The organism is Nonomuraea sp. NPDC050783, assembly GCF_040802095.1.
Lineage (GTDB): Bacteria > Actinomycetota > Actinomycetes > Streptosporangiales > Streptosporangiaceae > Nonomuraea.
On record NZ_JBFAHK010000024.1, the window covers coordinates 1 to 112,029 of the forward strand.

Below are 112,029 nucleotides of genomic sequence, written 5' to 3' on the forward strand. Positions count from 1 at the left end.
AAGCCGGCGCGGATGTTGGCGTCCACGCCGTTGAACGACGTGGCGGCGACCTGGATCAGGACCTGCCCGGCGCCGGGGACGGGCTGTTCGACGTCCTCCAGGCGCAGGACCTCGGGGCCGCCGTATTCGTGGAAACGCACTGCCTTCATGGCGGGGCTCGCTTTCGCGGAGGAGAAGCTGCTTCGAACTCGAAGCAACTACCGAGAACCCTACCCCCGCTTCGAATTCGAAGCAAGTGGCGGGATCGGAGTGATCGGCCACGGCGACGACACCGGCGCCGTCTCGGGAGCCCTGCCGATTCCGGCGGTGCGCGGCTGCGAAGGTCCGGCGACCGGCCGGCGGCCCTGCCCGCGCCGCGTCCGGGCGGGCCGCCGGGTTCAGGCACCGGGTTCAGGCACCGGGTTCAGGCACCGGGTTCAGGACGCCGGGTTCAGGACGCCGGGTTCAGGACGCCGCGAGGGCGGCGACGACGTCGCTGGCCGGCACGACCGCCTCGGCGTACAGGGGGCCGTTGAGCTCGACCGCCGCGTGCAGGTGCTCCTTGGTGAAGGCGGCGGTGGCGTCCTTGACCAAGGTGATCGCGTACCCCAGCTCCATGCCGTAACGGCCGGTGCTCTCCACGCAACCGGGGGCGGTCATCCCGGCCAGGATGACGTCCTCGATCCCGTGCTGGCGAAGCTGCTGGTCCAGGTCGGTGGCGGCGAACCCGCTGATGCCCCAGTGCTCGGTGCAGACGATGTCGCCCGGCCGCGGGCCGAACTCCGGGTGCCAGCCGCCGCCGAAGGTCCCGTACTCGTAGAACCTGCCGTCCCGCACCACCCGGTGCGCGCGGCTCATCCGGCGCCAGCCGTCGAAGTCGCCCGGCCGCCAGCTCCGGTGAGGGGCGACGAACACCTGGACTCCGGCCTGGCGGACCGCGGCCAGGAGCGCGCGCAGGTTCTCGTGCAACCCGACCGACTCGGCGACCTCCCTGACCCGCGGCCAGAGCCTGCCGCCCTCGCTGAGGAAGTCGTTGTACGGATCGACCAGGACCAGCCCGGTGCGGTCGGCGCGGTACGTCAGCGTGCTCATGAAGTTCCGTTCCCCCTCGGTCGTCGCGTCGGCGTCACGTCGGCGTCGCGTGGTCGAGCCTGGCGGACGGCGGGGGAAGGCGGCCAGTGACCCGAATGCCACTTATCGCGGGTTTTGTGCCACGATGCTGCGGTGGCCCCCTTCCGTCGCGTCGCCGCGTACGTCCCGCCGCACGCCGCCACGCTCGCCCTGGGTATGACCAGCGCGCTGTTCCGCCCGCGCGACGGCGTGAGCGCCTTCGACCTCGCCCTGTGCGCCCGGCGGCCCGGCCCGCTGATGACCGATCTCGGCGTCCCCGTCCTCGTCGAGCACGGCCTGGAGGCGCTGGCGGCGGCCGACCTGATCCTGGTGCTCCCCGGCGCCGGGCCCGCCGTGCCGCCCGGCGACCCCGTCCTCGGCGCCCTGCGCGCGGCCCACCGGCGCGGCGCCACCCTGGCCGCCCACTGCCTGGGCGTGTTCACGCTGGCCGCCACCGGGCTGCTGGACGGTCGCGAGGTCACCACGCACTGGCAGTACGCCGGCGAGCTCGCCGCCCGCCACCCGGACGTCGTGGTCCGCCCCGAGTCCCTCTACATCGACCAGGGCGCCCTCGTCACCGGAGCCGGCGCCGCCGCCGGCATGGACATGTACCTGCACCTGATCCGCCGCGACCACGGCGCCGTGCTGGCCAACGCCCTCGCCAGGCTCCTGGTCACGCCGCCGCACCGCGACGGCGGCCAGCAGCAGTTCATCGCCGCGCCGGCACCGGCCGACGGCACCGGCGAGCGGCTCGCCGACGTCATCGCCTGGGCGCGGGCGCACCTCGACCGCCCCGTGACCGTCGACGAGCTGGCGGCCCGCGCGCTGATGAGCAGGCGCTCCTTCATCCGGCACTTCAAGGCGGCCACCGGCGCCCCTCCCCACGCCTGGCTCCTGGCCCAGCGCCTCGACCGGGCCGAGGAGCTGCTGGAGACCACGGACCTCACCATCGAGCAGATCGCCGGCCGGGTCGGCTACCGCAGCGCCGCGGTGTTCCGCGAGCAGTTCGCCCTGCGGCGCAAGCTGACCCCGAGCGACTACCGCCGCACCTTCAGCCGCCGCACGGCACCACGATCCGGAGGGTGAGGAACCGGCTCAGGGCCGGCGGGCGAGGCCGTCCAGGCAGAGCGCGACGAGGCGGTCGGCCGCGGCGGCCGACAGGTCCTCCCGCAGCGCGGCGGCGGCCGTGGTCAGCGCCGTGATGTCCGCGCCGGTCGCGTCGGGGCGCAGCGTGCCCGACGCGCGGGCCAGGGCGACCAGGCGCTCGCCGGTGCCGGCCATGCGCAGGCAGGACTCGTGCAGCTCCGACGCCTCGTCGTCCAGCCCCCCGGCCAGCAGCGCGGCCAGGCCGCTGTAGGTGGAGGCGTGCTCGGTCACCGCCCGGACCCACGTCGCCAGGGCGCCGGGAGGGTTGTCGGCGACGAGCCGGTCGCCCAGCTCGAACAGGGCCTCGTTGCGCTCCCTCAGCAGGGCGCCGACCAGCGCCCGGCGCGTCGGGAAGTGGCCGTAGAGGGTGCCGATGGCCACGCCCGCGCCCCGCGCGATGCTCTCCAGGCTGGCGCCGATCCCGCGCTCGGCGAAGGCGGCGTCGGCCTCGGCCAGCAGGCGCTCGTAGTTGCGCCGGGCGTCGGCCCGCGGCCGGCGGGCAGTGCTCATCGGTCCTCTCCCCTTGAAATCGAGGGTGCCTCAAGATAAATTTCGAGGCACCCTCAGTTTAGCGTCGCGGGCCTGCCGCGCGCACCGGGAAGGACGTCCATGATCCTCGTCACCGGAGCCACCGGCTCCATCGGCGCTCACCTCGTCCCGCTCCTGCTCGACCGCGGCGTCCCGTTCCGGGCGCTGGTCCGGGACGCCGCCCGGGGACGAGCCCTCGGCTGCGACCACGTGGTCGGCGACTTCGACGACCCCGGCTCGCTCGCCACCGCCATGCGGGGCGTGGACCGGCTCTTCCTCAACACCCCCGGCGCCCAGCCGGTGAGCGGCGGCGAGCAACCGATGATCCGCCGGCAGCGGGCGGCCATCGACGCCGCCCGCGCCGCCGGGGTGAGCCGGGTGGTGAAGGTCTCGGTCCGGCACGCCCACCAGGGCGGGCGGCTGGCGGAGGGCGCCCACTGGGAGATCGAGCAGTACCTCAAGGCGTCCGGGCTGGGCTGGACGATCCTGCGGCCGGGCCCGTTCATGCAGAACTTCGTGACCGGAGCGGGCACCTTCACCGCCGAGGGCGGGCTCGTCGGCGCGTACGGCGACGCCGGCGTGTCCTACATCGACTGCCAGGACATCGCCGCCTGCGCGGCAGCGCTCCTGTCCGGGGCCCCGTCCGGGACGGCGGGCCTCGGCGAGACCCACGTGCTCACCGGCCCCCGGGCCCTCACCCACGCCGACGTCGCCCGCGAGATCTCCGCCGTCCTGGGCCGCCCCGTCCCGCGCGTCGATCTGTCACCGGACGAGCTGGCCGCCACGCTGCGATCCCAGGGCCTGCCGGCCGGGTTCGCCGCCGATGTCGCCGAGCTCTGCCGCGAGGTGGCGACGGGCTCCCTGGCGGCCACCACGACCGCCGTGCGGGAGCTGACCGGCCGCGAACCCCGCGCCTTCGCCCGGTTCCTGGCCGACAACGCCGGCGCGCTGCGCGACGGCCTGCTCGCCGCGACCGGCTGACCGAGCGGCCCCGGGCCCGGCGGGACGCCCGGTCTCAGGAGTCCTTCTTCCATTCGATGATCTGGAGGTAGTTCCCGTCCGGGTCGGCGAACGTGCCGAACCGGCCCTTCTCCCGGTCCTCGACCGAGACCCACTCCACGCCGGCCGCGTCCAGCCGGGCCCGCACGGCGTCGAAGTCGTCGACGTGGAAGTTGACGATCGCGCGACCCGGTTCGCCGTTCTTCGCCGCGACGTCGTCACGCCCGTCGATGACCAGCAGGAAGCCGCCCAGATCGATCGCGCCGTCGCCGGTGGACTCCGGCGCCAGCGTCTTGGCGTACCAGGCCCGCAGCTCGGCGGGGCGGGTCGTGCCGAGCAGCATGCTGCCGGGCTTCAGTGTCGTCATGTCGTATTCTCCTCGTTGGGTGATGACAGGTGGGGAAAGAAGTGCTCGCGGCCGGCGGGAGTCAGTCGACGAGCGCGCCGACGGACAGGTTGACGACCGCTCCGGTCATGGCTCCGGCTCGATCGGAGGCCAGGAACGCGGCCGTCTCGGCGATCTCGGAGAGCGTGGGCAGCCTCTTGAGCAGCGTTCCCTGCACCATTCCTCCGTCTTCGAGAAATTCCTGGACCGACTGCCCGGCAGCCGCCGCGGACGGTGCGAAGAGGTCCTTGGTGTAGGAACCCGCCGCCGGCGCGTCGACGACGGCGTGCGGGCGGATGTCGATGACCCGGACGTTGCCGGGCGCCAGCTCCGCGGCCAGGAGCCGCGAGAACGCCTCCTTGCCGGCCGCGCTCACGCCGTGCCCCAGGATGCCGCCCACGGCCAGCTTGGCGCCCGGCTCGGACAGGGTCAGGATGACGCCGGGACGCGTACGGCCCATGTGCCGCGCCACGGCCTTGCCGATGATGAACGACGTCCGCAGGAAACCGTCGATCGGCCGCATGAACTCCTCCAGCGACAGGTCAGCCAGCAGGGTTCCCTGGTCGTGCATGACGCTCACGGCGTTGAGCGCGATGTCGATGCCGCCCGCCGCCGCGACCGCGCCGGCGTGCTCCTCCACCGCCTGCTGGTCGAGGACGTCGACCTCCGCGGTCTCGGCCGTCCCGCCCGCGGCGGCGATGTCACGCGCCACGGCGTCGAGCCTCGCCCGCGTCCGCCCGGCGAGGAAGACCCTCGCGCCTTCGCGGGCGAACACCCGCGCGACGGCGCCGCCGATGGCGCCCCCGCCTCCGTAGATCACGGCGTTCCTGTCCTTGAGCAGCGGTTCGCTCATCTGTTTCCTCCAGGTGATGGGTTGTCCGGATGGTGGTGGTGCGGGCCAGGGTGGTCACGCCGTCGCCGATGCGGGCTCTGCCGCGTCCGCGCTCACCGGCGGCTTCAGGAAGCTGGTGGCCCAGGCCACCGGGACGGAGATCACCGCGATGATCAGGCCGGTGACCACCGCTGAGGAGGCGGTGAAGGCGCCCATCGCCACGCCGCCGGCGTACGAGCCCAGCGCGATGCCCACGTTGGCCGCGGAGGCGGGCAGCGAGGAGGCCAGTTGTCCCCCCGGGCCCGCCAGACTCACCACGCGGTACTGCATCGAGGGCACCATGCCCATGGCGAACAGGCCGAAGGCCACGAGCGCCGGCGCCGCGAGCACGGCGATCGAGCCGACAAGGTGGAGCGCCAGCAGCGAGGCCGCCACGCCGATGGAGCCGATGACCAGGGTGCGCGCGGCGTCGCGGTCGGCGAAACGGCCGCCGGCCAGCGAGCCCACCGCCGTGGCCACGCCGTAGGCCAGCAGGAACAGGCTGATCGGCGCGCCGGAGACGCCGGTGACGTTCTCCAGGAACGGCACGATGTACGTGAGCGCGGAGTACACCGCCGCGAACGCCACGATGTTCACGACCAGCGCGGCGAGCACGCGCGGCGCGAACGCGTACCTGGCCTGGCTGCCCGCGCCGCCCCCGCTGCCGGGCATGGACGGGATCAGCGCCAGGGCGGCGACGAGTGCGACCGCGCCGAGCACGGCGATCGCGGTGAACGAGCCGCGCCAGCCCAGCGCCTGGCCGGCCAGCGTGCCCAGCGGCACCCCCAGGGCGGTCGAGACGAACAGGCCGGAGACGACCACGGAGATCGCCCGGCCCATGCGCTCCGGGGGGACGATCGACATCGCCAGCACGAACCCCACGGCGACGAACAGGCCGTGCAGCGCTCCGATGGCGGCACGCACCGCGACGAACAGCCCGAAGCCGGTCGTCAGCACCGGGACCAGGGTGCAGACGACGACCAGGGCGACCGCGCCGACCAGGATCGTCCGCTTGTCCAGCCTGATCGTCAGCGCGGTCAGGATCGGGCCGCCGACGGCCAGGCCCGACGCGTAGGCGGTCACCAGGACGCCGGCCGCCGGGATGGAGACCCGGAGATCGGCGGCGATCACGTTCAGCAGGCCGACCACGAGCAGTTCGCCGCTGCCGAGCACGAACATCCCCAGGGACAGCGCGGCCAGGGCGAGATTCGTCCTGCCGCGGCTCAGCGCCACCGGCTGCGTGTTCATGGGCATCCTCCCGCCGCTCCTCCGGGACTCCCCCGGCGAGCCAACAGTAGCCACAGTTGGTTGAAAAAAACAACCAGAAGTGGTTGTAAGAGACAACCAAGCGTTGTGGTAGTTTCGGATCGGATCGGATGGAGAGGAGGGAGTGGCCGTGCCGACCAGCCGTAGCTACCGGGACTCCTGCGGGATCGCTCGGGCCCTCGACCTCATCGGGGAGCGGTGGGCCCTGCTGGTCGTCCGCGAGCTGCTCCTGGTGCCCCAACGCTTCTCGGAGCTGCGGCGCGCCCTGCCCCACGTCAGCTCGAACCTGCTCGCCGACCGGCTGCGCGAGCTCGAACGCAACGGGGTGATCCGCCGTGGACCGGCGCAGGCGGAGAGCCCGCAGGTCTACGAGCTGACCGAGCGGGGCCGGCGGCTCGAACCGATCCTGCTCGCTCTGGGCGACTGGGGGCTCGACGCCCCGGAGCCCCCGCAGCCGGCCGCGCTCAGCGCCACGTCCGTGCTGATCTTCCTGCGGCGCGCCGCCCGCCCCGACCCCGCCGCGCCGCCCACCACGTGCCGTCTCGAGCTCGACGGCCGGGTCTGGACGGTTCACCTGGCGTCAGGACGGGTTCAGGTGCGGCCCGGCGAGCCCGCCACGGCCGACGTCTCGCTCCGCGCGGACCCCCGGACGCTCAGCGCCCTGCTGGCCGACCCGGACGGCCTCGCGACCGCGTGCGCCGACGGCAGCGTCGCCGTCGTGGGAGACCTGTCGGCCCTCGACCGGCTTCTGCGGGCGGTCGGCGACCCGCGGCCCTCCGACCGGTAGGAACTCCCCGGCACTCCCCCCGTACATGCCGCTGCGGCCCCCGCGCGACCGCCCGGCCGGATCCGGGTCGGTGCGCGGGAGCCGCGGCGCGGATGACGCGCGCGGTGCTACATGTCGCGGTTGTCCGGCGTGACGACGGCAGCCGTGCCGCCCGTGGTGCCCTGCGCCGCATCCGCGCTGGCCGGTCCGGCGACGACGGCCGCGATCCCCCCGGCCACGAGCGCGGCGGTGACGGCGGTCATGAGAATGCGCTTCATTCATTCCTCCAGATAGTTACCCGGACAATGGTCGCCGCGAATTGTTTGTCCGGTCGAGAGAGAACGCTGCCGTTTTTTGCATTTATGCTGCCACTCGCCGGAAATTGGCCGGGGAATGCGAGGGGCGGCGTCATCGGGGTGATTGTCGCTCGTTCGCGAGCCGGTGGCGCAGCCGATAGTCGATCGGCGAGATGCCGTGACGCTTGACGAACTGGGCGCGGAGCGCGCCGCCGATGCGGAATCCCGTTCGTTCGGCGATTTTCTGGATCGACCAGGTGGTGGTCACCAGCAGTTCCTCGACGAGATCGAGCCTCTGCTCGGTCAGCCACGCGTACGGCGTCGTGCCCATCCTGGCCTGGAAACGGCGGGCGAAGGTGCGCGAGCTCATCAACGCCTGCCGGGCCAGGTCACCGACCCTCAGGGGCTCGTCCAGGTGGGTGCGTGCCCAGACGAGCAGCTCGTCCAGGCGCGCGTCCTCGTCGTCGACGGCCGACAGGGCGCCGGTCTCCGAAGGGCTGGGGACGTAGTGGGTCTGCCCGCTCTCGCGGCGCGAGGTGAGCATCCACTCCCTGGCCACGGCGTTGGACACGGCCTCGCCGTGCTCGCGGCGCAGGAGGTGCAGGCACATGTCGATGCCCGCGGCGGCACCGGCGCCCGTGACCACCTGTCCTTCGTCGACGTACAGGGCGCCGGCCTCGACGGTGACCGCCGGGTGCAGCCGGGCCAGGTGGGCGGCCAGGTGCCGGTTCGTCGTGGCGCGCAGGCCGTCGAGCAGCCGCGTCTCGGCCAGCAGGAGCGAGCCCGCGCAGTAGGCCGTGACGAGGGCTCCACGGGAGTACGCGTCGGCCAGCGCCTGCCTGACGGTCGCGGGCAGGGTCAGCGGACGGCGGTCGCCGGGCAGCACGATGATCAGGTCGGCGTCCGCCATCGCCTCGGGCCCGTGTTTCACCTGCATGCACATGCCGCAGTCGGTGTTCAGGACACCCGCCTCGTCGGCGCAGACGGAGAAGTCGAACCGCGGCAGTCCCATGTGGCTCCGGTCGGCGAAGATGCCGCTGACCGCGCTCAGCCCGAACGTGCTGACCCCGGCGGGGGCGTAGGCGACCACCGAGCGGAAGGGGGTGCGCGGTGTCCCGCCGGCCGGTCCGGGCGTCCGGCCCTCGTAGGACTGTTGCCGCAGCCAGGCTCGGTTCACGTGGGACCTCGATGGTGATCCATCCACGAACACCGTGAATTCTCCTTTTCCTACGCTCCAGGGGAGGCTGCCGAGCACCGGGGGGCGGCGAGCCTGGCAAGCCACATTCCTGCCACCCGGTGTCATCTCGGCGTCGTTCGGCTGTCGTCCGGGCCGCGGCGCCGGCCGGGATCACCTCTCCTGGAGGAGACGGCTGACGCGGGCCGCTTCGGGGCTGCCGGCGTCGGAGAACAGCGCGAGGGCCCGCCGCCGGTACGGAAGCGCGGCGGCGGCGCCCTCCTCCTCTTCCAGGGCGTCGCCGAGCGCCCGCAGGGCCCGGGCCTCGCCAAGCAGGTGCCCCGAGGCGCGATGCAGGCGGATCGCCTCGTCGAGCCGGCTGATGGCTTCGGCCCGCGCGCCGCGGGCCACGCCGACCTCGGCGAGCGCGGTCAGCGCGAGGCCCTCCAGCACGCGGAAGGAGCGGTCGCGGGCGATCGCGTGGGCCCGTTCGGCGTGTGCGGCGGCCTCCGCGAGGCGGCCGAGACTCCTGGTGGCCGTGGCCAGGCCGATGAGGCTGACCACTTCGGGATGGCAGTTGTTCCCCTGTTTCGACGCGTCGAGCGCCCGCTGCCGGTGTTCCAGCGCCTCGTGGTACCGGCCCAGATCGTGGTGGACCGCGCCCAGGGCGTTCAGGGCGGCCGCCTCCAGGAGCCGGTCCTCCAGCTCGTGGCTCATCGCCAGGGCCCGGGCACCGAGTTCGAGCGCTTCGCCGTGGCGGCCGAGATCGCCGGAGATGGCCGCCAGCAGGACCACGCACTCCAGCTCCACGCCGCGGTCGCCGGCCTGGCGGCTGAGGGCGATGCCCCTGTCGAGGTGCCGGGCCGCCTCGTGGAGCCGTCCCAGGCCGTAGGTGACGTCCCCGAGGTTGCACATGTGGGCGGCGTCGTCCTCGGACAGGCTCACGGCCTGCTTGAGGTACTCCAGGGCCAGCTCCAGCTCGCCGAGCTGGTTGTAGGCGACCGCGAGGTTGTTGAGATACATCTCCGCCACGGGCCCGTGGCCCGTCGACCGGGTGAGGGACCTGTTGAGGTGGTCGACCGCCTGCTGCGGGTAGCCGAGACGCAGGTAGGTGTTGGCCAGCCCGGTCAGGGCGAAGGCCCGGCAGTCCGGCCAGTCGATCTCCTCCGCGAGCGACACGGCGCGGGCGTACGACTGCATCGACCGTTCCGGCCCGTCCTGAAAGGTCTGGACGTTGCCCAGGCTGAGCTGCATCACCGCTTCAGCCGCGCGGTCACCCGCCGCGACAGCGGCGGCGAGCGCGACCTGGACGCAGGCCAGCCAGTCCCCCAGCCGTCTGCTCATCCAGAAGTGACCGCGTAACGCGTCCGTCAGCCGCCACACGATCTCCCGCTGACCGTGCCGGTGCGCGTCCTGGATCAGCGCCATCAGCGTGGCGTGTTCCGCCTCCAGCCAGGCCACGGCGTCCTCCGTGGTGTCGAAGGCCATCGGCTCGACGGTGCTCGCCGGCGGCGGGGGCGGCAACCGGACCCAGTAGTCGTGGAGGAGGCGGGCAGCGGCCAGAACGCTGTGCAGGTACCAGTCGTGCAGGCGGGCCCTGGCCCGCGCCGGCTCGCCGGCGCTCTCGTCGGAGCGGGCGCGCTCGGCGGCGTAGAGACGCAGCAGGTCGTGGAAGGTGTAGCGGCCGGGGACGTGCATGCGGATCAGGTGGAAGGAGGCCAGCAGGTCCAGTCCCCGCCTCGCCTCGGCTCTCGTGCAGCCGGCCTGGGCGGCCGTGGCCTCCACGGTGAAGTCCGCGCCGGGCATCAGCCCGAGCAGGCGGAACAGCTTGCGCTGCGGCTCGGGCAGGGCGGTGTAGGACAGGTCCAGGGTGGCGCGCACGGCTGCCGACTGGTCGCTCCCGGCCTGCAGGGCGGCCAGCCGGTTGCCCTCGCGGAGCTCGCTCACGTAGTCGGCCAGGCTCAGGTGCGGGTTGGCGTCGAGATTGGCCGCCGCGATGCTGAGCGCCAGCGGGAGCCGCGAGCAGAGCTCGCCGAGCTCCGTCTCCGCCTCCGGGATGCCGCGGAGGCGTTCTTCGTCCAGGAGCGTGGCCAGGAGGGAATGGGCCTCGTCCGGCGAGAACGGATCGAGGGTGACGCGGGACGCGCCCTCCCTGGCGGTCAGCCCGCGCAGCTGGTTGCGGCTGGTGATCAGCACCTGCGACGGCCCGCCCGGCAGCAGGGGGCGCACCTGCGCCTCGTCGCGGGCGTTGTCGAGCAGCATCAGGACGCGCCGCCGCGCCATCAGGGTACGCAGCAGCGCCGAGCGCGCGTCCAGGTCGGCCGGGAGCTGCTCCGCCGCCACGCCCAGCGCCCGCAGCAGCGCCTCCAGGGCGGCGGCGGGCTCGACCGGCTCGCCGGGACCGAAGCCGCGGAGGTCGAGGTAGAGCTGCCCGTCCGGGAAGTGCTCGCGGGCCAGGTGCCCCCAGTGGACGGCCAGAGCGGTCTTGCCCACCCCCGCGGTGCCGTCGAGGACGACCGGCCGCGGGGGTCGGCCGCCGGAGCCGGACAGGAGCTCGTCCAGCGTCGCGAGCTGGGCGAGCCGGCCGGTGAAGTGCGCGATGTCGGCGGGGAGCTGCCGGGGAGGCACCTGCTCCGGAGCGGGAGCAGACCCGGCACCCGGCTGGTCGCTCACGACGGTCGTGATCCTCGGCTCGGGAGGAACCAGCACGGCGCGATCGCCGACCAGGATGTCGTGATGCAGCTTCCGCAGCTCGTCACCGGGATCGACGCCCAGCTCCCGCCGCAGCACGTCGCTCACCGTGTGGTAGGCCCGCAGCGCCTCGGCCTGCAGGCCCGATCGATGGAGCGCGATCATGAGCTGGGCCCACAGGCGCTCGCGCAGCGGGTGGGCCGCCGTGGCCGCTCTGAGCTCGACCAGCATCTCCTCGTGGCGGCCCGCGCGCAGCCCGAGCTCGAACCAGCGCTCCAGCACCTGCACCCGCTGCTCGTTCAGCACCAGGACGTGGTCGCGATGCAGCGACTCCGAAGGCACGTCGACGAGGGCGGGGCCGCGCCACAGGGCCGACGCCCGGCGTAGCAGGCCGGCCTCACCGGCCGCGTCGCCGGCCTGGCGCGCCCTCTTGGCGCGGTTGACGAGATCCAGGAAGACGGTCGCGTCGAGGTCCTCCGCCGCCAGCCTGAGGACGTAGCCCTCCTCCCGCGTGTGGATCAGCTGCTGCCCGCCACCCTGATCGAGCAGGGTACGCCGCAGCCTGCCGATGTGCGTCTGTACGGCACCCCGCGCGTTGCCGGGGATCTCCCTGCCGTCCCACATCCGCTCGGCCAGCAGGTCGATCGACACGTGCTGGTTCGCCCGCAGGAGCAGGGTGGCCAGCGCGATCCGCTGCTTGGGTGCCGGCACGGCCAGCGGGACCCCTTCGCGCACCACCTCAAGGGCGCCCAGCACACCGAACCATGATCCCATGCCGGAACGATGCCACATTTCCCCAGAAAGCACGCGGGATTACCGGGCCGGCGTCCAGACGACGGTTCCCCGGAGGCCCGCGACGCCGGCCACGGCGGACCCGGCTACAGGCCGGCGGCGACGGGAGCGCCATCGACGAGGTTGAAGACCGTGTGCGGATCGCGCCCGCCGAACAGCAGCGAGATCACGACCGCGGCCATCGCCTCGAGATGGAGAGCCTGCTCAAGGCCACCGACCAGCAGCGGCTCGCCACCGATGTCGGCGATCAGCCGCCGCGTCAGGTCGTTGGCGGCGGAGTGGTCACCGCAGTAGGGCACCACCAGGCGGCGGCCGTCGAAGAGCGGCGGATCCATCTCCCATACGCGCGCGTGGCAGAGGTTGAACGCCTTGACGACGTGCCCGCCGGTCGCCTGCCCGATGTCCTGGGCCAACGACCGCCCGGCCTCCGTGACCAGGGTGAACTTCTCGGTCTCGACAGGGTTGTTGCAGTCGACGACGGGCTTGTCCCGCAGCGCGTCGCCGATCTCGGCCAGCGTGGCCGGCATTCCCTGGTAGAGGACGGCGATCAGCGCGACGTCCCCGAACTCGGCCACCTCCCTGAAGTCACCCGCGCGAGCGCCCCACTTGCGGGCCAGCGCCCGCGCCTTGTCCGCTGTCCGGCCGGCGACCATCAACTCGTGGCCGGCTGCCGCCCACCGGGTGCCGAGCGCGTCCGCCATGGCCCCGGCACCAAGAACACCGATTCTCATGCCGGCAACGCTAGGCGGCCGTGGGGCACCGGACGGTTCCCTGGCCGGCGTCAGGGGTGGTCGTCGCGGGCCAGATCCTCGGCGTGCTCCTCGGCCCATCGGGCGAGCGCCGACACCGGCCCGAGCAGGCTCTGCCCGAGCGCGGTCAGCCGGTACTCCACGCCTGGAGGCGCCGTGGCCAGGGCCCGCCGCTCGACGAGGTCGTTGCGTTCGAGCTTGCGCAGCGTCTGCGTCAGCATCTTCTTGCTGATCCCGCCGATCCGGTCGAGGAGGTCGCTGTAGCGCTGCGGGCCGCCTCTCAGCCCGAACACCACGACGACCGACCAGGTGTCGGCCACCAGGCTCAGCGTGGTGCGGGCAGGGCAGTCGGCGAGGAACACGTCGTACTCACTCACGCCAACAGGATCCCGCCTGTCACCGGTCTCGCGCACCCCCGGCGGGAGGGCTCGCGCAGAAAGCGCCCCACGGCGAGCACCGAGGTCATGACCGGCGACCCGCCGCCGTGTCCGCCGCCGTGTCCGCCGCTGTGTCCGCCGCCGGATCGGGTTCTGGGTCGTCGCCCGTCACCGGCGGCTTGAGGAAGCCGGTGGCCCAGGCGACCGGGATGGCGACCACGGCGATGACCAGGCCGGTGAGCACCGGGGCGGAGGCGGTGGAGCCGCCGATCGCGGCACCGCCGGCGGCCGAGCCGGCCGCGATGCCCACGTTCGCCGCCGAGGCGGGCAACGAGGAGGCCAGCGCGCCCCCCGGACCGGCCAGGCTCACCACGCGGTACTGCAGGGAGGGCACCATGCCCATGGCGAACAGGCCCCAGGCCAGCAGCGCCAGCACCACGAGGAACGCGACGGCGCCGGCCAGGTAGAGCGCCAGGAGGCTGAGCGCCACCGCGACGGTCCCGACGGTCAGGGTGCGGGCGGCGTTGTCGTCGGCGAACCGGCCCCCGGCGATCGATCCCGCCGCGCTGGCGGCGCCGTAGGCCAGGAGGAAGGCGCTGATCAGGGCCCCCGAGACGCCGGTGACGTTCTGCAGGAAAGGCACGATGTACGTCAACGCCGCATACAGCGACGCGAACCCCAGAGCCTGCAACGCGAGCAGGGCGAGCACCCTCGGGGCGAAGGCGTACCTGGCCTGGTCGCGCGCACCACCGCCGGCCCCGGCCACCGGCGGGACCAGCGCCAGGGTCGCGACCAGCGCGACCACGGCGAGGGCCACCACGGCGACGAACGAGCCCCGCCAGCCGAGCTCCTGGCCGATCAGCGTGCCGAGCGGCACGCCCAGCGCGCCCGACACCGCGAACCCTCCGAAGACCGCGGAGATCGCCCGGCCCATGCGCTCCGGCGGGACGATCGAGGTGCCCACGACGAACGCGACGGCGACGAACAGCCCGCCGAGCGCGCCGGTGAAGGCGCGCGCTGCGACGAACAGGGCGTGGTCGGCGACCAGGACCGGCGCCAGGTTTCCCGCGGCGCACAGGAGGAGCGCCCCCGCCAGGACGGTCCGCTTGTTCATCTTGATCGTCAAAGCGGTCAGGAGCGGCCCGCCGACGGCCACCCCGATGGCGTAGGCGGTGACCAGCGCGCCCGCCGCGGGGATGGACACCCGGAGGTCGGCGGCGATCACGTTGATCACGCCGACCGGGAGCAGCTCGGCACTGCCCAGCACGAACGTTCCGAGGAACAACGTCGCCAGGGCGAGGGTGGTCCTGCCCTGGCTGCGCGCCGCGTGTGGGGTGTTCATGGAGGCCCTTCCTGTCGTGCTCAGCGAATGTTAGGGATCGTTCCCTTGCGATAGACTATAGGGAACGATCCCTAACATCACCATCGGAGAGGGGCGTCGTGCAGAGAACCGCCGAGAAGACCAGGTCCCACGTGCTGCGCGTGGCGGGCGAGCTGTTCTACCGCAAGGGGATCCGGGCGACCGGCATCGACCGGGTCGCGGCCGAGGCCGACGTCGCCCCGCCCACGCTGTACCGGATCTTCGCCTCCAAGGACGGGCTGGTGAGCGCCTACGTCCAGGACACCCACCGGGAGTTCCAGGACCTGGTGACGAAGGTGGTGGAGGCGGCCGGGCCCGACCCCCGCGACCAGATCCTCGCGATCTTCGACACGGTCTCCGGCCAGGTCGCCTCCGAGGGGTATCGCGGCTGCCCGATGCAGATGGCGCTGGCCGAGTTCCCCGACGCCGACCTGCCCGCCCACCGCAACGCGGTCGCGGCGAAGTCCTGGCTCCGCGAGACCCTGGGCGAGCTGACCGGCAGGCTCGGGGCGGACGACCCCGCGGAAATGGCCGACCACCTCACGGTCGTCTTCGAGGGCCTGCACGCCTCGGGCCAGTCACTCGGCCCCGCCGGCCCCGCCAAGCGGGTGCGCGGCCTGGTCGAGATGATCCTCTCCACCGCCCCGCCGCGACCGGACGGCCCGTGAAACCGTGCCGCCGCGGGCCGTCCGGCCGTGGCAGGAGAAAAGCGAAAAATGGCACTCATATTTATGGCGAGCCGCCCAAGTCGCTGTCATCGTGGTCCCGGTGTTCCGTCGGCCCGTTCCTCATCCTTTTTCCGAGCGACGTTCCGCGGCCTCGATCCTGCGCGGCGGAAGGTGAACGCGCTCATCTTCACGGGGAACTCCGACGGTCTCGAAAAGGGCTCTTGGCCCCTTTCTGAGTTCCAGGAATCAACGGGCGGGCGGCGCGTGTGCCCTGTCGCACGCCGTCGCCCTCGGCCCTGTTCACGAGAGGTGCATGGTGACAACAACTTTCGGCGCGAAGGTGGCTACCGCGGTGGCCCTGGCCGCCTTCGGCGTGACAGCGGGCGCGGCGCTGCCCGCCTCGGCCGCGACGGTGACGGCGACGGTGAGGGCCGAGGCGAGCGACCTCCCGTCGGGTAAGTCGCTCAAGGCCGACCAGTACGTCTCATCCCGTAATGGTCTGTACAAGCTGTACCAGCAGAAGGACGGCAACCTGGTCCTGAGCACCACGGGCGGCAAGGTGGTGTGGGCGTCGGAGACCTCGGGCACCGGCGTGTTCACCACGATGCAGAAGGACGGCAACCTGGTCATCCGCGACAACGCCGGCAAGCCGCTGTGGAGCAGCGCCACCGCCTCTCCCGGGGCCCTCCTGGCGGTGCAGAACGACGGCAACATCGTCATCTACTCCGCCAAGGGCACCCCCCTGTGGGACCGGCGCACCTACATCGAGCGGCTGCCGTCAGGGGCCTCGCTCAAGACCGACCAGTACATCCGCTCGCGGGACCACAGCTACGTCCTGTACCAGCAGAAGGACGGCAACCTGGTCCTCAGCAAGGGCGGCAAGGCGGTGTGGGCCTCCCGCACCACCGGCGCCGGGGTCTTCACCACGATGCAGAGGGACGGCAACCTGGTCGTGCGCGACAACGCCGGACAGGCGCTGTGGAGCACCGGCACCTCCTCCCCCGGAGCCTGGCTGGGCGTCCAGAACGACGGCAACGTGGTCATCTGGAGCAAGAACAACCAGGTGGTCTGGGCGCTCAACTGATCCGCCGCGGATCGGCGTGCCCTTGAGCCCGTGCCGGCGTGCGTGTGCGCGCCGGCACGGGCTCTGCGCGTGCCCGGCGGCGCTCCCCCGCCCCGCGGGGTCAGGACGACGCCGGGACCGGCCCGGGGTCGGCGGGTGGCTGTTCGACCGGGAAGAAGATCGGGCTGAGCAGGTGCTGGGTGCGCTCCGGTGTCGGCTGGTTGGCCAGCAGGGGCAGGATCACCCGGCGGAACTCGATGATCATCTTTTCCAGCTCGCCGCGGGTGAGCCAGAGGGCGTGCTGCCGGTAGCCGATGAGGTCGGCCACCGGGTCGGCGTCCTCGTGGTCGAGGTAGGCGTTGAATTCGGCGACCAGGACGGCCATCGAGGTGGCGAAGGCGCGCCGGTGGTCGTCCGGCGTCATGGCCGTGAGCGTGTCGGCGTCGAGGACGGCTCGGTCGTGGCGTAGCCGGTAGCGGCGCTCCACCGCGCCGCGTACCCGCCTCTCGCCCGCCACTTCCAGGACCCCGGCGGCCGTGAGCAGGTCGACGTGCCGGTAGACCATGGCCTTCGAGGTGTCGGGGATGCGCGCGCACAGCTCGCCGGTGGTGAGTTCCCGCTCTCCGCGCATCGCGTGCACGATGCGCAGCCGTACCGGATGGGCCAGCAGCTCCAAAGTGTCCACGACACAACGTTCTCATGCTGTGCTACCGTTCGCAAAACAGTAGAAAGGACGGTGCCGGGATGAGCGGGGAAACCGATCCGGCGGCGATCGCCACGGCGGTCGTCGAACTGGCCCGACATGGACGCTTCGCCGACATCGAGACCCTGTTCGCCCCGCCGCTGCGGGCGGCGGCCTCCGCCGAGACGCTGCAGGTCGCCTGGGAGAGCCAGCTCTCCAGGATCGGCGCGATCTCCGCGGTCGGGACGCCGATCAGCGAGCCGGCCCCCCAGGGCTGGGTGGCCGCGACGGGCAAGGCCGAGCTGGTCAAGGTGAGCGTCCCGGTGACCTACGAGCGCGGCGGGCTGACCGTGGTCGTCGCGGTCGACGAGACCGGCCTGCTCCAGGACCTGCGGCTGGCGCCGCCGCTCACCGAGCCGTGGACGCCGCCGCCGTACGCCCGCCCGCGGCGCTTCGCCGAGCACGAGGTCACCGTGGGCTCCGGCGCGCTGGCCGTGCCCGGCACGTTGAGCCTGCCGCGCGGCGCCGGCCCGCACCCCGGCGTGGTGCTGCTCAGCGGCGGCGGGCCGTTCGACCGGGACGCCACCAGCGGCCCCAACAAGCCGCTCAAGGACCTGGCCTGGGGGCTGGCCGGCCGCGGCGTGGCGGTGCTGCGCTTCGACAAGGTCACCCACGCCCACGCCGCCCGGGTGGCGGCGGACCCGGGCTTCACGATGAGCGACGAGTACGTCCCGCACGCCGTCGCCGCCGTCCACCTGCTCCAGCGCCACCCGGCCGTCGACGCCGCGCGGGTGTTCGTCGCGGGCCACAGCATGGGCGGCAAGGCCGCCCCCAGGGTCGCCGCCGCCGAGCCGTCGGTGGCCGGACTGGTGCTCCTGGCCGCCGACACCCAGCCCATGCACCAGGCCGCCGTCCGCGTCGTGCGCCATCTCGCCTCGCTCGACCCGGGTGCGCGGGCCGCGGTCGAGGTGATCACGCGGCAGGCCGCCCGGGTCGACAGCCCCCACCTGTCGGCCGGGACGCCGGCCGCGGAGCTGCCGTTCGGCTTCTCCGGGGCGTACTGGCTGGACCTGCGCGGCTATGACCCGGTCGCGACCGCGGCCGCGCTGGACAAGCCGATGCTCATCCTGCAGGGCGGCCGCGACTACCATGTGACCGTCGCCGACGACCTCGCGGGCTGGCGGGCGGGCCTGGCCCACCGCCCGGACGTCACCATCCGCGTCCACGACGCCGACGACCACCTGTTCTTCCCCGGCTCGGGCCCGTCCACCCCGGCCGACTACGACAGGCCCCAGCACGTCGACCCGGCCGTGATCACCGACATCGCCGACTGGCTGGCACCCCGCCGACCGGCGATCACCCGGCTCCTGTCCCCCTTCAGACGCTGACCGTCCCGCCAGCGCTGACGATCCGCACGACGCCCTCCGCCGGATCAGGCGCGCTCGCGAGCCGTCCGGGAAGGCTGGTGGATTTCGGACAGGCGATGGCAGTGATCACGGTTTACAGGGCCGATCCGCCTGACCTATACATATCCGTCATGACCACGTCTCTCCGCGCGCTGTCCTCGACGTCCCCCGCCTGCCGGCTGGGCGACCGACAGCAGCAGCCGCGCCGACGGCGGAGGCCGGTCCCCCTCCCGGCATGACGGCCGCCCCGGTCGCCGCGTGCGCCGTCGGCCTCCTCCTCTTCACACTCTGAACGGGTGCACCGTGCCCGGCCGGCGGCACGGCCCTCCCGGACGACCCGTAGCCACCGCAGGAAACCCGGAGGATCCCATGGTGCCCTGGTTCGCCGACATGGCCGGACGAATCGACCGCCACGTCATCGACAGCGCGCTGCTGCGCGGCAACCCGCTCGGCGACCCGTCCCAGCGCCCCCTCTGGGTGTACGTGCCGCCCGGATACGACGACGACCGCGCCCGGCGCTACCCCGTCGTCCACGTCATCCAGGGGTACGGCGGCCAGGTCACCAGCTGGGCGAACCGTACGCCGTTCCGGCAGCCGTACCCCGAGCTGGTGGACGCGATGTTCGCCCGCGGGGACGCGCCACCCGCGATCGTCGTGTACGTCGACGCCTGGACCAGCCTCGGAGGCAGCCAGTACCTCGACTCGCCCGGCACCGGGCGGTACCACTCCTACCTCTGCGACGAGATCGTCCCGTGGGTGGACGCCCACTACCGGACGATCCCCCACAGGGACCAGCGGGCGATCACCGGCAAGTCGAGCGGCGGCTACGGCGCGATGATCACTCCCATGCTCCGCCCGGACGTGTTCGGCGCGCTCGCCACGCACGCGGGCGACGCGCTCTTCGAGGTCTGCTACCAGGTCGAGTTCCCCGCCATCGCGCGGAGGCTGCGTGACGACTACGGGGGCTCCTACGAACGGTTCTTCGCCGACTTCCGGAGCAGGGTCGCCGGCACCAGACCCGACGACATCCGTCTCATCGAGATGTACGGCTACGCGGCCGCCTACTCCGCCGACGACGACGGGACCGTGCACCTCCCCTTCGACGCCAACGGCGCGACGAGGCCCGGCGTCTGGGAACGATGGCTCAGCCGGGACCCGGTCCTGATGGCGGCCCGCCCGGCGTTCGCCGCGGCGCTGGCGTCCATGCGGGCCGTCTGGATCGACGCCGGCGTCAAGGACGAGTGGTACCTGGACCTGGGCGCGACGGCCTTCCGCGACGCGGTGATCGCGGCCGGGCTTCCGCGGGACCGGATGCGCTTCGAGCTGTTCGACGCCGGCCACGGCGCCATCGAGTACCGGTACCCGCCGGCGCTCGCGTGGTTGTGCGAGCGCATGGTCGCCGGCCCCGACGCGGTGGCGGGACGCCCGTGAGACTGGCCCGCATCTCCGGCCACCTCGTCCCCCGCTCCCCCGGCGGGATCCGCCTGGAGGACCCCGTCGTCGTTTCCGCGCGCGGGAGAGGTGTGGCAGGAATCCGGCAGAGAATGGCGGTAATCGGGGCTACGAACACGGCCGATCCGCACGGCGGCCCGCCTACGATCTTGCGCATGAGGAACACCACGCTCAATACCGCCGCCGTCGTCGCCGCCGCAGTGGCGGCGCTGGCCGGCGCCGCCGTCGCGGTGGCGCCGTCGTCCGTCACGGCCCCGGGGAACACCGAGGGCCTGACCGTCGTCGCTCACAACGAGATGGGGTCGGCCGACGGGCAGGCCCCTCTCGATCGCGACGGGCTGAACTGACGTCAGGCGCCGTCATGGGCGTCCAGCCGCCGCCTGCCGTCCAGCCGCACCTGGAACGGCTGGTCACGCTCTGCACCCGGCTCCAGGAGTCCTGGGAACAGGACGCCCTTCTGCGCCATCCCGGATGGGATCGGCCGTTCCGGGCGCTGGGTGACCTGCTTCCCGAGGCCGACGTGTTGTGGAGCCGGCACAACCCGCAGATGGTGCCGTTGTTGTGGTATCCCGCTGTGGAGACCGGCGTTCCGGGAGTGGTGGACGTCTTCGACCACCTGCCGCGGGGGCATCCGGCCGCCTCGCTCATGTTGCGGCGCGAGGACCTGTCGGCCATGTACAGCTGGGCGATCGTCACGTCCTCGGCGCTGTCCTGGACGGCCGGGATGATCGGCGGGCGAGGGCTGGTGGAGGTCGGGGCCGGGTCCGGTTACTGGAGCCACCAGCTCACCCGCGCCGGGATCGACGTGATCGCGACCGATGTGGCCGGCGCCGCGGACAACCGGTTCAGCCGCGGCTTCCAGTACGCCGAGGTGGCGGTCGAGCCGGCGGCCGAGGCCGTGCGCGCTCACGCCGACCGGGTTCTCCTGCTGGTGTGGCCTCCCCACCGCGACCCCATGGCGGTGCAGGCGCTGCGTGCCTACTCCGGCGACGTCCTGCTGTACGCCGGCGAGCCGCGAGGTGGCCTGTGTGCCGACGAGGCGTTCTTCGACGAGCTGGAACGGCACTGGCGCCAGGAGGCCGTCTGCCCCGTCGCCGTCCGCTGGCTGGGCCACGACGACCGGCTGGTGCTCTACCGCCGACGGCGACCCTGAGGGGGGCCGCGCTCAACGCGCCGGCGGTGGCGGGCAGGCACCCGGGCAGACGCGGGCCTCGACGTAGTCCACCGTGAGAGTGGCGGGGAAGTCGCCCGCCCGGGGCGTGCCCGGCCAGTGGCCGCCGACCGCGAGGTTGAGCAGCAGGAAGACCGGCTGGTGGAAATCCCAGCCGTTCTCGCCCAGCGTCTCCGGGGTGATCGTCTGGTAGGGCTCGCCGTCCAGGTACCAGTCCATGCGTTCCGGCGAGCTGCGCCAGTCGACGGTGAAGGTGTGGAACGCGTCGGCCAGCCCCGCGGGGTCGCGACGGCTGGACCTGCGGCCGGCCGGCTCGGAGCAGGCGGTGCAGTGCAGGACGCCGTACACCTCGTCCGGACGGGATCCCCGGTACTCGATCACGTCGATCTCCCCCGACTCCGGCCAGCGCAAATCGTCCCGGAACGAGCTGCCCAACGCCCAGAAGGTCGCCCACGAGCCCCGGGCGGAGGGGAGGGCGGCGCGCGCCTGGATGCGCAACGTGCCGCCGGGCGGGGGGAAGAAGTCGCGGCGGCGGGTCTCGATCCTGGCGGACCGGTAGTGCCCGTCGTCGTCGGCGGTGGCGACGATCTCCAGGTTGCCGCGGCCGTCCAGCCGCAGGTTCTCCGGCGCCCGCACGTACGTCTGGACCTCGCCGGTGCCCCAGCTCGGCGGGCCGCCCGGATAGTGCCGCCCCGTGACGAAGGTCCACCTGTCTTTCGAGGGCTGGGAGCCGGCGGGCCCGGTGAAGTCCTCCCGCCAGGTCACCGGCGGTGTCATGGCGGACGGCCGGCGGTCGGAGGGGGCGCCTCCCATCCGCGCGATCCCCGCCGACGCCAGGACCAGCACCAGGCAGCAGGACACCGCCGCGGTCCGGCGCACCGGCCGGGTCATGGCCGCCGCCGTGTCGCGCAGCCGGGCGGCCAGGGGAAGCAGGAGCACCGTGCCTGTCGCCAGGCACCACACCAGGGGCAGCAGCACCCACAGATCGGCGGCGGCGGCCACGCCCAGCACGGCGGCGGGTCCGGCATGGCCGAGACGGGCGGCGGTGATGACGACGCCCGCGGCGGCGGCGGACAGGTGGATCGCCGCCACCGTGGCCTGCGTCCAGCCGCCCCACGCTCCCGGCGCGCGGGACGAGCCGCCCGCCCCGTGCGTGGGGACCCAGGCGGTGCGGCGCCGGACCACCACGTCCAGCAGGGCCAGGAGATGGACGGGACCGGCCACCAGATGCGCGAGGGCGCCTGCGACGCCGTAGTCGGCGCCCTGCGCCCGGTGGGCGAGAGCGATCGTGACGACGGCGCTCGCGAGGAGCCCCGCCAGGACGGCCGGGGGCGCGGCCAGGGGCGACTCGCGCGTGAGCAGGTGAACGCCGGGGAACAGCGACGCCAGCAGCGAGCAGATGGAGGACAGATAGTGCGTCCCGAGCATGCCGTACTGGAGCCGCTGCCCGGCGTCCAGGTGACCGCGCCTCCACAGCGCCCCGCTCGCCAGGATCTCGAACGCCCCGCGCGCCCAGCGCCGCTGCTGCCGCAGGTAGGCCGGCCAGTTCTGCGGGGGCAGGCCGTACGCCAGCGTCTCCGGGACGAACACGGATCGCCAGCCGAGAGCGTGCAGCCGGAGCGAGGTGTGCACGTCCTCCGACTGGCTGCCCTCGTACAGGCCGCCGACCTGTTCGAGGGCGGCCCGCCGGAGGACGACGTTGGTGCCGACGCAGATCGCGGCTCCCGACCTGGCCTTGCCCGGCATGACGTACCGGTAGAAGAAGGACTGCGCCTGCCGCGCGCCGCGGGCCACCCACGTGTCCTGGACGACGTAGCTCTGCGGCGTCTGGACGAACGCCACGCCCTCGTCGCCGAAGTACTCCACGGTACGGGCCAGGAAACCGGCCTCGGGCCGATGGTCGGCGTCGAGGATCGCCACCAGGTCGCCGTCCGTCCTGGCCAGGGCGTGGTTGACGTTGCCCGCCTTGCCGCCGCGCCGGTCCGGGCGGGCCAGATACGCGATGCCGTCCGCCAGGCAGGCCGCCCGGAGCCGGGAGTCGCCGCCGTCGTCGAGCACCCACGTGTCGTGCGGCAGGCGCAGGTCCCGGGCGGCCCGGATCACCGGCAGCACGACCTCCAGCGGCTCACCGCACACGGTGACGAACACGTCGATGGATCCGCCTCGCCACCGTCGCGGGAGCGGCGAGCGCGCCCGATCGTCACCGCGGGTGGCCAGCCAGGCGAGCGCGGTGTGGACGACCACGACGAGCTGCAGGAGCGCCGCCGCCGAGAACAGCAGCAGCTCGGCCGTGGTGCCCGCCCGCCCGAAGAGGAGGAGCAGGCCCGTCATGGCGGCGGCGTGCGCGAACGCCAGAAGCGCCGGGACGCTGCCCAGATTTTTCCCCACTGCCGCCCGTCCGTGATGGCCTGCTGGAACCGTCCTGTTATGGCACGGACGGCACCCGACCGCACAGGGCGACCACGGCCATTCTCCGTGGCATTCCCGCCAAGAGCGCCCCGCCGGGCGGATTTCACGGGGCCGGCGTCCGTCCCCATGCTGATGATGAATCCGTACGTCGTGATGGCGCCGGGTTGCCTGCGGCGCTACCGGCGCTCGGCCCTGGCGCCTCCCTCAGTCACCCGTCCCTGGACGGGGCGGGCTCCCCGTACCCGGCCACCCGCGTGTGAGAAGGGGCTCCTCGACCGCCGACGCGAACTGGAGCAGCCGGGCGACCAGCCGTCCGGGCTGCTCCTCGTGGGGATAGTGGCCGCACCGCTCCCAGGTCTCGCCGGCGACCGACGTGGCCACCCTGGCGAAGGACTCCCTCACCGCGCCGCCCATCCGATGGGCTCCTCCCACGGCGAGCACCGGCATGCTCAGCAACCCGCGCGCGGCCGCGCGTCTGTTGAACTCCGCGTCCTCGAAAAGAGCCCGGTACCACTCGAAGCCGGCGTGCATGGCCCCCGGCGCGCGGTAGGCCTCGACGTAGTGCGCGCGATCCTCCGCCGAGAACGCCTCCGGATCGTAGAGGCTGTCGTGGTAGAAGCGATGCAGGTAGAGATCCTCCCGGCCGTGGGTGAGCGCTTCGGGATGCCCGGCCGGAGCGAGGTGAAAGGGAATGTGCCAGAAGGTGTTGCCGGCGGGCCCGATGCCGGTGGCCTCCTCCAGGCCGAACCCTGCCAGCAGCATCTCCAGGACCACCAGCCCGATGACGCGTTCGGGGTGCTGGACGGCGAGCGCGTGGGCCACCAGCGCGCCCATGTCGTGGCCGACGACGACGTAGCGCTCGTGGCCGAGGCTCGCGAGCAGCGCGGCGACATCCCGGGCGATCGTGGCCTTGTCGTAGGGCCCGCGGCGCTCGGAGCTTCCCAGACCGCGAAGGTCGGGCGCGATGACCGGGAAGGAGCGGCCCAGCTCCGGCAGCACCTTGCGCCAGGCGTACGAAGTCTGCGGCCAGCCGTGCAGCAGGACGAACGCCGTCTCCCCCGCCTCCCCCGCCTCCCCGGCCCGTGCGGGCTGGGGCCGGGCCACGCGGTAGTACAACCGCACGCCGTTGACCTGCGAGCGATGGTGTTCCACCAGCGGACGCCGCTGCTCTGCCGCCATCCCGTCTCCTTCCCGGACGAACCGGTCTACAGGACAACACGCCGTACGGACACGTTCAAATAAGAAATTCACCGGAGCTGATAAGCCGCGATTATGAGCGGGCGGACCGGGCCGAACGTGTGCACGACACGTCAAAATAAGAAACCAAAGGCGTTTGATAAACTCACGTGATGATCGAGCTTCTGGATCTTCAGGTGTTCGCTGCCGTCGTCGAACACGGCTCGTTCTCCAAAGCGGCCGCTTCCCTCGGCTACACCCAACCGGCGATCTCCCAGCGGATCGCCCGCCTGGAGACCGCACTCGGCAGGACCACGCTCCTCGACCGCAGCCGGCGCGGCAGGATCCAGGTCACGCCGCCGGGAGAAGTGGTCCTGCGCTACGCCACCAGTTTCAGCATCGGCCTGAAGGATCTCGAACGCGAAGTCAGCGAGCTCGCCGGGCCGGCGGCCGGCAACGTGCACGTCATCGCCTTTCCCACGGCCGCGGCCACCATCCTGCCCGCGGCGGTCGCCGATTTCCGCTCCACCCATCCGCGGGTCAACGTGCACATCACCGAGGCCGAGCCTCAGCTCGCGTTCCCGCGGCTGCTGGACGGCCGGGCGGACATCGTCGTCGGCTACACCTATCCCAGCGTGAACGCCCCCGGCCACCCGCGGGTCCCGGTGGAGGACCTGTTCCACGACCCCATGGCCGTGGCGTTACCGATCACGCACGCCCTCGCCGACCGGCAGAGCCTGACGCTGGAGGACCTGCGCCACGAGCTCTGGGTGACCCCGCGCGAGTGCCCCTGCCGCCAGGCCGTCGTCCAGGCCTGCCGGGCGGCCGGCTACACCCCGGTCGTGGTGTCGGAGACCAACGACTACATGGCCATGCAGGGGCTCGTGGCATCCGGCGTCGGCGTCGCCTTGATGCCGCGGCTGGTCGCGGAGATCGCCGTCCACCCGCGCACCGTCCTGCGCCCGCTCGTCCATGACTCGCTGACCCGGGTGGTCACGCTCGCCGCCCGTCCCACGGGATATCGTCCGCCCGCCTGCGAACCGATGCTGGAAGCCCTGCGCCAGGTCGTCGGCGCGATGCCGGTCCTGGCGCAGGGAGGATCAGCCGGTCAACGCCCGCGGAACGGGTGCCCGAGAGGGGTGCGGGCGTCGCCGCTCACCGCCTCGGAGGAGGAGGCCGAGGGGTCGGCCGGGTACTCGGCGGGGCAGTGCGCTCCGTCCGGCGGAGTCACCACCGTGAGCAGGTACTTCTCGATGTGAGCGCGGGCGCAGGCGCTGTTGCGGATCTGGCCGTGGCCGGCGCCGTCGTACCGCAGCAGCGCGGAGCCGGGGATCTGCCCGGCCACGGTGCGGTTCCAGACCGCCGGCGTGAGGACGTCGTTGGCGGCCGTGACGACCAGGATCGGCGGCGTGCCCGTGATGGTGAGCGGGCGCTGGGGATTGGACTTGCCGCCCTGCCAGTTCTGGCAGGTCAGTACGTCGTACCAGATCGGGGCGAGCCGGGTGTGCGGTGCGGCGGCTTCGAGCTGCCGGCGGTAGCGGTCCAGCTCGGCGAAGCCGCTGACGCTCCACGTGTAGTCCGAGCAGAACACCGCCGGGTAGACCCATTCGACCGTGGCTCCCCCCGCTCGTGCCCGGGCGGCGCGGGAGGAGGGATCGCCGTCCCGTAAGGCTCTCAGCCGGGTGGCGAGGTCGAACCAGTAGGCCGCCGGGTTGGACATGGGGCCGAAGAGCTCGCTCCTGAGCGCCTCGGAGGTGACGGGCGCGCCCGTGTCCGGGTCGACCAGCTTGCCCGCGACGGCCTTGCCGAGCAGGTCGTCCCACACGGCGGCGACGTCGAGCTTGTGCAACGCGCAGCTTGGGGTGTCCCCGCACCACCTGCCGAACTCGGCGAGCGCTCCTTCGAACTCCTCCGTCTCGGTCCTGAGCCACTCATACGCCGAGGTGATGCCGTGATCGACATTGGAGTCGATCACCATGGCGCGCAGGTTCTGCGGGAACATCTCGGCGTACTGCTGGCCGATCAACGTGCCGTACGAGATTCCGAGGAAGCTGATCTTCTTCTCGCCGAGAGCCGCGCGGACCGCGTCCACGTCACGCGTCGCGCTGGCGCTGTCGACATGGTCGAAGAGCGGGCCGGTGTTCCTGCGGCAGTCCTCCGACAGGGTCTTGTTGAACGTGAGCCAGGTCCGGTACTCGGTCTCGTTCGCCGGATAGGTGGCGGGGGTCTGGTTCACCAGGTCCTCGCTGCACAGCACCGGGTGGCTGCCGCCGGAGCCGCGCGGGTCCAGGCTCACGATGTCGAAGTACCGGCGCAGCTCGCTGTCGTCCCGGATGTTGACCCGGCCGGTGATGTACTGGCTGATCCCGGAGCCCCACGGACCGCCCGGGTGGGCGAAGAGCACCCCGATCCGCCGGGCCGGATCAAGCGCCTTGAGCCTGCCGATTCTCAGGCCGAACGTCGGCCCGGCGGGGTTCGACCAGTCGACCGGCAGTTCGATCGTCGCGCACTCACCCTTGAACGTCGTGCCGCATTCCGCCCAGTCGACCGCCGAGGACGGTGCTCCGCCCCTCCCGGTCGCCTGGGCCGGCGCGGTGGGCGTGGTGAGACCTGAGATTGCCAGGGCAGCGAGCCCGGCCAGCATGAGTCGTTTCAACGTTCTCCCGTTCTGAAGCACGCCATCGCAAGGAAAGTCATGGCATGGGCGTCAGCCGTCGGTGAGCGGCATCGGGCGGCGCCTCGGCAGGCCGCCGCGCCCGGTCGCGACGGCCGCGGCGCGTTTCGCCCCTCCGCGCGTTTCGCCCCTCAGGGTGGCAGCCGAGGAGCGGCCCGACCACTAGTGAACGCGCCAACCGGGGGGCGTTTTGCCGCCATCACACGGTCCCTGGCCGTGTTCCACCCGATCTCAGCCCAGCTCCTTGACGTACCGGTGGCAGGGGACGGGGATCGGCGGGCCGGGGTCGTCGGCCGCCGGATACTCGAACGCGCCCTCGTCCGTCCACCCGTTGCGCTCGTAGAAGCGGCGCGCGCGGGCGTTGCCGGTGGCCACCGCGAGCCACGCGCGCTCGTGCCCGCCGGCCGCGACCACGCGCGCCGCCTCGGCGAGCAGGTCGGCCGCCATGCCGCTGCCGCGGTGCGGGGCGGCCACGTAGACCTGCTCGACCTCGTCGCCCGAGACCATCACGAACCCCGCGATCTCGCCCCCGGCCTCGGCGACCACGGTGTCGTCCACGCGCCGGGCCGCGCGCAGGCGGAACGACTCCTCCGTACGGGCGGCGGCCAGCGCGTCGGGCACGTGTCCCAGATGGCCGTCGCGCCACCCCTGGTGCCAGATCTCGGCGACCGCACTCATGTCACTGTCGCGTGCCGGGCGCAGCAGTGCCTTTTCCCGGTGGGCGAAATGGTGATTCATGCGGAGAAAGTTACGCGATCCACACCGAATACGGCTATGAACGCACGCGTGCTCGTCTCCCTCAGCGCTCTTCCGCAGGAAAAAGGCCCGGCTCAATTGGCGGGAAAAATGTGCCCGCTGGCCGGTCCGCGCCTCCCGCCCTCCGCGCCGCCGGTGCGACCATGCTCGGTGTTGATTACGGAGATGGGAGAAGAATGATGAAGCGTGCAATGGCGGCCGTGGCGATGGTCATGGCTTTCGGCGGATTCGCGGCGGCGACCGCCGGCGTGGCTTCGGCGTCGACCGATGACAGCGTCCGGATCACCCACACCCCGGACAACCGGGATATGTAACGCTCGCTGACTGAGCGGCGGACGAAGGAAAGGGCGGCGGCCCCGGACGGCGGCCGGCAGGAGCGAAGGGCCCGGAGCGGCCCGCGATCGACATCCACCGGCCTCATCACCCAGGGAGACCACGTGCGGAGCGGGCGCGTAACGGCCAACGGCATACAACTCTCCTACGTCACGGGTTCCCCGAATCCGGGGACGTCACCTACCGCCACCTGATCCCGGCTCTCGCCCGAGCGGGCTACCGAGCCGTCGCACCCAACATGAGAGGGTTCGCCCCTCTGATCTCCCGGCCGACGGCAGCATGGCCTTACGCGACCTCGTCGGGGACGTCAACGCCCTGCACGCGGCCTTGGGCGGCGGCCACGACGCCGTTCTCGTGGGTCACGACTGGGGTGGGGTCACGGCCTGGGCGGCCGTCGGCACGGCGCCTGAGCGGTGGTCGCGGGTCGTGGTCAGCGATGTCCCGCCGCTCGCGTTCTTCGCCGGCTACCTCCGCACGTTCAAGGGGACGGAGAGCCTGTACCACTTCTGGTTCTTCCAGATGCGCATGGCGGAGGAGATCGTGGCCGCCGACGGCATGGCATGGCTGCGACAGGCTCTGCAGGAAAGATGGACGGGGCCCGGATACGACGCCGCCGAGGACTTCGAAGGGACGCGGAGGGCTCTGGCCGGGCCGGCCGACCTTGTACCTCCACGGCACGCACGACAGGAGCATCGTCGTGGACGAGGTGACCCTGACCGCCATCCGCGCGGCCCTGCCGGCAGGATCCGAGGCCGCCTTCGTCGAGGGCGCGGGACACCTCGTGCCCGCGGAGAAGCCGGACCGCTACAACGAGCTCGTTCTCCGGTTCCTCGCGAGGACCGCCCCGGCGGGGCGCGGGCCACCGAGCCGAGCGCCGAATGGTGCCGAACCATAGGGAGCTCTTTCGTGATTCATCTCGATACGGCCGATGCCGCCCGTCATGGAGGCGGCACCGGCACGCCCAGAAAGCGCCTCATTTCCGCCAAAGTGGCGAGACACATTCATCCCGCGATATGCGTCGCGTACATTGGCGCATCGAAGCGACAGAGATTGGAGTAATGATGATAAAGCGTGGTTTCGCGATGTTCATGCTGACGCTCTCGGCGCTTGTGGGGGCCGGCGCGCTGGGGGCGACGTCGGCGAGTGCGAGCGATTTCGGGACGATGGTCTTCCAGGCTCCCTACTAAAACCGCTCCCGCCGCGCCGGCGCGGACGACCGAGCCGGCGGGCCCGTACGCGAGGGCCGGGGCCGGGGTGGGGAGGCCCCGGCCCCCGCGCAGGGTCACCGGTCCGCCGGGGTCAGGTGTTCGAGCTGGAAGGGCTCGGCCAGGTTCTCCCGCAGCTCGGCCGCGACGGCGGTGAAGTGGGGCGTGGTGAAGTGGTGATCCAGAGCCGCCTGGCCGGTCCAGCGCTCCAGCAGGACGATCCGGTCCGGGTCCACGGGATCGACGTAGGGCTGGTAGGCCAGGCAGCCCGGCTCCGCCAGGGACGGTTCGATCATGGCGACGAGGTCCTTGAGCACCTGGTCGCGCCGGCCCGGCTTGGCGCGGAAGCGGACCACGACCGTCAGGGGCGCGGCGGGCCGCGGCTGCTCAGGGTCGGGGACGCGCTCCCCCCTGATCAGCCAGTGCGGCCCGTCGGCGAAGTCGCCGACGATGTCGAAGAACTGCTTGAAGTACGGCCCGGCGGCGTGCGCGGCGAACGCCTCCTGGTCGGCGTAGGCCTCGTTCAGGTAGAAGCGGCCGGGGTCGGCCTCGTCCCTGATCAGCTCGAACCGCTTCGTGCCCGGCTCGTTGCGGCCGGAGTCGCGGCCGTCGGCGAGCGCGGCCTCGATGAACTCCCGCTGCCGCTCGGCCGGGACGTCGAAGTAGACGGCGATGTGGTACATGGTTCCTTGTTCTCCTCGTCGTGCGGATGCCGGGCGGGTCAGGCGCGCGGCGGCCGGGCGGGGCCCTCGCCGGCGCCGGTGCGGGTGATGGCGGCGGCGATCTCGTCCAGGTCGCCGTCGGTCAGGGTGAGGGAGCCGGCGCCGATCCATCCGTCCACCTGCCCCGGGGTACGGGCGCCGACGATCGCGCCGGTCACGCCCGGCCAGGCCAGCGTCCAGGCCACCGCCACGGCGGCGACGCTTACGCCGTGCCGGGCGGCGACCGGCCGCAGCGCCTCGGCGAGCGCGAGGTTGGCGGGCAGATGGTCGGTGAAGTCGGGGTGGCCGCGCCGCCAGTCGTCGGCCGCCAGCGTGGCCATCCGCTCGGCGCTGAAACCGCCGGTCAGCAGGCCGGACTGCATGGGCGACCAGACGATCACGCCCGTGCCGTGCGCGGCGCACCAGGCGATCTCGGGGGCCGCGCCGCGGTGGATCGCCGAGAACGGCGGCTGCAGGACGTCCACGTGCGCGACGGCCTCCGCCTCCTCCAGCTGGGCGACGTCGTGGTTGGACAGGCCGATGAAACGTACCTTTCCCTCCTGGCGCAGCGCCGCCATCGTGGCCCAGTACTCGGCGACGGGGGTCGCCGGCGCCTGCGGGTCCTCAGGACCGGCGCCGAAGTCGAGCAACTGGCCGTCACCCGGCCAGTGCACCTGCAGCAGGTCGATCGCCTCCACGCCGAGGCGGCGCAGCGAGCCCTCGACCTCCCGGCGCACGCTGTCGGGCCGCATCAGCTTGCGCGGTGGCCCGGAACGGTCACCTTCCTCCCAGACCAGCCCGCATTTGGTGAAGACGTACGGGCGATCGGCCTCGGGCAGGGCGGCGACCGCGCGGCCGACCACTTCCTCCGAGTGCCCGACGCCGTACGCGGGCGCGGTGTCGATCCAGTTCACCCCCGCCTCCACGGCGCGGTGGATGGTCGCGATCGAGTCGGCGTCGGACTGCCGGCCCCAGGTGTAGCGCCACCCGTCGCCACCGGCCGCCCACGCCCCGAACCCGACCCTGCTGATCCTCATGCCGGTGCGCCCGAAGGGCACCAGCTCTGTCGTCGCACTCTCTTGTACGGTCATGCGGCCACGATGCGGTACGGCGGCGGGGGCTAGGCAGTGGACTGCTCAACCTGGTTCCGGTGGCACCACCCAGCGCCCTCCGCACGGGCGCCGGTCTCGGTCATGATGGAGGGCATGGATCACCGTGCCGAGTTGCGCGCCTTCCTCCGCGAGCGGCGAGCCCGCCTCAGTCCCGCCGACGCCGGGTTACGCGACGACGGCCGGCGCCGCCGCGTCCCGGGCCTGCGGCGCGAGGAGGTCGCGCAGCTCGCCGGGGTCAGCGTGGACTACTACGTCCACCTGGAGCAGGGGCGGGCGCGGCAGGTCTCCGACTCGGTGCTGGACGCCGTGGCCCGCGCGCTGCGCCTGACGCCCGACGAGCACGCCTACCTCCACCGGCTGGCGCGTCCCGTACGCGCGGCGGGCCCCAGGCCGCAACGGGTGCTCGCCGGCGTGGCGGACCTGCTCGCCGCGCTGCACGAGCGGCCCGCGTACGTCGTGGGCCGCCGCACCGACGTGCTGGCCTGGAACCCACTGGCGGCCGCGCTGTTCGCCGACTTCGCCACGCTCCCGCCGGCCCGGCGGAACATGGCGCGGCTGGTGTTCCTCGACCCCGAGGCGCCCGGCAGGTACGTGACCTGGTCCCGCAAGGCCGACGACGTGGTGGCCTACCTGCGCCTGGACATGTCGCGCCACCCCCACGACCCGGCGATGACCGCGCTGATCGACGAGCTGTCCGCGTCCGGCGAGGAGTTCCGCCGGCGCTGGGCGTCCGGTGAGGTGCGCGACAAGCGCGGCGGCGAGCTCGTCATGCGTCACCAGGCGGTCGGCGAGCTGCGCCTGCGGTTCGAGACGCTCCGCCCCACCGGCGACCCCGACCAGGCGCTGATCGTGTGGAACCCGGCCGACGCGCGGGCCGCCACCGCGCTCGCGCTCCTGGGAACGCTGATCGCCGAGCCCCAGCCCAGCAGGTGAGGCCGGCGGCGGCGCCGGTCACCGCTGATCCGCGCCCTGGGACAGGCCCGAGATGATGCAGCTCAGGCCGTAGTCGAAGTCGGCGTCGTCGTCCCCCTGGGCGTCGCGGTAGAGGCCCTGGTCGAACAGGGCGGCGATCCTGGGCATCCCGCGTTCGGCCAGCAGGGGCCCGATGACGCCGAGGACGGCCGTCCCGTCGACCGCGGAGGCCCGGTGCTCGGCGACGTCGCGGGCGGCGGCGGAGTTCCACCGTACGTAGCCGTCGAGAAGGGCCGCGGCGCGCAGGACCTGGACGTCGTCGAGGCCGCTGTGCTCCAGGGCGGTCAGGAGCATCTCCAGCCAGGCGAGCGAGTGGGGCGTCAGCGGCACCCGGATGCGCAGGTCGAAGAGCCAGGGGTGGGCCACGTAGCGCGCGCGCAGGGCGTGCGCCCAGGCCCGTACGGAGTCCTGCCAGGAGCCGCGTTCCCGCGCGGGGGCCTGCGGGGTGCCGAGCGCGTGGTCGTGCAGCAGCAGGTCGAGCTCTTCCCGCGAGTCGAAGTAGCGATACAGCGCGTTGGTGCTGACGCCGAAGCCCTCGGCGAGCCGGGTGAGCGTCACGCCCGGCAGCCCTTCGGCGTCGGCCACGGAGACCGCCTCGTCGAGGATCCTGGCGATGGACAACGACGCCTTGGGGCCGCGTTTCGGCGCGCTGGTGTCGAGAGCCCAGGCACGGCGCAGGCCACGGGGGAGGCGGGCGGCGGCCGCGCCGGAGGCGTCGAGGCGGGATCTCGTCATCGCCACATGGTATCCGCGCCCTCCCGGGCCCGCCCGGCCAGCGGCCCCGTTCCGGCCCCTAAATGTGCATTCTATGAACTGTGCATGCGATACACTAATCCTGGCGTGGACGATCGGGGAAAGGGAGCAGGACATGAGCGTGGCCGGACAGGTGCCACACGGCACGAGCCACCGAACTCCCGTGGCGCTGGACGCGGTGACGAAGGTCTACGGGAGCGGGGAGGGTGAGGTCCGCGCGCTCGACGGGATATCGCTCCAGCTCCCGGCCGGGTCCTTCACCGCCATGATGGGGCCCTCCGGGTCCGGCAAGAGCACCCTGATGCACTGCGCGGCCGGCCTGGACGCGCCCACCTCCGGCACCGTCACCCTGGCCGGCCGGCCCCTCGCCGGCATGTCCGAGGACCAGCTCACCGAGCTGCGGCGCGAGCACGTGGCGTTCGTCTTCCAGTCCTACAACCTCATCCCCACCCTCACCGTCACCCAGAACGTGGCACTCCCGATGATCCTCGCCGGCCGCGCCCCCGACCGGGCGCGCCTCGACCACGCCATCGAGCGGGTCGGGCTCGCCTCCCGGCGGTCGCACCTGCCCGGCCGGCTCTCGGGCGGCCAGCAGCAGCGGGTCGCGATCGCGCGCGCCATCGCGAGCGCGGCCGAGGTGCTCTTCGCCGACGAGCCCACCGGGGCGCTCGACAGCGGCACCGCCGCGCTCGTCCTCGACCTGCTGCGGCAGTCCGCGCGCGAGAGCGGCCAGACCGTCATGATGACCACGCACGACCCCGTCGCCGCCTCCTACGCCGACACCGCGATCTTCCTCGTGGACGGGCGCGTCACGGACCGGATCGACCGCCCCGCCCCGGAGGCCGTCGCCCGGCGGCTGGCGAACCTGTCCTCCGCCAGGCCGGTGAGGGTCTGATGCTGAAGCTGGCCCTGAGCGGCATCCGCCAGCGGGGCACCGCGTTCGTCGCCGTGTTCGTCGCCGCCCTGCTCGGATCGGCGCTCATCGTCCTGTCCGGCTCCCTCTTCGAGACCGGGATCCGGCTCACCGCGCCGCCCGAACGGCTCGGCGGCGCGCCGCTCGTCCTCATCGGGGACGCCGACTACCGCATGCTCGGCTCCGACGGCAGCCCCTCGACGGACTACCGGCCCTACCCCGAGCGGCACCGGATCGAGGCCGCCGTCCCCGGCCAGGTGGCGGCGATCCAGGACGTGGCGGCCGCGGTGCCGGTGCGGTTCTTCTCCGCGACCGCCGGGCGCGCGCCGGGGCCGGTCACCACGGTGCAGGCGCAGAACCAGCTCTCGGCCGCGCTGGGCCCGTTCGCCCTGGCGCAGGGAGCGCCGCCGCGGGCCCCCGACGAGATCGCCGTCACCCCGGCCTTCGCCCGCGCGCTCGGCCTGCGGCCGGGCGCGAGCGTGCGGCTCGCCGTCCAGGGCGACGTCGCGGACTACCGGGTCACGGCGGTCGTGGGCGACGCGTCCTCGCCGGGCGCGGTCTTCCTCGCCGAGGACAAGGCGCGGGCGCTGGCCGGGGACCGGCTGGTCGACGCCGTCGGCGTCCTGCTCGCGGGGGGTGCCGATCCCGAGGAGGTGAGCGACCGCATCCAGGCCCGGCTGCCGGGCGTCACCGTGCTCGCCGGCGACGGCCGCGGCGCCGCGGAGAACCCCGCGATCTCCGCGGCACGGACCCCGATGATCGTCATCGGAGCCGTGTTCGGCGGGCTGGTGCTCGTCGTCCTGGCGACCGTCGTGGCGGCGGTCATCAGCCTTTCCGTCAGGCAGCGGGCCAGGGAGCTCTCCCTGCTGCGGGCCGCGGGCGCGACCGGCCGCCAGGCACGGCGCCTGGTCGTCACCGAGACCGCCGTCGTCGGCGCGGGCGGAGCGCTCCTCGGCCTCCTCGCCGGGGTGCCGCTGTCCCATCTGGTCTTCGGCGTCATCGTCGGCGCGGGCGCCGTGCCCGGCGCGCTGGAGCTGGAGCTGGGGCTCGTCCCGTTCGGCGCCGCGCTGGTCCTGACGTCGTCCGTCGTCTGCTGCGCCGCGTGGTCGGCCGCCCGGCCCGTACGCAGGGCGCGCGTCATGGACGCGATGCGGGACGTGGACGTGCCGCCCTACAAGGTCGCGCTTCCCCGGCGTGTCCTGGGCGTGGTCTTCCTGCTCGGCGGCGTGGCGCTCGCCGTCGTCACGTGCCTGATGAGCCCGTCCGTCGTCTCGGCGACCAGCGGCCCGGCGGCCCTGGCCCTGAGCATCTGCTCCGCCCTGCTGGCCCCGGTCGCGCTGCGGCACGGCCTTCGGCTGCTGCGCCCGCTCGCGAGGCTGGCCGGCGGGCGCATGGGCGCGCTCGGCGTGGACAACGTCCGCGCCCGCACCGTCCAGCTGGCGACCGTGGCCTCGTGCGTCGCGCTCGTGCTGGGCATCGGCGGGGGCAACCTCGGCGCCCAGACGATCCAGCTCGCCTCCCAGGAGCGCGCCTCGCTCGCGGCCGTCCGCGCGGACTACGCCGTCACCGTTCCCGGCGGCGCCGATCCCGCGCTCATCGACACCCTGGCCGCGCTGCCCGGGGTGAGCGCCGCGAGCGCCCTGGTGACGAGTGGCGGCTGGATCGAACGCCCCTACGACGGCTCCCACCGCGACGCCCCCTGGCCGGTGCGCGGGATGACGGCCCGGGGCGCGGGCGGGGTTCTGGCCGGCCAGGTGGTGGCCGGCTCGTTGTCCCGCCTGACCGGGCACACCGTCGCCCTGCCCGCGACCGCCGCCGGGCAGCTCGGCGTGCGCGTGGGCGACCCGCTGCGGTTGCGGCTGGGCGACGGCACGGCGGCCCAGTTGGGCGTGGTGGCGGTGTTCCGCGACGTGCCCGGGTACGAGAGCCTGCTCCTGCCGGCCGACCTGCTCGCGGCGCACACCACCGGCCGCGCCGTCGAGCAGGTCGTCGTCCGCGCCGCCGATGACGCGCCCCGGACCGCCCCGGCGCTCCGGGAGCGCCTGGAGCGGGCCGTCGCCGACCGTCCGGGCGCCACCGTGCGCGGCAGGGACGGCATCGCCGCCGTGGTGACGCGCGGCGGGGGCGTCCAGGCGCTCATCAACGCGCTGCTCGTCGCGCTCGTCATCGGCTACGCCGCCATCGCCGTGGTCAACACGGTGAGCATCTCCGTCATGTCGCGGCGGCGGGAGATCGCCATGCTGCGGCTCGCGGGAGCCACGCGAGGGCAGGTGCGCCGCCTGGTCCTCACCGAGATGGCGGTCACCGCGGCGGTCGGCGTCGTCATGGGACTGGTCGTCGCCGCTGGCGCCGTCGTCCCCACGGCGATCGCGCTCGCCGGCGACCTGTTCACCGCCGCGTCCCTGGCCGTCCTGCTCGGCCTGCTGCTCGTCGTCGGCCTGCTCGTGGTGCCCGCGACCGTGATCGCGGTACGGCGTGCCACGGCGCACGAGCCGGCGCACGTCGTGACGGGTCTCGCGTGACCCGGTGAGGGCGGCGCGAGCGCGGCGGCCGGAAATGACGCTACATATACGTCATGTCAGCAGTTCCGACTCTCGCCATTCTTCGCCGGATTCCTGCCACACTTCGACCGCCCGTGTTCGGGAGCATGCGCATTCGGCCAGGGCGAGCGCTATTCTTGGCCGGAATCGGCCTTCGGTCGTACCAAGATCTCCTCTATATTCGGACCGCGATGTGGGCCCCTTTATGGACTGCGCGATTCAGCAGGACCGATATCGGCGAACCGTATTAATCTCCGCGAAGCGCCCGGCCTGCTGCGGCGCCAGGGCCATGGCGGGCTCACACGCGCGTGCATCCACCGTCAATCCGCTCCCACACTTCAAGGAAGTGTCCATGCGCTTGTCAAGAACCGGAGCCGGCTCGGTAGCCGTCGGTTTACTGCTGGCCGCCGCCATCTCCGCCGCGGGCGGAGCCCAGGCCGCAACGGTCACGCCCTCGGCCGCGCCCGTCACCCATGAGGAGAACCCCCGCGTTCCCGTGGGCGCGGCGTGGACGGAGGCGTACTTCCCGTCCTCGGACGGCAGCGGCGTCGAGCTGCACGCCGACGTGCTGCGCCCGGCGCACCTGCCGGCCGGCGCGAAGACCCCGGTGATCGTCTCGGTCGGCCCGTATTTCTCGCACGTGGGGCAGACCGAACCCGAGGGATGGGAGCGCACCGGCCCCTCGGCGCGCTTCCAGGACTTCGTCGACGGCGCGCGCCTGATGGCCCGCGGATACACCTACGTGATGGTGGACCTGCGCGGGTTCGGCGGCAGCACCGGTTGCCTCGACTGGCTCGGCCGGGGCGAGCAGGCCGACGTCAAGGCCGCCGTCGAGTGGGCGGCCGGCCAGCCGTGGTCGACCGGCAAGGTCGGCATGTACGGCAAGTCCTATGACGCCATGACCGGCCTGGCCGGCAACAACCTCCGGCCGGCCGGCCTGAAGGCGGTCGTCGCGCAGGAGCCCGTCTGGGACCTGTACAACTACATGTTCAGCAACAGGCTGCCGCGCTTCACCGTGACGGCCACGCCGCAGGCCTACAACGAGATCGCGACGATGCCCACGCTGGCGGACGACAGCGACCGCTACAAGGCGAACGCCGCCTACGAGCAGAGCCACCCGCAGTGCCTGAGCGACAACCTCACCAACACGAACAACCCCGACCCGGACTCTGAGTACTGGAAGGCCCGCAACCTGGCCGCGCAGGCCGCGGGCAGCAGCACGCCGCTGCTGGTCACCCAGGGCTTCATCGAGCCCAACACCAAGCCCGAGGACATGGACGAGTACCTCGCCAACCACCGGGGCGTGGAGCGCGGCTGGCTCGGCCAGTGGCCGCACGTGCGGGGCAACGACACCGACGCCGAGGGCCGGCTGCAGATGGGCCGCGCCGGCTGGTTCGACGAGGTGATGCGGTTCTACGACCAGTACCTGCTCGGCACCGCTCCGTCGGTGATCGACCCGCCGTTCGTCGTCGAGGACAACCTCGGCCACTGGCGCAGGCAGAAGACCTGGCCGGTGGCCACGGCCGCCTACACCGCCCGGCTCTCCTCCGGCCGGTACGTCGACGACGGCGGCGGCGCCGCCGGCACCAAGGCCGCCCGGCCGGGCCGCTGGGACATGGAGCACGCCCCGCCGCTCAAGGCGCTCAGCGCGACCGGCGAGCGCGCGGCCCAGGGCCGCCAGGCCGCCGACAACAGCCTCTGGACCTGGTCGACGCCCGCGTCCCAGGCGGTGCGGCTCACCGCCACGCCGTCGATCAGCCTCACCGCGAGCAAGGCCGGCAACGTGATGGTCCGCCTGTGGGACCTCGCGCCGGACGGCAGGGCGACGATGTTCGACGAGAACGTGGCGCTGATCGAGCGGAGCGGGACGCTGTCGTTCGACCTGAAGTCCACGGACTGGACCTTCGAGCGCGGGCACCGGCTCGGCGTCCAGATCGGCACCCTCATCGAGGCCGACGAGTCCGACTGGCTGGACGAGCCCTCGGGCGACGCCATCGCCGTCTCCGGCGCGCGGCTGAGCCTGAGCACGCTGGACCCGAGACTGGACGTCCCCACCCAGGGCGACCGTTCTCCCTACCTGGACGAGTACCTCCAGGCCAACACCGTCACCCTCGGTGACGTCGGTCCGGGAACCTTCCCGCTGCGCGCCTCCTAGGACCGCCGGCCGGCCGGTCCTCAAGCCACAGGCCGCCCTCGGTCATCGACCGGGGGCGGCCTGTCCGTGCCCCGCGCAGGGCTCCCGGTGCCGGTCTAGAACGTGCTCGTCCTGGGACCGGACTCCCGGCCGGCCTGCGAGGGGGCCGTGAACCCGGCCATCCGCCGGTAGGCGAGAGGAGCGACTCCGTGCCGTTGGATGAACCGGGCGCGGAACACCCTGTCGTTGCTGTAGCCCACGAGGTGCGCGATGTGCTGGATCCGCAGGTCGGTGGAGCGGAGAAGCTCGGCGGCGCGTTCCAGGCGCACGGCGGACAACCACTGGTAGGGCGAGACGCCGTTGACGGCCTTGAAGTGGCGGGTGAGGCTGCGCGTGCTCATGACCGCGCGGGCGGCGAGGTCCTTGGTGGAGATGGGCTGGTCGAGATGGTCCAGGGCCCAGCGCATGGCCTCGCGGATGCCCGACTCGGCGCGGTGGGCGTCGGAGTCGTCGGCCCGGCCCGCTTGGCGGTCCTGGTGCCCCGGGGCGGGGCCGGTGCCGTCGTCGAGGAAGAACACGCCGGTGCCAGGGACCGCGATGACGGTGCACGGCCGGTGGCAGTCGTGCCGGCCGGACGGAACCGTCGCCGGCCGGTCCGTGCCGGCGGTGGGGCCGGGCAGGAGCAGCACCACGTTCACCGGGCGGCCGATCAGGGGGTGACCGGCCGGGGTGACGGTGCCGTCCAGCACGGCGGTGAGGAAGCCGGTGGGCAGGTGGAGTGGTATCCCGTCGTACGCGTGACGGCTTGTGTGGTGTGGCGGATGTCCGGCACCGCTCATGTTCTGCTTCCTTTCCCCCGATCGTCCACGCCCACATTAGTGTAATAGGTGAACAGTTCATGTGATACACATTTAAGAGCGGGACCGCGCCCTCTGCGACACTCACCGCGGGATGGGGACTGCGCCGGCTCGGCGTTCGTGGCGCCGGACGCCGGCGGCCACGTACCCGATCGCCGCCAACGCCGATCCTCGGCCCATCCCATCCGGACAAGGCATCCCATCGGCTTTTAACCTCTGCGCGCTTCTGTGTTCACTTGTTGCGCCGATGAGAGGTCATGGCAGAAACGTTCTTCAGTTTGGCAGGAATTACTCTGGGGCGAGGCAATGCGCGGTGGCTAGTTTTGAACGAAAATTCCGGAACAACATGAAGAGGCGCTGCAGCATGCGTACAAAAATTCTCACGGCGATCGGCGGGACGCTGGCCGCCCTGGCGTTGACCACCGCCCCGGCGTCCGCCGGCACCACTGACAACACGGGCCAGCCCGGGACGCTCGCCTGCGGCTGGGACCCCCGAGGCGCCGTCGCCTACTACAACCATTGCACCTCCGGCACCGACTGGGTGAACATCCGGGTGGAGCGAACCTTCGATCGGGACGGGTACGACCAGTGCGTTCGGCCGGGCGTGACCCTGCTCGGCATGCTGTACGACATCAAGTACGCCTGGGCGAAGGGCCCCTGCTGAACCGGCCCTTCGGCTGGTTCAGCAGGGACTAGAGAGCGCGGTTCTCTGGTCGAGGTTCACATCCGAACGGGGTCACACCGAGATCATCGGTGTGACCCCGTTCGCCATTCAGCCAATGGCTCATGCGGAGAGCCGGCGATGGCGACGAAGACCGCGAAGCGGCCGGCTCGGCGTTCGTGACGCCGGGGGTGGTGCCGTCAGCGGGGCTCCGGGCGGGTGCGCCGGGCGTAGGCGCGGGCGGCGCGGGCGCGGTCGCCGCAACGGGTGGAGCACCAGTGGCGGCGGCCGTGGCGCAGCAGGTAGCGGTTGCAGGGGGCGGAGCCGCAGGCGGTGAGGCGTTCGGCGTCGGGGCTGGTGAGCAGGTCGGCCGTATCGGCCGCGAGGGTCGCGAGGGCGTGGTCGAGGATCTCGTTGACGGGGCACGGCGCCGCGCGGTAGGGGCCGTTCTTCTCGTCCCAGTACAGCAAGGCGGCCGTCGGAGCCCTGGTCAGCGCGTCGTTGACGGCCGACAGGGCCGCGGGCAGCGCGGGTATCCCGGCGACGCGGGCGGCGAACAGCGCCCTGACGTGCTCGCGCAGGGAGCGCAGCTGCGTGGTGCACATCTCCTGCACCCCGGCGTCGGCCGGAGCGAGGCCGCGTTCGGTGAGCCACCGGTTGGTCGCCTCCGGGGTGCCGAGGAGGTCGATGAACTGCCCACCTGGCAACGCGATGGCGCTGTTGACGAAGTCGAGAGCGAGATGGTCCGCCGCCCCTGGCGCGGGCGGCGGCACGGACTCGGCGGTCAGGCTCTCCCTCATAGCCCTCATGGTACGGCTTGCGCTCATCCGTGAGGTACCTCTAGATTCATCACGGATAACCCATTACCTATCCGTGAGGTACCTGTGTCCGACGTCAGCACGACCGCCGAGCAGATCCCCGTCCGCGTCCTCGGCGGCCCGACCGCCCTGTTCGTGTACGGCGGCCTGCGATTCCTGACCGACCCGACCTTCGACGACCCCGGCGACTATCACGTACCGGGCGGCCGGCTGACCAAGACGGCTCCCGCCTCCGCCGTGCCGGCCGACCTCGGCCGTATCGACGTGGTCCTGCTCTCCCACGACGAGCACCCCGACAACCTCGACAACTCCGGCCGGGCGCTGCTGGCCGACGTCCCGCTCACGCTCACCACGCCCGGGGGCGCGCGGCGCCTGGGGAAGGGGGCCATGGGGCTGGCCGACTGGGAGCCGGTCGAGCTGGACCGCCCCGGCGGCGGCACGATCACCGTCACGGGCGTGCCCGCCGTCCACGGGCCCGGCCCGCGCGAGGAGGTCGAGCCGATCACCGGCGAGGTCGTCGGATTCGTCCTGACCGGAGAGGGCCTGCCCACGGTCTACGTCAGCGGCGACAACGCCTCGCTCGACCTGGTCAGGCAGATCGCCGATCGATTCGGCCCGGTGGACACCGCCGTCCTCTTCGCCGGGGCACCCCGCTTCGCCGTCCTCTTCGGCGGTGAACTGATCGTCCTCGACAGCGCGCAGGCCGTCGAGGCCGCCAGGATCCTCGGGGCCCGCCGGGTGGTTCCCGTCCACTACGACGGCTGGGCCCACTTCACCGAGGGCCGCGACGAGCTGGTGGCCGCCTTCACCGAGGCCGGGATGGCCGACCGCCTGGACCTGGGCCGGCGGAGCTGACCGCGCACCCGGCGGCGTCCGGCCCGTCCGCCCCCGCAGAAAGAGCACTCCCGTGAGAACCAACGTGCCTGCCCGGACCGGTGACCTCCCGCGCCTTCTGGCGCAGCGCCGCTCCCTGGTCGTCCTGGTGGTCGCCCAGGTCCTGAGCGGCGTCGGGCTGGCGGCCGGCGTGACGGTCGGCGCCCTGCTCGCGCAGGACGTGTTCGGCTCCACCGGCCTCGCCGGCCTGCCCAGCGCCGTGGGCACCGCCGGCTCCGCGCTGGCGGCCGTCGCCATCGGGCGCCTGTCCCAGGCCCGCGGCCGCCGCCCTGGCCTCGCCGCCGGGTACCTGGCCGGTGCCGTCGGCAGCGCGGGCGTCATCGCCGCCACCGTCGCCGGCGAACCGCTCCTGCTGCTCCTCGCGCTGTTCGTCTACGGCGCCGGCACGGCCACCAACCTGCTCGCCCGCTACGCCGGCGCCGATCTGGCCGCCCCCGCGCGCCGGGCCCGCGCCGTGTCCACCGTGCTGGTCGCCACCACCCTGGGCGGCGTGGTCGGTCCCAACCTCGCCGCCCCCGTCGGCGACCTGGCCCACACCCTGGGCATGCCCGGCCTGGCCGGGCCGTTCCTCCTCGCCGGCGCCGCCTACGCGATGGCCGCCGCGGTCCTGGCGATCTGGCTGCGTCCCGACCCGCTGCTGCTGGCCCGCGCCCTGGAGGACGAGCGCGTACGGGAGGACGAGCGCGTACGGCCGGGCACCGCCGGCGACCGGCCGCCCTCGCCGGGAGGCGGACGCCGCCCGGGTGTCCTCGCCGGGACGCTGGTCATGGTGCTCACTCAGCTGGTCATGGTCGCGATCATGACGATGACGCCCGTCCACATGCGCGACCACGGCCACGGCACCGCCGCCACCGGCCTCGTCATCGCCGTCCACATCGGCGCGATGTACCTGCCCTCGCCCCTGACCGGCTGGCTCGTCGACCGCTACGGCCGCCGCACGACCGCCGCCGCCTCCGGGCTGGCCCTCCTGGCGGCCGGAACCGTCGCCGCGGCCGCCCCCGACGGCTCCGTGGCCGCGTTCGCGGTGGCCCTCGCGCTGCTGGGGCTGGGCTGGAACTTCGGCCTGGTCACCGGCACCGCCATCATCACCGACGCCGTCCCGCCGGCCACCGGCGCCAGGGTCCAGGGCCTGGCCGACGTCTTCGTCTCCGTCGCCGGCGCCGCCGGCGGCATGGCCTCGGGCCTCGTCGTCGCCGTCGCGGGCTACCCTCTGCTCGCCTTCGGCGGCGGCATCCTGGCGCTGGCCGTCGTGCCGGTGGTCGTCACCGCGGCACGCAGCCGGTGAGCACCGGCCGACGACACCAGCACTGGGGCGAGAAAAGGATCTCCCTTCAGATCAGGGATTCGCTGGACGACCTCAGAGGATGCCCGCGGTGTTGACCAGGACGTCAAGCCCATCGGCGTGCGCGTCGAAGGCGGTCCACAGGGCTTCGGCGCCACCAGGTCTTCCTCTCGCCTGACCGCTACCAGAGCAGCGGGCCGTCCTCGCTGAAGAGCCCGGCGTTCGCGCCGCGCGGGTCGTTCGCGCCGCCCTGACGGCCCCGGGATGCCGGTGACCTGCCCCTGCGACAGCACGGCCAGGTGACGTACGCCACCGGTCGGGGACGTCACAAAACGACCGAGGCCGGCATCTGGTGCGTGTGGCAGAGTCGGTGACCAACCCGCGTCGCGGCACGCCGGCCGATCGCCCGTCCGCTTCCCGGCGAGGTCAACAGTTCGCCAACTGACACCGAGGAAAGGACGCGAGCCCTTGAACGAATACGCGCTGCGCGTGATCGGGCGTGTCGAGTCGTCCCTGACCGATCGGGCGTCGGCGCCACGGCAAGCCGACGAGGGAGCCCCTGACGCCTGGCTGGTCTTCGACGATCCGTACGGGCCCGCCCTGCGGGGGCTGTCCGTGGGCACCGACGTACTCCTGCTCACCTGGCTGGACCGCGCCGACCGCGACACGCTCACCGTCCACCCGCGCGGCGACGTCACCCGCTCCCGCACCGGCGTCTTCGCCACCCGGAGCCCCGACCGGCCCAACCCGATCGGCCTGCACGAGGTGCACATCCTGGCCATCGACGGGACGCGCGTCCACGTCCGGAACCTCGAAGCCCTCGACGCGACCCCGATCCTGGACGTCAAACCTCTGCTCACACCGGACCGATGACACCCTCCGCACCTCCTCCCCCGCCGGGGCGCCGCCCGGCGAGGTCGGGCCGTGGCTGTCGTGCCGGCGGCCGGTGTCCCCGCTCTTGACAAAGTCATCGCTTCTGGTGATCCTCCCACTACAGAAAGTAAGGAGAGATGGAGCGGTTCCGGGAAGTTCTCGCCCGTGACACGGCCCGGGAAGCCGTCGCCGGCCTGCCGTCCCGTGCCGGCCGCTCCGGAGCGTGGAGGGAAGGCGGGGTTTCCGTGTCTGTGATCCGGGACGGACGTCGGCGGGTTGCCGCGATCCTGGTGGTCGGGTTGTTGTGGGGAATGGTCGATGCCGTGCCGGCCGCCTCCGCCGGTGGGCCCGACATGAAGAAGTTCGCTACCTGCATCCAGGACCTGAACAAGCTCTACCAGGAGGAGGACAACAGTTCGGGGATGGCCGCGATGACCGCCTTTCAGAAGTTCGGCGGCATGGTGAACAGCGAGGGCAGGTTCAACGAGAAGAACGCGAAGGCGAAACTCGCCAGGTGCGGCGTCCCCGCCGTTCAGTTCGACATGGGGATCGCCCTCATCCAGGACCGGTGCGAGATGAAGCCGTCGATCAAGAAGGGCTCGGGCGCGCGCTACTGGGAGAAGCTCATGACGTGCCTCGTCAACCAGCGCGACCCGTGGTTCAACCAGCCTGCATGACCGCCGGCGGCCCAGAGGCCGGTCACGGCGCTGCGGCGCTCGATCATCAGCACGTCCCGCCAGCGGCCGTGCTGGCAGCCGACGCCCTCGCGCGTGCCGACCACCCGGAAGCCGAGCGCCCGGTGCAGGGCCAGCAGCGACACGATCTGGATGCGGGTGGCGTCGGCCAGGGCCTTGAACCAGCTCGCGTACTCCTCGGTCGCCGCGCGCGGCAGGGGCGCGCTCTCCTCGTTCATCGTCCATCGGCGATATTCGATGAAGCGGGAGAGGGGAAGCCCCTGCCTCTCAGCGGCGCGGCTGCGGGGGAAGGGTGCGGCGCAGGAAGTCCAGCTCCAGGAGCAGCAGGTTCTCGGCGACGTCCTCCTGGGCGGCCAGGTGCGAGACGCCGGACAGCGGCAGGACGCTGTGCGGGCGGCCCGCGGCCAGCAGGGCGGCGGACAGCCGCAGCGTGTGGGCGGCGAAGACGTTGTCGTCGGCCAGCCCGTGCAGGAGCATGAGCGGACGGCGCAGGCCGGGGGCGTCGGCGATGATCGAGCTGCGGTCGTAGGCTTCGGGGTGCTGGTCGGGGTGGCCCAGGTAGCGTTCCTGCCAGTGGGTGTCGTACAGGCGGGCGTCGGTGACCGGTGCGCCCGCGACGGCGGCGTGGAAGACGTGGGGGTGGCGCAGCACGGCCGCGGCCGCCAGGTAACCGCCGTACGACCAGCCACGGATCGCCACCCGTTCCAGATCCAGGTCAGGGAAGCGGGCGGCGGCCGCGCGCAGCGCGTCGGCCTGGTCCTCCAGCGCCGCGCTCAGCTTGTCGAGGTGGATGGCCCGCTCCCAGGCCGGCCCCCGGCCCGGCGTGCCGCGCCCGTCCACGACCAGCACGGCGAAGCCCTGGTCGGCGAACCACTGCGAGACCGCGAAGTCGTCCAGCCCCCGCAGGACCCGGGCGCCCGTCGGCCCGGCATAGGGGTCGAGCAGCACCGGCAACCGCCGCGAGCCCGGCACGTGCCCGGCCGGGAACATGATCGCGCCGCGCAGCTCGCGCTCGCCCAGCGAGACCAGCTCCACCGTCGGGCGCAGGACCGGGATCGCGCCGCGCGAGGCGATCCGCGCCGAGGCCCGCCCGTCGGTCACCGTGACGCGAACCCCGTGCTCCTCCAGCGTGCGGGTCACCACCAGGGTCACCCCGCCACCGCGTGTCCCGGTGTGCACGCCGGGCTCCGAGGTGATCCTGACCAGCCCGCCGGCCCTGGAGTAGCTGTACAGGTGGCGTTCGGTCGGTTCGTCGCAGCACTGCGCGAGTACGGTGTCGCCGTCCACCGCCAGGATCCGCAGCACCTGCAGGCCCGGAGGCGTGACCACGTCGTCGCCCACGATCAGGCGGCGGGTGTCGTCGCGGTCCACCGTCCAGACCAGCTCGCCGCCGCTGGTCCTGGCCGGTGTGCCGGGCACGAGCTCCAGCCAGGCGTCGTCGGTGTCCTCGCGCAGGAGCTTGGTGGCGCCCGTCCCGGGGTCGGCCTCCAGGACGCGGGTGGTGCGCTGGTCGCGGCTCTGCACCAGGACCAGCAGACCCTGGGAGGTCCACGAGACCGCGGCGACGTACTCGAACGCCGCCCTGTCCCACCTCACTTCGGTACGCTCCCCCGCCGGCGTGGTCAGCCAGAGCGTCACGTCGGCGTTGTCGGTGCCGGCGGCCGGGTAGGGCATGGCTCTGGGCGGCCTGCCCGGATCGGCGGGTTCGGACAGGTGCCACTTGCCCACGCGGGCGTTGTCCACGCGGGCCACCAGCAGGCGGGTGCCGTCGGGCGCCCTCCAGTAGCCCCTGTGCCTGGCCATGGACTCGGCCGCCACGTGCTCGGGAAGCCCCCAGGTCACCTCGGGGCCGTCGGGGGTCAGCACGGGACCGCCGTCGATGTACAGCGCGCCGCCGGACAGGTGCGCGACGTGTCGCCCGGACGGGTCCAGGCGCGGGTCGGAGCCGGTCGCGCCGAGCGGGGTGATCGCGCCCGTCAGCAGATCGACGGTGTGCAGCATGCCCTCCACCGCGTAGACGGCTTTGGTGACGGCGGCGTCGGTGGCGTAGGCGACGATGCCGCCGGCGCGCTCGCGGGTGCGTTCCCTGCGCGTGCGCTCGGCTTCCGGCAACGCCGCGCCGGCCGCGGCGCCGGGGTCCACGAGCAGGCGCTCCTCCCCGGTGGCCACCGTCAGCGTCCAGAGCCGGTTCACCGGGTCGTCACCGGCCGAGGAGCGCAGGAAGACCACCCGGGCTCCGTCCGGGGAGATCGTGAAGTCCCTGGGGACGCCGAGCTTGAAACGGGCCGTACGGGCGTGCTGGCGGGGAAGCGTGAGGGCAGGCATTGGGGATCATAGGCACGATCACGCACTCCACCGCAAGGCTGCCGCGACCCGCTCGACGTCCAGTACGTGTACCGCCATCGGGATACCGACGGTGTTCGCCGAGTCCCCGGAGCCAGCCGCCGACGCGCCTGCCCGTCATCGCCGGCCGGTTTGCGTGATGCGCTCGAGCCACCGCCGCAGCAGGGCGATCTCAACCGGCTCCAGGGCCTCGGTGCCGCCGGCGAGATCGAGTTGCGCGTGCAGGCGCAGCGCGGCGGCGTACAGCGGATCGGCGTCGTCCGGAACGCTGGATGCCTCCAGGACGTGCGAGAACACGGCGTCCCGCAGGCGATGCGACAGCGCGGGGTCGTCGAACAGGTCCGGTCTGGCGATGTGGTCGAGAGCGGTCCCGACGTTCGCCGACAAGATGAGCCGGGCCGCGGTGTGCGGCTCGACCTTCAGCGCGCCCGCCGCCGCGCACCGCGTGAGCGCCGCCACCAGCAGGTCCATCACGCGATCTCGCGCCGTCGAGCGCGACCACGGCCGCGGGGTGAACATCAGCTGGTAGAGGGCGGGATTCGCCCGGGCGAAGGCCATGTGGCCGTCCCAGCCCGCGTACAGGTCGGCGACGGGGTCGTCGGTCCGCTCCTGGGCGGCCTTGAGCGCGGCATAGCGCTCGTACCCGTGGTCGGCGACGGCGTCCAGCAGCCCCCGCTTGTCACCGAACAACCGGTAGAGCACGGGCTGGCTCACGCCGACCGCCTCGCAGATCGCGCGGGTGGCGACCTCATGGTCGGAGGACGACGCCAGTTGCCGCTCCGCGGCCTCGATCATCGCCGCGCGAAGCGGGTCGGTCTCTGCCATGAAATCAATGATACCGCCAAATGCTAGCGACGATACGAACCTGTGCTATCGTTCGGACGTAGCACCGATATGGCTAACCCGTATCGGCGATAGGATCAAGGAGTCTTCCATGAGTGATCAACGTGTGGCCGTCGTCAGCGGCGGCTCCCGCGGGATAGGCAAGGCGATCGCCGTGGCGCTCGCGGCACAGGGCTTCGCGGTCGCGGTGGGCTTCCAAGGGTCGGCCCGCGCCGCGGCACAGGTGGTCGAGGAGATCACGACGGCCGGCGGGCGGGCGATCCCGGTCCAGGCCGACGTGGCCGACGAGACCGCCGTCGCCGAGATGTTCGACGCGGCGGAGAAGTCCTTCGGCGGGATCGACGTGGTCGTCAACTCGGCGGGGCGGCTGGCGCTGTCCCCGATCGCCGACCTCGACCTCGACGAGCTGGACGCCCTGCACCGCACCAACATCCGCGGCGCCTTCGTCATGGCCAGACAGGCCGCGCGCCGCGTGCGCGCCGGAGGCGCGATCATCAACCTATCCACCTCTGTGGTCGGCCTGCAGTTCCCGAACTACGGGGCGTACGCCGCGAGCAAGGGCGCCGTCGAGGCGATGACCCTGGTGCTCGCCCGCGAGCTGCGCGGACGGGACATCACGGTCAACGCCGTCGCGCCCGGCCCGACCGCCACCGAACTGTTCCTGGAGGACAAGGACGAGGCGACGATCGAACGGCTCGCCAAGCAGGCGCCGCTGGAGCGGCTCGGCACCCCCGCCGACATCGCCGGGGTCGTCGCCTTCCTGGCGAGCCCGGCCGGGCACTGGGTCAACGGCCAGGTCGTCCGCGCGAACGGCGGAATCATCTGATGACCGCCGCGCGACACCAGGTAATCGTCGTCACCGGCGCCTCCAGCGGGTTCGGCCGGTTGACGGCCGTGGCCCTGGCCCGAGCCGGGCACGCCGTCGCCGCCGACGAGAACGCGGGCGAACCATCAGCCGCCGAACGGGACGAGCCGTACGGCGAACTCCGCGCCGGCTTGGCCGACCGGCTCGACCGCTTGTCCCCCACCGCCTCACTCTGAATCCCGGAAAACGACAGGAAATCACCATGCCGTACGCCAACCTCAAGGTGCCCGCCGACACCCTGACCCCCGAATCCAAGAAGAAGCTCATCGACGCCGTCACCGACGCCTACGCCAACGTCTACGGAGAACGAGCCAGGGCCACCACCCTGGTCCTCGTGGAGGAGGTTGCGGAGGGCGGCTGGGGTCTGGGGGGCAACGTCCTCACCGCTGAAATGCTCGGCCGCAGCTGACAGGCGAAGCGAAGGAATGGTCATCGTTCGCGATGGGCGAGGGTGAGTATGTGCCCGCTGACCCCAAGAAGCGACGGCACTGATTCCATCGACCGCAGTGCGTCCAGCATGAGGGTGCGGCGCTCCGGATCGTCGAGCCAGTCGTCGACATCCCCGTACAACCAGAAGGCGCCCTGCAGTCCGTAGTGCTTGACCTCGGGAAATCCCGCGTCGGCGAACTCTGGCGGGATCTCCTCCGGCTCGTGCATGTACGCGGTGAACCCTGACCGTGGCGACCGCATGATCCCGCCCGCGGCGGCGCCGTCGGCTGCTGTGCGGAACTCCTCGTCGAGGTAGAACCCCTGGCGTACTCCCTCGTGGACGGCCGAGTGGCGGCTGATGGTCGCTGCCGCCACCAGGCCGCCGGGCCGTACGGCACGCCGGGCTTCCGCCAGAGCGCCGACCCGGTCGGCCCGCTGGGTCAGGTGGTAGAGCGGGCCCAGGAGCAGAACGACGTCCACGCTCTCGTCCGGCACAGGCAGTTGCCGTGCGTCGCCCAACCGTGCTGCTATCCCGGTCAGCTCGCGCGCCCGCTCCACGTGAAGGGGGACGGGGTCCAGCAACTCGACGTCGTACCCGTCAGCGGCCAGCCACTCGGCATGCACGCCCGTGCCGCCGCCCACATCCAGCACCCGAGCCGGCGCCGGCGGAAGCATCCGCCGCAGGACGTCTTGTGTCCGCCAGAACTCCAACCGGCCGCGCCCTTCTCGAAGGCGGTCGTGCTCTCTGTCCTGCTCGTAGTAAGCGAGCAGATCTTGCGTCATCGCCATACTCGATCATGATGGAAGGCGGGGATCGGCGGCAAAGGCTTTTGGGCGCCAGGTCGGGGTCGGCCCGCATCGTCCGCGCGTGGCCGATCACGCCAAGAGGACGCTCATGACCCCTTCTTGGTCCTCCGGCTTCGGCCCGCCCCCGGCGGGGCGCCGGTCAGCCGGTCAGCGGGGGCGGAGGCCATCGAGGGTGACCTCGACATACCGCCGCCAATCGCCCGCGGCGTTGCGGATGACCGCCGCCAGGCCGCAGATGACCATGTTGACGTCCCCGGCCGTCACGTCCTGCCCGACCGCGCCGCGCGCCCGCGCCCGGTCGATCAGCTCCGCGATGACGGCGAGCAGCGCCTCGCGGGTCTCCCCCCGCGGCTCGGCCGAGCCCATGACCGTCCCGATCACCTCGGACATGCCGCGATCCCCGGCCAGCACCTCGCCCACGTGGTACAGGAACCCGGTCAGGCCCTGAGCCTGATCGTCGGAATCGGCGTCGGAATCGGCGTCGGCGTCGGCGAGGCGGCGCGCCGCGACGACGAGGTCGGCGGCCCGGTGCTCGGCGATGGCCTCGATCAGGGCCTCCCGGGTCGGGAACTTGCGGTAGAGGGTCCCGATGCCGACGCCCGCCGCCCGCGCGACCTCCGACATCTGCACGTCGTGCCCGGACTCGGCGAACAACGCGCGAGCAGCCTCCAGGACCCGATCCCGATTGCGCTCGGCGTCGGTACGTGTCCTGCGGCGCCTCTGCGGAGTTGACATCCCGAACGCTCCAATGCCTAGACTTCTATACGGAATCCGGATTCCTTATTCCGTATTATGCAGGAGAGGCGGCTTCATGTCGAAGGAGCGTTTCATCCCGTTCTCGTCGGCTTCAGAGCGATCGACAGGGCGTTCCGGCCAGGCGCTCCTGGTGTGGGGGCTGCTGGTGGTGGCGGCGAACCTCCGGCCGAGCCTGACCGGGGTGGGGCCGTTGCTGGATCGTGTACAGGCCGATCTGGGGCTGGCTCCGGCCGTGGCCGGTCTGCTGAGCACGCTGCCCTTGCTGGCGTTCGCGGTGATGTCTCCGGTGGTTCCGCGGCTGGCGGCGCGGTGGGGCCCCGAGCGGCTCCTCTGGGGCGCGCTCGTGGTGCTGACCCTCGGGATCGCGGTCCGGTGGGCGCCGACGGTCGCCGGGCTGTTCGCGGGAACCGTGCTGATCGGGGCGGGCGTCGCCGTGGGCAACGTGCTGCTGCCGAGCCTGATCAAGCGCGACTTCCCCACCAAGGTAGGGCTGCTGACCAGCGCGTACGTCACGGTCATGGGCGCTGTCGCCGCGGTGGCCTCCGGGGTGGCGGTGCCGATCAGCCAGGTCGCGCCGGGCGGTTGGTCCACCGCGTTGGGTTGCTGGATCGTCCTCGCGCTGGTGGCCGTCGTGTTGTGGCTCCCGCAGCTACGGGCCGCGCGGCCGGCTCCGGAGGCGGCGCGCGGGCACCGGCTGCCGTGGGGATCGGCGCTGGCGTGGGCGGTCACGGCGTTCATGGGGTTGCAGTCGATGGGCTTCTACGTCGTCGTGACGTGGTTGCCCCAGGTGTTCCAGGACAGCGGGGTGAGCGCGGCCGCGGCGGGATGGCTGCTGTTCGTGTTCCAGGCGGTCGCGGTGTTGACCAGCCTGGCAGCGCCCGCCGTGCTGCGGGGGTCGCGTGACCAGCGGGCGGTGGCGGCGGCGAGCTCGGTGGTCGTGCTCGCCGGCTACCTGGGGCTTCTGGTGGCGCCGGGATGGGCGTGGGTGTGGAGCGTGGTCCTCGGGCTGGGCGGCGGAGCGTGCCTGGTGCTCGCGCTGGCCTTCCTCAGCCTGCGCGCCCAGGACGCGACCGGGGCGGGCGCGTTGTCAGCGATGGCGCAGTCGATCGGTTACCTGCTGGCCGCCGCGGGCCCGGTGGTCTTCGGGCTGGTCCACACCGTCAGCTCCGGCTGGCGGGCACCCCTCGTTCTGATGTGCGTCGCCGCGGCCGGCCAGGCGATCGTCGCGATGGCGGCCGGTCGCGGCACGGTGCGGCCGGCGGCCGGCCGGGCACCGGAGCGCGCCTCCTCGCCGGGGTGACGATCCGCGGGGATCCGGGCGGGGAGCCGGTCCGTCGGGGGGTGAACTTTGGGTCCGGACACACCCGGATTTTTCGTTCACTGTCGGGCTATCGACTCACATCCCCCGGAGGCTCCCGATGGTGCTTGCCCGGATCGTTCGCTGGACCGCCGCTCTCAGCATGGTCGCGGCGGCGGCCCTCGTCGCCGCCCCGTCCTCCGCTTCGGCCGCGCCGCCCGGATTCCGGCCGGGCGCGCCCGGCGTCGGTGATCCGTACTTCCCCTTGGAGGGCAACGGCGGGTACGACGCCCAGCACTACAGCCTCGACCTCGCCTACGACCCCGCCACCAAGGTGCTCAGGGGCACGGTGCACCTGCTGGCCCGCGCCACCCAGGACCTGTCCCGCTTCGACCTGGACTTCCAGCAGCTCACCGTGCGGTCGGTCACGGTCAACGGCCTCCCGGCGACGTACACGCGCGACGGCCAGGAACTGGTCGTCACGCCCCGCTCGGGCCTGCGGTCACACAGCCTGTTCGACGTGGGCGTCACCTACGACGGCATCCCGCAGCCGCTCGGCGGCCCGATCGTGTTCGGCCAGCCGTACGGGTGGATCGCCACCGAGGACGGCGCGCTCGTCGCCTGCGAGCCGAACGCGGCCAGCACGTGGTTCCCCTCCAACGACCACCCGAGCGACAAGGCGACCTATTCCATCGCGGTGACCGTGCCGAAGGGGCTCGTCGTCGCGTCCAACGGCGTGCTGACGGCGCGGGTCACCCGCGGCGACACGACGACCTTCTGGTGGAACGAGCTGCGCCCGATGGCGTCGTACCTGGCGACGGCCACGATCGGCACGTTCGACGTGCGGGAGGGCAGGACACCGGCCGGCCTGCGCGAATGGGTCGCCACCGACCCGACCGTGCCCGGCACCGAGGTCGTCTTCCAGCAGACCGCCGACATCACCGACTACTGGAGCGAGCTGTTCGGCCGCTACCCGTTCGAGGAGACGGGCGCGATCGTGGACAACGCCCCCGTCGTCGGCTTCTCGCTGGAGAACCAGACCAAGCCGCTGTACTCCGCCGTCCGCAGCGAGACCACGGTCGCGCACGAGCTGTCCCACCAGTGGTTCGGCGACAGCGTCTCGGTACGGACCTGGCAGCACATCTGGCTCAACGAGGGCTTCGCCACCTTCGCCCAGCACTACTGGACCGAGCACACCGGCGGCGAGAGCGTCCAGGCGTGGTTCGACCGGCAGTACGCCACCAGGCCGGACTCGTTCTGGCTGGTGAAGGTGGCCGATCCGCAGCGCGACACCATGTTCGACACCGCCGTCTACAACCGCGGCGGCATGACGCTCCAGGCGCTGCGCGTCAAGATCGGCGACGAGCCCTTCTTCCGGCTGCTGCGGACGTGGGCGGCCGACCACCGCTACGGCCTCGCCGACACCGACGAGTTCGTCACGCTCGCGGAGAAGATCTCCGGCCAGGACCTGACCGGCTTCTTCACCGCCTGGCTCTACACCCCGAGCAAGCCCGTGACGTGGTGACGGAAGCGAGCTCCGCGCCGCTTCCGCCACCACCGCCGAAGGCGGGTGTCCCGGCAAAGAGCCCCAGACCGGGCCTTGGCCATAGTCGGGCGGTGAACTGCGGTAATTACCGCCGTGGGCGACACGTCGCCGTCCGTCCGCCGTGATGTCTCCACCGGTGCGGCGAGGTGGCCGGCCCGCGCCCGCGGGTTCCATCGACACCAACCTTCGGCCCTCGAAAGGGGTTCACGGTGCCATACATCACCACCCGTGACGACGAGCAGATCTTCTTCTACGACTGGGGCAGCGGCCCGCCGGTCATCTTCATCCACGGCTGGCCGCTGAACGCCGACGCCTGGCACGACCAGATGAAGGCGGTCGCCGACAACGGGTTCAGGGCGATCGCGCACGACCGGCGCGGGCACGGCCGCTCCAGCCAGCCCTTCGACGGCTACGACTTCGACACCTTCGCCGACGACCTGGCCGACCTCATCAACGCTCTCGACCTGCGCGATGTCACGCTGGTGGCGCACTCGATGGGTGGCGGGGAGCTGGCCCGCTACATCGGCCGGCACGGCACCTCCCGCCTGAGCAAGGCGGTGCTGCTGTCGGCGGTGCCGCCGCTCATGCTCAAGACCGCGGACAACCCCGAGGGCACCCCGCAGGAGGTGTTCGACAACCTCAAGGCCGGCATCCTCACCGAACGTTCCCAGTTCTGGAAGGACACCGCCGACGGCTTCTTCGGCGCCAACCGGCCCGGCAACAAGGTGACCCAGGGCAACAAGGACGCCTTCTGGCTGATGGCCATGGCCGAGAACATCCAGGCCGGCGTGGCCTGCGTGGACGCCTTCTCCGCCACCGACTTCACCGCCGACCTGAAGAAGTTCGACATCCCCACCCTGATCGTGCACGGCGACGACGACCAGGTCGTGCCGATCGCCGCGTCCGCCGACAAGTCCTCAAAGATCATCCCGAACAACGTCTACAAGGTGTACGAGGGCGGCTCGCACGGCATCGCGCTGGTGGCGGGCGACAAGGAGAGGTTCAACGCCGACCTGCTGGACTTCCTGCGCGGCTGACCCGCTCCGCCTGCCGGGCCGGGACCGCCGGTTGGTCCCCGGCGGTCCCCGGTGGTCCCCGGCGCGACGGGCACGGGGACCGGCCGCGGCGATCGCTCACGTGCCGGCCCCGTGCCCCGCAGGCCAGGCGACATCGTCGAGCGCGAGGAACGGCGCGACCGCGACCGCGGCCGGTGTCATCCCGGCGAAGGTCATGGTGTCCCGGTGAAGGTGGGACTGGTCGGTGTAGCCGCACTCCGCCGCCACCGAGGCGGTGCCGTGACCGGCGGCGAGACGGTGGGCGGCGTGGTCGAAGCGGATCAGCCGGGCCGCGCGCTTGGGGGTGAGGCCGACCTGCGAGCAGAACCGGGACCACAGGCGCTTGCGGCTCCACCCGGTCTCGGCGGCCAGCCGTTCGACGCGTACCCGTCCTCGGCCGGCCACCATCCGCCTCCAGCAGAAGGCGACCTCCGGATCGACGGCCCGGCCCGTGCCGTCCCGCCGGGCCAGCACGGCCCGCGCGATCGCGAAGCGCTCCTCCCACGTAGGGGCGGCACGCAAGCGCTCGTGGACTCGTACGGCCTCCCGTCCCCACAGATCATCGAGGGTGGCCGTCGTCCCGCCCAGATCCGCGGAGGCGCCCAGGACCGCGTGTGCCACGATCGGCGAGAGCCGCACCTGCAGGCACTCGGAGCTTCTGGCCAGCCCCCGCCCGCGAGCCCTGTGGGGCGCGAGCCCGGCGACGACGCGCTCGCGCTGCTGCGCACCACGGCCGTCCTCGACGACGAAGGGCTCGTCGCCGAGATCGAACAGCAGCATGACCGCGGGGTGCGGGACCAGCGCGATGTCGTGGAGCTCGTTCGCGCGATCGCTGAATCCCGCCATCACGACCCCCGGCAACCGGACGGGACGGCGACGCGACGGGAGGGTGATGTCCCATCGCGGTGCGTTGGCGCCGGCACCGGCCGGCTCGGCTGATCGCACGCCGCCATCGTAGGAGCCCCTTCGTGGCGCCCACAACGCGGCGACGCCAGGACAAGGTCCGGAGGAGGCGGCCCGGGCCGGGCCGGATGGAGGGGTTGCTCGTTACCGGGCCGGACGGCACAGCGACGTTCAACCGGCTCAAGAAGCCCGCCCAGCGGTCCACCTGGTCACGATTCCGCGAGCAGGTGAGCTGACCGGATCAGGCGGACGCGCTCGGCGACCCCGACGCATTGCCGCGCTACGACCAGCCAAGCAGGTGGCGTTGCCGGCGGATGGCGCCGCCGCGGCCGCTCTCACCGGGGCCGTCGAGGGCGGAGCCTGGGCGAAAGTGTCCTACGAGGTGCGGGTCAAGAACGACGACAGTTCGCCGCGCGAGGTGACGCCGAGCTTGGGGTAGGCGTTGTAAAGGTGGTAGCCGACGGTCCGCGGGCTGAGGAAGAGCTGGGCGCCGATGTCCCTGTTGGTCATGCCCGCGGCGGCCAGCCGGACGACCTGGAGCTCTTGGGGGGTGAGGCGGGCGAAAGGGTCGGTGTCCTGGGTGCGTACGGCCAGGCTCTCGCCGGTGGCCCGGAGCTCGGCTGCGGCCCGGGCGGACCAGGGCTGGGCGCCCAGCCGTTCGAAGGTCTCCAGCGCCGATCTCAGCCTGCCACGGGCGTCGATCCGGCGGTGTTGCCTGCGCAGCCATTCGCCGTGCAGAAGCTCGGTGCGGGCCCGTTCGAACGGCGGGCCGCCGTCCCGCGCGTCCAGTCGTACGGCATGCGCCCAGGCTTCCTCGTCACCGTCGATCAAAGCGGCGCAGCGGGCGGCGATCGCCTGGGCCCAGGAGTGGCCGGAGCGCTCGGCCCAGTCGGCGTAGCGGCGGGCGGCGTCGCGTCCGAGCTCCGGCCGGCCGACCCGCGCCGCTGCCTCGACCAGGTCGGGCAGGCTGTGCACGGTGCCCAGCTTGTTGGGGCTCGCCACCGTCGCCGACAGGGTCTCCAGCGCGGCCTCGTGCCTGCCCGAGCCCAGGTCGAGCAGGGCGGTGATGGCCGAGGCGCGCGAGTGGCTGGGTGCGGCTCCGTGGGCCGCCATCTCGGTGGTCAGCTCCCGGCAACGCTCCTGGTCGCCCTCGATCGCGGCGAGATGGGCGAGGACCGCCCAGAGGAAGACCAGGTTGTGGCTCTGGCCGGTGTCCTGGGCGATGCGAACGCCCTCGGTGGCGCTGATCCGGGCGTCGCGATGCGCACCACGCCAGAGCTGGGTGCGGGCGAGCAGCATCAGGGCGCGAGGCAGGATGCCGATGGCCCCCTGGCTCCTGCTTTCACGCTCCAGGGTCACCGCCCTGCGGTGGGCGGCGGCGTAGTCGCCGAGCAGCAGCTCCCACCAGGCGATCCTGGCGTCGTGCCGCAGCCCGGACGGCCCCGCCGCGAGATCGCGATCGAGCAGCAGGCGGACGGCCAGCACCCCCTCGGCCGCTCCGCCGTCCGGCTCGGCGAGGGCGGTGATGTGGGTGGCCAGCTCGTCGATGCGGGCGGCGTCGGGGAGCCCCAGCCGGTGGGCCTGTCCGGCCGCGGCCCGCACCGCGGGGAAGTCGCCGGCGGTCCACGCGGTCTCGACGGCCGAGTGGAGCAGGCCGCTCGCCAGTGAGGGGGACGGCCCGGCGACGGCTTCGGCCGCGTCGGCCAGGAGCTGGTGTGCCGAGGTGGCGCTGCTGCGTTCGTCGGCCAGGCCCGCCCTGAACCTGGCGATCCGGGCTGCTGTCACCGGGTCGGCGACCAGGTGGGAGGCGTCGTCGGCGAGGGCGGCCGCCCGGTCGTGCTGCCCGGCGTCCGCTGCGGCCCGTGCGGCGGCGGCCAGGCGGCGGCCGCGCTCTCCGGGATCGGCGCTGAGCCGGGCGGCGCGCTCGTAGGCGGAGGCGACCGCCGCGTGCCCGCCGCGCCGGCGCGCGCCCTCCGCGCTGCGTTCGAGTTCCGCGGCGACGTGCTCGTCGGGCCCGGTGGTCGCCGCGGCCAGATGCCAGGCTCGGCGGTCCCCGTCAAGCACCTCCGCGAGCGCTCGATGGACGGCCAGGCGCCTGGCGACCGTGGCGCCGCGATAGGCGGCGGTCCTGATCAGCGGGTGCCGGAACACCAGCCGGTCACCCGCCATGCCCAGCAGTCGCCGTTCCTCGGCGGGCTCCAGGTCGGCGACGTCCGCGCCGAGCAGCCTGGCGGCGGCGAACACGCTCGCCGGATCGCCGTCGTCCTCCGCGGCGGCGACCAGCAGCAGCGTCCGGGTGGTCTCGGGCAGCGCGGCGATCCGGTCGGCGAACATGGCCTGGACGCGGGTGAGCGGGGAGGGGACGCGCATGCCGTACGGCTCGGCGGCCAGTTGTCCCTCCCGTTGCGCGGCCGGCAGTTCCAGCAGGGCCAGCGGGTTGCCGTCGGCCTCGTGGAGGATCTGGTCGCGCACGTGCGCCGGCAGGTCGCGCGCCTGCTCGGCGAGCAGGCGCGCCGCGGCCTCCGGATCCAGGCCGGACAGTCGCAGCTCGGGCACGCCGGGCGCGGGGAACGCCGGAGCATGTGTCTCGCGTACGGCGAACAGCATGGCGACGCCCTCGGCCCCCAGCCGCCTGGCCGCGAACAGCAGGGCCTCGGCCGACGCGGTGTCGAGCCAGTGCGCGTCATCGACGACGCAAAGGACGGGGCCCTGCTCGGCCAGGTCGGCGAGCAACATGAGCACCCCCATCCCGACCAGGAACCGGTCACCGTCGCCAGGGGCGTGCGGGCGAGGGCGGGCCGTGGGCAGCCCCAGTGCGTCGCCCAGCGCCTGGGCCTGGCGCTCCGGCAGCGTGCCGACCCGGTCGAGCACCCCTGTGAGGAGGAGGTGCAGGCCGGCGAAGGGCAGCTCGCTCTCCGCCTCGATCCCGGCTCCCCGGATCACGCGCAGACCGGCGGCGGCCGCCACGGCGTGATCGAGCAGTGCCGTCTTGCCGATCCCCGCCTCGCCCCGGATGACGAGCACACCGCTCCCGCCGCCACGTGCCGCCTCCAGCACACGGTCGACGATGGCAGTTTCCGCAGCTCGCCCGTGCATCATGCGAAGAGCTTAGTCAGGGCACCAGGACGGCCTTGCCCACCGTGCCACGGGATTCCAGCTCGGTGTGGGCGGTCGCCGCGTCCGCGAGGGGGAAGCGCCGGACCGTGGGTGTGATCAAGCCGTCCCGCACGGCGGCCAGCGCCCGCTCCTCAAGCCTGCGCACCCCACCGGTGCCGGGTGCCGGGCCCGGCGCGCCGTGGAGGGTGAGCCCGCGTTCGTACAGCTCGCGTGCGGACACCTCGGTGGGCCGTCCGCTCACCCAGCCGAAGACGACGGCGCTGCCGCCGTCGGCGAGCAGATCCACGGCCTGGCGCCCGAGCTCCCCGCCCACCCCGTCGAGCACCGTGGTCACCGGGCGGCCCGCCAGCTCTTCCACGACGAGCCCGGCCCAGCCGGGCAGACGGTGATCCGCCGCCACGGCCGCGCCGAGCCTGCGAGCGGCGGCGGACCTGGCCGGGCCGCCCGCCACGCCCACGACGGTCGCGCCCAGGTTGCTCGCGGCCTGCACGAGCATGCCACCGACGCCGCCGGCGGCCCCGAGCACCAACACCACGTCTCCGGCGGTGACGCGGGCCGCGTCCAGGACCGCGACGGCGGCCCGTCCGGTCACGACGGCCGCCACGGCCGCCTCGTCCGAGACCTCAGGAGCGATCTCGTGCACCGCGGCGACCTCGCGTACGGCGAGCTCGGCATAGCCCCCGCTGTCCAGCCCCAGGCAGGTGACGACCCGGCGGCCCAGCCAGCGCGCCGCCACACCGTCGCCGAGCGCCTCGACCACGCCCGCCACCTCCCTGCCGGAGACCATCGGCAACGCGGGCGACCACGGATGGACACCGGCGCGCACGGCCAGGTCCAGCCGGGACACCCCGGCCGCCGCCACCTTGACGCGCACCTGGCCCGGGCCGGGCCGCGGCTCGGGGACCTCCTCATGGACCAGCACGTCCGGCCCGCCGAAGGCGTACTGCCTGATCGCCTTCACCGGTCAGCTCCCGTACGGGTGCTCGGCCCTGGCGCTCTTCAGCACGCGCCCCCACCAGCCGAGCCGGTCCAGCAGCGCCTTGGCGGCCCGCTCCGGGCCGGCGGGGTCGAGGTGCCGGCCGTCCTCGTCGAACGCGTTCCAGGGGTGGACGAAGCTGATCGTCTCCCTGATCGTGACCGCGTGCAGCTCGGCGAAGACCGTACGCAACGCCTGGATCGCATGCTGGCCGCCCGAGATCGAACCGTACGAGACGAAACCCACCGGCTTGGCCTGCCATTCGGCGTAGTGCCAGTCGATGAGATTCTTCACCGAGGCGGGGAAGCTCCGGTTGTACTCGGGCGTCACGAACACGAAGGCGTCCGCCGCGTGCAGCCGCCGCGACAGCTCGGTCAGCTGCGGCGCGGGAGGCACGCTCGGCGGCAGTGCCAGCGGCAGGTCCACCTCGGCCAGGTCGATCACGTCGAGGCTGACGTTCCCGCTCGCCTTCGCCTGCTCGACGAACCAGCGGGCCACGACGGGCCCGAACCGGCCTTCCCTGGTGCTGCCAATGATGATCGCCACGTTCAGCATCTCGTGTCTCCTCGTCAGGTCGGGTGATGAGGACGACGTTAGGAGGGGCGAGGCCAGGGCCTCCTCTGTCATGTGACCGGGTTGTCCCGCCCAGGTCATCCGAACCCAGTCACATGACAGAGGCCGTGCCGCCTGGCGCGCTCCTACCGTTCGGGACATGAACAACAACGGCACGAGCGTCAGGGTCGGCTTCACCTTCGACTTCCCCTGTGTGTGGTCCTACTTCGCCTTCACCCGGCTCCAGCGGGCCCTGACCCGCTTCCGCGCCGAGGGCGGACGGGCGGAGGTCGTTTTCCACCCCTTCCAGCTGGACCCCGAGGCGACCACCGAGGGCGAGCTCAAAGTGGAGGTGCTGCGCAAGGCGTTCGGCGTCGACCCCGCCCGGGCCGTGGCCGAGATCACCGAGCTGGGGGCGCAGGAGGGCCTGGTCCTCCGGCACGACAAGGCGATCTTCTCCAACACCTTCCAGGCGCACCGCCTCGTCGCCCTCGCGAGCAGCCAAGGGCTGGGCGAGCAGATGGCCGAGCGCCTCTTCCACGCTCACCACACCGACGAGCTCAACGTCGCCGACCCCGGCACGCTCCAGCGCCTCGCGGCCGAGGCCGGCGTCCGATGGAGCGACGAGGGAACCGAACGGACCCGCGCCGACCTCGACCGGGTCCGCCGCTCGGGAATCCGTGGAGTTCCCGTCCTCCAGTTCGCTGACCGGCCCGCGACCAGCGGTGCCCCGTCCGAACAAGCCATCCTGTCCGCCCTCGCCCACGCCTGACATCCGGGAAGGTGCGTCATCATGACCGATCGCCCCACCGTGTACGCCCCCTTCGCCGCCGAGCGGGACGCGCGGGACCTCCAGCAGCTCATCGCCCAGATCGAGACCGGCTTCAACCAGAAGAACGCCGCTGTGCTCGACGGACCGTTCAGCGACGACGCCGTCGTGATCGTCCCCGACGGCACCATCCTGCGTGGCTGGCGCAACCTGTTCGATTACCACACGGCCCGGCTGGCCGGCCCCGTCACCGGCTGGACGACCCGCATCGAAATCCTGAGCATCTCCTCCCCGGCTCCCGACCTCGCGATCCTCCACCTTCGCCAGGACACCACCACCCCTCAGGGCGCCTTCGCCAACCACGGCACGGTGGTGGCGGTCAAGCAGGACGGCACCTGGTGGATCAGCGCCATGCAGAACACCAACGTCGCCTGAACGCTCAGCAACGCCAGAGGTTCACCACGCGCCGGGCCCGCAACGCCGCGCCGGGCCCGGACGGGTCGCAGGCGCCTTCAGGTGCGGTAGGCGGGAAGCGGCCGGCTGGGCGAGCAGCACCCGGAGGTCATCAGCCGCCTTGCGGTGGCCCGGGACCACTGCCGGGACCGGGCCGGGCAGCTCCGGCCGGCGCAGGAGTTCCACGACACCGCGGCCTGGGCGTACGACGACGTTCGGGCCGAGTGGTTCACGGACTCTCAGACGCAGTCTTTGGCGGCCTCGGCGCGAGCGCTGCCCTTCCAGGTGACAACTCGGCCGGGGGCGTACGGTGCGAGCCGGACACACGCGGGGCTGGTCCCATCGCTCAGGATGACCGAAGCCCAGATCGTCTCACCGCCGCAGTCGTTGCCCACCACCGCCCAGCCCGATCCGCTTGCCCGAAGTTGCGCACAAGCTCCCAGCGGCCGGGAAGAATCGGCACCGGCTGGTGTCGCCATGAACGCGCCCGTAGCCGAGATCGCAGCGACCGTGATGAGAGCGGATGTGACACGCGTGCGTAGTGACATGTTTTCTCCTTGAATGTCGGGTCGTGCGGCATCCATCACGCCGGAAGAATGGCTCAGGGGTTCAACGATGTTCCGCGGGTGCCGTCATGAGCCCGTTGTTCGGCTTCTGCCGGCAAAGACTAGATCGCGGTGCTTCCGCGTTTTTTCCGCTGGTCTTCTCTTTCTTCCGTGAGCCCGTGCCCGGTGGCGCTCGTCCGGTCTCGTACACGCCGGGAGGAGCGGGGTTCGTGCCGAGAAGGCTGATGCTGGACAGCACGACGCGGGTGCTGGAGCCCATCGATCCATCGGGATACGCGATCGTTCGGATGACAGACATGCATTGGACTCATTGATCCCTCGTGGTCCAGGCTGAAGGGCATGAGACCTCATCCGAACCAGGTTCCGCGAGGGCGGCTCCTGCTGGTGGCGTTCGGCGACCTGGTGAAGCGACGCCCGCTCGCCTTTGAAGGCGGACAGGACGTGGGGCTGCTCGACCCGATCGACCACGTCGCCGGCGGGGAGCACGGGTCCGCCGAGGAGATCGAGCGGTTCCCCATCCGACCAAACACCTGACAAGGAAGCGTCACATCATGCGATCGATCAAAGGACTCGGTGCCGTCCTGTCCACACTGGTTCTGAGCATGGCCGTGGGCGGGCCCGCCGGGGCGGTGGCGGATCCGCGGGCCGGAAGACCTCCGGCGTCCATCTCCCTGCCTGACGGGTTCCAGCCTGAGGGCATCGCCATCGGGTCGGATCCGTTCGCCTTCATCGGCTCCATGGCCGACGGGTCCATCTACCGTGCCGACCTGCGCACCGGACGCGGCGCCATCTTCAGCCGCGGGCCCGGCACGCCGTCCCTCGGCCTGAAGCTCGACCAGCGCGGGCGGCTGTTCGTCGCCGGCGGCACGGGCGGTGACCTGCGCGTCATCGACGCCCGCACCGGCAAGCTGCTGGCCTCCTACCAGCTGGCCACCGGGCAGGCGTTCGTCAATGACATCGTCCTCACCAAGGACGCCGCCTGGATCACCGACTCCACCAACCCGGTGCTGTACGAACTGCCGCTACGCGACGGACGGCTGCCCGCGGCTGCGGTACGGATCCCCCTCACCGGCGACCTGAAGTACGGCACCGGCTTCAACGCCAACGGCATCACGCCGACTCCGGACGGCCGCGGCCTGCTCGTCGTGCAGTCGAACACCGGCGGGCTGTTCCGCGTCGAGCCGTCCGGCAGCACCCGCCGGGTGAACCTGCACGGGGAGTCGCTGAAGGAGGGCGACGGTCTGCTCCTGCGCGGCCGGACGTTGTACGCGGTGCAGAACCGGCTCAACGCCGTGGCCGTCGTCGAGCTGAACGCCTCGGGCACCGACGGTCGCGTCCTGCGGCGGGTGAGCGATCGCCGGTTCGACGTGCCGGCGACGGTGGCGGCCTTCGGGGACCGGCTGTACCTCCCCAACGCCCGCTTCGACACCACCCCGACCCCCACCACCCCGTACACCGCCGTCGCCATCCCGCGCCCCTGACCGCCGCCGTCGAGGAGACACCCGTCCACCACTGCCGTGGACGCGGTCAGCGCCAGGGGCATTCCCGGCTCGCGGCGAAGAACCAGAGGTTGTGTCGGTGGTATGACCCAAATGGTATGCAAGCTTCATGGACAATCATTAAAGCTTCTTTACAATATCCGGTGAACCCGCAGGTCGCGGGCCATGCCATAGGGCGCCGGAAGGGTTGCCACCATGAAGCGAACACGCCGCCTGCTGATCGTGCTCCTGGCCTCACTCCTGGCGGCCCTGGGCGTCCTCGTCGTACAGACCTCCGCCCAGGCGGCCAACATCCTCACCAACCCCGGCTTCGAGACCGGCTCCCTGTCGCCCTGGACCTGCGCCGGCGGGCTCGGCTCCGTGGTCTCCACCCCGGTGCACTCGGGCGGCAAGGCGCTGGCCGCGGCGGTCAGCGGGTCGGACACCGTGCAGTGCAGCCAGTCGGTGCCCGTGCGGCCCGGCACGACGTACACGCTGAGCGCCTGGGTACGCGGCGGCTACGTCTACCTCGGCGTCAACGGCGGCGCCTCCACCTGGACGCCGTCGGCGGGCTCGTACACGCAGCTCACCACCACCTTCACCACGGCGGCCGGCCAGAGCACCGCGGTGATCTACCTGCACGGCTGGTACGGCCAGGGCACCTACTACGCCGACGACGTCAGTCTCGACGGCCCCGGCGGCACCGCTTCCCCGACCGCGACGCCCACCGCGACCCCGACGGTGACCCCGACCGCCACCCCGACGGTGACCCCGACCGTCACCCCCACCGTGACGCCCACGGTGACCCCGACCGACGCGACCTGCCCGCTCAAGCCGAAGCCCGCCGGCAAGGTCATCCAGGGCTACTGGGAGAACTGGGACGGCGCGTCCAACGGCGTGCACCCGCCGCTCGGCTGGATCCCGATCACCGACTCGCGCATCAAGGCGCACGGCTACAACGTGATCAACGCCGCGTTCCCCGTCATCCGCTCCGACGGCACCGTGCTGTGGGAGGACGGCATGGACGCCACCGTCAAGGTCGCCACCCCCGCCGAGATGTGCGCCGCCAAGGCCGCGGGCGCGACCATCCTCATGTCCATCGGCGGCGCCGCCGCGGGCATCGACCTCGGCTCCACCGCCGTCGCCGACCGGTTCGTCGCGACCGTCGTGCCGATTCTCAAGAAGTACAACTTCGACGGCATCGACATCGACATCGAGACCGGGCTCACCGGCAGCGGCAGCATCACCACGCTCTCCACCTCCCAGGCCAACCTCATCCGGATCATCGACGGCGTGCTCGCCCAGATGCCCGCCGGGTTCGGCCTGACCATGGCGCCCGAGACGGCGTACGTGACGGGCGGCAGCGTGACGTACGGCTCGATCTGGGGCGCGTACCTGCCGATCATCAAGAAGTACGCCGACAACGGCCGCCTGTGGTGGCTGAACATGCAGTACTACAACGGCAGCATGTACGGCTGCTCGGGCGACTCCTACTCGGCCGGCACCGTCCAGGGCTTCACCGCGCAGACCACCTGCCTGAACAACGGCCTGACCGTCCAGGGCACCACGATCACGGTCCCCTACGACAAGCAGGTGCCCGGCCTGCCCGCCCAGCCGGGAGCCGGAGGCGGCTACATGGCGCCCTCGCTGGTCTCCCAGAGCTGGAACGCCTTCGGCGGGCAGCTGAAGGGCCTGATGACCTGGTCCATCAACTGGGACGGCTCGAAGGGCTGGACGTTCGGCGACAACGTCAGGTCCCTGCAGGGCCGCTAGCGACCGCGACAGCGCCGATCACGCGCTGATGCGCCCGCCGCCGGACGACCGACGAGGCCGTCCGGCGGCGACCGCCGACTCCCGGCCGGCCCCCTCGGGATCGGCCCCCTGCCGTGTCACCACCGGATCCCGGCCGAGGTGCCCGGCCGGGCGGCCGGGCACCGGTCATCGGGTCACTTGACGATGATCTGATGGGTGGCCTGGGCCGGTCCGGTCCCGCCGTCCCCCGCATAGCTCACGAGGTAGACGTACCTGCCGGCGTTGGCGGGCGTGTCGGTGAACGTGTACGTGCCGTCGGCGTTCACCCTCACCGGCGGGAGCTTGACGGTCTTGCCGGGGCTGCTGCTCCTGAGGTACAGGGTGCGCTGCACGGTGAGCGTGGACCCCGGCGAGGGCGGCCTGCCGCCCCCCGTCAGGACGCCGCTCAGCTCCACGGCCGTGCCGGCGACGCCGGACTGCGGCCCCGTCAGGGTGAGCGTGGCCTCGCGCTTGACCGTGACGGTGACGGAGGCGCTGCTGCGGCGGAGGCTGTCGTCGCCGTCCCAGAACACCCAGTAGACCACCTCGCCGATGTACGGCGGCAGCTCGAAGACGGGCGTGTCCTGGAAGGTGAACGTGCCGTCCTGCCGCGTCGTCACGCCGGTGATCGGCAGCTTCGTCCAGCCGGGCAGGTACTGGATCACCGTGAGCGGCTTGAGCCCGAGCGCCTCGCCGTCGGCGCGGGTGAGCCGACCCTCGACGGTGATCGGCGAGCCGGCGTACGCGTCCGCGGGGGCCGTCGCCGTGAGCTTGGTGGCCGGTAGCGCGACGCCCGTCACCCGCCACAGCAGCAGCCGGTCCGTGGAGCTGCGCAGCAGCGCGAAGACGTCCGTGCCGGAGAACGCGACGCCGTCCGGGAGCAGTTCGGCGTCCGGCTGGTCGGCCGCGAACAGCTCCGCGCCCGTCGCGGCGTCGTAGAGGATCAGGTCGGCGCCGCCCCACTGGCGCCCGGCCGCGACGTACGCGCCGTCCGAGCCGAGCGCCACGGCGGACGGGGACCCGTCCCAGCCGTCGCCGTAGGTGCCGGTCGCCGCCAGGGTCCTGGTGTCATACCTGGTGAAGTGACCGGGGGTGTCGGCCGCGCTGAACAGGGTGCCGCCGTCGGAGCTCAGGGTGAGGTCGCGCAGGGAGTCGATGCGCCACTTCTCGCCGTCGATCGTGCCGCGCAGCGCGGGGGCGCCGTCGCCGAGGTCGTAGACCAGCATGTCGGCGTGGTGCATGGCGGTCTGGCCGACCACGAGCGTGTCGCCGGCGGCCGCGAGCACGGGAGGCCGCAGGTGCTCGCCCCCGACCGCCACGGGCGCCGGGGCGCTCGCGCCGAGATCCAGGCCGACGACGCCGCCGGGGCCGTTGTCGCACCCGTGCCCCACCCACAACCGCTCGCCCAGCAACGCCAGGGTGGACGGGCACGGGTGGGCCGACAGGTCGATCCTGCGGGTGACGGCGAGGCTCGCGGTGTCGATCTCGGCGACCTCGTTCGAGCCGGTGAGGGCCGCGTACAGGCGGGTGCCGTCCGCGTTCACGGCCAGCTCCTGGACGCCGGACAGGCCGGTGACGACGCCGCCGGTGAGGTTCCCGTCGGTGCCGGCCACGATGATGCGGTCGCCGGCGGGAACGAACACCCGGCCGCCGCCGACGGCCAGGTCGGCGGTGTAGGAGTCGGTGACCCCGAGGTCGGTGATGGTGCCGGCCGCCGAGGCGGCGGGGGCCGTGACGGTGAGCAGGCCGGTGATCAGACCGGCGGCACCGCAGCAAGCGGCTAATCGGCGAGCCAGGGATGGGGACACGGGAGCCTCCTACCAGAATGGGAACGTGTGTTCTAATAACGTCTCATGGGCGCTCCCACGTCAAGATCATTAGGTCGCGCGACACCAAACCGTGATCAAGGACCCTCCGACGGTCGGGTCCGGGACGGTTGTCGGTGCCCGCTTCCGCCACGACGCGCCAGGGTCCCGGGCCGCGGGACCGCCGTCCGGCCGTTGATCAGGTTGTCGATCGCCTCATGCCGGGGCAGGCCGGCGCCCCGCCGGTAGGCCCGGGCGTAGCCGGTGCGGCCGAGCCGGTCCACGAGGGTGGCCACGAGCGCGCTCAGCTCCAGGTCGCCGCGGTCGAAGGTGCCGCGGATGACCTCGCTCATGCCGAGCGCGGTGGCCGCACCCGCCGGATCGCCCTCGAGCAGCAGCAGCCGGGCCAGGAGCTGGGCGGCCAGCGGAAGGTCCATGTTCACGTGTGCCGCCTGGACCGCGCCGGGCAGCGCCTCGCGCGCGCGTGTGGCGTCACCGGCGGCGAGGAGGTTCGCCGTCCTGGCCGGCAGCAGCAGGCTCCGGCTCGTCTCGGCGGGAAGGGACAGCTCGCGGGCGACCCTCTCCAGCCGGTCGAGTTCCCGGTCGGCCCGGTCGAGCTCGCCCCGGCGGCGGTACAGCTCCGCCGAGCAGGCATGGACCTGGATCTCCAGCATGGGCTGACCGCGCTCCCAGGCCGCCCGCCGCGCGGTTTCGAGGTCACGGGCGGCGCCCGTCGGATCGCCGGCGCGCATGCGCTTCGTGGCGAGCCCGAGCCGGGACGAGATCTCCTCCTGCCAGGCGAGGCCGGCGCTGATCGAGATGCCGCGCTCGTAGTCGGCGACCGCTTCGCGGTGCCGGCCCTCGACGGCGTGGATCTGCGCCGTGCCGCTCAGCGTCATCGCGGTCCACCACCGGTCGCCCGCCTCCTCGAACGCGCGCAAGGCCCTCGCCGTCGCGGTCGCGCCGCCTGTCCAGTCCCCGCGGATACGGCTGCGCAGCGCCTCGACCAGGTAGGTGTGCGCGACGGCCCAGCCGTCCGAGCCGGCCCGGACCCGGGTGATCTCCCGGTCGACCAGGTCGTCCAGACCGGCCATGAGGGCCGCCGTCAGCGTCATGGTCAGCACCATCGGGTAGTGCGCCGGCGCGTCCGTCCGCGCGCACTCCTCGACCGCCGCCCGCAGCCGCTCGGCGTCTCCTTCGCCGGCCAGCAGGTGGATCACGGTGAACGCGGCCCTGGCCGCCGGGGGCAACGCGTCGCCGTACTCCAGCACCCTGGCCACGTAACCGTCGGCCCGGCCGTCATAACGCAGCGTGTCCCAGTACCAGTACAGCGGGCCGAGGATCCGGGCCGCCGCCTCGGCGTCGCCGTCGTCGATGGCCGTCCGGAGGGCGTACAGGAGGTTGTCATACTCCAGGTCGAACACCCGCAGCGACTCCCTCTGCCGTTGGGAGCGCAGCAGCGGCCCGTGTCGCTCGGCCAGCCCCGCGTAGTGGCGCGCGAGCCTGTGCCGTACGGCTTCGTGCTCCTCGGCGGAGCGGAGCTGGTCGGCCGCGTAGGCCCGGATGGTCTCCAGCATGCGGTAGCCGTCGCCGGCCCGCTCCACGATGGACTTGTCGACCAGGCAATCCAGCAGGAAGGCGACATCGTCTGCGGAGCCGTCCGAGCACACCGCCGCGATCGGGCCGAGCCCTGTCGGCGCCGGAAAGATCGACATCCGGCGGGCGAGCGTCCGTTCCTGATCGGTGAGCAGGCCCCAGCTCCAGTCGATGACCGCCCGGAGCGTCTGCTGCCGCGGCTGGGCCGTCCTGTTGCCGGTGCCGAGCAGCCGGAAGCGATCGTCCAGCCGCCGGGAGAGCTCGTCGGCGCTCATCGTACGCAGCCGCGCCGCGGCCAGTTCCAGGGCGAGGGGCAGGCCGTCCAGCCGGCGCACGATGTCCACCACCGGGCCCGCCGTCGACTCGTCCAGCGCGAAGCCGGGCCGTGCGGCGGCTGCCCGGTCGAGGAACAGCCGTACCGCGCTTGCCCGCGCGGCACGAACGGGATCGGCGCGCACCGGGGGCAGGACGAGCGGAGCCAGCCGGCACAGCGCTTCGCCCATGACGTCCAGCGGCTCCCTGCTGGTGGCCAGGATGATCAGGGCCGGCAGGCGTTCGAGCAGCCGCCAGGCGAACTCGGCCACGGCCGCGGAGATCTGTTCGCAGTTGTCCAGGAGGAGCACGCCCTCGCCACCGGCCAGCAGGGTGACCGATCGGTCGAGCGGCGTCCCCGGCGGCAGGGCCTCCGCCGTGGCGATCGTGCCCAGCACCGCCTCGGGCAGCCCGTCCGGCGTGTCCACCCCGGCCAGGGGGACGAACCAGACGCGGCCGCGCCGATGGGCCCGGTGCCGGCTCGCCGCCTCCACGGCCAGGCGGGTCTTGCCCACTCCTCCGGGACCCACGACCGTGACCAGCCGCGAGCTCTCCAGCAGGCCGGCGAGCAGGTCCAGCTCCTCCTGCCGGCCGACGAGGCCGGCCAGCGGGGCCGGCAGCCGGCCCGGCGCCGCCCGGGAGCGCTCCGACGGCTCGCTCTGGCCGCGCAACACCGCCAGGTGCGTCCTGCGCAACTCCTCCGAGGGGTCGACGCCCAGGTCCTCGGCGAGCGTGCGGCGCACCTGCTCGAACAGGGCCAGTGCCTCGAACTGACGGCCGGCCGCGTGCAACGCCCGCATCGCCAGCACGGCCAGCCGTTCGCGCAGCGGATGTGCCGAGGTCGCCGCCTGCAGGTCGGCCAGGATCTCCATGTGGTCGCCCAGCAGCAGTTTCGCCTCGAACCAGTCCTCGGTGGCCGCGGTACGCAGCTGCTGCAGGCGGGTGGCAGCCGTACCGGCGAAAGGAACGTCGAGCACGTCGGCCAGTGCGTCGCCCCGCCACAACGCCAGCGCCTCACCCAGCAGCGCGGCCGCCTCGCGGGCGGCACCGGCGGCCAGCTCGCCGCGGCCCTGCCCGGCGAGCTTCTCGAAGCGGTGAGCGTCGACGTCCTCGGCGCGTACCCGCAGCCGGTATCCACCGGAGGCCAGCTCGACGACCTCGCTCTCGCCCAGCGCCCGCCGCAACCGGTACACCAGCGCGTGCAGCGCTCTGACGCTCTCCCGCGGCGGGCGATCGCCCCACAGCCCGTCGACGAGTGAATCGACGGGCACCACCTCGCCGCCCGCCAGCGTCAGCCTGGCCAGCAGCGCACGCACCCTGACCCCGCCGACGTCGATCGCCGCCCCGCCGTCACCGTAGGCCCGCACCGGCCCCAGCACCTCGACCCGCATGGCCACCAGGCTATGAGGACCCGCTCACAGCGATCACGCCGCCTGTCGCAGCGCTGTGAGAGCGCTGTCACCGCCGGCCCGCATCGTGGAGAACGTCCAACGACAGATGCGTGAAAGGCATGACATGCACGACAAGACGCAGCAGGTGCTCGAATGGGCCGTCTCCGAGGTGGGCATCCCCGGCATCGTCGCCGAGGTCAAGAACCCCGACGGCACCACCTGGTTCGGCACCGCCGGCGTGGCCGATCTGACGACCGGCGCCAAGCGCGTGCCGGGGGAACTGGTGCCGATCGGCAGCGGCGACAAGGCCTTCATCGCCGGCGTGATCCTCACCCTGGAGGCCGAGGGCCGGCTGGACATCGAGGACCCGGTCGGCAAGTGGCTGCCCGGCGTGCTGGACACCGGCGGCTACGACGGCACCAGGATCACCATCAGGCACCTGCTCAGCAACACCGGCGGCCTGTTCTCCACGGGTCTGGCGCCGGAGCTGGTGGCCAGATACACCAGCCGGTCCAGGTTCGTCCAGCACCGCTTCGACGCCTGGAGCCGGCGGGACCTGCTGCGCCTGGCGGTCTCCCAGCCGCCGGTCGGGCAGCCCGGTGAGCGCTTCGTCTACTCCAACGGCGGCTTCGCCGTGGCCGTGGCGCTCATCGAGAAGGTCACCGGCAACACCTACGCCCAGGAGGTCGAGCGCACCGTCTTCCAGCCGCTCGGCCTGAGCTCCAGCTATGTGCGGCCCGAAGGGGAGACCACCTTCCCCGGCCCGCACCCGCGCGCCTACTCCACCCAGTTCTACAAGGACGGCGTGGACCCGGCCGACGTCACCCCGGACAACTGGGAGTCGATGGTCGAGGAGCCCGGGCTCGCGCCCCTGGACGTCACCGAGTTCGACACCTCCTGGGAGCCCGGCAACATCGTCTCGACCACCAGCGACATGCTCCGGCTCATCAGCGCGGTGGCCGCCGGGTCCCTGCTGCCGCCCGCCCAGCACCGCAAGATGTGGACCACGGTCTCCACCGAGGGCGCCAACTGGCTGCCGCACACCCGCTACGGGCTCGGCTGCTTCGAGCTCGACCCGGCGGCGACCGGCGGGATCGCTGCGCGCGGTGTGGCGGGCAGCTACTGGGGGCACATGTTCGGCGCCCTGGCCACGCCCGACGGCGAGCGCGCGGTCGCCTTCCACACCAACACCGAGGCCAAGAGCTGGGAACTGCTGTTCAAGCTCGCCCGCATGGGTCTCGCCGCCTGAAGCGCCGGTGGCGCGTACGCACACGGAGGCACGCACCGTCCTGGCAGGCGTCGCCGTCCTGGGCGGCCAGATGATCGCCGAGGGGGAAGCCGCGCAGCAGCTCCAGGTAGCCGGCATGGTCCAGGCGCAGCCGGACGATCACCGTGGCGGCCGGCCAGGACCTGGCGCGGCGGGCGGCCACCGCGCGGATCACCGCCGCCCCGGCGCCCGCGTCCTGCGCGTCGTGGCCCGCAGCCGGGCGCGCCGCGCGTCCTCATCGCGGGAGGGGACACCTGGGGCGCCGTCCGCTGTCGACATGCCTCCGGAGTGCTGCCGAGCCCGGACGAACGAGCCCATAGTGACGAACGCGTTACCTGCGGATCGCCGCCCTCGCGCCACCGGCCCGTCCGTGGTCTCCGGACCAGGAACAACGCCGGGCCAGGGGGTCAGGGGCGGGTGTCCGGGGCGGTGATGAGCCCGCCTTCGTAGGCGGCTATGACGAGCTGGGCCCGGTCGCGGGCCTGCAGCTTGGCCAGGAGGCGGCCGACGTGGGTCTTGACCGTGCCGACGGTGAGGTGGAGGTGGCCGGCGATCTCGGAGTTGGACATCCCCTTGCCGATCAGGGTGAGCACCTCGCGCTCGCGTTGCGTGACGTCGTCGAGGTCGCGCGGGGCCGGGGCGGCGGCCGGCCGGCGCAGGAAGTCGGCGATGAGCCGGCGGGTCACGGTGGGCGCGAGCAGCGCCTCGCCGGAGGCCACGACGCGGATGGCGGCCAGGAGCTCGCCCGCCGTCGCGCTCTTGACGAGGAAGCCGCTGGCGCCGGCCCGGAGCGCGGCGTAGACGTATTCGTCCAGGTCGAACGTGGTGAGGATCAGCACGCGGGCGCCGGCGCTCTCCGGGGCGGCGCAGATGCGGCGGGTGGCCTCGATGCCGTCCATGTCGGGCATGCGGATGTCCATGAGGACGACGTCGGGCCGTTGGCGGCGGGCCAGGAGCACGGCTTCGGCGCCGGTGCCGGCCTCGCCCACGGTGACCAGCCCTGGCGTGGTGTCGATGAGGACTTTGAGGCTGTCGCGTACCAGGACCTGGTCCTCGGCGAGCAGGATCCGGACGGGAGGAGGCGAGTCGGGGGGAGGCGAGTCGGGGGTGGCGGGGTTGCCGGTCATGTCAGGGTGCCGTTCGGGTTGTAGGGCAGGCGGGCGGCCACGCGGAAGCCTCCTTCGGGCCGGGGGCCCGCGTCGAAGGTGCCTCCGTACATCTTGGCCCGTTCGCGCATGCCGATCAGGCCGTGCCCGCCGTGGCCCTCCGCTCGCGGCGGCCGGCCGCGGCGAAGGTCGGGGCGGGGGCCGGGATGGGACTCGGGGCGGGGGCCGTCGTCCACGACCTCGATCGCGGCCTCCCGGGCGTCGATCTCCACGGTGACGGAGCAGCGGGTGGGCGCGGCGTGGGTGACGGCGTTGGTGAGCGCCTGCTGCACGATCCGGTACACCGACATCGCGACCGCGGGAGGCAGCGCGGCCCCCTCGCGGACGGTCAGGTCCACCTCCACCCCGGCCGAGCGGGCGTGGGCGGCAAGCGCGGGCAGGTCCGCCAGGCCGGGAACGGGCAGGTGGGGCCGGCCGGGGTCGTCGTCGGAGCGCAGGAGGCCGAGCACACGGTGGATCTCGGCGAGCGTGCTCCGGCTGGTCTCCTCGATGACCGCCAGCGCGGCGCGCACCTCCTGCGGGCGGGCGTCGGCGACGTGGTTGGCGACGGTGGCCTTGACGGCGATGAGGCTCATGCTGTGGCCGATGACGTCGTGCAGCTCGCGGGCGATGCGCCTGCGCTCGTCGGTGACGGCCGTCTCGGCGAGGTGGCGGATCAGGCGGGCGGTCGTGTCGCGCTTCCAGCGGACGACCGTCCCGATGGCCCACCCGGCGGTCAGGAGGACGCAGACCGCGCCGATCTCCACGGGCCAGTACGGCGGCAGCTCGCTGGGCTCCGGGGCGGGGGCCAGGCCGGGGAACACCCGGTCGTAGAAGACCAGGATCGCGGCCACCGCCGCTAACCCGCAGACCAGCGCGCCCGCCACCGACCGCCGGGCCGGGGCGGCGGCGGCCACCGAGTACAGCACGAGCGCGGTCGGCACGAAGGTCAGCCAGATCGCCCCCGCCGCGACGGCGCCGGCCACGGTGGCCGGCACGCCCGTGCCGCACGCGGCCGCCAGCATGGCGGGCGGCCACCGCCGCCGGACGGCGATCGGAGCGCTCGTGAGCGCCGCGACCGGCCAGGCCGACCACGCGGGCCACCACGACGACGGCCCCGGCGGATCGACGATGGCGTATCCGATGGTCAGCGCCACGAGGGCCGCCACCGCGGCGTCGGTCATGCCGTTCCCGCGGAGCCGCTGTGCCCGAACCATGACCAGAAGGTATCGCCCCGGCCGATCACCCGGCATCTGCCCACGGGTGGACCCTCGCCTCTGTCCTGGGTCGTACGGACGGCCCGCGCACGCCCGCCGAAGATGGGACCCGAGCCAGACGCCCCGCCACCCCGCCGCCCCGCACCATGCTGCTACGCCCGGCGCACCCCGCCGGGCCGCACCAGGACCGACGAGAGGGCAGGAACCGATGGACGTTGATCTTCGCGGGCGGATCGCCCGGTGGCGCCGGGCCGGCGCCGAGCGGCGGGCCGCCAACGCGGCGGCCAACCTGGACCGGCAGCCGCCCTTCCCCGGCCGCTGGGTGAGCGCGATCTCGCTGATCGCCGGCCCGGCGCTCATCCTGGCCGGGACCCTGTTGCGTTCGCCGTTCTACTACTTCGTCCCTTACCAGCTCACCGCCTACACCCGTCACCCCGCCCTGATCACCGCTGCCTACACCTGCTTCGCCGCCGGGTTCGTCCTGTTGTGGCCGGCGGTCATGACGCTGGCGCAGCGGATCGCGGCCACCAGCCCGCTGTGGGGGATGTGGGGCGGCTGCCTGGTGATGGTCGGCCTGTTCACCAGGACCTTCCAGTACGGCACGGATCACCTGGCCTTCCACCTGACCGACAGCCTCGGCCTGCAGACGATGCTCCACGGCATCGACGACTACTATGTGGCCTGGCGGGGCACGGTCTGGCACCCGTTCAGGAGCATCTCCGGGCCGGCCTTCTTCGGCTGGGTCGTGCTGGCCGTCGGAGCCTACCGCTCCGGCGCCCTGGGGCTGGGCCGCTCGGTCGCGCTCGGCCTGATGTCGGTGCTCGCGCTCGGGACGCTCAAGGGCACCGAGCCGCAGTCCTTCCTCGCCGTGGGCGGCCTCTGCGTCGCCCTCGTCCCCCTCGGCATCTCCCTGCTGCGCGGCGGCCCGCCGCCGACCAGGCGCGCCGTCGTCTGGACCGTCGTCCTCGTCCTCGTGCACGTCGTCATGACGGGCTACGGTCCCCGGGGGTGAGCACTCCCGCGCGCTCCCCCTTCCTGACCACCTCCAGGGTGGCCGCCAGCTCCGCCGGCGGCACGAAGTGGCCGAAGGTGTCGTTGGCGAAGAAGGAGACGCCCGCCACCGACGCGGCGTGGCCGGCCAGCACCTCGCGCTGGTAGAGGTAGGTGCGCCGGTCGTCCAGGTAGGTGCGGTACCAGTACCAGGGATCGACGAAGTCGAGGCCGAGCAGCGGGCGCGGGCCGCCGAGCGCGGCCTTGCTGAGCAGGTTGGGCACGATCTCGGTACGCTCGACCAGCACGGCGAACGTGCTGACCAGGATCGCGTCGAGGCTGCGGTAGGCGGCGTCCGTCATGCCCCAGGCCGACCGCTCCACCTCGGCCCGCCAGTAGGTGTCCATCCAGTAGACCAGCCTCTCCCCCATGGCCGCGCGCAGCCGCAGGAAGAAGCGTTCGATGCCGGCCGAGCGCTCGGGGGTGAGCGGCGGCGCGTTGTCCGGGTGCCAGAAGCCGACCAGCCCGAACTGGTTGCCCAGCATGACCCCGTCCAGCCCGAAGTCGGTCGCGAACGCGGCCGTCTGCGCGGCGACGAAGTCCCCGGCGGGCAGCCCGGCCGGGATGCCGCCGGGGAAGGCGGCGTACGGGCGCGGGTCGGCGTCGAGCGGGGCCGTCACGTCGATCACGCCCGGCACGACGTGCCCGCCGGCGTCGGCGGCGCCGGCCGCGGCCTCGGGGTGGCGCTCGGTCTTCCACTCGCTGCGGCAGAACTCGGGACCGGGCTCCAGGTACTCCAGCAGGTTGACCCGCAGCCCGCGGCGCCCGGCCTCCGCGCGCACGGCGCCGTAGACGCCGGCCAGGGTGCGGTAGTCCATCGGCTGCTCCGACAGCACGAACATGGGCCCCGCCGAGTAGGGGTTGGCCGAGCGCTCGCCGCCGTCGCGGACCCGGTCGAGCCAGTCGCGGTTGTGCGCCCTGGCGCCGGCGGCCGGCCCGCCGGGCGCCGGGGCGAAGCAGTTGTAGCGGGCCCAGTCGAACCGGTCGTCCCAGGCGGTGCGGCCGGTGTAGTTGAGCACGTGGTCGCCGTTGCCGGCGCAGAAGACGATCGTGACGGGCCGGCCGTCCAGCCAGTCGGCGTGGTGGTCGAAGAAGGCCGCGATCCCTGGCGCGGGGTCGCGCAGATCGTCGAAGATCTTGGGGGTGATCCAGAGGCAGGCTTCCATGGTCGTCTCCAAGGGTGCGGTCACCACCGGGGCAGCGTGGGGTCGAAGTCGGGCTGGAACCGGCGGAGGTAGCCGGTGTCGTCGCGGACCTGGCGGCCGGAGCGCACGTACGTCTCGTGCAGCCTGGCCAGCGCGTCGTGGTCGAGCTCGACGCCGAGTCCGGGCCCGCCGGGCACCGGCACCGCGCCGCCGGTGAAGCGCAGCGTGCCGGGGACCACCACGTCGTCGGCGGCGTTCCACGGGTAGTGCGTGTCGCAGGCGTGGATGGGGGTCGGGATGGCGGCCGCCAGGTGTGTCATGGCCGCCAGGCTGATGCCGAGGTGGGAGTTGGAGTGCATGGACAGCTCCAGGCCCAGCGCGGCGCAGACGGTGGCCAGGCGCTGCGTGGCGCGCAGCCCGCCCCAGTAGTGGTGGTCGGCCAGCACGACCTGTACCGCGCCGCGCCGCGCGGCCGGATACAGGGTCTCCAGCGAGGTGGTGAGCATGTTGCTGGCCAGCGGCATCGGCGCGGCGGCGGCGACGTCCGCCATGCCGTCCAGCCCGAGCACGGGGTCCTCCAGGTATTCGAGCGTCCCGTCCAGCTCCTCGGCGACCCGGCGCGCCGTCCCGACCGTCCAGGCGCCGTTGGGGTCGAGCCTGAGCGGCACGCCGGGCAGCGCCTCGCTCAGAGCCTGGACGGCGGCGATCTCCTCGTCGGGGGCGAGGACGCCGCCCTTGAGCTTGACGGAGCGGAACCCGTACCGGCCGATCATGCGCTCGGCCTGCTCGACCAGCTCCCGCGGGGTGGTGGCGGGGCCCCATTCGTCCGCCGGCCCGCCCGGGTGGGCGGCCCATTTGTAGAACAGGTAGGCGGCGTACGGCACGGCGGGCCGGACCGCGCCGCCGAGCAGCTCGGCGACCGGCACCCCGGCCAGCCGGCCCTGGGCGTCCAGGCAGGCCACCTCGACGGCGGAGAACGTGGCCCGCCGCGCGATCGGGTCGGGCACCCCGGCCAGGGCTCGCTCCACGGCCCGCTCGATGTGGTGGAGCGCGTACACGCTGTGGCCGATCAGGTGCTCCCGCACGGCCGCCAGGCGGTCCAGGTGCCCGCGGTCGCCGGGGCACTCGCCGAGCCCGACGACGCCGCCGTCCACGTGCAGGCGCAGGACGCAGCGCAGCGCCAGCGGCTCGTGCAGGCCGGTGGAGTTGAGCAGCGGCGGGTCGCGGAAGGCGACCGGCGTGAGCTCCAGGTCCAGGATCCTCACTTCTCCTCGCCGAACGCCTTGTCCATGCGGCCGAGCAGCGTCGGCACGTCGATCGTGCCGTTGAACAGCTCCTGGACGGAGGTCAGGTGCTCCTGCTGGACCTTCGGGCCGGGCCATTCCTGGTCGGGGTAGAGGGTGGACCTGCCCGCCTTGACCGCGTCCAGGACCGGCTGCTGGAGCGCGTCGGCCCGGAAGGACGGGCTGGCCAGGGCCGGGCTGCTGCCCGACTTCTCGGCGTAGAGGGCCTGGCCCTCGGGGGAGGCCAGGAACTGCAGGAACTTCTTGGCCAGGGCCGGATTCTCGGCCTTGGCGTTGACGCCGTACACGATGCCGACCGAGACCGGCAGGTAGGTGCCGGCGGCGTCGTCCGTGGCGGGGAACGGGGTCATGGAGAACGTGGTGCCGTCGGGCGCGAAGTTGGCCGCCGACTGCACGGCGGACAGCACGTGCACCGCGCCGAGCGCCTTGCCCTGGCCGAGGAGCTGCATCTGCTCGTCGTAGCCGACGCCGTTGGGGCTGTCGTTGAAGCACCCCGCGTCGCGCATCTGCAGGTACTTGTCCATCGCCTGCTTCCACTGCGACCTGGCGAAGGTGGCCCGGCCGTCCTTCTGCTGCTGGGTGAAGCCCGGGTTCGGGCCGTAGACGAGGGAGGCGGTCAGCGCGTACGGGACGAGCTGGGTCACCCACGCCGACTTCAGGCCCAGCGCGAACGGCACGACGTCCTTGGCCTTGGCGTCCCGGCAGAACCGGAGCACCTGCGTCCAGGTCGTGGGCTTGCTCAGCCCGGTCCTGGCGAGCGCCTGGTCGTTCCAGACGGCTCCGATGGCGCCGATCGTCACCGGGACGGCGACGACCTTGCCCGCCGGGTCGCTGGTGACGGCCTTGAGGCCGGCGCTCAGGCCGCTCGCCCAGCTCTCGCCCGACAGGTCCATGAGCATGCCGTCGGCGCCGAGATCGCGCACGGCCATGGTGTTGCCGCCGCCCGGCCACATGCGGAACACGTCCGGGGCCGTGCCCGAGGAGAGCTGGGTGCGCAGTTGCTGCTGGTAGGAGGCGTCGTCCTCGGTGAACGTGGTCCGCACCGTGACGCCGGGGTTGGCCTTCTCGAACGCCTCCACGGCGGCCTTGGCGGGCCCCTGGCCGGCGGCGGCGAGGGTGAGCACCTGGCCGCCCTCGGAGGCGGTCGTGGTCCGGCCGCCGCCGGAGGTCGAGCAGGCGGCGGCCGCCAGGGCCAGGCAGGAGACGGAGGCGAGCGTTGTGACGATCTTCATGACAGACTCCGGTACGAGAGTGGGGGGAAGCGGGGGCTCAGCCCTTGAGGCCGCCGGCGAAGCCCTTGATGATGTGCTTCTGCAGCGCGAAGTAGACGACCAGGATCGGGATGACGCTGATCACCAGGCCGGCGAAGATGAGGGGCCACTGCGAGACGTACTGGCTGACGAAGCCGTAGATCGCCACCGGGGCCGTGGTGTTGTCGCTGCCGCCCAGGTAGAGCAGCGGGGTGAAGAACTCGTTCCAGATGCCGACCGCGTTGAGGATCACCACGGTGCCGGTGACCGGGCGCAGCAGCGGGAAGACCACGCTCACGAACGAGCGCACCGGCCCGCAGCCGTCGAGCAGCGCGGCCTCCTCGTAGTCGAGCGGCAGCTCGCGCAGGAACATGGTGTAGAGGAAGACCGAGAACGGGATCTGCTGGCCGACGTTGATGAGGATCACCGACCACAGCGAGCCGAGCAGGCCGAGGTCGCGCATGGTGGCGTAGAGCGGGAGCAGCGCGAGCTGGCCGGGCACGAGCAGGCCGCCGATGACGAAGGAGAAGGTGGCCCGCGACCAGCCGCGGGTCACCCGGGCCAGCGGGTAGGCGGCCGCCGCGGCGAAGGCGATGATCAGCACGACGCTGACGGCCGTGATGAGGAAGCTGTTGGCCAGCGCCGCGCCGAGGCTCGCCTGGTTCCACGCCTGGACGTAGTTGTCCAGCGTGGGCGGGAACGCGAAGGCCAGCGCGCCCGACTGGCTGTCCTGCGGCTTGAGCGAGACGTTGAGCAGACCGGCGAGCGGGACGAGGAACACCAGCGCGAGCAGGATCAGGGTCACCTCGCGCGTCAGGGTGCGCCAGGTGTATCGCGAGTGCATCAGGAGCTCTTCCTCTGCGTCAGGCGGAACTGGACCGTGGCCAGGGCCGCGATGACCACGGTCATGACGACGGCCAGCGCGATCGAGAAGGGGAAGTCGCCGAGCGAGAAGGCGCTCTTGTAGATCGCCGTCGAGATCGTCTCGGTGGCGGTGCCGGGGCCGCCGCCGGTCATGGCCATGACCTGGTCGAACTGCTTGAGGCCGCCGATGAGGGTGAGCATCACGTTGATCACGATCGCGCCGTTGAGCAGCGGCAGCACGACGCGGCGGAACTTGCTCCACGGCCCCGCCCCGTCGATGGTGGCCGCCTCCAGCACCTCGGCGGGGATCGCCTGGAGTCCGGCCAGGTAGATGACCATGGAGTAGCCGGCGAACTGCCAGACGATCTCCAGGACGATCGCGTACAGGGCGGTGTCGGGGTCGCCGAGCCAGTCGTGCGCCAGCGCGCCGAGGCCGACCGCGCGCAGGGCCTCGTTGATCGCGCCGTTGGGCGAGAGCAGGAAGCTCCACACGTACCCGGCCACCAGCGGCGTCAGGACGACCGGCGCGAAGAAGACGACCCGCAGCACGTAGCGGCTCTTGACCAGGCTGTTGACGCCGAGCGCGAGCAGCAGGCCGGCCACGTTCTGCACGACGGTGGCCACCGCCGCCAGGACGAGGGTGTTGGCCAGGGCGTCGAGCGCGGTGCGGTCGGAGAAGACGGCGGCGAAGTTGTCCAGGCCGACGAAGGACCAGCCGGGACGCAGGCCGTTCCAGTCGGTGAAGGAGAACAGCGCGCCGTTCGCGCTCGGCACGACGACGATGAACAGGTAGATGGAGATCGCCGGCACGACGAACCACCAGGGCGCGCGGACCCCGACCCGGCGGCGGGAGCCGCGCGGCGGGGGTTTCGCGGCGGGTTCGCGCACGCCGGGTGGTGTCGTCGTCGCCTGGGTCGCGGCCACGGGTGACTCCTCTCGCGGATGACCATGGATGGCGCGTGGTCTGCTGGACGGGGAGGTGGGACGGGACCGCGTGCCTCGCCGTGGAGCCCACCGTTCAAGATCGTGAATCGATTCACGACGTTTCGGGCAGAGTACGCGTATGTCCGAAACGATGTCAATGGCATGACCCTCGGTGACGGGGCTCGTGAATCCATTCACGAGTCAGCTAGGCTGAGGGCCGACTGGCCGAACATCTCAGTGAGGAGCCCGATGGCCGCTGGATCGGTGTCGAAGCAGCCGAAGGCGGAGGACGCGGCCCCCACGGTCGCCGACGTCGCGGCGCGTGCGGGGGTGTCGCGGGCGACCGTGTCCTACACCTTCACCCAGCCGAGCAGGGTCTCGCCGGACCTGCGCCGCCGGGTGCTCGCGGCGGCGGACGAGCTGGGCTACGTCGGCAACGACGCGGCCCGCCGGCTCCGGGTCGGCCACAGCCTCGCGCTGGGCCTGCTGGTCTCCAACATCGGCAACCCGGTCTACGCCGAGCTGGCCGCCGGCGCGGAGGCGGAGGCCGCCGCCCACGGCCGCTACATCTTCGTCGCCAACAGCGACGAGAGCCCCGAGCGCGAGCGCGCCTACCTCAACTTCTTCGAGTCCCAGCAGGTGAGCGGCATCCTGGCGGCCCCCGTCGGCGACGTGCCCGACGAGCTGATCGGGCTGGGCCGGCGCGGCACGCCGTTCGTGCTGGTCGGCATGGCGCGCGGCCCGCACAGCTATCCGGCGATCTCGGGCGACAACGAGCGCGGCGGTCACCTGGCGGCCTCGCACCTGCTCGCCCAGGGCCGGCGCGGGCTGGTCTTCGTCGGCGGCCCGCACCCCCACGTGGACCTGCGGCTGGCGGGGGCCAGGCGGGCGGTGGAGGAGTTCCCCGAGCGGGCCTCGCTGGAGATCATCCGCATCCAGGCGCAGACCGCGAAGGTCGGCGAGGCGGTCGCGCGGACGCTGCTGCGGCGCCGCGCCACGGGCCTGCCTGACGGGATCGTCGCGGGCAACGACCTGCTGGCGCTGGGCCTGCTGCACGGGCTGATCATGGGCGGGGTGCGGGTGCCCGAGGACCTGTCCCTGGTGGGCTACGACGACATAGAGTTCGCCGACTTCGCCATCGTGCCCCTCACCACCATCCGGCATCCCTCCGCCGCGCTCGGGGCCAGCGCGGTGCGCATCCTGCTCGGGCTGGAGAGCGAGCGGGACACCCGGGGGCGCTTCGAGCCCGAGCTGGTGGTCCGCGCGACGTCGCTGGCGCCCGCCTCGGGCTGACGCCGGGCCGGCTCGGGCTGTTGACACCGCCGCGAGATCGTCACTAGTCTCCGCTCACCGGCCGTGAATCGATTCACGATCATGGTCTCATCGATTCCGCAGGTCACCGCGCGTCTCCTCCCCCGGTCTCCCAGTCCCCGGGTCCCCGGTCCCCGGCCCGCTGCCTGCGTCAGGTCGTCCTCGCGCCCCCCTGGAGGCTTGATCATGAACTCGAAACGCCGCATCCTCTCGGCGGCCGTCACCGCGGTGCTGGCGCTGACCCCGGCGGTGCCCGCCGCCGCACGCGCCACGCCCCCGCAGCGGACCCCGGTGCCGGCGGTCGCCTCCGGGCCGCTGCCCGAGGTCGCGCCCCTCGACCCGGCCACGATCGACCTGGCCGACTTCACCGGCCTGGAGCAGCAGCTCGCGCCCTACCTCGGCAACCTGGCCCGCCTGGCCAACAGCGTCAACGACGACAGCACGACGAACCACGGCTACATCACCTGCAACTGCTGGCGGGCCGGCCAGGGCCCGAACGACGCGCGGGTCATGGAGAACGTCCTCACGCTCGCCTACTTCTACACCGCCGACCGCCCCTGGAACCCGTACCACCGCGACCCGGCACTCCGGGTGCGCCTGGAGGCGGCGCTGCGGTTCATGCTCGGCACCCAGAACGCCGACGGCTCGTTCCCGCAGGGCTCGGGCGACCTCCACTCGCGGGCCGCCACGGGCTTCGCGCTCGAACTGTACGCGGTCATGCTGGAGCTCCTCGACGCCGACGGCACCGTGGACGCGGCCCTCGTCCCCGCCCTGACCGCCGCCATGAAGGCGGCGAGCCGGTGGTTCCTGGAGGACGAGGAGGTCTGGGGGCCCCGCGGCGCGCAGTTCGCCAACCAGGTCGCGGGCGGGCTGGTCGGCATCTCCCGCCTGCTCCGCCGCTTCGCCGACCAGGAGCTGCGCACCCGCTTCGAGCAGCGGCTGGCCGAGCACGAGCGGGTCTCGCAGGGCGCGGCCGGCTTCTACCGGGACGGCACGGTCGCCCACCGCTACAGCCTGGAGGTCGAGTCCGAGGACCTGGCCGGCTGGGCCGACCCCGCCACCCGGCCGGTCATCGACCGGATGCAGTCCCGCTACCTCGACTGGGCCCAGTACAACCTGCTCTACGACCGGGAGCTCGACGGCTACGCCATCAACACCGCGATCGACTCGCGCCACCGCGGCTGGAACTACGCCGAGGAGCTGCCGATCGGTTCCAACAACCTGTGGGGGAAGGTCATCCCGCAGGCCCGCGCCTACTCCGCCACCCGGGAGGAGACCGGCGAGCGGCGCGCGGCCTGGGTGAAGGCGGGCTGGCAGGGCTCCGTCGCGCCGCGGCTCGCCGCGACGTGGGCCTACCTCGACCCGGCGCTCGTCCGCGACGTCGCGTTGGGAGAGGAGTACCACCCGAGCGCGGCCGAGCGCCGCGCGGCCATCGCCACGCTGCGGCCGTACGGTGGCGCGCCCTACACCGAGCACCGCGCGGACGAGGTCACCGGCCAGCGGTTCGTCTTCGCCAAGCGCCCCGGCTACGTCGTGGGGATGGGCTTCGGCAAGCACGTCAACACCCAGTACGGCTTCTGGGACAACCAGCGCTTCGGGCTCAGCTACCTGTACGACCCGAAGCTCGGCGCGGTCGTGCAGAGCCAGAACGCGCCCCAGCCCGGCGCCCCCCGCACCCGCCCGGTGGACGCCGAGCTGTCCTGGGGCACCGGCTGGACCGCCGCCGACGGCGTGCACTTCGACTCCTACGACCAGCCCGTTCCCGCGTTCTTCCGCGACGGCGCCCCCGTGGACCCGGCCACGGCAGGAGACCTCGACCGCCTGGAGGTCCGCTATCCCGCGGCCGGCGGCACGAAGTCCGTGACGCTCGGCGACAGCCTGCGGGTCCGGGTGGCGGCCGGCGGTGACTTCTTCGAACGCATCCCGCTCGTGCTGGACGAGCGCGACACCGTGCGCTGGATCGGCGGTGGCGGCGGCCCGGTCGAGGCCGGTTCCCGGGCCGAGGCGGCGGGCGTCTCCGGGCTCGTGGTCAACCGCGACGGCCGCAGCGTGGAGATCCGCTGGACCGGTGCGGGCTCGGCGGTGTTGTGGCCGTCGTCGTTCCCGGTGGCGGGCGGCGCCCGCGCGCTGCGGGTCCTCGACCTCAGGGCGGCGGGCACGCTCGACTACGACATCCGGGTCCTGGACGACGCCTGCGTCGCCTCCGACGAGCGGGAGCACGTGTTCATCGGCGACCGCGACACCGGCGTCCGCAACCCCGGCGACGGCACCGGCTGCACGGTCGCCGACCGCTTGCGCGCCGGCGAGCAGTGGGACGGCCACGGGGCCTTCGTCGCCCACGTCACCAGGACCACCGCCGGCCTCGTCCGCGCGAAGGTGCTGCGCGCGGCGGAGGCAGCCCGGCTGGTCGCCGCCGCGGCCCGCTCCGACGTGGGCCACGACCTGGTCACCGTGGGAGCGGCCGCGTCCGAGGCCGTCGCGGGGCAGCCGGTCGGCGTGCGCGTCTCGGGACGGCGCATCGCCGGGGTCACGGTCTCCGGTCCGTGCCTGACCGGCCCGGCCACCGCCTCCGGCCCCGGCGAGGTGCGGGTCACCGTACGGGAGACGACGCTGCCCGGGCCGTGCCCGCTCACGGTGACGACCCGGCGCGCCGACGGGACGACGGAGATCGACGCCCTCGGCCTGCGGATCGTGCCGGACGCGCAGGGGGTGGTCTTCCGCGACGGCTTCTCCTCGGCGGCGGACACCGCCCGCGCGTGGACCGCCGTGGACGGCGCGTGGAGCGTCGCCGACGGCGTCTACCGCCAGCAGGACACCACCCGCACCGGCTGGAGGAGCGTCATCGACGACCTGACGATCGCCGACGGCTCCGTCGAGACCCGCCTGCACTTCCGCGCCCTGGCCACCTCGACCGCCTTCGGCGGCGTCCAGGTGCGCACGGCCCGGCCCGGCGACGCCTACACGCAGTCCGGCTACCTGGTCTACCTGCGTCCCAACGGCTCGGTGGACGTCCACCGCGCGGGCACGGGCGTCATCGCCACCGGCACGGGACCGGCGGTCACGGGCCCCACCACGCTCCGCGTCGAGCTGCGCGGGCCCGAGATCCGCGCCTACGTCGGCGGCGAGCCCGCGCCGCGCGTCACGGTGACGGACCCGTCACCGATCGCGGGGCCCGGCCACGTGCAACTCGTCACCGGCCGCGCGGCCGTCGACTTCGACGACGTCCGCGTGGCGCTCCCCCGGCCCACCTCGTGAGGCCGGCTCCTCCTGCTCGGCGGCGCGGTGAGGGCCGCGCTGGGGCGTGCCCCCGCTACCGCCTCACCCAGGCGTGCAGCGGGACGTGATCGGACCACGTGCTCCTGGCGCGATCGACGAAGCATCTCCGTACGCGGCCCTCGCCGGCGAACACGTAGTCGATCTTCCGCTTGCGGGTCACGTAGGTCCAGCGCCGGCGCGGGTCGCATTCGTCGCGGCCCTTGTAGGCCGGGGCGGCGTCGCGCGGCACCAGGTTGAGGTCGCCGCCGATCACGCCCCGGCCGAGCTCGAACAGCTCGCGCACCTGGATGTGCCGGTAGGGCCTGCCCTTCTGCCTGTCGTCATGGACGGAGCCGGACGAGAAGTGCGAGGTGCAGAACGCCCGGTCGGCCGTGCAGACGGCGTACCTGCGGGCTCCCCACGGCGGCGAGGTCAGCGCGCGCACCACGAATCCGGGGTCCGCTCCGGCCACGGCCAAGGTGACGCTCTGCACCCCGCGCGGCCTGCCGCTCCTGTCGGGACGGCACTGGTACGGGGAGCCGTCCGGATAGGCGAGCCCGGCCGACCTGACGCTCCAGGCCCGGCCGGTACGGCGTTCGAGCGGCGGAAGAGCGCGCACCCGGCGTTGGTGCCCGCGCAGACGTTCCACGTCATCACGTGGACGAGAGGAGGCTGCGCCTGGACGGACAGATTCGGGAACAACAGCCCGGCTGTCACGAGCTGCCTGATCACCACCGAGACCCCCGGACGTCATCGAGTCCATCGGAAGGACCGCTCAACCGGCACACCTGGCACACCTGGCACAGAGCCTATTGGTCTCACGGGGGTGCGCGAAGCAGCTCTGTCGTCCTGTGGCGAGGCGATCGACCGGCCGGCCGCCCGGATGCCGTACGGGACCGCCGCACGCACGGAGAAGATCCTCGGCCCCGACATCGACGACCCGGAGCCGGCGGGGCGGCTAGGTGAGGAGGGCATGGGCCAGGCCGATCGCGGCGCCGCCGCCGATCAGCCAGGCGTTGTTCAGTCTGGTCGTCCACAGCAGGACCAGGCTGATCGCGGCGATGGCGATGGTCAGCGGGTCGATGATGGCGGTGCGGGCGAGCTGGTACGACACTCCGGCCATCAGGGCCAGCGCGGCGGCGTTGAGGCCGTCGAGCAGGGCGGAGGTCCAGGCGCCGGCGCGGAGCCTGTCCGTGATCCTGGTGAGCAGGCCGACGAAGACGAACGACGGCAGGAAGATCGCGACGGTGGCGAGGAACGCGCCGATCGGACCCGCGACCAGGTAGCCGAGGAAGGTCGCGGTGGTGAAGACCGGGCCGGGGGTGACCTGGCCGACGGAGACGGCGTCGATGAGTTGCCGGCCGCTGATCCAGCCGAGCCGTTCGACGAAGGCGCCTTGCAGGAAGGCCAGCAGGACGTAGCCGCTGCCGTACAGCACGGAGCCGATCTTCAGCAGGGTGGCGAACAACTGGATGAGCTGGCCGCCGGTCGGATCGGGGAAGACGGGGAGGCCGCCGAGCGTGAGCAGCGGGGCAAGGGCGCCGTGCGTGCCGTTCGCGTGCAGGTGCCGGGTGAGGTGGGCGGCGGCGGCCAGCAGCGCGCCCGCTCCCAGGATGAGCAGTTCGTTGACGCCCAGCAGGTAGGCCGTCAGCGCGGCGACGGCCAGCACGCCGAGCCGTACGGTTTTGATCACGGTGCGCAGCAGGCCGAACAGGGCGTGCGCGATGACCGCGATCACCGCGGGGACGATGCCGTACAGGAGGCCCTGGAGCGCGGGCGTGCTGCCGTACGTGACGTACGCCCAGGCCAGGGCGGTGACCATGAGGGCGGCAGGGAGGATGAAGCACACCCCGGCGGCGAGCAGGCCACGCCGGCGGGCGCGGTCGTAGCCCAGGTGGATGGCCAGTTCGGTGGAGTTGGGGCCGGGGATCAGGTTGGTGGCGGCCATCAGGTCCACGAAGCGCTGGTCGTCGATCCAGCCGCGGCGGCGTACCAGTTCGTCGCGCATCATCGCGGTGTGCGCGGCGGGGCCGCCGAACGCGATCGTGCCGAGTTTGAGGAACAGCAGCGCCACCTGCCGCACGGCAGGCCAGGACGTCTCCGGCCCGCCCGCCCCATCGCGGCCGGGGCCTGGGCCGTCGGCCTGATGGCCGGAGGGCTGCTCAGCCATGCCGGTGTCCTTCCTGGGCGGCTCGCGGTACGTCGGGCCGAGGGCGGCGTTCGGTCCTGTCGGTCATGACACTCCCCCGGCCATCCCGAATTGCATCAAACTGGTTTGATGTATCATGCGGAGCATGGTGCCGTCCGGTCAAGCCGCGCCGCCGCCGTTCGTCCACCTGGCCGCGCACCCGGTGCGCTGGCGGCTGCTCAGCGAGCTGGCGCACAGCGACCTGCGCGTACGCGAGCTGGTGGCCCGCCTCGGCGAGCCGCAGAACCTGATCTCCTACCACCTGCGGCTGCTGCGCTCCGGCGGGCTGGTCCGCGCGCGTCGCAGCAGTTTCGACGGCCGCGACAGCTACTACCGCCTCGACCTGGAGCGCTGCGCGGGCGCGCTGGCCGACGCGGGCGCCGCCCTGCATCCCGCGCTCCGCCTGGTCCCCGACCGGCCGGCCGCCTCGTCCGAGAACTCGCCGCGTCCTTCTGTGCTGTTCGTGTGCACCGGCAACAGCGCCCGCTCCCCCATCGCCGAAGCCCTGCTGCGACACCACAGCGGCGACCGCGCCGAAGTGGCCAGTGCCGGAAGCCACCCCAAACCGCACTTCCACCCGGGCGCCGTACGAGTCCTGCGCCGACGGTACGGAATCGATCTCGCCGGACGGGGCCCCCGGCACCTGGACACGATGACCGGCCGCCGATTCGACTACGTGATCAGCCTGTGCGACAGGGTCCGCGAAGTCTGCCCCGAGTTCGACGGACGGACCCGGCGCATCCACTGGAGCATCGCCGACCCCGCCGACCCCGCCGACCCCGCCAACTCCGCTGGCCTCGCCGACCCCGCCGCCTCCGGCGGCGGCACCGCCCGCGCCGGGGACGCCGCGTTCGAGGCCGCCGCCGCCGAGCTCGACACCCGCATCCGCTACCTGCTGCCCGCCCTCACCCCAACCCCGCACCGGGAGGTCCAGCCATGACCGCATCGGGCGACCACGCCTCCGTCCGCTACCTCGTCGAGGACGTGCAGGCGGCCATCGACTTCTACACCACCCACCTCGGATTCACTGTGGGCGTCAGCGCCGCGCCCGCTTTCGCCGAGGTCTTCCGCGGCCCGCTCCGGCTGCTGCTGTCCGGACCGGCCAGCTCCGGTGCCCGCGCCACTCCCGAAGGCTTCGCCGTGCCCGGCCGCAACCGCATCCACCTGATCGTCGACGACCTCGACGCCGAGATCGCCCGCCTCCAGGCCGCCGGGCTGCCCTTCCAGAGCGACGTGGTCGCCGGGCCCGGCGGACGCCAGATCCTGCTCACCGATCCCGCCGGCAACCTCATCGAACTGTTCGCCCCCGCCCTGGCCACCACCGCCCAGCCTGGAACCTGACCTGGCCGGTCATGACGGTGCCGCGGTCCCCGCCGTTGTCCGTACCGGCCTGGCCGCCACCTTGCAGCCGGATGACTGCACAACCGCCCGGGGCTCAGCGGGAATTTCCGGCCGGACATGACCAGGACCCCTGCCCGACGTCGCTCCGTACCGGTGGAGAAGCGGGCACAGCAGGCGAGGAGCGGGGCCCGGGCACGCTTAACCGGTGGCGGACGGCCCGGGCGGCCGGATTGACTGCACGGGTGCTCGCCTTGCCCGTCCCGGCCGATCTGGACCCGGTGGTGGCGGCCTGCTGGGTGCTCGACGGCGGCACGGTGCCGAGGGGGCTGCCGCAGCCGGCCGTGGACCTGCTGGTCATGCCCGACGGGACGTACTGGCTGGCCGGGCCGGAGACCCGCCGCCGCCAGGGACGGCTGCCCGAGGGCGGCCCGCTCGTCGGGCTCCGGCTCCGGCCGGGGACGGTCACGGGGCTGTTCGGCCTCGCGGCCGACGAGGTCCCGCTGGCCGGAACGCCCCTCAAGGGCGGCCATCCGGGGGGCGGGGCGGTCACCAGGACGGTCACCAGGACGGTCGCCGCGCGGTCGGCGGGGGCGTTCGAGCTGGTGCGGCAGCGGAGGCGGGCCGGGGGCTGCCGGGTGGACGAGCGGGTGCGGGCCGTGCTGGCCGCCATGCACGCCGCGCCCGGCGCCCCCGTGAGCCGGCACGCCGCCGAGGCCGGACTGTCCGAGCGGCAGCTGCGGCGGCGGTTCGCGGTGGCGGTCGGGTTGCGGCCCAAGTCGTACGCCCGGGTGATCCGCCTGCACCACGCGCTCGCCGTCGCCCGCGAAGCCCTGGCCAGGGGCGAGCGCCCCGACTGGGCGGACATCGCGGTACGCAGCGGCTGCTACGACCAGCCGCACCTGCTCGCGGAGTTCCGCCACGCGGTCGGGACGCCGCCCGCCACGTTGCTGGCGGACGTCCGTTTCCTCCAATCCCCCGCTGCCCGCCGCCGCCGAGACTCGGACGCATGACCGACGACATCCTCGACTGGTACCGGGAGACCGCGCGCGACGGGCTCGCCGGCGACGGAGTGCGGTTCGCCGAGCCGCCGCGCGCCTGGGTGGTGCACGGCCACGCCGAGGTGAGCCGGGTGCTCGCCGACCACCGGCTGTTCTCCTCCGACGAGCGGCGCCACAGCGCGCGGCCCGCCCCGCACCGGGACAACCCGCTCCTCGGCGGCCTGTCCGCCATCGATCCGCCCCGCCACCACCTGCTGCGCCGCCTGGTCGGCCGCGCCTTCACGCCCCGCGCGGTCCAGGCGCTGATCCCCTCGATCACCGCCACCGTACGGACCCGGCTCACCGGCGTGGACGGCGAGCTGGACGTGATCGGCGACCTGGGCCTCCCGCTGCCGGTCCGCACGATCGCCGCACTGCTCGGCGTGGACGCCGCCCGGCAGCCGGACTTCGTGCGCTGGACCGAGGCGATCACCTCCTTCGCCGGGGCGTTCGCCGAGGACCCGGCCCGCCGCGCCGCCTTCGCCACGGCACGCGCGGAGCTGGCGGGCTACTTCCTGGAGGTGTTCGCCCAGCGCCGCGCCCGCCCCCGCGGCGAGGTGATCGACACCCTGCTGGCCGCCGAGCCGGACGGCAGCCGCCTCACCGACGACGAGCTGCTCGACTTCTGCACGCTGCTGCTCGTCAACGGCCACGAGACCACCAAGACGCTGCTGGTCAACCTCGTGCTGTGCCTGGTGGCCCATCCGGAGGCGCTGAGCCGGCTGCGGGCCGACCCCGGACTGGTCCCGTCCGCGATCGAGGAGGTGCTGCGCTTCCTGCCCCCGGTCGGCGGCGTCGACCGGTTCACGACCGGCCCGGCCGTCATCGCCGGGCACGCCGTCGGGCCAGGCGAACGGGTGATCGCCATGACGCTCTCGGCCAACCGCGACCCGCGGGTGTTCGCCGCCCCGGAGGAGTTCCGCCCGGACCGCACGCCCAACGAGCACCTCTCCTTCGGCCGCGGCGTGCACTTCTGCCTCGGCGCGCACCTGGCCAGGCACGAGGCCGCGATCGCGCTGCGCGCGCTGCTGGCCCGCTTCCCCGGCCGGTGGGCGGTGGGCCGGATCGCGACCCGGCGCACGCCGGTCGGCATCGACGTGCTGGACCTGGTGCTGGCGGGCGCGTAGCCGACGGCCGGGCACCGGCGCAGGCGCCGAGCGCGCCGTCCAGGTGGGACGAGGCGCCCACCCGCTTCCATGCCCGCTCCGGATGTGCGTACGGGAAGCGATTGAACAGGTACACATCGTTATCTATGCTCCAGTCATGTCACTTCCCACCGAGCCGATTGGCAGCATCCCGCGCCCTGCCGCGCTGCTGGCCGCCGCGGCCTCCGAGCCGGCCGACGGAGCGTCCGCGTTGGCCGAGGAGCAGGAGCAGGCCGTCCGTGACACCATCCGCCGTCTCGAAGACCTGGGTTCGCCCGTGGTCACCGACGGCGAGCAGGCGAAGCCCAGCTTCGCCACCTACCCGATCGCCGGGCTGGACGGGCTCGCCCCGGACGGCGTGGTGATCCCCTTCGCCGACGGGCACCAGCGGCAGTTGCCCCGGCTGACCGCCGGGCCGTTCCGCTACCAGGTCCACGCCGAGCGCTACCTGCGCGCCGCCCAGCGCCACGCGAGCGTGCCGGTCAAGCAGGCCGTCATCGCGCCGTCGGCGCTGAGCCTGCTCTACCCGGCCGACGGCATCGAGGGCTACCCGCGCGAGGCGTTCCTGGCCGACCTGGCCGACCAGGCCGAGGCCGACATCCGCGGCTGCCTGGAGGCCGGGGCGCACGTGGTGCAGCTCGACTTCACCGAAGGCCGCCTCTCGCTCAAGCTCGACCCGAGCGGCGGGGTGCTGGACGACTTCATCGCGTTCAACAACAGCGTCCTGGAGCGCTTCACCGAAGCGGAACGCGCGCGCATCGGGGTGCACACCTGCCCCGGCGGCGACCAGGACTCCACCCACAGCCTCGACATCGACTACGCGGACCTGCTGCCCAAGCTGTTCCGGCTCAAGGCGGGGAACTTCTACCTCCAGCTGGCCAGCGAGCCCGACCCGGACAAGGTCCTGGCCGTCGTCGCCGAGCACCTGCCCGCCGGCGCGCGGATCTTCGTCGGCGTGACCGACCCGGTGGACCCGCGTGTCGAGACCGCCGAGGAGGTCCGCGACCGCGTCCTGACGGCCGCCCGCCACCTGCCCGCCGACCGGCTGGGCACCTGTGACGACTGCGGGTTCGCGCCGTTCGCCGACGACATCTCCACCTCGCGGGAGACCGCGTTCGCCAAGATCCAGGCGCGGCTGGAGGGCACGGCGCTGGCCTCGGCCGCGCTCGGCCTCTGATCGTTCCTTCGCCTGCCCGTCCGTGAGGACGTCCCCGAGGGGAGCTCTCGCGGACGGGCAGGAGGTCAAGGGCGAGGCGGACGACGAGAGACCGCACCGGGCGCGGTCTGCCCCGGTCTCGCCCGGAGACATCTCCCGCCGCGCCACGGGGCCCAGATGCGCAAGCCGGAGATCGCGCCCTCTTTCGGGCCAGCATGGTCGTCAATGTACTGAACACTTGCATGGTGGCCAATACATACGTATAGACTCTTGGACGTGCGACCAATTTCTGAAGAGGACCTGACGACGCGCGCCCGCATCCGCGACGCCGCGCTGGCGCTGTTCGCCGAGCAGGGGGTCAAGGCCACCACGATCCGTGGGATCGCCGAGGCCGCCAAAGTCTCGCCCGGCCTGGTGCAGCACCACTTCGGCACCAAAGAAGCGCTGAGACAGGCTTGCGACGAGTACGTCGTCAGCTACCTGCGCGAGCAGGTCACCGTAGGCGTCACCGACCACAACCTGGACAAGCCCGAATTCATCGAGAACGTCCACCGAACCGCGCCGCCCTTGATGAAGTACCTGGGCCGCGCGCTGGTGGACGGCTCCCCCGCGGCCGCCGGCATGTTCGACGAACTCGTCCGCGTGACGGAGGAGCATCTCGCCGGCGAAGACCGCTCCGAGGCCGACCATCGCGCCCGCGCGACCGTGCTGACGGCGATGAAGCTGGGCATCGCGGTGCTGCACGAGCACGTCTCCCGCGCCCTCGGCACGGACCTGTACGCCCCGCAAGGCGCGCTACGCGTCGGCAAGGCCCAGCTCGATCTGATCAGACCGGATTTCCTCGGCCACGAGGTGTTCGCCCAGGCGCGGACGGGCCTGGAGAAGGTAGAGGGACAACGATGAACGCCGCAGTGCACGTGGACGGCCTGGTCAAGAGCTTCGGCCGGGCCAGGGCCCTGGACGGGCTCGACCTCACCGTCAAGACGGGCGAGGTGCACGGCTTCCTCGGGCCCAACGGTGCCGGCAAGACCACCACGATCCGTATCCTGCTCGGCCAGATGCGCGCCGACGACGGCCAGGTCGCGCTACTCGGCGGCGACCCCTGGCGCGACGCCACCGAACTGCACCGAAGGCTCGCCTACGTGCCCGGCGACGTCACCCTGTGGCCCTCGCTGACCGGCGGCGAGGTCATCGACCTGCTGGGCAGGGCCCGTGGCGGCCTGGACCCCAGGCAGCGCGCCGAGCTGCTGGAGCGCTTCGAGCTCGACCCGCGCAAGAAGTGCCGCACCTACTCCAAGGGCAACCGGCAGAAGGTGGCGCTGGTGGCCGCGTTCGCCTCCGACGTCGAACTGCTGATCCTGGACGAGCCGACCTCGGGCCTGGACCCGCTCATGGAGGCGGTCTTCAACGAGTGTGTCCTGCAGGAGAAGCGCGCCGGCCGCACCGTGCTGCTGTCCAGCCACATCCTGTCGGAGGTGGAGACGTTGTGCGACCGCGTCAGCATCGTCCGCGCCGGCCGTACCGTCGAGTCGGGCAGCCTCGCCGACCTGCGCCACCTCACCCGCACCTCCGTCACCGCCGAGCTGATCGGGCCGGCGCCCGGCCTGGCCGCCCTGCTCGGCGTGCACAACCTGACCGTGGACGGCGCCCGGCTGCGCTGCCAGGTGGACGGTGAGGCGCTCACCTCGGTGCTCGCCGAGCTGGCCCGGGCGGGCGTCCGTAGCCTGACCACACAGCCGCCGACGCTGGAGGAGCTGTTCCTGCGCCACTACGAGGGAGCCACCAGATGACCGGCAGCATGACCGGCACCGGGACACTGATCCGGCTCATCCTGCGCAGGGACCGCGTGCTGCTGCCGGTGTGGATCGTGATCACCGCGCTGCTTCCGACGAGCATCGCCTCCGCCACCACCGACCTGTACGCCGACCAGGCCGCCCGCGACTCCTTCGCGGCGGCCTCGGCGAGCAACCCCGCGCAGCTGGCGATGCGCGGCCCCATCTATGACGCGAGCGTCGGCGGCCTGACCGCCTGGACGCTCGGCTCCTCTCTCGCGCTGTTCGGCGGGATCATCAGCATCCTGCTGATGATCAGGCACACCCGCGTCGAGGAGGAGACCGGCCGGCGCGAGCTGCTGGCCTCGGGGGTCATCGGCCGTCACGCCCCGCTGGCCGCCGCGCTCGCGGTCGTGCTGGCCGCCAACCTGCTCCTGGGCCTGCTGTCGATGCCCGGCCTGGTCGCGAGCGGCCTGCCCGCGGGTTCCTCGCTGCTGTTCGGGCTGTCCACGGCCGCGGGCGGCTGGGCGTTCGCGGCCGTGGCCGCCGTCACCGGGCAGCTCACCGCCTCCTCCGGTACGGCGCGCGGCATCGCGATCGCGGCCGGCGGCCTGCTGTTCGCGCTGCGCTCGCTGGCCGACAGCGGCGGCATCGGCTGGCTGGCGTGGCTGACGCCGTTCGGCTGGGTCCGGCTGACCAGGCCCTACGCCGGCGACCGGTGGTGGGTGCTGGGGCTGATCGCGCTGTTCGTCGCCGTGCTGGCGGCGGTCGCGTTCGCGCTGTCCACGCGGCGTGACGTGGCCGGCGGCCTGATCCCCGTCCGTCCCGGACCCGCCGAGGGAACGTTGCCGGGCGCGTTCGGCCTGGCCGCTCGCCTGCACCGCGGCAGCCTGGCGGGCTTCGCGATCGGTTTCGGGGCGCTGGGCGCCCTGCTCGGCGTGGCGGCGCGCGGGCTGAACACCCAGCTGGACACGCCGGAGCTCCGGGAGCTGGCCGCGACTCTCGGTGGTGCCGAGGCCCGGCTCTCGGACGTGTTCTTCACGTTCGTGATGTACGTGCTCAGCCAGCTCGTCGCGGGAGCGGCGCTGGTGTCGGCGCTGCGCGCCCGTGGGGAGGAGGCGGCGGGCCGGGCCGATCTGCTGTTGTCCACCCCCGTCGGCCGGCTGCGCTGGGCGCTGAGCCACCTGGTGTTCGCCCTCGTGAGCCCGGTGTTGCTGCTGACCGTACTGGGGGCGGTGGCGGGGCTCACCTTCGACGGCGACGTGGCCCGCGTCACCGGGGCCACGCTGGCCTACCTGCCCGCGGTCTGGATCCTGACCGGGATCGCGACGCTGCTGTTCGGCCTGCTACCGCGGCTGACGGCGGCCGTGAGCTGGACCGCGCTCGGTCTCTTCCTGGTCGTGGATCTGCTGGCGGAGTTCAAGCTGGCCACCGGGGCCGTCCTCGACCTCTCGCCGTTCGTGCACGTGCCGGCGATGCTCCTGGGCGGCGCCTCGTCACCGGTGGTGCCACTGCTGGGACTGACCGTGGTGGCCATCGCCCTGACCGCGGCGGGGCTGGCGTTCCTGCGCCGCCGCGACCTGATGCCCTCCGCCTGAATCAGCCCCGGCAGAGGCGCTGATGTCCGGAAGGCGGCGGTGCTCGCCTTCTGGACGCGGGGCGGCGGCGTCCGCGAAGAGATCACCGACCGCCGACATCACCAGTGGCCACCTCACGTCACCGGGATGCGAACGGCCGGCGCTTCGGACGCCGTCGCCGGGGCAGCGCCCCCGCGTCACGCGCCCTGCGGGCCTCGTGCGCCGTCAGAGGGTTCAAGAGGGTCAGACCTCGGCCTGGGCCGCCCGGCTCCTGGCCTGACCGGGTGGCCGCTCAGCCGGCGGCGGGGACGACGGCCTCGTGCCGGGTGCGTTCCGCGTGCATCGTCCAGAGGAGGCCGGCCAGCTCGGCGGGGTCGGCGGCGGGCATGTCGGGCACGGGCTCGCCCTGCGCGCGGCGCCGCTCGTAGTCGGCGTCGAAGGGGGTGCCGAGGATGCGGGCGCCGATGTAGAGCGCGCCGACGTAGACGCCCTGCCCGGCGACCTCGGCGGCGAGCGACTGCAGGTAGTTGCGCTGCGCGGCGAGGACGGCGGGCCAGCCGCTCATACCCGGCCGCCCGTGGACGGCACCGGCGCCCTGGGCGGTGAGCACGGCGCCGTCGCCGCGCCCGGCCATCGCGGGCAGGAACTCCCCGACCAGGCCCAGCAGCGTGTAGAGCGTGAGCGGCAGGCGGTCCGCGATCAGCTCGGGGGTGAGCTCGACGGCGGGCACGAACAGCGGGTGGGGAGCGATCGGGCCGTAGTAGAAGGCGGTGGGGTCGCCGACGGCGGCGCGGACGCGGGCGGCGAGCGCGGGCACGTCGCCGGGCCTGCTCAGGTCGGCGGTGACCGCGTGGGCCGTGACGCCCTCGGCGGACAGCTCGGCGGCGAGCTTGTCCAGGGGCTCCCTGCGGCGGGCGACGAGGACGACCTCGTACCCCTCCTTCCCGTAGCGGCGGGCGATGGCCTGGCCGACACCGGGCCCGGTGCCGAACACTGCGATGGACTTCGTCATGCCGCCCAGCCAACCCCACGTCCCGCTGGACGATCCATAGGAGAACATCCGGGATGCCTTTGCGAGCGTCTACGCTGGCGGCATGGACGTCCTGACGGACCTGCTGCACCGCGCCCGCGCGCACCACGCCCTGGTGAGGCAGCTCATCGAGCGGCCGCCGTGGGGTGTGACGTACGCCGACGGGTCGCCGCTCACGGTCGCGGCCACGCTCGGCGGGCAGTCCTGGATCCGGCTCGGCGACGGCCCGCCCACGCGGCTCGCGGCGGGCGACCTCGCCCTCGTCACCGCGGCCGGCGGGTACACGGTCGCCGACGACCCGGCGACCGCGCCGCGGTTCGTGATCAGGGACGGGTGCAAGTACCTGCCGGACGGCGCGCCCTCGGGCCCCTACCCGTCGCTCGGCCCGCGCACGTACGGCACGGGCTCGGCCGGGGCCACGGTCCTGCTGCGGGGGGCGTACGAGCTGCACGGCGACGCGGCCGGCCGGCTGCTGGAGCTGCTGCCGCCGCTGGCGGTCGTGCCGGCGGGGCCGCGTACCCGGGCGCTGCTCGACCTGCTGTCCGCCGAGACCGCCCGCGACGAGCCCGGCCAGGACGCGGTGCTCGCCCGGCTGCTCGACCTGGTCCTCGTGATCGCGTTGCGGGCCTGGTGCACCCGGCCGGGGGCGACGCCGCCCGCCTGGTACCGGGCGCTGACCGACCCGGCGATCGGCGAGGCGCTGCGCCTGATGCACGCCGACCCGGCCCACCGGTGGACGGTCGCCGGGCTGGCGGCGAAGGTCGGCATGTCGCGGGCCGCGTTCGCCCAGCGTTTCACCGCCCTGGCCGGCCGGCCGCCGCTCGGCTACCTGACCGACTGGCGCATGACCCTCGCCGCCGACCTGCTCCGCGACACCGACCAGACCGTGGCCGGCGTGGCCCGCCAGGTCGGCTACCAGGACGCGTTCGCGTTCAGCGTCGCCTTCAAGCGGGCCCGCGGCCGTACCCCCTCGGAGTGGCGCGCCTCCCCGTGAAACGCGCGCGCCGCGCCCGTACGCCCTCCATGCGGTTGGACATCCACCACGAGGAGGGGACCCACGGCGCTGGAGAAGTCCGACATCGACTCCCTGGTCGAGTGGATCGCCGGCGAGAAGTTCGGCAAGACGACCACCTACACGCTCGCCATCGTCGAGGACGACCTGTGGTCGCAAGCTCCGCACCGGCCGGCGGGTGGTCATCGCCGGCGCGTTCTGCGACAACGTCAGCAACCACGCCGAGATGTGCATCCTGGCCGCGGTGGGCAAGGAGCACCTGTCGTCCATGTGGTCCTCGACCATCACCAGGTCCCCTCCAGCTTCCGGCCCGCGCAGCGCGGCGGCGAGACCGTGACCGGCGCCGCGTCCCTGCACACCAAGTACAAGGTGGGCAACTGCAAGGAGGTGGACTTCGGGTAGCCGGCGGTCCACGGCTCTGTCTGATCTGTCGCATTCGATAGGGATTTCCCCGATTACTCGGGGGTGGGGCCGAGCCATCGTTGCTCCTGGAAGCGCCCCGGCAGCGGGCCGGGCGCGCCGATCGAGCAACTGGAGGACGACGGATGCGACTCGCATCAGGCGTGAGAACCGGGCGGGCCACGAGCGGCGCCCGGCGCGCCGCGCCGCGCACGGTCGTGGCTGGTCTCCTGGCCATCGGGAGCCTGCTGACCCTGCCGGCGCTGCCCGCGCACGCCGACCCGCCCCCCGTTTCCACTGACGTCCCCGACGTGGTCGCGGAGACCTCCCCGCCCGACGACGGTGCCCTCATCACCCCCGAGCAGGCGCTGGAGCGGGACGCCAAGGCCGTCGCGAGCCTGGCGAAGGTCCCGGTCTCCGAGGCCAGGCGGCGGCTGACCATCCAGCAGAAGGTCACGAAACTCGTGGAGTCGCTGCCCGAGGACGTCCGGGCGCAGTCGTACGCCGGAGGCCGGTTGGACTTCACCGCGAGCAGGCCGGCCACCCTCTACTTCAAGGGCCGGGTCCCGGACTCGGTGCGGGCGGGCACCCTTCCCGAGGTCGAGTTGACCGGCGGGATGGCGTACTCGTTCGACGAGATGGTCGCCCGGCAGAACACGCTGCACGCGGCCGCCGCGGACCTGGGCTTCACGCAGGTCCGCTCGGACTTCGACGTGGCGACGCAGCGCGTCCGGCTCACGCTCGCGCTCCAGCGGGAGCAGCCGGGCCTGCGCGGGCAGGCACTGCGCGACAAGCTGGCCGCCCGCGTGGCCGGGGACCGGCTCGCCCTGCGGAGCTCCGACTTCTCCGTCGAGGAACGCGCTCCCGGGGCCAGGATCACCGTTCCCAGCACCGGGCACGGAGGGTCGATCCTCCGCAGCGGCGGCGCCTACGCGTGCACCTCGGCCTTCGTCGTCCGGCGCACCAACGACCAGGTCGAGGGCGTGCTCACCGCCGCGCACTGCGAGGGCATCAACCAGATGGACCAGAACAACTCCGCCGGCGGGGTCGTCTCGACCTTCGCCGCGCCGTTCGTCAGCGAGCACATCGGCGTCAACGGCGAACCGGAGTGGCACACCACCACGGGCCACGACGACGTCCCCGAGTTCTGGGACACCTTCAGCACACGGCGCACCGTGACCTCCCGCATCTCCAGCTCCGGCTACATGACGGGCGCCTACGTCTGCCACTTCGGGCGGACCAGCGGAACCACCTGCGGCTCGATCAACAACCCGAGCGTGAGCATCCACTTCGCGTGGGGCGGCTGCGGCGGCTGCACGAAGACCGCCTCCAACATGGTGGGCGTCACGGGGGCGGTCAGCCTGCCGGGCGACAGCGGAGGCCCCTGGTACGTGCTCAACCAGGCACTAGGCATCCACCACGGGATCGACCCGGCCAGCCTCGACGTGTTCTTCACCCCGATCGAGCGGGCGGAGAACCAGTTCGGGGTGAAGGTGCAGTTCGGCTAGCCCCAGCTCTCCCGACCCCCGCGCCGGAGCGCTCAGCCGGCGCGGGGACGGTCGTCGGCGGCCTCGGACCGGGTGCCGAGCCCCGCCAGCTCGCTGCGGTTGCGCACGCCGAGCTTGCGGTAGATGCGGGTGAGGTTGGCCTCGACGGTCTTGGCGCTGATGAACATCCGCCCGGCCACCTCGCGGTTGGTCAGGCCCGACGCGACCAGCCGGTGGATCTCCTGCTCGGTGGGCGTGAGCTGGCGGTCGGGCGCCCGGCGCTGCCCGCACCTGCGCAGCTCGGCCGCCGCCTGCGCGGACCACAGCGGCGCGCCCAGCTCGTCGAAGGTCCGCTCGGCCTGGGTCAGCACGTCCCTGGCCGGGATCTTCCGCTTGCCGGCCCGCAGGACCTTGCCGTACACCAGCAGGGCGCGCCCGCGCTCGAAGGGCATCGGCAGCGCGGCGCACGCGTCCAGGGCCCGCCGCGCGGCGCGGGCCGCCCCGTCCAGGTCGCCCTCGGCCGCGGCGACGACCGCCTCGCTGCGGGGCAGGATCGCCAGCAACCAGGGACGCGGCGCGGCCTCGGCCCGGCTCCGCAGCCGCGCGAGCAGCTTACGCGCCCGCGCCGTCCGGCCGGTGGCGGCCGCGGCCTCGATCTGGTCGCCGTGGAACATGTAGCGCACCGGTTCCTTGATCTTCATGGCGCCGACCAGCCCGTCCGCCTGGCTCAGGTGGTGGTCGGCCCGTTCGAGATCGGCCGCGGACAGCGCGGCGAAGCCGAGGACCTGCCGCAGCAGGGCGGCCACGTACGGGTCGCCGGACTCCCGGGCCTGCTCCAGCGCGTTCCTGGCGGCGGCCTCGGCCTCGCCGACACGACCGAGATGCGCGTCGACCAGCGCCAGGGCGTACCGGCCGAAGCCGAGCCAGCGGCGCTGGCCGGTCAGCTCGATCACCTCGATGGACCGCCGCGCCTCCTGCCGGGCCCGCGGCCAGTCCCCCAGCCAGCAGTCGATCTCGGCGAGGTGCATCAACGCGTGCCCGACCGCGGGCTCGTCACCGGACTCGGTGGCCAGGCTGAGCTCGACCGCGAAGCGCTCGCGAGCCTCGGCCGGGTCCACGCATTTGGCCCACGCCCCCAGGCTCTGCCGGCTCCACGTCTCGGCCCAGTGCCGCGACGGCTGCGCCGGCAGCAGGCGGGCGGCGCGTTCCAGATCGCGGTGGGCGATGCCCAGGCCGTTGGTGAGCCGGTACATCGCCCGTACGGACAGGGCGCACGACAGCAACACGGGCTCAGGACACTCCCCCGGCCGCTGGAGCGCCTCGACGGCGGCCTCGGCGGCGGCCAGCTGCTCGGTCGCGTCGTGGGTGCTGAACCAGGCCCGGCGCAGGTGCAGCTCCGCCTGAAGGTCCGGGTGGCCGGTCGCGCCGGCCAGCGCGCGCCGGCACAACCGGCCCGCCTCGACCGTGCCGCCCTCGTAGAATACGACCTCGGCGAGCCGCAGCAGCGCCCGGGAGCGCAGCGGGCCCGGCGGCCGGGCCGCCACCACCGCCTCCAGCACGTGGCGGGCACGGGCGGCGTCGCCGGCGGCGAGCAGGCACCGCGCCTCGGCGACCGTCCGCCGGTGGGCGCCGTCCACGTCGGCCGGCGGGGTACGGGCCGCCGCCAGGTTCCACAGCTCCGCGGCGGCCGCCGGGCTTCCCCGGTGCCAGGCGCCGGCGGCCCCCTGCTCCAGCAGCGCCGCGACCTTCTCGTCCGGCCCGTCCTCGCACAGCGCCAGGTGCCGGCCCTGCTGCTCCACGTCGGAGACCACCTCGGCCAGCCGCCGCCGCACCCGCCGGTGACGCTCGGAGGAGGTCACCGCGCGCACGGCGGAGGCCAGCAGCGGGTGGGTGAAACCGATCCGGCCCCGCCGGACCTCGATCACGCCCGACTCCTCCGCCACCGTCAGGGAGGACAGCCGCCCCTCCGGCACCCCGATCGCCGCCCGCACCGCCGCGACCGTCGGGTGCGCCAGCAGGGCGACGTGCAGCAGCGCGTCCACGACGGGCTCGCCCAGCGCGCGGATCCGCTCGCCCATCAGCTCCGCCACCGACTCGGGGACGGGAAGCGGCTCGCCGGGCCCCGGGTAGGCGCCGGTGCGGCGAAGGGAGCGTACGATCTCCAGGGCGTACAGCGGGTTGCCTCCCGCGGCCTGGTGGAGGCGGCGGAGCGCCGGCATGCTCCACTCCTCACCGGTGTGCCGCAGCAGCATCCGGCGCAGCGCGCCCAGGCCGAGGGACCCCAGCCACACCACGCCGACGCGGGAGGCGGGCAGCGCCTGGGCCAGCCCCAGCGGTGCGGCGGCCGGCGGCCTGGCCCGCATCGCCACCAGCAGGCCCACGGGCTCCTCCGCCAGGCGGCGCACCACGTAGGCGATCGTCTGCGCGCTGGCCTCGTCCAGCCACTGCACGTCGTCGATCGCCAGCAGCACGGGACCCCTCCGCGCCAGGGCCCGCACCGCCGACAGCGCGGCGGCGCCGAGGGCGCGCGCGGCCAGCGGCGGCCCCTCGGCCTCCGTCCGGCGGAGGAGCGCCACCTCCAGAGCCTGCGCCTGGAGCGGCGGAAGCATGTCGCCCGCCTCCTCCAGCACGCCGTGCAGCAGGTCGGCCAGCGCGCTGAGCGTCAGTGCGGTCTCGGCCTCGGCGGGCCGGCAGGACAGGACGCGGTGACCGAGGGCACCGGCGCGGGCGACGCCGTGGCTCCACACCGTGGTCTTGCCGATGCCCGCGTCGCCGGCCAGGACGAGGGCCGCGGCGCCGCCGGACAGCGAGGCCAGGAAACGGTCGAGGGCGGCCAGCTCGCGGGCGCGGCCTTCCACCTCGGACAGCGCGTACCCCGTCATCCCGATCACCCCGAATGCCTCGTGCGATTCCGGCCGGCCTCCACGCCGAGCTCGTCGTCGAGGTGCGCCCTGTACGGGTGCGTGCGTGACGCCGCCGCGAGGCCGATCCGCCCATGACGAAGAACCCGCCGGGCGGTCTCCCTCTCCCTCTCCCCTTTCCTCTTTCCTCGGCGGTCACCGCCAGGGTCAGGAGAGCCGACACGCATGACGGCACTCTAACCACGGCCGCACGCCCGCAACATGACCATGAAGGCTTGGAACCCCTATAGCTCCGGTGAGCCGCCACTCGGGCTCCTGATCGATGGGTGGCCGGCCGGCGAGGGCCTTGCGCGGGCGGCGTCAGGCGCGGCGGGCGGCCCAGACGGTGCGCTCGGTGCGTACGACGAGATCCGCGCGGCGCAGCAGGCTGTCCGGGCCGCCGGCGTCGAGGAGCTCGTCGAGCGCGGCCAGGTCCTCGGGGCTGAGGGCGGGTGCGGCGACGCCGCGGATGCGCTGGAGGCTGCTGTAGGCGTAGCGGCTGATCGCCCCGCCTGGCTCACCCTGGATGTTCACGGTGATGGTGCGCTCGTCCTCCACGGTGAAGCCTGCCGCCGTCAGCATCGGGCCCCAGTCGGCGCCGCGGTGCGGAACGTGCTCGGCGTGGAGGCTCTCGATCGCGGCATGGGCGCGCTCCTCCAGGCCGGGCCGGCTCGCCGGGGCGTGGGCGGGCAGGAAGCGGGGGAAGCCCGCGAGCTCGACGAGGGCGAACAGGCCTCCGGGGGCGAGCACGTCGCGGACCCTCCGGAGGGCGCGGCCGGGGTCGGCCATGTGGTGCATCGAGGCGGAGGCCCACACCAGATCCGGCGTGCCGAGGTCGGGCCAGTGGTCGGTGTCGAGGTCGGCCTGCACGGTCCGTACGCGTCCCTCGACGCCGCGGGCGCACGCCTTCTCGTGCAGGATCCGGAGGTACCCGACGGAGGCGTCGACGGCGGTGACGCGCGCGTCGGGGAAGCGTTCGAGGAGCGCGAAGGTTCCCGCGCCGGTGCCGCAGCCCAGGTCCACGATGTGGCGCGGCCGGCTCTTCAGCGGCAGCCAGGCGGTGATGGACGCCATGTGCTCGGCGAGCACTTCGGCGTCCAGATCGAGGATCTCCGCCTGACCGCTTTCGTCGTGATGGACAGGGTGCTCATGTGTGTGGGCCATGACATCAACGTAAGCCTGTCATGCGCATCCCGCACGAACCCTTGCGGGAAACGCAAAGAGGTGGCTGGATGCGCGGCCTGTCACGCAATATCGTCCTTCTGGTGGCCGCGGCGCGCGTCGCGGTCGAAGACGCCCAGGATCTCGCACGGTCCGCCCTCGGCGCCGATGGCGTGCGGCATCATGGTGGGGAACTCCGCGGCCTGGTTGGTCTCGACGCGAATGCGCCGGTGGCCGAGCATGAGGACGGCGGTGCCGGACAACACCACCAGCCATTCGCGGCCGGGGTGGGCGCGCATGCGGGCCGGGTTGTCGGGCGGCGGGTCGGTCATCCGCCGGCGCATCACGCTCATGCCGGGGTCGGCCTTCATGGACCAGCGCATCAGGCCGTGCGTGCTGTCGATCATCGGGCTGATGACGACGTCGTCGGCGGCGTTCTCCACGAGCTGGTCCAGGGTGGTGTCCAGGGCGCGGGCGAGGGTGACCAGCTGGTCCAGGGCGAGGCGGCGCCGGCCGTTCTCGATACGGCTCAGTGACGACTGGCTGAGGTTGGCCCGCGTGGCCAGCTCCTCCAGCGACCAGCCCTGCGCGACGCGCAGCGCGCGGATCCGCTTGCGTACGAGGCTGTCCAGTTGCCCATCTTCTTGCGTCATGGGCAACATGGTATGCCTCTAATGCAACGAGGGCCTAACGTCGTCCACGGATGGTCCAGCACCGACCCGGTCCGGCGAAAGGGTGCGCGCTGCCTGCGCGACCTGCCTGCGCGCACTTCCCGCGACCGGAGCGGGCCGCGCGGCGAGCCGGCCCTCACCTCACCGACCTGGCGACCGGGCCTGTCCCGGCGCTGATTCCGTATGCCCTTCCTGGGAGGAAACCATGAGCACCAACCCGCCTCCTCAAGCGACGCCCGTGCCGCCGAGCGGCGAAGACGCGCCGGACGCGCGCCGGCTGCGCGTGATCCTGATCACCGTGTCGATCGCGTTGATGGCGGTCATCGCCTCGGTGACCGGGCTGAACGTCGCCCAGACCCACCTGGCCGTCGAGTTCGGCGCCTCGCAGACCACCGTTTTGTGGATCATCAACGTCTACACCCTCGCCCTGGCCGCGCTGCTGCTGCCGCTCGGCGCGATCGGTGACCGCCTGGGCCGCAGGCCCATGCTGATCACCGGGCTGATCATCTTCGGTGCCGCCAACACTGTCGCGGGACTCGCCCCGTCGGCCGCGGTGATGATCGGCACCCGCGTGGCCGCCGGCGTCGGCGCCGCGATGATCATGCCGATCACGCTGGCGGTCATCACCTCCACCTTCCCGGAGGAGGAGCGAGGCAAAGCGATCGGCGTGTGGACCGGCATCGGCGGAGGCGGCGGCATCCTGGGCATGTTCCTCTCCGCCCTGCTGGTCGACGTCGCCGACTGGCGCTGGCTGTTCGTCCTGCCCGTGGTCCTGGTCGTCACCGCGCTGGCGATGACGCTGCGATCGGTGCCCGACTCCCGCGAGCGCTCCGCCCACTCCTTCGACACCATCGGCGCGCTGGTCTCGGTCATCGCCGTGATCGCTCTCATCTTCGTCCTGCAGCAAGGCCCCGAACACGGCTGGACCGCTCCCGTCACCCTGATCAGCCTGGCCGTCGGGGTCATCGCCGCGGTCGCCTTCGTGGCCTGGGAACTGCACCGCCGTGACGCGTCCCTCCTGGACGTACGCCTCTTCCGCGAGCGGGGCCTGGCCTCCGGCTCGGTCACCCTGCTGGTCGTCTTCGGCGTCCAGGCCGGTATCTCCGTCGTCCTCTTCCCGTTCTTCCAGGCCGTACTCGGCTGGTCCGGGCTGCTGTCCACGGTGGCGATGATGCCGATGGCCGTCATCATGATGGTGACCTCGGGCCTGGCCCCGAGGATGGCCGCCAGGATCGGCGCCCGCCCCACCATGACCGTCGGCGTCGCCCTGGCCGGCCTCGGCCTGGTGCTGATGGCCCTGTTCGTGTCCGTCGACGGCGGCTACCTGTCCATACTGGCCGGCATGCTCGCCATGGGCATCGGCATGGGTCTGTCGATGACGCCCTCCACCGAGGCCATCACCGGCTCGCTGCCCCGCGCCAGGCAAGGCGTCGCCTCCGCGCTCAACGACGTCACCCGCGAGTTCGGCACCGCTCTCGGTATCGCCATGCTCGGCGCGCTCCTGGCCAACGGCTACCGCGGTGCCATCGACGGCAGGCTCGACGGCATCCCCGCGGGCGCCGCGGAGACCGCCCGCGAAGGCATCGCCAACGCCGTCGAGGTCGCACCCGGGACCGGCGGCCACGCGCGGGACCTGATCCACGCGGCACAGCAGTCCTTCGTCGACGGCTGGCAGCAGGCCATGTGGACCGGCGCCGCCGTCATGGCCGCGCTGCTCCTCTACGTCGCCCTGCGCGGCCCGAAGAACCCCGCGCCACTCCAGCCCGACACCGAGGCGGCCCCGGAGACCGGAGCCGCGGAGAACGCCGCCGCCCGCACGGGCGATTCGGTCACGACCTGAAGCGGACCTTCGTCTGACCACGACGTCCACAGTTCCTGGTGGTACGCCGCCGGCCGCCCGGCCGGCGGCCGGCGCGGAATCACCTCGCGCCCGGGTGGTCAGTCCTTCCACTCCGGACGGCGCTTGCCCAGGAACGCCGCCATGCCCTCGCGGGCCGCGTCGGACTGCGAGGACGCGGCCATGACCTCGGTGGCCAGCCGGTAGGCCGCGTCCTGGGGCAGGGACACCTGCCGGTTCAGGGTCCGCTTGCCGAGGGCCTTGGAGGCGCGGCTGCCGCGGGTGGCCCGGCCGAGCAGGTCGCGCACGGCGGCGTCGAGCTCCGCGGCGGGCACCACCCGGTTGACCAGGCCCCATTCGAGCGCCTGCGCGGCCGTGATCGTGTCGCCGGTGTAGGCCAGCTCGGCGGCACGTTTGCGGCCGATGTTGCGGGCGATGGCGACCATCGGGGTGTGGCAGAACCAGCCGCCCTTCCCGCCGGGCGCGGCGAAGCCGGCGGAGTCGGCGGCGACGGCGAGATCGCAGGTGGCGACGAGCTGGCAGCCCGCCGCGGTGGCCAGGCCGTGCACGCGGGCGACGACCGGTTGCGGCACCGACTCGATCAGCTCCATGAGCCGCAGGCAGGTGTCCAGCAGGACGCGGACCCCGTCCTCGTCGGCCTCGGCCACGTCGGCGAAGTCATGGCCGGCGCTGAAGACCGGCCCCTCCCCCGCCAGGATGATCCCCGAGGCGTCGCTGTCGCCGGCCGCGCCGAACGCGGTGATCAGATCGCGCAGGTGGGCCAGCGACAGGGCGTTGCGCCGCCGCGGCCGGTTCATGGTGATCGTCACGAAGTCGGCGTCGCGGCCGACCAGCACATGATCGAGGTTCACGGGCGGGCTCCAGATGGTTCCGCGGGCCGGGTGACCGGCATCGGCCACGAACCGATTGTGCCGCGCGACCCCGCTCCTTCCCACTGCGTACGCCGGACCCGTCGGAGGGGACGCCGGGCGCCGATGACCGTCCTTCCCGCGGGAGCGGGGGCAGCAGGGCCGGCACCACTTCGGACGGCGCCGGCCTGGTGGTACCGGCTGGGCTTCCTCTTCCGGGACGAGGTCGCGAGACGGCCGCGACGAAGTGCCGCGTCAACCCGACGAAGGGCCGCCACGACGACGTGGCGGCCCTTGTGGACGTGAGGTGCCTATCGGGGTGCGCGGACGATCACGGGACGGGGCGCCCTGCCTATCCCATCCCTCCCGGCAGCATGCCCATTGCTTTGACCATCCTGCCGACGCCGTCCGCCATGAGGCTTGCTCACTGTCGTTTCCTGCTTGCTTTTGCCACTTCAGCCCGCGCTGGCCGTCTCCTTACCACTGCCGGGGTCGGGGCCGAGCAGGACGGCGATCTCGGCCCACCCCTCCGGCCGGTTGTTGGCGATGACACGGGTGCGGGGACGGATGGCTCCATGAAGGGACGGCGCTACGCGGGCCGGCGGCGGAGCGACGTGAGCATCACCGGTACGGGCTCATGGAGCGCCGGCCCGTCCCTCCAGCCGGGCGCCGCCCGGCAGGGTGATCGTCATGATCGTGCTGGGGATGTCGAGCTGGATCCGGCGCCACCGGCCGCGCGGGACGATGGCGGCGGTGCCGGCCGTCAGCCTGATCTCCTCCTCCTGCCCCTGCCGCCCCGGCCGTTCGGAGCGCAGGTAGAGGCGGATCTTGCCGATGATGCAGGAGACGACCTCCTCGGCCTCGGTGTTCACCTGCCAGTGGTCGGCGTGGACGTCGGCGCCGGTCCTGGCGTGGAACGCCGTCAGGTGCCAGCCGTCGGGGCCGGCGCTCGCGGTCCGCTTCCCGGCGTGGATCCGGCCGCCGTGCCGCAGGTGGATGCGGGAGGCGAACAGCTCGATCGGGGTGACGGTCATGAGGCTCCGGTGGTGGCGGGCTCGGCCGGGGCGGTCTCGGCGGTGGCGGTCAGGACCGCCCGGGCCAGGACGTGGCCGGCGATGGTGAAGCCGAGGTAGGCGGGGGTGGCGTCGGCCGGGACGCCGACGTGCTCGACGTCGAGGGCGTGCACCACGACGAAGTAGCGGTGCGGGCCGTGCCCGGCCGGCGGGGCGGCGCCGAGGTAGCGGGGCAGGCGGGCGTCGTTCGGCAGTTGGTAGGCGCCGCCGGGCAGGCCGGAGCCGGTGTCGTCGCCCGCGCCCTCGGGCAGTTCGGTGACGCCGGCCGGGATGTCGGCCACAGCCCAGTGCCAGAACCCGGAGCCGGTCGGCGCGTCCGGGTCGTACACGGTGACGGCGTAGCTCTTCGTCTCCTCGGGCGCGCCGCTCCAGGAGAGCTGCGGGGAGACGTCCCCGCCGCCCGGGAGACCGGCGGAGAGTTGTGCGGCGGGCCAGGGGTCGCCGTCGGCGAGCGTGGTGCTGGTGACGGTGAAGGAGGGCACCTCAGGAAGGCGGGCAAAGGGGTTGTTCGTCTGCATCTTGCGTTCCTCTTCGGGACGGGGTCGTACCGCTCGATCACGGACGTCATCGACGATAACAAAGATAATCGATTATTTGTCAAATCGTCTATGCTGAGGGCATGACGCAGACGGCCGACCCTTCGACGAAGCAGATGCTTTCCGAGCGCGTGCACGCCCGCCTCCACGAGGCGATCATGAGAGGCGAGCACGCCCCCGGCGCGGCGCTCAAACCGCAGGAGCTGGCCCGGCAGCACCAGGTCAGCCTCGCCGTCGTACGCGAGGCCCTGGTACGGCTGGTGGGCGAGGGCATCGCGGTCCGGCTGCCCAACCGGGGCTTCGCCGTCCCGGACTTCTCCGACCGGCGCTGGCAGGAGATCGCCGAGGCCCGCCGCACGATCGAGCCGGCCATGCTGCGCCTGTCCATCGAGCGTGGCGACCTCGACTGGGAGGCCCGGGTGCGCGCCGCCCACCACCGCCTGGCCCGCACCCCCGCGTACCTGCCGGAGGAGGGCGAGCACTACAGCAGCGCCTGGTCGGAGGCGCACCGCGTCTTCCACCGGACCCTGCTCGACGGGTGCGGCAACCCCGTGCTGCTCGACACGTTCGACCGGTTGTGGACGGCCAGCGAGCTGGCCCGCCGCTGGTCGGCCCGGCGCACACCCGAGCGGGACAGCCTCGCCGAGCACCGCCGCCTGGAGGAGGTGGCCCTGGCCCGCGACGCCGACACCGCCGCCGAGGTGTTGGCCCGGCACCTCACGCTGACCGCCGCCGGTCTGACCGCCTGCCCCTGAGCCACCCCCGGCTCACGCTCCTGCCGGATCACCCCCGACAGGCCGTGGACCTCCTCCACCGGGTTCGCCGGCAGGTGGCACGTCCTGAACCGGTCGAGCGGCGCGCACGCCTCGCCCGGCCGGCGTCAACCCCGACAACCCCTGGTCAACGGCTGGGCAGTGATCGGGGCAGGCCGAACCGCGGGAGCACGCCGGCGTCGAAGTGGGTGACAGCGCAGATCTGGTCGCCGGTGAGGGTGAGGACGAGCAGGCCGGCTCCGTGGCGAATGCCGTCGGCGGAGGTGCGGAGATAGGTCCCGAACGCCGGTTGGCCGTTGGCGCGCGTCGGCACGAAGCCATAGGACTGGCCTAGGTGGACGATGCTGGAGTAGAAGCGGGTGACGGCGTCGCGGCCGTGGTATTCGAGGGGCATCGGCGGCATGGACAGGCGGACATCGTCGGTGAGCAAGGCGACCAGCGCGTCGATGTCACCGGCCTGGTAGGCGCGGACGAACTTCGCCGTGAGCGCCTGTTCGGCCGGTGAGTGAGGAGTGGGAGGGGGCTGGCGCTCCTCGGCCGGAGGGAGGCGGTGGTGCAGGCCGGCGCGGGCCCGTTTGAGGGCGCTGTTGACTGATTCGACGGTCGTGTCCAGCATGTCGGCCACCTCGGTGGCGCGGTATCCGAGGACGTCGCGCAGGATGAGCACGGCACGTTGGCGGGCGGGCAGGATCTGCAGTGCGGTCACGAAGGCCAGAGAGATGGCTTCGCTCTGTTCGTAACGGGTCTCAGGGGTGAGCTGCCGGTCGGTCGTGCCCTCCAGGAGGGCGTCGGGATAGGGCTCGAGCCACACGATCTCGCCGAGCCCGGTCGGCTCGGGTGGTTCGATCTCGGGCATGTTCCACTCCTTGGCCTGGCGCCGGCCGGCCGAGCGCAGCGCGTTCAGGCAGCGGGTGGTGGCGATCCGGTAGAGCCAGGTACGGACCGAGGCGCGTCCCTCGAACCTGCCGATGCCTTGCCAGGCGGCCAGCAGAGTGTCCTGGAGGGCGTCTTCGGCGTCGTGGAAGGAACCGAGCATCCGGTAGCAGTGCACCTGGAGCTCTCGGCGGTACGGCTGGGTCAGCTCGCGGAACGCCTCGCCGTCCCCGGCCCGCGCCTTGGTGATCAGGTCGGTTGTCACTACGCCACCCCTGCCGTCCGTGCCCCTCGTGGTCCTTTTCGGTACTGACACCGGCCGAGCCGTGAACTGGGCGGTCGATGGGCGCCCGGTTTCCCGGCGTCGCGGTGTCTACCTGATCGACGGCCCGGACGATCCGGGCGCAGGGCCTCAAAAAGGGAGCCGTACCAGCATGACGATCGCAGACCGAGCAGTTCTGGTGACCGGGGCCAACCGTGGCATCGGGCGGGCCCTGGTGGAGGAGGCCCTGAGGAGGGGCGCGAAGCGGGTGTACGCCGGTACGCGCCGGCCCTTGGCCCACCCGGACGAGCGGGTCACCCCGCTCATCCTGGACGTGACCGACGCCGCACAGACCCAGGCGGCCGTGGAGAAGGTCTCTTCGCTCGACGTCCTCATCAATAACGCCGGCCTTTCGTTTTTCGACGACCTCAGCGATCGAGCCGCGCTCGAACAGCACCTCGCCGTCAACCTCTTCGGCACCTACGGCGTGATCCAGGCGTTCCTGCCGTTGCTGACTCGTTCTCAGGGAGCCATCGTCAACGTCGGGTCGTTGGCGGCCTGGGCCGCTGTGCCGGTCCTTCCGGCCTACTCGATCTCAAAAGCCGCCGTGTTCTCCCTGTCGCAATCGCTGCGTCCTCTGCTGGCCGCGCAAGGCGTACGGGTTCATACCGTCATGCCCGGCCCGGTGGACACCGACATGACCCGCGACCTGGACATACCCAAGTTCTCGCCGCAGTCCGTCGCACGAGCCATCTTCGACGGAGTGGAGAAAGAAGAGGAGGACATCTTCCCCGACGCCGTGTCGGAGTCCATGGCCGAGGGCTGGCGCAACGGTGCGGTCAAGGCACTCGAACGTCAGAACGCGGCGCTCGTCGAAGCGTAGCGACCGTCGGCCCTCGGGGTGATCACCGCTCTTGACCCGGATTCTTGACGCGACGGAGCAGCCTCGATCGGTCGAGGACCACGACCTCCATCGTCGGTTTCCGGCGCCGGAGACCCGGCACGCCGCGGTACTCCTCCACCGGCACGGGCACGACGCCCTCGCGCACGCGGCCGGAGACGCGGGCCCGGGCTGGTTCGTTCCGGCGGGCGGGAGGACTCACCCGCCGGAACGAACCAGCCCGTCCAGCGGAACCGCGGGATCGGCCAGCGCGCCCCGGTCCACCGGGGAGCCGGCCAGGACGAGGGCCTTGAGCTGGTCGCCCTGGTCCCAGATGTTGACGTTCATCGCCGCGGCCACCGTGTCATCGTCGCGCAGCCAGAAGGCGAGGAACTCCCGCCCAGCCACATCGCCGCGGATGACGACATCAGGGGAAACGCCGGGCGGGACGTGGCCGAGGTACTCCATGCCCAGGTCGTACTGGTCGGTGTAGAAGTAGGGTGGTTCGTCGTAGACGGCCTCCCGGCCGAGCATGGCGCGGGCGGCGACGGCGGGCTGGTTGAGCGCGTTGGCCCAGTGCTCGACGCGGACGTGCCGGCCCAGGCGGGGGTGGTAGGCGTTGGCGACGTCGCCGGCGGCGAAGATGTCGGGATCGCTGGTACGCAGGTCGGCGGTGGTCTTGATGCCGTTGTCGATCGTGAGGCCCGCGGCGGCGGCCAGTTCGGTGTCGGGGACGGCGCCGATGCCGGCCACCACGGCGTCCGCGTCGACGTGGGTGCCGTCGGCGAGGCGTACGCCGGTCTCGGTGATCTCGGTGAGGCGGGCGCCGAGCCGCAGGTCCACCCCGTGGTCGCGGTGCAGGGCCGCGAAGACGGCGCCGATCTCCGGGCCGAGGGCGCCGAGCAGCGGCTGCCGCTCCTGCTCGATCACGGTGACCTCGACGCCCGCCGCGCGGGCCGCGGCGGCGGTCTCCAGGCCG

Annotated in this window: 100 protein-coding genes and 2 pseudogenes (1 of these 102 only partly in view); 51 read left to right on the top strand and 51 right to left on the bottom strand. The window is 72.8% G+C overall.

Features of this window, described 5'->3' with window-relative positions; all coding sequences use genetic code 11:
• Positions 1–444 precede the first annotated feature (444 nt).
• Positions 445–1,071 carry an isochorismatase family cysteine hydrolase gene (locus AB0H75_RS41220; RefSeq protein WP_367805728.1) on the bottom strand — a complete coding sequence of 209 codons (627 nt, stop codon included), beginning with the start codon at positions 1,069–1,071 and terminating at the stop codon, positions 445–447.
• 132 nt (positions 1,072–1,203) lie between these two features.
• Here AB0H75_RS41220 and AB0H75_RS41225 point away from each other — a divergent pair, with 132 nt between their 5' ends.
• Positions 1,204–2,175 carry a GlxA family transcriptional regulator gene (locus AB0H75_RS41225; protein WP_367805730.1) on the top strand — a complete coding sequence of 324 codons (972 nt, stop codon included), beginning with the start codon at positions 1,204–1,206 and terminating at the stop codon, positions 2,173–2,175.
• Between the two features lie 9 nt (positions 2,176–2,184).
• On the opposite strand, the gene AB0H75_RS41230 is transcribed toward AB0H75_RS41225, so the two are convergent.
• Positions 2,185–2,745 (bottom strand): TetR/AcrR family transcriptional regulator, encoded by a 561-nt coding sequence (locus AB0H75_RS41230; RefSeq protein ID WP_367805732.1) that lies wholly within the window; start codon positions 2,743–2,745, stop codon positions 2,185–2,187.
• Between the two features lie 99 nt (positions 2,746–2,844).
• Here AB0H75_RS41230 and AB0H75_RS41235 point away from each other — a divergent pair, with 99 nt between their 5' ends.
• Entirely contained in the window at positions 2,845–3,744 is a 900-nt protein-coding gene (locus AB0H75_RS41235) for an NAD(P)H-binding protein (protein WP_367805734.1), read from the top strand.
• Positions 3,745–3,778: 34 nt separating this feature from the next.
• On the opposite strand, the gene AB0H75_RS41240 is transcribed toward AB0H75_RS41235, so the two are convergent.
• The 3 genes from AB0H75_RS41240 to AB0H75_RS41250 form a co-directional block, all read right to left on the bottom strand.
• Positions 3,779–4,129, bottom strand: a complete 351-nt coding sequence (locus AB0H75_RS41240; protein WP_367805736.1) for a VOC family protein — start codon at positions 4,127–4,129, stop codon at positions 3,779–3,781.
• 61 nt (positions 4,130–4,190) lie between these two features.
• Complete coding sequence (locus tag AB0H75_RS41245; protein ID WP_367805738.1) at positions 4,191–5,000, bottom strand: SDR family NAD(P)-dependent oxidoreductase; 810 nt, start codon at positions 4,998–5,000, stop codon at positions 4,191–4,193.
• A gap of 54 nt (positions 5,001–5,054) precedes the next feature.
• Positions 5,055–6,266: an MFS transporter gene (locus AB0H75_RS41250; protein WP_367805740.1), complete on the bottom strand. Its 1,212-nt coding sequence runs from the start codon at positions 6,264–6,266 to the stop codon at positions 5,055–5,057.
• A 148-nt stretch (positions 6,267–6,414) separates the two neighbouring features.
• Here AB0H75_RS41250 and AB0H75_RS41255 point away from each other — a divergent pair, with 148 nt between their 5' ends.
• A complete protein-coding gene (locus tag AB0H75_RS41255; RefSeq protein WP_367805742.1) occupies positions 6,415–7,071 on the top strand; it encodes a winged helix-turn-helix transcriptional regulator in 657 nt (218 codons plus the stop codon).
• Between the two features lie 107 nt (positions 7,072–7,178).
• On the opposite strand, the gene AB0H75_RS41260 is transcribed toward AB0H75_RS41255, so the two are convergent.
• From AB0H75_RS41260 to AB0H75_RS41285, 6 genes are all read right to left on the bottom strand, one after another.
• Positions 7,179–7,328 carry a hypothetical protein gene (locus AB0H75_RS41260; protein ID WP_367805744.1) on the bottom strand — a complete coding sequence of 50 codons (150 nt, stop codon included), beginning with the start codon at positions 7,326–7,328 and terminating at the stop codon, positions 7,179–7,181.
• 130 nt (positions 7,329–7,458) lie between these two features.
• A complete protein-coding gene (locus AB0H75_RS41265; protein WP_367805746.1) occupies positions 7,459–8,523 on the bottom strand; it encodes a GlxA family transcriptional regulator in 1,065 nt (354 codons plus the stop codon).
• Positions 8,524–8,694: 171 nt separating this feature from the next.
• Positions 8,695–11,985: a BTAD domain-containing putative transcriptional regulator gene (locus AB0H75_RS41270; RefSeq protein WP_367805748.1), complete on the bottom strand. Its 3,291-nt coding sequence runs from the start codon at positions 11,983–11,985 to the stop codon at positions 8,695–8,697.
• 104 nt (positions 11,986–12,089) lie between these two features.
• Positions 12,090–12,734, bottom strand: a complete 645-nt coding sequence (locus AB0H75_RS41275; protein WP_367805750.1) for an NADPH-dependent F420 reductase — start codon at positions 12,732–12,734, stop codon at positions 12,090–12,092.
• A 50-nt stretch (positions 12,735–12,784) separates the two neighbouring features.
• A complete protein-coding gene (locus tag AB0H75_RS41280; RefSeq protein WP_367805752.1) occupies positions 12,785–13,129 on the bottom strand; it encodes a winged helix-turn-helix transcriptional regulator in 345 nt (114 codons plus the stop codon).
• Positions 13,130–13,214: 85 nt separating this feature from the next.
• The gene (locus AB0H75_RS41285; protein WP_367805754.1) at positions 13,215–14,471 is read right to left on the bottom strand and encodes an MFS transporter; all 1,257 of its coding nucleotides are present in this window, start codon (positions 14,469–14,471) and stop codon (positions 13,215–13,217) included.
• Between the two features lie 98 nt (positions 14,472–14,569).
• Here AB0H75_RS41285 and AB0H75_RS41290 point away from each other — a divergent pair, with 98 nt between their 5' ends.
• Both AB0H75_RS41290 and AB0H75_RS41295 read left to right on the top strand, forming a co-directional pair.
• Positions 14,570–15,157, top strand: coding sequence for a TetR/AcrR family transcriptional regulator (locus AB0H75_RS41290; protein WP_367805756.1), 588 nt, complete (start codon positions 14,570–14,572; stop codon positions 15,155–15,157).
• Positions 15,158–15,470: 313 nt separating this feature from the next.
• Complete coding sequence (locus AB0H75_RS41295) at positions 15,471–16,241, top strand: hypothetical protein (RefSeq protein WP_367805758.1); 771 nt, start codon at positions 15,471–15,473, stop codon at positions 16,239–16,241.
• Positions 16,242–16,341: 100 nt separating this feature from the next.
• Here the strand turns inward: AB0H75_RS41295 and AB0H75_RS41300 are convergent, their stop codons facing one another.
• Complete coding sequence (locus AB0H75_RS41300; RefSeq protein WP_367805760.1) at positions 16,342–16,905, bottom strand: helix-turn-helix domain-containing protein; 564 nt, start codon at positions 16,903–16,905, stop codon at positions 16,342–16,344.
• Positions 16,906–16,964: 59 nt separating this feature from the next.
• Here AB0H75_RS41300 and AB0H75_RS41305 point away from each other — a divergent pair, with 59 nt between their 5' ends.
• The 4 genes from AB0H75_RS41305 (at position 16,965) to AB0H75_RS41320 (ending at position 20,913) form a co-directional block, all read left to right on the top strand.
• Positions 16,965–18,290: an alpha/beta hydrolase gene (locus tag AB0H75_RS41305; RefSeq protein WP_367805762.1), complete on the top strand. Its 1,326-nt coding sequence runs from the start codon at positions 16,965–16,967 to the stop codon at positions 18,288–18,290.
• A 387-nt stretch (positions 18,291–18,677) separates the two neighbouring features.
• Entirely contained in the window at positions 18,678–19,739 is a 1,062-nt protein-coding gene (locus tag AB0H75_RS41310; RefSeq protein WP_367805764.1) for an alpha/beta hydrolase, read from the top strand.
• A 176-nt stretch (positions 19,740–19,915) separates the two neighbouring features.
• On the top strand, positions 19,916–20,107 hold the full coding sequence (locus tag AB0H75_RS41315) for a hypothetical protein (protein WP_367805766.1): 192 nt from the start codon (positions 19,916–19,918) through the stop codon (positions 20,105–20,107).
• 14 nt (positions 20,108–20,121) lie between these two features.
• Positions 20,122–20,913, top strand: coding sequence for a hypothetical protein (locus tag AB0H75_RS41320; RefSeq protein WP_367805768.1), 792 nt, complete (start codon positions 20,122–20,124; stop codon positions 20,911–20,913).
• A gap of 12 nt (positions 20,914–20,925) precedes the next feature.
• On the opposite strand, the gene AB0H75_RS41325 is transcribed toward AB0H75_RS41320, so the two are convergent.
• Positions 20,926–23,319, bottom strand: coding sequence for a glycosyltransferase family 2 protein (locus AB0H75_RS41325; protein WP_367805770.1), 2,394 nt, complete (start codon positions 23,317–23,319; stop codon positions 20,926–20,928).
• 225 nt (positions 23,320–23,544) lie between these two features.
• Complete coding sequence (locus tag AB0H75_RS41330; RefSeq protein ID WP_367805772.1) at positions 23,545–24,519, bottom strand: alpha/beta fold hydrolase; 975 nt, start codon at positions 24,517–24,519, stop codon at positions 23,545–23,547.
• A 170-nt stretch (positions 24,520–24,689) separates the two neighbouring features.
• On the opposite strand from AB0H75_RS41330, the gene AB0H75_RS41335 reads away from it, so the two are divergent.
• Positions 24,690–25,775 carry a LysR family transcriptional regulator gene (locus AB0H75_RS41335; protein ID WP_367805774.1) on the top strand — a complete coding sequence of 362 codons (1,086 nt, stop codon included), beginning with the start codon at positions 24,690–24,692 and terminating at the stop codon, positions 25,773–25,775.
• A 5-nt stretch (positions 25,776–25,780) separates the two neighbouring features.
• Here AB0H75_RS41335 and AB0H75_RS41340 read toward each other — a convergent pair.
• Both AB0H75_RS41340 and AB0H75_RS41345 read right to left on the bottom strand, forming a co-directional pair.
• Positions 25,781–27,160: pseudogene (locus AB0H75_RS41340) on the bottom strand (alpha/beta fold hydrolase); the annotation flags it as partial.
• Positions 27,161–27,421: 261 nt separating this feature from the next.
• Complete coding sequence (locus tag AB0H75_RS41345) at positions 27,422–27,928, bottom strand: N-acetyltransferase family protein (RefSeq protein WP_367805776.1); 507 nt, start codon at positions 27,926–27,928, stop codon at positions 27,422–27,424.
• A 194-nt stretch (positions 27,929–28,122) separates the two neighbouring features.
• Between AB0H75_RS41345 and AB0H75_RS41350 the strand changes: the two genes are divergently transcribed.
• The 3 genes and pseudogenes from AB0H75_RS41350 to AB0H75_RS41360 all read left to right on the top strand — a co-directional run bounded on the left by AB0H75_RS41350 (position 28,123) and on the right by AB0H75_RS41360 (position 29,174).
• Positions 28,123–28,260: a hypothetical protein gene (locus tag AB0H75_RS41350; protein WP_367805778.1), complete on the top strand. Its 138-nt coding sequence runs from the start codon at positions 28,123–28,125 to the stop codon at positions 28,258–28,260.
• A gap of 298 nt (positions 28,261–28,558) precedes the next feature.
• Positions 28,559–28,669 (top strand): annotated as a pseudogene (locus AB0H75_RS41355) (alpha/beta hydrolase); the annotation flags it as partial.
• A 307-nt stretch (positions 28,670–28,976) separates the two neighbouring features.
• The gene (locus AB0H75_RS41360) at positions 28,977–29,174 is read left to right on the top strand and encodes an alpha/beta fold hydrolase (RefSeq protein ID WP_367805982.1); all 198 of its coding nucleotides are present in this window, start codon (positions 28,977–28,979) and stop codon (positions 29,172–29,174) included.
• Positions 29,175–29,561: 387 nt separating this feature from the next.
• On the opposite strand, the gene AB0H75_RS41365 is transcribed toward AB0H75_RS41360, so the two are convergent.
• Both AB0H75_RS41365 and AB0H75_RS41370 read right to left on the bottom strand, forming a co-directional pair.
• Positions 29,562–30,167: a putative quinol monooxygenase gene (locus AB0H75_RS41365; RefSeq protein WP_367805780.1), complete on the bottom strand. Its 606-nt coding sequence runs from the start codon at positions 30,165–30,167 to the stop codon at positions 29,562–29,564.
• A 38-nt stretch (positions 30,168–30,205) separates the two neighbouring features.
• A complete protein-coding gene (locus AB0H75_RS41370) occupies positions 30,206–31,276 on the bottom strand; it encodes an aldo/keto reductase (protein WP_367805782.1) in 1,071 nt (356 codons plus the stop codon).
• Positions 31,277–31,390: 114 nt separating this feature from the next.
• Here AB0H75_RS41370 and AB0H75_RS41375 point away from each other — a divergent pair, with 114 nt between their 5' ends.
• Positions 31,391–32,230, top strand: a complete 840-nt coding sequence (locus AB0H75_RS41375; protein WP_367805784.1) for a helix-turn-helix domain-containing protein — start codon at positions 31,391–31,393, stop codon at positions 32,228–32,230.
• Between the two features lie 18 nt (positions 32,231–32,248).
• Here AB0H75_RS41375 and AB0H75_RS41380 read toward each other — a convergent pair whose 3' ends face one another.
• A complete protein-coding gene (locus tag AB0H75_RS41380; RefSeq protein WP_367805786.1) occupies positions 32,249–33,004 on the bottom strand; it encodes a TetR/AcrR family transcriptional regulator in 756 nt (251 codons plus the stop codon).
• A gap of 133 nt (positions 33,005–33,137) precedes the next feature.
• On the opposite strand from AB0H75_RS41380, the gene AB0H75_RS41385 reads away from it, so the two are divergent.
• The 3 genes from AB0H75_RS41385 to AB0H75_RS41395 all read left to right on the top strand — a co-directional run bounded on the left by AB0H75_RS41385 (position 33,138) and on the right by AB0H75_RS41395 (position 38,630).
• Positions 33,138–33,917 (top strand): ABC transporter ATP-binding protein, encoded by a 780-nt coding sequence (locus AB0H75_RS41385; protein ID WP_367805788.1) that lies wholly within the window; start codon positions 33,138–33,140, stop codon positions 33,915–33,917.
• A complete protein-coding gene (locus tag AB0H75_RS41390) occupies positions 33,917–36,457 on the top strand; it encodes an ABC transporter permease (protein WP_367805790.1) in 2,541 nt (846 codons plus the stop codon). Before AB0H75_RS41385 ends, AB0H75_RS41390 begins: the two co-directional genes overlap by 1 nt.
• Positions 36,458–36,827: 370 nt before the next feature.
• Positions 36,828–38,630, top strand: a complete 1,803-nt coding sequence (locus AB0H75_RS41395; protein ID WP_367805792.1) for a CocE/NonD family hydrolase — start codon at positions 36,828–36,830, stop codon at positions 38,628–38,630.
• Between the two features lie 95 nt (positions 38,631–38,725).
• On the opposite strand, the gene AB0H75_RS41400 is transcribed toward AB0H75_RS41395, so the two are convergent.
• Positions 38,726–39,448: a helix-turn-helix domain-containing protein gene (locus tag AB0H75_RS41400; RefSeq protein WP_367805794.1), complete on the bottom strand. Its 723-nt coding sequence runs from the start codon at positions 39,446–39,448 to the stop codon at positions 38,726–38,728.
• A gap of 382 nt (positions 39,449–39,830) precedes the next feature.
• On the opposite strand from AB0H75_RS41400, the gene AB0H75_RS41405 reads away from it, so the two are divergent.
• Entirely contained in the window at positions 39,831–40,130 is a 300-nt protein-coding gene (locus tag AB0H75_RS41405; protein WP_367805796.1) for a DUF6355 family natural product biosynthesis protein, read from the top strand.
• A 197-nt stretch (positions 40,131–40,327) separates the two neighbouring features.
• Here AB0H75_RS41405 and AB0H75_RS41410 read toward each other — a convergent pair whose 3' ends face one another.
• Complete coding sequence (locus AB0H75_RS41410; RefSeq protein ID WP_367805798.1) at positions 40,328–40,927, bottom strand: ABATE domain-containing protein; 600 nt, start codon at positions 40,925–40,927, stop codon at positions 40,328–40,330.
• Positions 40,928–41,011: 84 nt separating this feature from the next.
• Here AB0H75_RS41410 and AB0H75_RS41415 point away from each other — a divergent pair, with 84 nt between their 5' ends.
• The 4 genes from AB0H75_RS41415 to AB0H75_RS41430 all read left to right on the top strand — a co-directional run bounded on the left by AB0H75_RS41415 (position 41,012) and on the right by AB0H75_RS41430 (position 44,671).
• The gene (locus AB0H75_RS41415; RefSeq protein WP_367805800.1) at positions 41,012–41,800 is read left to right on the top strand and encodes an MBL fold metallo-hydrolase; all 789 of its coding nucleotides are present in this window, start codon (positions 41,012–41,014) and stop codon (positions 41,798–41,800) included.
• 52 nt (positions 41,801–41,852) lie between these two features.
• The gene (locus AB0H75_RS41420; protein WP_367805802.1) at positions 41,853–43,124 is read left to right on the top strand and encodes an MFS transporter; all 1,272 of its coding nucleotides are present in this window, start codon (positions 41,853–41,855) and stop codon (positions 43,122–43,124) included.
• 465 nt (positions 43,125–43,589) lie between these two features.
• Positions 43,590–43,994: a tRNA (N6-threonylcarbamoyladenosine(37)-N6)-methyltransferase TrmO gene (gene tsaA, locus AB0H75_RS41425; protein ID WP_367805804.1), complete on the top strand. Its 405-nt coding sequence runs from the start codon at positions 43,590–43,592 to the stop codon at positions 43,992–43,994.
• A gap of 137 nt (positions 43,995–44,131) precedes the next feature.
• Positions 44,132–44,671 (top strand): hypothetical protein, encoded by a 540-nt coding sequence (locus AB0H75_RS41430; RefSeq protein ID WP_367805806.1) that lies wholly within the window; start codon positions 44,132–44,134, stop codon positions 44,669–44,671.
• On the opposite strand, the gene AB0H75_RS41435 is transcribed toward AB0H75_RS41430, so the two are convergent.
• The 3 genes from AB0H75_RS41435 to AB0H75_RS41445 all read right to left on the bottom strand — a co-directional run bounded on the left by AB0H75_RS41435 (position 44,605) and on the right by AB0H75_RS41445 (position 47,857).
• Complete coding sequence (locus AB0H75_RS41435) at positions 44,605–44,907, bottom strand: hypothetical protein (protein ID WP_367805808.1); 303 nt, start codon at positions 44,905–44,907, stop codon at positions 44,605–44,607. The genes AB0H75_RS41430 and AB0H75_RS41435 overlap by 67 nt on opposite strands.
• A gap of 49 nt (positions 44,908–44,956) precedes the next feature.
• Complete coding sequence (locus AB0H75_RS41440) at positions 44,957–47,014, bottom strand: prolyl oligopeptidase family serine peptidase (protein ID WP_367805810.1); 2,058 nt, start codon at positions 47,012–47,014, stop codon at positions 44,957–44,959.
• A 135-nt stretch (positions 47,015–47,149) separates the two neighbouring features.
• The gene (locus AB0H75_RS41445) at positions 47,150–47,857 is read right to left on the bottom strand and encodes a TetR/AcrR family transcriptional regulator (protein ID WP_367805812.1); all 708 of its coding nucleotides are present in this window, start codon (positions 47,855–47,857) and stop codon (positions 47,150–47,152) included.
• A gap of 109 nt (positions 47,858–47,966) precedes the next feature.
• On the opposite strand from AB0H75_RS41445, the gene AB0H75_RS41450 reads away from it, so the two are divergent.
• From AB0H75_RS41450 to AB0H75_RS41460, 3 genes are read left to right on the top strand one after another with little or no spacing between them, the layout of a single operon-like run.
• A complete protein-coding gene (locus AB0H75_RS41450) occupies positions 47,967–48,701 on the top strand; it encodes an SDR family oxidoreductase (RefSeq protein WP_367805814.1) in 735 nt (244 codons plus the stop codon).
• Positions 48,701–48,916, top strand: a complete 216-nt coding sequence (locus AB0H75_RS41455; protein WP_367805816.1) for a hypothetical protein — start codon at positions 48,701–48,703, stop codon at positions 48,914–48,916. The genes AB0H75_RS41450 and AB0H75_RS41455 overlap by 1 nt, the downstream gene beginning before the upstream one ends.
• A 26-nt stretch (positions 48,917–48,942) precedes the next feature.
• The gene (locus AB0H75_RS41460; RefSeq protein ID WP_367805818.1) at positions 48,943–49,149 is read left to right on the top strand and encodes a tautomerase family protein; all 207 of its coding nucleotides are present in this window, start codon (positions 48,943–48,945) and stop codon (positions 49,147–49,149) included.
• 20 nt (positions 49,150–49,169) lie between these two features.
• Here the strand turns inward: AB0H75_RS41460 and AB0H75_RS41465 are convergent, their stop codons facing one another.
• Complete coding sequence (locus AB0H75_RS41465) at positions 49,170–49,958, bottom strand: methyltransferase domain-containing protein (RefSeq protein WP_367805820.1); 789 nt, start codon at positions 49,956–49,958, stop codon at positions 49,170–49,172.
• Positions 49,959–50,123: 165 nt separating this feature from the next.
• The gene (locus tag AB0H75_RS41470) at positions 50,124–50,711 is read right to left on the bottom strand and encodes a TetR/AcrR family transcriptional regulator (protein ID WP_367805822.1); all 588 of its coding nucleotides are present in this window, start codon (positions 50,709–50,711) and stop codon (positions 50,124–50,126) included.
• Between the two features lie 76 nt (positions 50,712–50,787).
• On the opposite strand from AB0H75_RS41470, the gene AB0H75_RS41475 reads away from it, so the two are divergent.
• From AB0H75_RS41475 to AB0H75_RS41485, 3 genes are all read left to right on the top strand, one after another.
• Complete coding sequence (locus tag AB0H75_RS41475) at positions 50,788–52,032, top strand: CynX/NimT family MFS transporter (protein ID WP_367805824.1); 1,245 nt, start codon at positions 50,788–50,790, stop codon at positions 52,030–52,032.
• Positions 52,033–52,150: 118 nt separating this feature from the next.
• The gene (locus tag AB0H75_RS41480) at positions 52,151–53,554 is read left to right on the top strand and encodes a M1 family metallopeptidase (RefSeq protein ID WP_367805826.1); all 1,404 of its coding nucleotides are present in this window, start codon (positions 52,151–52,153) and stop codon (positions 53,552–53,554) included.
• 230 nt (positions 53,555–53,784) lie between these two features.
• Positions 53,785–54,612 (top strand): alpha/beta fold hydrolase, encoded by an 828-nt coding sequence (locus AB0H75_RS41485; protein WP_367805828.1) that lies wholly within the window; start codon positions 53,785–53,787, stop codon positions 54,610–54,612.
• A gap of 96 nt (positions 54,613–54,708) precedes the next feature.
• Here AB0H75_RS41485 and AB0H75_RS41490 read toward each other — a convergent pair whose 3' ends face one another.
• The 4 genes from AB0H75_RS41490 to AB0H75_RS41505 form a co-directional block, all read right to left on the bottom strand.
• The gene (locus AB0H75_RS41490) at positions 54,709–55,575 is read right to left on the bottom strand and encodes a helix-turn-helix domain-containing protein (protein WP_367805830.1); all 867 of its coding nucleotides are present in this window, start codon (positions 55,573–55,575) and stop codon (positions 54,709–54,711) included.
• Between the two features lie 333 nt (positions 55,576–55,908).
• A complete protein-coding gene (locus tag AB0H75_RS41495; RefSeq protein ID WP_367805832.1) occupies positions 55,909–58,632 on the bottom strand; it encodes an AAA family ATPase in 2,724 nt (907 codons plus the stop codon).
• 13 nt (positions 58,633–58,645) lie between these two features.
• Positions 58,646–59,611: a zinc-binding dehydrogenase gene (locus AB0H75_RS41500; RefSeq protein WP_367805834.1), complete on the bottom strand. Its 966-nt coding sequence runs from the start codon at positions 59,609–59,611 to the stop codon at positions 58,646–58,648.
• A gap of 3 nt (positions 59,612–59,614) precedes the next feature.
• Positions 59,615–60,181 (bottom strand): NADPH-dependent FMN reductase, encoded by a 567-nt coding sequence (locus AB0H75_RS41505; RefSeq protein WP_367805836.1) that lies wholly within the window; start codon positions 60,179–60,181, stop codon positions 59,615–59,617.
• Between the two features lie 157 nt (positions 60,182–60,338).
• Here AB0H75_RS41505 and AB0H75_RS41510 point away from each other — a divergent pair, with 157 nt between their 5' ends.
• The 5 genes from AB0H75_RS41510 to AB0H75_RS41530 all read left to right on the top strand — a co-directional run bounded on the left by AB0H75_RS41510 (position 60,339) and on the right by AB0H75_RS41530 (position 65,217).
• On the top strand, positions 60,339–60,950 hold the full coding sequence (locus AB0H75_RS41510; RefSeq protein ID WP_367805838.1) for a DsbA family oxidoreductase: 612 nt from the start codon (positions 60,339–60,341) through the stop codon (positions 60,948–60,950).
• 21 nt (positions 60,951–60,971) lie between these two features.
• Positions 60,972–61,382: an SgcJ/EcaC family oxidoreductase gene (locus tag AB0H75_RS41515; RefSeq protein WP_367805840.1), complete on the top strand. Its 411-nt coding sequence runs from the start codon at positions 60,972–60,974 to the stop codon at positions 61,380–61,382.
• 923 nt (positions 61,383–62,305) lie between these two features.
• On the top strand, positions 62,306–62,500 hold the full coding sequence (locus tag AB0H75_RS41520) for a hypothetical protein (RefSeq protein WP_367805842.1): 195 nt from the start codon (positions 62,306–62,308) through the stop codon (positions 62,498–62,500).
• Between the two features lie 17 nt (positions 62,501–62,517).
• On the top strand, positions 62,518–63,447 hold the full coding sequence (locus tag AB0H75_RS41525) for a superoxide dismutase (protein WP_367805844.1): 930 nt from the start codon (positions 62,518–62,520) through the stop codon (positions 63,445–63,447).
• Positions 63,448–63,660: 213 nt separating this feature from the next.
• On the top strand, positions 63,661–65,217 hold the full coding sequence (locus AB0H75_RS41530) for a glycosyl hydrolase family 18 protein (protein WP_367805846.1): 1,557 nt from the start codon (positions 63,661–63,663) through the stop codon (positions 65,215–65,217).
• 173 nt (positions 65,218–65,390) lie between these two features.
• Here the strand turns inward: AB0H75_RS41530 and AB0H75_RS41535 are convergent, their stop codons facing one another.
• Both AB0H75_RS41535 and AB0H75_RS41540 read right to left on the bottom strand, forming a co-directional pair.
• Positions 65,391–67,043: a hypothetical protein gene (locus tag AB0H75_RS41535; RefSeq protein ID WP_367805848.1), complete on the bottom strand. Its 1,653-nt coding sequence runs from the start codon at positions 67,041–67,043 to the stop codon at positions 65,391–65,393.
• Between the two features lie 95 nt (positions 67,044–67,138).
• On the bottom strand, positions 67,139–70,339 hold the full coding sequence (locus AB0H75_RS41540; protein WP_367805850.1) for a BTAD domain-containing putative transcriptional regulator: 3,201 nt from the start codon (positions 70,337–70,339) through the stop codon (positions 67,139–67,141).
• A 124-nt stretch (positions 70,340–70,463) separates the two neighbouring features.
• Between AB0H75_RS41540 and AB0H75_RS41545 the strand changes: the two genes are divergently transcribed.
• Positions 70,464–71,588 carry a serine hydrolase domain-containing protein gene (locus AB0H75_RS41545; protein ID WP_367805852.1) on the top strand — a complete coding sequence of 375 codons (1,125 nt, stop codon included), beginning with the start codon at positions 70,464–70,466 and terminating at the stop codon, positions 71,586–71,588.
• Here AB0H75_RS41545 and AB0H75_RS41550 read toward each other — a convergent pair.
• The 3 genes from AB0H75_RS41550 to AB0H75_RS41560 form a co-directional block, all read right to left on the bottom strand.
• Entirely contained in the window at positions 71,557–71,781 is a 225-nt protein-coding gene (locus AB0H75_RS41550; RefSeq protein WP_367805854.1) for a hypothetical protein, read from the bottom strand. The two genes, AB0H75_RS41545 and AB0H75_RS41550, sit on opposite strands and share 32 nt — an antisense overlap.
• Positions 71,782–72,013: 232 nt before the next feature.
• The gene (locus tag AB0H75_RS41555) at positions 72,014–72,733 is read right to left on the bottom strand and encodes a response regulator (protein WP_367805856.1); all 720 of its coding nucleotides are present in this window, start codon (positions 72,731–72,733) and stop codon (positions 72,014–72,016) included.
• A complete protein-coding gene (locus tag AB0H75_RS41560; RefSeq protein ID WP_367805858.1) occupies positions 72,730–73,968 on the bottom strand; it encodes a sensor histidine kinase in 1,239 nt (412 codons plus the stop codon). The genes AB0H75_RS41555 and AB0H75_RS41560 overlap by 4 nt, the downstream gene beginning before the upstream one ends.
• 208 nt (positions 73,969–74,176) lie before the next feature.
• On the opposite strand from AB0H75_RS41560, the gene AB0H75_RS41565 reads away from it, so the two are divergent.
• Positions 74,177–74,980 carry a hypothetical protein gene (locus tag AB0H75_RS41565; protein ID WP_367805860.1) on the top strand — a complete coding sequence of 268 codons (804 nt, stop codon included), beginning with the start codon at positions 74,177–74,179 and terminating at the stop codon, positions 74,978–74,980.
• Here AB0H75_RS41565 and AB0H75_RS41570 read toward each other — a convergent pair.
• From AB0H75_RS41570 to AB0H75_RS41590, 5 genes are read right to left on the bottom strand one after another with little or no spacing between them, the layout of a single operon-like run.
• Positions 74,952–76,184 carry a hypothetical protein gene (locus tag AB0H75_RS41570; RefSeq protein WP_367805862.1) on the bottom strand — a complete coding sequence of 411 codons (1,233 nt, stop codon included), beginning with the start codon at positions 76,182–76,184 and terminating at the stop codon, positions 74,952–74,954. The two genes, AB0H75_RS41565 and AB0H75_RS41570, sit on opposite strands and share 29 nt — an antisense overlap.
• A 20-nt stretch (positions 76,185–76,204) precedes the next feature.
• Entirely contained in the window at positions 76,205–77,428 is a 1,224-nt protein-coding gene (locus AB0H75_RS41575; protein ID WP_367805864.1) for an enolase C-terminal domain-like protein, read from the bottom strand.
• On the bottom strand, positions 77,425–78,699 hold the full coding sequence (locus tag AB0H75_RS41580; RefSeq protein ID WP_367805866.1) for an extracellular solute-binding protein: 1,275 nt from the start codon (positions 78,697–78,699) through the stop codon (positions 77,425–77,427). Before AB0H75_RS41580 ends, AB0H75_RS41575 begins: the two co-directional genes overlap by 4 nt.
• A gap of 37 nt (positions 78,700–78,736) precedes the next feature.
• A complete protein-coding gene (locus AB0H75_RS41585) occupies positions 78,737–79,561 on the bottom strand; it encodes a carbohydrate ABC transporter permease (protein WP_367805868.1) in 825 nt (274 codons plus the stop codon).
• A complete protein-coding gene (locus AB0H75_RS41590; protein WP_367805870.1) occupies positions 79,561–80,505 on the bottom strand; it encodes a carbohydrate ABC transporter permease in 945 nt (314 codons plus the stop codon). The genes AB0H75_RS41585 and AB0H75_RS41590 overlap by 1 nt, the downstream gene beginning before the upstream one ends.
• 249 nt (positions 80,506–80,754) lie before the next feature.
• Here AB0H75_RS41590 and AB0H75_RS41595 point away from each other — a divergent pair, with 249 nt between their 5' ends.
• Positions 80,755–81,798 carry a LacI family DNA-binding transcriptional regulator gene (locus AB0H75_RS41595; RefSeq protein WP_367805872.1) on the top strand — a complete coding sequence of 348 codons (1,044 nt, stop codon included), beginning with the start codon at positions 80,755–80,757 and terminating at the stop codon, positions 81,796–81,798.
• A 204-nt stretch (positions 81,799–82,002) separates the two neighbouring features.
• A complete protein-coding gene (locus tag AB0H75_RS41600) occupies positions 82,003–85,071 on the top strand; it encodes a hypothetical protein (RefSeq protein ID WP_367805874.1) in 3,069 nt (1,022 codons plus the stop codon).
• A 55-nt stretch (positions 85,072–85,126) separates the two neighbouring features.
• Here the strand turns inward: AB0H75_RS41600 and AB0H75_RS41605 are convergent, their stop codons facing one another.
• Together AB0H75_RS41605 and chrA are read right to left on the bottom strand one after the other, a co-directional pair.
• The gene (locus AB0H75_RS41605) at positions 85,127–85,690 is read right to left on the bottom strand and encodes a hypothetical protein (RefSeq protein ID WP_367805876.1); all 564 of its coding nucleotides are present in this window, start codon (positions 85,688–85,690) and stop codon (positions 85,127–85,129) included.
• Positions 85,691–86,029: 339 nt separating this feature from the next.
• Entirely contained in the window at positions 86,030–87,241 is a 1,212-nt protein-coding gene (chrA, locus tag AB0H75_RS41610; RefSeq protein ID WP_367805878.1) for a chromate efflux transporter, read from the bottom strand.
• Positions 87,242–87,365: 124 nt separating this feature from the next.
• On the opposite strand from chrA, the gene AB0H75_RS41615 reads away from it, so the two are divergent.
• The 8 genes from AB0H75_RS41615 (at position 87,366) to AB0H75_RS41650 (ending at position 95,308) form a co-directional block, all read left to right on the top strand.
• Positions 87,366–88,199, top strand: a complete 834-nt coding sequence (locus AB0H75_RS41615; protein ID WP_367805880.1) for an ArsR family transcriptional regulator — start codon at positions 87,366–87,368, stop codon at positions 88,197–88,199.
• Positions 88,196–88,600, top strand: coding sequence for a VOC family protein (locus tag AB0H75_RS41620; RefSeq protein WP_367805882.1), 405 nt, complete (start codon positions 88,196–88,198; stop codon positions 88,598–88,600). The genes AB0H75_RS41615 and AB0H75_RS41620 overlap by 4 nt, the downstream gene beginning before the upstream one ends.
• 242 nt (positions 88,601–88,842) lie before the next feature.
• Entirely contained in the window at positions 88,843–89,610 is a 768-nt protein-coding gene (locus tag AB0H75_RS41625) for a helix-turn-helix domain-containing protein (RefSeq protein WP_367805884.1), read from the top strand.
• Positions 89,607–90,764, top strand: a complete 1,158-nt coding sequence (locus AB0H75_RS41630) for a cytochrome P450 (protein ID WP_367805886.1) — start codon at positions 89,607–89,609, stop codon at positions 90,762–90,764. The genes AB0H75_RS41625 and AB0H75_RS41630 overlap by 4 nt, the downstream gene beginning before the upstream one ends.
• Before the next feature lie 136 nt (positions 90,765–90,900).
• Positions 90,901–91,959 (top strand): cobalamin-independent methionine synthase II family protein, encoded by a 1,059-nt coding sequence (locus tag AB0H75_RS41635; RefSeq protein WP_367805888.1) that lies wholly within the window; start codon positions 90,901–90,903, stop codon positions 91,957–91,959.
• Between the two features lie 255 nt (positions 91,960–92,214).
• Complete coding sequence (locus tag AB0H75_RS41640; protein ID WP_367805890.1) at positions 92,215–92,841, top strand: TetR/AcrR family transcriptional regulator; 627 nt, start codon at positions 92,215–92,217, stop codon at positions 92,839–92,841.
• Positions 92,838–93,728, top strand: a complete 891-nt coding sequence (locus AB0H75_RS41645; protein WP_367805892.1) for an ATP-binding cassette domain-containing protein — start codon at positions 92,838–92,840, stop codon at positions 93,726–93,728. Before AB0H75_RS41640 ends, AB0H75_RS41645 begins: the two co-directional genes overlap by 4 nt.
• Positions 93,725–95,308 (top strand): ABC transporter permease, encoded by a 1,584-nt coding sequence (locus tag AB0H75_RS41650; RefSeq protein ID WP_367805894.1) that lies wholly within the window; start codon positions 93,725–93,727, stop codon positions 95,306–95,308. Before AB0H75_RS41645 ends, AB0H75_RS41650 begins: the two co-directional genes overlap by 4 nt.
• A 271-nt stretch (positions 95,309–95,579) precedes the next feature.
• Here AB0H75_RS41650 and AB0H75_RS41655 read toward each other — a convergent pair whose 3' ends face one another.
• Positions 95,580–96,299 (bottom strand): SDR family NAD(P)-dependent oxidoreductase, encoded by a 720-nt coding sequence (locus AB0H75_RS41655; RefSeq protein ID WP_367805896.1) that lies wholly within the window; start codon positions 96,297–96,299, stop codon positions 95,580–95,582.
• 82 nt (positions 96,300–96,381) lie between these two features.
• Between AB0H75_RS41655 and AB0H75_RS41660 the strand changes: the two genes are divergently transcribed.
• The 3 genes from AB0H75_RS41660 to AB0H75_RS41670 all read left to right on the top strand — a co-directional run bounded on the left by AB0H75_RS41660 (position 96,382) and on the right by AB0H75_RS41670 (position 99,236).
• Complete coding sequence (locus AB0H75_RS41660) at positions 96,382–97,311, top strand: AraC family transcriptional regulator (RefSeq protein WP_367805898.1); 930 nt, start codon at positions 96,382–96,384, stop codon at positions 97,309–97,311.
• 288 nt (positions 97,312–97,599) lie between these two features.
• Positions 97,600–97,731, top strand: a complete 132-nt coding sequence (locus AB0H75_RS41665; protein WP_367805900.1) for a hypothetical protein — start codon at positions 97,600–97,602, stop codon at positions 97,729–97,731.
• 143 nt (positions 97,732–97,874) lie between these two features.
• Positions 97,875–99,236, top strand: a complete 1,362-nt coding sequence (locus AB0H75_RS41670) for a S1 family peptidase (RefSeq protein ID WP_367805902.1) — start codon at positions 97,875–97,877, stop codon at positions 99,234–99,236.
• 32 nt (positions 99,237–99,268) lie between these two features.
• Here AB0H75_RS41670 and AB0H75_RS41675 read toward each other — a convergent pair whose 3' ends face one another.
• The 3 genes from AB0H75_RS41675 to AB0H75_RS41685 form a co-directional block, all read right to left on the bottom strand.
• Positions 99,269–102,097 (bottom strand): AAA family ATPase, encoded by a 2,829-nt coding sequence (locus AB0H75_RS41675; protein WP_367805904.1) that lies wholly within the window; start codon positions 102,095–102,097, stop codon positions 99,269–99,271.
• Positions 102,098–102,436: 339 nt separating this feature from the next.
• Positions 102,437–103,279 (bottom strand): trans-aconitate 2-methyltransferase, encoded by an 843-nt coding sequence (locus tag AB0H75_RS41680; protein ID WP_367805906.1) that lies wholly within the window; start codon positions 103,277–103,279, stop codon positions 102,437–102,439.
• Positions 103,280–103,359: 80 nt separating this feature from the next.
• A complete protein-coding gene (locus AB0H75_RS41685; protein WP_367805908.1) occupies positions 103,360–103,929 on the bottom strand; it encodes a helix-turn-helix domain-containing protein in 570 nt (189 codons plus the stop codon).
• A gap of 223 nt (positions 103,930–104,152) precedes the next feature.
• On the opposite strand from AB0H75_RS41685, the gene AB0H75_RS41690 reads away from it, so the two are divergent.
• The gene (locus AB0H75_RS41690) at positions 104,153–105,787 is read left to right on the top strand and encodes a DHA2 family efflux MFS transporter permease subunit (protein ID WP_367805910.1); all 1,635 of its coding nucleotides are present in this window, start codon (positions 104,153–104,155) and stop codon (positions 105,785–105,787) included.
• Positions 105,788–105,885: 98 nt separating this feature from the next.
• On the opposite strand, the gene AB0H75_RS41695 is transcribed toward AB0H75_RS41690, so the two are convergent.
• The 3 genes from AB0H75_RS41695 to AB0H75_RS41705 form a co-directional block, all read right to left on the bottom strand.
• Positions 105,886–106,656 (bottom strand): enoyl-CoA hydratase-related protein, encoded by a 771-nt coding sequence (locus AB0H75_RS41695; RefSeq protein WP_367805912.1) that lies wholly within the window; start codon positions 106,654–106,656, stop codon positions 105,886–105,888.
• A gap of 632 nt (positions 106,657–107,288) precedes the next feature.
• Positions 107,289–107,687, bottom strand: coding sequence for a cupin (locus tag AB0H75_RS41700; RefSeq protein WP_367805914.1), 399 nt, complete (start codon positions 107,685–107,687; stop codon positions 107,289–107,291).
• Positions 107,684–108,244, bottom strand: a complete 561-nt coding sequence (locus AB0H75_RS41705; protein WP_367805916.1) for a YbhB/YbcL family Raf kinase inhibitor-like protein — start codon at positions 108,242–108,244, stop codon at positions 107,684–107,686. Before AB0H75_RS41705 ends, AB0H75_RS41700 begins: the two co-directional genes overlap by 4 nt.
• Before the next feature lie 101 nt (positions 108,245–108,345).
• Here AB0H75_RS41705 and AB0H75_RS41710 point away from each other — a divergent pair, with 101 nt between their 5' ends.
• Entirely contained in the window at positions 108,346–109,017 is a 672-nt protein-coding gene (locus AB0H75_RS41710) for a GntR family transcriptional regulator (RefSeq protein WP_367805918.1), read from the top strand.
• A 145-nt stretch (positions 109,018–109,162) separates the two neighbouring features.
• Here the strand turns inward: AB0H75_RS41710 and AB0H75_RS41715 are convergent, their stop codons facing one another.
• Entirely contained in the window at positions 109,163–110,173 is a 1,011-nt protein-coding gene (locus AB0H75_RS41715; protein ID WP_367805920.1) for a sigma-70 family RNA polymerase sigma factor, read from the bottom strand.
• A gap of 169 nt (positions 110,174–110,342) precedes the next feature.
• On the opposite strand from AB0H75_RS41715, the gene AB0H75_RS41720 reads away from it, so the two are divergent.
• Positions 110,343–111,053 carry an SDR family NAD(P)-dependent oxidoreductase gene (locus tag AB0H75_RS41720; RefSeq protein WP_367805922.1) on the top strand — a complete coding sequence of 237 codons (711 nt, stop codon included), beginning with the start codon at positions 110,343–110,345 and terminating at the stop codon, positions 111,051–111,053.
• Positions 111,054–111,269: 216 nt separating this feature from the next.
• Here AB0H75_RS41720 and AB0H75_RS41725 read toward each other — a convergent pair whose 3' ends face one another.
• Positions 111,270–112,029: the 3' portion of an NAD(P)/FAD-dependent oxidoreductase gene (locus tag AB0H75_RS41725; protein WP_367805924.1), read on the bottom strand. The gene runs 476 nt beyond the window's last position; 760 of the gene's 1,236 nt are visible here — the last part of the coding sequence; its start codon lies off the right edge, out of view; its stop codon occupies positions 111,270–111,272.

Excerpts from the sequence above, each read along its gene's own strand:
- AB0H75_RS41675 (WP_367805904.1), bottom strand. The coding sequence starts at position 102,097 with ATGACGGGGTACGCGCTGTCCGAGGTGGAAGGCCGCGCCCGCGAGCTG.
- AB0H75_RS41530 (WP_367805846.1), top strand. The coding sequence starts at position 63,661 with ATGAAGCGAACACGCCGCCTGCTGATCGTGCTCCTGGCCTCACTCCTG.
- AB0H75_RS41505 (WP_367805836.1), bottom strand. The coding sequence starts at position 60,181 with ATGCTGAACGTGGCGATCATCATTGGCAGCACCAGGGAAGGCCGGTTC.
- AB0H75_RS41380 (WP_367805786.1), bottom strand. The coding sequence starts at position 33,004 with ATGACGAGATCCCGCCTCGACGCCTCCGGCGCGGCCGCCGCCCGCCTC.
- AB0H75_RS41685 (WP_367805908.1), bottom strand. The coding sequence starts at position 103,929 with ATGACGCAAGAAGATGGGCAACTGGACAGCCTCGTACGCAAGCGGATC.
- AB0H75_RS41260 (WP_367805744.1), bottom strand. The coding sequence starts at position 7,328 with ATGAAGCGCATTCTCATGACCGCCGTCACCGCCGCGCTCGTGGCCGGG.
- AB0H75_RS41655 (WP_367805896.1), bottom strand. The coding sequence starts at position 96,299 with ATGACGAAGTCCATCGCAGTGTTCGGCACCGGGCCCGGTGTCGGCCAG.
- AB0H75_RS41270 (WP_367805748.1), bottom strand. The coding sequence starts at position 11,985 with ATGGGATCATGGTTCGGTGTGCTGGGCGCCCTTGAGGTGGTGCGCGAA.
- AB0H75_RS41235 (WP_367805734.1), top strand. The coding sequence starts at position 2,845 with ATGATCCTCGTCACCGGAGCCACCGGCTCCATCGGCGCTCACCTCGTC.
- AB0H75_RS41430 (WP_367805806.1), top strand. The coding sequence starts at position 44,132 with ATGGAGCGGTTCCGGGAAGTTCTCGCCCGTGACACGGCCCGGGAAGCC.
- AB0H75_RS41450 (WP_367805814.1), top strand. The coding sequence starts at position 47,967 with ATGAGTGATCAACGTGTGGCCGTCGTCAGCGGCGGCTCCCGCGGGATA.
- AB0H75_RS41390 (WP_367805790.1), top strand. The coding sequence starts at position 33,917 with ATGCTGAAGCTGGCCCTGAGCGGCATCCGCCAGCGGGGCACCGCGTTC.
- AB0H75_RS41555 (WP_367805856.1), bottom strand. The coding sequence starts at position 72,733 with ATGACCGGCAACCCCGCCACCCCCGACTCGCCTCCCCCCGACTCGCCT.
- AB0H75_RS41700 (WP_367805914.1), bottom strand. The coding sequence starts at position 107,687 with ATGACCGTCACCCCGATCGAGCTGTTCGCCTCCCGCATCCACCTGCGG.
- AB0H75_RS41230 (WP_367805732.1), bottom strand. The coding sequence starts at position 2,745 with ATGAGCACTGCCCGCCGGCCGCGGGCCGACGCCCGGCGCAACTACGAG.
- AB0H75_RS41645 (WP_367805892.1), top strand. The coding sequence starts at position 92,838 with ATGAACGCCGCAGTGCACGTGGACGGCCTGGTCAAGAGCTTCGGCCGG.
- AB0H75_RS41285 (WP_367805754.1), bottom strand. The coding sequence starts at position 14,471 with ATGAACACCCCACACGCGGCGCGCAGCCAGGGCAGGACCACCCTCGCC.
- AB0H75_RS41440 (WP_367805810.1), bottom strand. The coding sequence starts at position 47,014 with ATGCCTGCCCTCACGCTTCCCCGCCAGCACGCCCGTACGGCCCGTTTC.
- AB0H75_RS41455 (WP_367805816.1), top strand. The coding sequence starts at position 48,701 with ATGACCGCCGCGCGACACCAGGTAATCGTCGTCACCGGCGCCTCCAGC.
- AB0H75_RS41480 (WP_367805826.1), top strand. The coding sequence starts at position 52,151 with ATGGTGCTTGCCCGGATCGTTCGCTGGACCGCCGCTCTCAGCATGGTC.
- AB0H75_RS41405 (WP_367805796.1), top strand. The coding sequence starts at position 39,831 with ATGCGTACAAAAATTCTCACGGCGATCGGCGGGACGCTGGCCGCCCTG.
- AB0H75_RS41410 (WP_367805798.1), bottom strand. The coding sequence starts at position 40,927 with ATGAGGGAGAGCCTGACCGCCGAGTCCGTGCCGCCGCCCGCGCCAGGG.
- AB0H75_RS41545 (WP_367805852.1), top strand. The coding sequence starts at position 70,464 with ATGCACGACAAGACGCAGCAGGTGCTCGAATGGGCCGTCTCCGAGGTG.
- AB0H75_RS41305 (WP_367805762.1), top strand. The coding sequence starts at position 16,965 with ATGAGCGGGGAAACCGATCCGGCGGCGATCGCCACGGCGGTCGTCGAA.
- AB0H75_RS41240 (WP_367805736.1), bottom strand. The coding sequence starts at position 4,129 with ATGACGACACTGAAGCCCGGCAGCATGCTGCTCGGCACGACCCGCCCC.
- AB0H75_RS41335 (WP_367805774.1), top strand. The coding sequence starts at position 24,690 with ATGATCGAGCTTCTGGATCTTCAGGTGTTCGCTGCCGTCGTCGAACAC.
- AB0H75_RS41620 (WP_367805882.1), top strand. The coding sequence starts at position 88,196 with ATGACCGCATCGGGCGACCACGCCTCCGTCCGCTACCTCGTCGAGGAC.
- AB0H75_RS41315 (WP_367805766.1), top strand. The coding sequence starts at position 19,916 with ATGAGGAACACCACGCTCAATACCGCCGCCGTCGTCGCCGCCGCAGTG.
- AB0H75_RS41660 (WP_367805898.1), top strand. The coding sequence starts at position 96,382 with ATGGACGTCCTGACGGACCTGCTGCACCGCGCCCGCGCGCACCACGCC.
- AB0H75_RS41445 (WP_367805812.1), bottom strand. The coding sequence starts at position 47,857 with ATGGCAGAGACCGACCCGCTTCGCGCGGCGATGATCGAGGCCGCGGAG.
- chrA (WP_367805878.1), bottom strand. The coding sequence starts at position 87,241 with ATGGCTGAGCAGCCCTCCGGCCATCAGGCCGACGGCCCAGGCCCCGGC.
- AB0H75_RS41525 (WP_367805844.1), top strand. The coding sequence starts at position 62,518 with ATGCGATCGATCAAAGGACTCGGTGCCGTCCTGTCCACACTGGTTCTG.
- AB0H75_RS41690 (WP_367805910.1), top strand. The coding sequence starts at position 104,153 with ATGAGCACCAACCCGCCTCCTCAAGCGACGCCCGTGCCGCCGAGCGGC.
- AB0H75_RS41370 (WP_367805782.1), bottom strand. The coding sequence starts at position 31,276 with ATGACCGTACAAGAGAGTGCGACGACAGAGCTGGTGCCCTTCGGGCGC.
- AB0H75_RS41710 (WP_367805918.1), top strand. The coding sequence starts at position 108,346 with ATGACGCAGACGGCCGACCCTTCGACGAAGCAGATGCTTTCCGAGCGC.
- AB0H75_RS41585 (WP_367805868.1), bottom strand. The coding sequence starts at position 79,561 with ATGCACTCGCGATACACCTGGCGCACCCTGACGCGCGAGGTGACCCTG.
- AB0H75_RS41560 (WP_367805858.1), bottom strand. The coding sequence starts at position 73,968 with ATGGTTCGGGCACAGCGGCTCCGCGGGAACGGCATGACCGACGCCGCG.
- AB0H75_RS41460 (WP_367805818.1), top strand. The coding sequence starts at position 48,943 with ATGCCGTACGCCAACCTCAAGGTGCCCGCCGACACCCTGACCCCCGAA.
- AB0H75_RS41245 (WP_367805738.1), bottom strand. The coding sequence starts at position 5,000 with ATGAGCGAACCGCTGCTCAAGGACAGGAACGCCGTGATCTACGGAGGC.
- AB0H75_RS41220 (WP_367805728.1), bottom strand. The coding sequence starts at position 1,071 with ATGAGCACGCTGACGTACCGCGCCGACCGCACCGGGCTGGTCCTGGTC.
- AB0H75_RS41540 (WP_367805850.1), bottom strand. The coding sequence starts at position 70,339 with ATGCGGGTCGAGGTGCTGGGGCCGGTGCGGGCCTACGGTGACGGCGGG.
- AB0H75_RS41515 (WP_367805840.1), top strand. The coding sequence starts at position 60,972 with ATGACCGATCGCCCCACCGTGTACGCCCCCTTCGCCGCCGAGCGGGAC.
- AB0H75_RS41375 (WP_367805784.1), top strand. The coding sequence starts at position 31,391 with ATGGATCACCGTGCCGAGTTGCGCGCCTTCCTCCGCGAGCGGCGAGCC.
- AB0H75_RS41615 (WP_367805880.1), top strand. The coding sequence starts at position 87,366 with ATGGTGCCGTCCGGTCAAGCCGCGCCGCCGCCGTTCGTCCACCTGGCC.
- AB0H75_RS41275 (WP_367805750.1), bottom strand. The coding sequence starts at position 12,734 with ATGAGAATCGGTGTTCTTGGTGCCGGGGCCATGGCGGACGCGCTCGGC.
- AB0H75_RS41565 (WP_367805860.1), top strand. The coding sequence starts at position 74,177 with ATGGACGTTGATCTTCGCGGGCGGATCGCCCGGTGGCGCCGGGCCGGC.
- AB0H75_RS41520 (WP_367805842.1), top strand. The coding sequence starts at position 62,306 with ATGAGACCTCATCCGAACCAGGTTCCGCGAGGGCGGCTCCTGCTGGTG.
- AB0H75_RS41320 (WP_367805768.1), top strand. The coding sequence starts at position 20,122 with ATGGGCGTCCAGCCGCCGCCTGCCGTCCAGCCGCACCTGGAACGGCTG.
- AB0H75_RS41650 (WP_367805894.1), top strand. The coding sequence starts at position 93,725 with ATGACCGGCAGCATGACCGGCACCGGGACACTGATCCGGCTCATCCTG.
- AB0H75_RS41250 (WP_367805740.1), bottom strand. The coding sequence starts at position 6,266 with ATGAACACGCAGCCGGTGGCGCTGAGCCGCGGCAGGACGAATCTCGCC.
- AB0H75_RS41635 (WP_367805888.1), top strand. The coding sequence starts at position 90,901 with ATGTCACTTCCCACCGAGCCGATTGGCAGCATCCCGCGCCCTGCCGCG.
- AB0H75_RS41385 (WP_367805788.1), top strand. The coding sequence starts at position 33,138 with ATGAGCGTGGCCGGACAGGTGCCACACGGCACGAGCCACCGAACTCCC.
- AB0H75_RS41365 (WP_367805780.1), bottom strand. The coding sequence starts at position 30,167 with ATGTACCACATCGCCGTCTACTTCGACGTCCCGGCCGAGCGGCAGCGG.
- AB0H75_RS41435 (WP_367805808.1), bottom strand. The coding sequence starts at position 44,907 with ATGAACGAGGAGAGCGCGCCCCTGCCGCGCGCGGCGACCGAGGAGTAC.
- AB0H75_RS41630 (WP_367805886.1), top strand. The coding sequence starts at position 89,607 with ATGACCGACGACATCCTCGACTGGTACCGGGAGACCGCGCGCGACGGG.
- AB0H75_RS41720 (WP_367805922.1), top strand. The coding sequence starts at position 110,343 with ATGACGATCGCAGACCGAGCAGTTCTGGTGACCGGGGCCAACCGTGGC.
- AB0H75_RS41595 (WP_367805872.1), top strand. The coding sequence starts at position 80,755 with ATGGCCGCTGGATCGGTGTCGAAGCAGCCGAAGGCGGAGGACGCGGCC.
- AB0H75_RS41345 (WP_367805776.1), bottom strand. The coding sequence starts at position 27,928 with ATGAATCACCATTTCGCCCACCGGGAAAAGGCACTGCTGCGCCCGGCA.
- AB0H75_RS41670 (WP_367805902.1), top strand. The coding sequence starts at position 97,875 with ATGCGACTCGCATCAGGCGTGAGAACCGGGCGGGCCACGAGCGGCGCC.
- AB0H75_RS41580 (WP_367805866.1), bottom strand. The coding sequence starts at position 78,699 with ATGAAGATCGTCACAACGCTCGCCTCCGTCTCCTGCCTGGCCCTGGCG.
- AB0H75_RS41570 (WP_367805862.1), bottom strand. The coding sequence starts at position 76,184 with ATGGAAGCCTGCCTCTGGATCACCCCCAAGATCTTCGACGATCTGCGC.
- AB0H75_RS41495 (WP_367805832.1), bottom strand. The coding sequence starts at position 58,632 with ATGATGCACGGGCGAGCTGCGGAAACTGCCATCGTCGACCGTGTGCTG.
- AB0H75_RS41510 (WP_367805838.1), top strand. The coding sequence starts at position 60,339 with ATGAACAACAACGGCACGAGCGTCAGGGTCGGCTTCACCTTCGACTTC.
- AB0H75_RS41600 (WP_367805874.1), top strand. The coding sequence starts at position 82,003 with ATGAACTCGAAACGCCGCATCCTCTCGGCGGCCGTCACCGCGGTGCTG.
- AB0H75_RS41395 (WP_367805792.1), top strand. The coding sequence starts at position 36,828 with ATGCGCTTGTCAAGAACCGGAGCCGGCTCGGTAGCCGTCGGTTTACTG.
- AB0H75_RS41470 (WP_367805822.1), bottom strand. The coding sequence starts at position 50,711 with ATGTCAACTCCGCAGAGGCGCCGCAGGACACGTACCGACGCCGAGCGC.
- AB0H75_RS41330 (WP_367805772.1), bottom strand. The coding sequence starts at position 24,519 with ATGGCGGCAGAGCAGCGGCGTCCGCTGGTGGAACACCATCGCTCGCAG.
- AB0H75_RS41475 (WP_367805824.1), top strand. The coding sequence starts at position 50,788 with ATGTCGAAGGAGCGTTTCATCCCGTTCTCGTCGGCTTCAGAGCGATCG.
- AB0H75_RS41295 (WP_367805758.1), top strand. The coding sequence starts at position 15,471 with ATGGTGACAACAACTTTCGGCGCGAAGGTGGCTACCGCGGTGGCCCTG.
- AB0H75_RS41680 (WP_367805906.1), bottom strand. The coding sequence starts at position 103,279 with ATGGCCCACACACATGAGCACCCTGTCCATCACGACGAAAGCGGTCAG.
- AB0H75_RS41350 (WP_367805778.1), top strand. The coding sequence starts at position 28,123 with ATGATGAAGCGTGCAATGGCGGCCGTGGCGATGGTCATGGCTTTCGGC.
- AB0H75_RS41465 (WP_367805820.1), bottom strand. The coding sequence starts at position 49,958 with ATGGCGATGACGCAAGATCTGCTCGCTTACTACGAGCAGGACAGAGAG.
- AB0H75_RS41705 (WP_367805916.1), bottom strand. The coding sequence starts at position 108,244 with ATGCAGACGAACAACCCCTTTGCCCGCCTTCCTGAGGTGCCCTCCTTC.
- AB0H75_RS41400 (WP_367805794.1), bottom strand. The coding sequence starts at position 39,448 with ATGAGCGGTGCCGGACATCCGCCACACCACACAAGCCGTCACGCGTAC.
- AB0H75_RS41310 (WP_367805764.1), top strand. The coding sequence starts at position 18,678 with ATGGTGCCCTGGTTCGCCGACATGGCCGGACGAATCGACCGCCACGTC.